This is a genomic window from Novosphingobium sp. TCA1, assembly GCF_009811895.1.
Taxonomy (GTDB): Bacteria; Pseudomonadota; Alphaproteobacteria; order Sphingomonadales; family Sphingomonadaceae; genus Novosphingobium; species Novosphingobium panipatense_A.
Genome location: NZ_BLJH01000001.1, coordinates 618,712 through 719,334, shown reverse-complemented (window position 1 = coordinate 719,334; position 100,623 = coordinate 618,712). Strand labels below are relative to the sequence as shown.

Here is a 100,623-nt window from a genome sequence, read left to right as displayed (position 1 = left end):
CTAACCGGTCCTAATAACTCTGTTCATGCTTGATGAATCCCACCATCAATGACAGTCCTGCCTAACACGCAGCACCGTCAGCGATGATCGGACGATCATCCAGCCAGATATCAGCTCCAACTTGGAGCAGCACGGGCAACATCGATTGAAAAACAGCACGCCGTCTCCATTGCTTGGTGACCATAGCGTCAGTGACCCACCCGATCCCATCTCGAACTCGGCCGTGAAACCTGACAGCGCCAATGGTACTAACGCTCAAGCGTTGGAAGAGTAGGACGTCGCCAGGCATTGAAGCCGGCGTGCTGATAAAAAACCCATCACAATGACAAAACAACGAGGGCCAAGGGATAAACCCCAAGGCCCTCTTCGTGTCTTCTCAACAAGGCACGCACACGGTGACGCGGGGTGGAGCAGCTCGTCGTTCACACCGGCACAGTCGAAAAACTGTTGCCGTGTCCAGTTGGCTCCATCATCGGCTATCACGAAACTAGATCCATACCCCGGTTAGTGTTTCCCGGAGACCAGCAGCGGAACGAGCGTATCGTTGGCACAGTATCGGCGTAAGAAAACCTCCTGTGCCATTCAATGCGCGCGATGAGATCTACTCGGTCCTTCCCGCCTTCTGGGGCCAAAAGGAACTCCACCAGAGGTCCATCAGCGCCGTCGTTAAATGCGCACAATATGCGTGCGCTAACGACAGATATGACAGATCAGGGGCAGCTATCCTGTTTTAATTACCCGCCATCTGCCAGTTTATTTGCTGGCGAGACCTGCTTCTTCAAAGGCTAACTTTCATAGTATCTTTGATGCACCTCGCCTGATCCGTGAGGTTCTTCGTGTCGGTGGCGTTTAAGAGGGCACGGCGAAGGATCAAGAAGGGCTTCATTCAAAGGTGATGACCTTCGTTCTCAGCCGACCTGATAGAAATCGATCACGACCTCGTCGGGATAGCGCACCCCGCGGGCGATGAACATGGTCTGCCGAAGCCAGGCATGGGGGCCATCGCGCACCTCGAAACGGGGGGCGGTGCGGAAGTAGTAGCTGCCGGGATCAACGGGATCCCCCCGCGCGATCCGATCGCTTACTTCAACGCTGGCCATTCTCACCCCCGCATTGCGCACGTCGATGACCGTCCCGTCGCGGGCCTGCAGCGCATAGTGAGCATCGACCAGAGTGGAGCCGTCCGATCCGATCGCCTGCCAGTCGCCGCCGCCCGGCAGAACCACGCCTTCGAGACGCGGCCCGCCGACTACGCCGCCGCTGATCGGCACGAAGCGGCGACGGCGCCCTTCGACGATGCCGTGATCGATGGGATCAAGCAATGCGACCCTTGCCGAGAATGCATAGTCGAGTGTGGGCGCGGGGGCAGCGGGACCTGTGTTCATGGTGCGCCTCCAGCCTTGATCCGGGCCTGCATGCCCTCCCAGTCGAACACCTGAACTGCCGGGGTGTAGGTGCCTGTCAGTTGCAGCACCAGATACTTGCCTGCGCTTTTCAGATATTCGTTGGAACCGCTCATGGCCTGCTTCGCTGCTTCCAGCGCAGGCGCTGCAGCCGCGCCGATATAGGTCAGAGCATTGATCGCATGCAGCCGTACTTGCCAGGGTTGGTCTTCGCCGCACAAGGCGACAAGCGCCGTTACCGGAGTGCCGTCATCCCCCAGACGGGCGAGCGCTTCGCTCAGGGCGATGCGAACGTGAGGCGAGGTTTCCCGAGCTAGAGCCGCCTGCATTTGGACTTTGGCCGGGGCGGCTCCAGCGCCGAGGATCAGCAGCCCCATGGCTGCCCAGTAGCGCAGAACCTCAGTCGGGCTGGTCAGGGCGCTGCGTAGCGACGGCAGCCTTTCGATCCGGCCCACGGCAGCGGTGCGGGCAAGCGTCATGACGGTCTTGAGCGGATAGAGCGTCTGATTGCGGCTCGCCTCCCACCCTTCGCCTGCCATGGTTTCGGGCAGGAAGCCATTGTCGTGGATTGCCAGCATGTGCTCGTCGAGCGCCTGGCTCAAGGTCTTGAGCAAAGCGCGGTGGGCTGGTTCTGCGGCGAGATTGTGCAGTTCCTCGGGATCGGTCTTGAGATCGTAGAGTTCCTCAAAGGCTTTGGGCTGGAAGAAGCGGGCCTGGGCTTCCGTCAGCGTACCGTCGAGATAGGCCTGCTCCCATTCCTGATAGCCTTTGGCAAGCCACTCGAAGGCCTGATGCTGGCCCAGCGGCCGGTGCGGCATGTAGTTGCGGATGTAGCGCCAGCGACCGTCGGTGACGGTGCGCTGGAAGTCGATCCTCTCGTCCATTCGATTGCGCATGCCGAAGGCGTACTTCTGCGGCGCGGCCTTGGGCCCGAGGAAGGCCTTCCCGGTCATCTGCGGCGGCTGCGCGGCCCCGGCCAATGCCAGCACCGTGGGCGCCAGGTCGATGAAGCTGACCGGAGAGGCGATTTCGCTGCCGGGGCGGCCGGGCATCAGGTGCTGCCACTTCTCCGGCACATAGACCACCATCTCGCAGCGCAGACCTTCGTCATAGCAGTAGCGTTTGGACCGGCCGAGGACGCCGCCATTGTCTGAATAGTGGAAGACGATGGTGTCCTCGCTCAACCCGTCGGCCTCCAGCTCGGCAAGACGTTCGGCAAGCTGGCCGTCCATCTTTTCCATCAGGTTGTAGTAGCTGGCGAAGTCCTGGCGGATGCCGGGCGTGTCCGGCAGGAAGGCCGGAACGTCGATCATGTCAGGCGTCACGCGGCCCTGCGTGGGCTTGAAGATCTTCGATTCGTGCGTGGTCTCGTAATTGAACACGGCCATGAACGGCTGGCTCTTGTCTTCGCGCGAGCGCCAGTGCGCGGCCTTGCCTTGTCCGTCCCAGATCGCCTGCGGATCCACGTCGCAATTATAGTCGGTCTTCGCGCTGTTGGTGCAGAAATAGCCCGCGGCCCGCATCAGCTCGGGATATGTCCGGAATGCCTTCGGCAGCTTGCCCACCGCGCGCATCTGGTTCGCCGGGGCGCAGCTTTCGGGATAGACCCCGGTAAGGATGCCGAAGCGCGAAGGTGCGCAGACCGGGGCGTTGGAATAGACGTTGCGGAACAGCAGGCCCCTGGCCGCGAGCCCGTCGATCGTGGGCGTATGGGCCAGCTTGTCGCCATAGGCGCCGACGTAGGGGTTGTTGTCCTCGCTGACGATCCACAGGATGTTGGGCCGCTGGACCGGCGCGGCGGCGCGGGCGGCGGTGCCCGTGGCCGCCAGAGTGGTCGCTCCGGCGATCGAACCGAGCACGGCGCGGCGTGAAACCACGGTCACTGGCCTGCGCTCCCGACCTGTTTCACCAGTTCGTCCTTCAGCGGCGGGGTGTAGATCAGCGGCTTGCCTTCGGCCTGCGCCTTGAGTTTGGCCGGACCGTCGGGGAGGATCGGGTCGAGCCGGTCGGTCGGGTTCGGCTTGATGTACCACGATGCGGGGAAGTCCGCCGCGCGGGTGCCGTTCACGTCACGCCGCACCGCGCCGGTGGAGAGGCGTGCGCCGTAGGGGATCATATGCTTGCCGTCCCGGTTGGCGAGCTGGTCATAGAGCGCAATGCGCAGTTCCTGCGTTTTCGCGGCCCACTTGGGATCTTCGATGAGATTGTGCATTTCTTCGGGATCGGTCTTCAGGTCGTAGAGTTCGTCTGTGTCGTAGACGCCGTAATACTGGATATATTTCACCCGGTCCCGTTCGATGGCGAAGGTGCCCGGCGTCATGGGGAAGTTGTATTCCCAGTAGTATTCGTAAGTGAAGTCGCCCGGCTTCCAGTCGCTCGGGGCCTGCTTGCCTGCCCAGAGGTTCCAGGCGCTCGTGCCTTCGAACTGCTCCGGGCGCTTGGCGCCCGCCACGTCAAGGAACGTCGGTGCGAAGTCGAGATTGCGGATGCGGCCGGGGTTGACCTTGTTGGCGGGCACGGTGCCCGGCTCCCACACCACCAGGGGCACGCGGATCGACGCCTCGTAGGCGTTGCGCTTGTCGATCAGGCCATGTTCGCCGACCATGTAGCCGTTGTCGGAGGTGAACACGACGAGCGTGTCCTTCTCCAGATGGTTCTTGCGCAAGTAATCCATGATCCGGCCGAGACTGTCGTCGATCGCGGAGAGCGTGCCGTAGTAGTACTTGAGATACTCGGTCATCGGGACGTCGGCATTGTAGAAGAAGTCGATGCCGTGCCAGGAATTGCGCTGGTTCTGCACCCAGACCGGCTTGCCGGCGTTGTTCTCCGGCGTATTGGCGGCGCTGGCGGGCAGGGTGAACTTCGCCTTGTCGTACTGGTTGGCATAGCGCGGCGGGGGCAGCGGGTCGGAATGGACGCCCTTGTGGCTGAGATAGAGGAAGAAGGGCTTCTTCGGATCGCGCTCCCTGGTCAGCCAGTCCATCGCATAGTCGGTCAGTTCGTCGGTGATGTAGCCTTTCTGAGGCACTTCCTTGCCGTCGACGTTGAGATCGGGCGAGGAGTGGGCCGTGGTCGCCTTGGCGGGCCAGTAATTGCCCTGGCCCATGAAGCTTACCCACTTGTCGAAGCCGGGACGCGGCGCGTCGGTGCTGGTGCCCATGTGCCACTTGCCGAAGAAGGCGGTGTCGTAACCGGCCTGCTGGAGATAGCTCGGGAAATAGGTGAGCCCTGCTTCGGAACCGTCGTTGTTGTCGACGATGCCGTGATTGCGCGCGGTCTGCCCGGTCAGGATCGTGGCGCGGCTGGGGCTGCAGAGCGAGGAGGTGACGACGGCGTTCGGGAAGTAGGTTCCCTCTTTCGCCATGCGGTCGATGTTCGGCGTCTTCAGCAGGCCGGGCTGGAGGAAGCCCATGCCGTCATAGCGCAAGTCGTCGACGAGGACGAAGATGATGTTGCGCGGGCGGGCTTCCTGCGTGGCAGGCGCGGCGGCAGGCGCCCTGGCCTGCGCGGCAAGCGGCGACAATGGTACAAGTGCTGAAAGGGCTGGGGCGGCGAAGCAGGCGGCACCGGCAAGTGCGCGGAGAGCGGTTCTGGTCTTCATCGGTGTTCCTCGTCAGTAGACCCATTCGGTCTCGCGACCGTTGACGGTGGTCTTGCGGGTGAAGTGAAGCTTCCAGCGCGGATCGGGCAAGCCTGCGCGGAAACGCTCGATTTCGGCGGAGAGATCGGCCGCGCTCGCCGGGTCGGTGGCGGAGAGGTCTTCCAGCTCGGCCGGGTCGCGGTTCAGGTCGTAGAGGTGCGAGGTTTTCCAGTCGTGCGAGACCCAGAGCTTGCGGGCGCCGCGCCTTGCGGCATAGACCGGCTCCTGTCCCCAGACGAGCAGACGGTCGGGATCGGGATAGCGGGCGGTTTCCACAAGATCGCGTCCGTCCAGCTCGGCGGGCAGGGGGCTGCGGGGGGATGCCGCGTGAAGCACGGTGGCGGCGATGTCCACCGAGGAGACCGGACTGTCGCTGATCCCCTGCGGCTTCAGGCCCGCAGGCCAGGACAGCACGAAAGGCACGCGCACCCCGCCTTCGAGATAAGTGAACTTCCCGGATCCCCAAGGATGGTCCGGGTTGCAGAATCCGAAGCGGGTAGGACAGCCGTTGTCGGAGAGAAACACGACTATGGTATTGTCGCGTAGCCCGCGCGCTTCAAGACTGTCGAGAATACGGCCGATACCATCGTCCATCGCCGCGATCATGGCGATATAGGTGCGGCGCACCGGATCCTTCACTTGCGGGAAGCGATCGTAATAAGCCTGTGGAACCTGCAAAGGCCAATGCGGCGCATTATAGGCGACATAAGTGAAGAAGGGGCGGTCCCGGTCCTCGGCGGAACGGTCGATGAAGTCCACGGCGCGGTCGGTGATCTGGTCGGTCAGGTAGCGGGTGAAATCGTCGGCCGGTCTTGCATCGGGGCCTTCCACCATGGCGTGATGGCCGGTGCGCGGGGTGATCGGATACTTGTCCGCCTTGGTGGGCGTGGTGACGATGCCCGGCGTCTTCGGGTCCACGTAGTTGGTTTCGCCCGCGATGAAGCCGAAGAATTCGTCGAAGCCGCGTTCGGTGGGGTAGAACTGTCGCTCCGCGCCCTGATGCCATTTGCCGAAGGCGGCCGTGCGGTAGCCCAGCGGCTTCAGGCGCTCTGCCAGGGTCTTCTGGTCGACGGGCAATCCCGCGCCTTCGTCGCCTTCGTCGTTGATGTTGTAAGTGAAGCCGAAGCGCTGCGGCATTCGTCCGGTCAGCAGCCCCGCGCGGCTGACCGCGCAGACCGAGGCGGTGACATAGCCGCTGGAGAAGGCCACGCCGGTCTTCGCGATCCGGTCTATGTTCGGCGTCGGTACATCGGCACGGCCGTACGTGGAGACATCCGCCCAGTCGAGATCGTCGGCCAGGATGACGACGACGTTGGGGCGAGCGGCGGCAGGTCGGTGCGCCGAGGCGGTGTGCGTTGGGGCGGCGTTCGTCGTGCAGCCGGGCAGGCCAAGCAGGCATGTGCCCGCCATCATTGCGGAAACGAGCGTACGGTGCATCATTCTTCTCCTCCCGGCGTCCTGCCGCAACCGGCGACCGTGGCGGGCTGTCCGGGATCGACCGACCGCTCCCCCTCGCACCAGGGATAGCGTGTGGGATCGAGCGGACCGTCATGGGTATCGTCCAGAACCTTGCGCAGCGCTGCATATTGGCGCGCCGCCTCGCCCTTGCGTTCGCCGCTGGGCACTTCGGTCTCGACGCCGGAAACAGGGTTCATCGCCACAAAGCGGCCATCTCCGTAGAGCTTCCACCGGGCGTTGAAGGCGAAGCGCTCGGGCCGGAACTGCCACATCGGCGCATAGTGCATGAAGATCGAACTGCGCGCGGCACGCGCCTTGCCTTCGATTACCGGCCACTGGCTCACGCCGTCGACTTTACCGGCAAGGGCGGGCTGCCCGGCCATGTCGGCGAAAGTGGGCAGCAGATCCGTGAAATCTACCAGCGCCTCGCTCGTCCTGCCTTGGGGGATGCCGGGCCCCCAGGCGATGAGGGGGACATGGGTGCCGTTGATCTCGGTCGTGCCCTTGCCGCCGCGCACCGGGTGACCGCTGCGCATGGAGGTAATCTGGCGGTTGGTGCCGTTGTCTCCGGTGAAGATGACGATAGTGTTCCGGTCCAGCCCTTCGGCCTTGAGGCGGGCCATCAGATCGCCGACCAGTCGGTCCATGTAGGACACCATGCCGTTGAACCGTTTGGCGGCCCCTTCGGCGGTCATCGAATCCGGGGTCTGGACCCAGGGATTGTGAACCAGGACCATCGGGTAATAGAGGAAAAACGGCCTGTCCTTGTGACGCGAGATGAAGTCCAGTGCCTTGCGGCTGTCGAAATCGGGGCCGAAGCCTTCCTCGCTGATCTTCGGCGTGCCGTTGGCGGCACGAGTCGGCCCCCAATAGCGCGAGCCCTTGGGCGTCAGCGCCTGGAGTTGCCACAAGTAACTTTCGTCGAACCCGGCGGCCTCGGGCGTGATGCCGGTGCGGCCGTCGAAGCCGTTGCCCATGAGCTGCCATTTGCCGACGATGCCGGTGACGTAGCCCGCCTCCTTCATGACATTGCCGAACGTGCGCTGGCCGGGGGCGAGGTAGCCGAAGGCCTCGTAATTGCGCCAGTTCTCCTGCCCGGTCATCAGCCGCACGCGTGAGGGCGAGCAGAGCGGCATGGCATGGGCATTGTCGAAACGGGTGCCTTCGGCGGCGAGTCTGTCGACATGGGGCGTGTGGTATTCGCCGCCATAGGCATTGATGCCCTCCACCCCGAAATCGTCGGCCAGGATCAGGATGATATTGGGCGGGCCGGAGGTGCGGGCAGCAGGCACAGGGGCGCTGGCCGAAGCCGTGGTCGGACCGGCGGCGAGAGCGGGCGGAATGCCGCCGATCATGGTGCTCAGGGCGAGCGCGGCGAGTGCCGGGGCAAACCGCAGCATTACTTCGGCCCCTCGACCGGGGCGGCTGTGCGGTCACCGCTGCCGTCGAACATCTCGCGGTAGCGGAAGGGCTTGGGCGCCTCGGCCAGCGGCGGATCGGAATACTTGCGCGCCTCCGACCACCAGAGCGCCTGGAGTTCCTTGAGCTTGGCGGGCATCGCGGCGGCCAGGTCGTGGTTCTCGGCCGGGTCAGCCTCGGTATCGTAGAGTTGCCAGACGTCCTTGGCGAAATCGCCGTCGCGCGGGTGGACCGCCAGGGCTCGCCACTTGCCCTGGGTGATGGCCCGGTTTCCGCGCAGCTCGAAATACTGGACGTTGCGGGCGGCGGGCGCGGAAGCATCAGCGATCGTCGGCAGGAACGACTTGCCGGCTACCGCGATTTCCGCAAGGCCCGCAATCGACTTGGGGAAGGCCGTACCGGCTGCGGCGGCGAAGGTGGGCGCGATGTCGACTGCGTCGACATATTGCGTGCGGACCTTGCCACCGTCGCGAATGCGGCTGGGCCAGCTCACCACCATGGGCGTGCGCACGCCGCCGAGCTGCGGCCAGATCTTGTACCGCTTGTAAGGGGTGGAGCCCAGATAGGCCCAGGGCCGCTGGTATTCGCTTTGCGTCCTGTCTGTTCCGAGTTCGTCGATACGGGCGAGCATCTGTTCGGGAGTCAGGGTATTGGGCCGGTACATCTGGTCGAACGAACCCTTCTGCCCGGCTTCGGACGCCGCGCCGTTATCCGAAACGAGGATGATCAGCGTGTTGTCGAACTGCCCGGTGTCCTTGAGGTGCTGCACCAGCCGCCCGATCTGCTCATCGGTATGGGTGATGAAGCCAGCGTATGTCGCCATGAAGCGGGCGAAGACGGTTTTCTCGGCAGGCGTCAGGTTCGCCCAGGCGCGGTCACCGTCGGCGCGGGGGGATAGCTCCGCTTGGGGCGGCATGATGCCCATCAGCTTCTGGCGCGCCAGTCGGTCGTGCCGCAGGGCATCCCAGCCCTTTTCGTAGATGCCCGCATAGGCGTCGATATAGGCCTTGGGCACCTGGATCGGTGCATGGGCGGCGCCGAAGGCGAGGTAGACGAACTGTGGCTGCACAGGATTGGCGGGGAGGGCCTTGATCGCATGGTCGGTGATGTCGACCGAGAAGTGGTAGCCGGGCCGGTCGGGCTTGGGGAGCGTGCGGTTCCCCTCGATCAGGTCCGGGTGATATTGATCCGACCAGCCCAGGAAGAAACCGTAAAAGTCGTCGAAGCCGCGCTGGAGCGGCCAGGATCCGTTATGGCCTGGCGAGCCGTCCTCGTCCTCGGGGGCGAGGTGCCACTTGCCGTAGCCGTGGGTGGCGTAGCCAGCGCGGTGCAGGACCTGGGCGATGGTGCTGGCGTTCTGCGGCAGCTCGCCCCGGTCGCGTGTCATGTCGGCGGGGTTGAGGACTTTGGCGGGCAGGTCGGCCATGCGCACGGTCTGCGGGTTGCGCCCGGTCAGCAGCGAAGCACGGGTCGGAGAGCAGACTGCCTTGGTGTCGAAGTGGTTGTAGCGCAGCCCGCCAGCGGCGAGGGCATCGATGTTGGGCGTGCGGATTTCCGATCCGAAGGCGCCGATGTCCGAGAAGCCGGTGTCGTCCAGCACGATCAGCACGATGTTGGGGCGGGTCTGAGGCCGAGCGGCAGCCGGTGTCCTTGCTAGGCCGGGCTGCGAAGCAAGCGAACCGGCAAGGATCAAACCCACAGCGCAGGTCAGGCGAGTCATGCGCTTCAGCTTCGACATAGGGTTCCTCATCCTTTTGTTCCGGTGCGCTTGGCCGTCCGGCGTCATATGCGTGAAAGCAGTCTCAGTTCTTGCCGGCAATGGCACGGCCGTAACCCCTCAGGCCCAGCAGCAGCGCAGCCACCGACAGCGGCGAGGCCACGGCGCAGACGATGGTGATGGCATTGGGCAGGGCGGCGGGATCGCCGTACCAGTAGTCGGTGACCAGCGCGATCGCGAAGGGGCCGCCGGCGGCGCCGATCAGGTTCACCATCAGCATGTAGCCGGCCGATATCGATGCACGCATCCGGTTGGGCGTGATCTCCTGAAGCGCGGCCAGGCCGCCGCCGAAATTGAACCCGGCCAGGAAGTTCATCGCCCCGATCAGCGTCAGCGCCAGCGACGCCTCGGCAGCCTGCGGGAAGAGCGTGGTGACCGGGATCAGTGCCGAGAAACCGAACAAGGCGACCATAAGGTTGGCGCGTTCGACCCCGCGGCGGCGCAGCGCGGCGGCCGCGAAGCCACCTGCCAGCGTGCCGCTCACGCCGCACACTGCGGTTATGGTACCATAGATCCCGCCGATTTCAGCAGTCGTCAGGCCGTACTTTCGTTCGAGGAAGGCGGGGATCCAGGCGCCGGTGGCATTACCGACCAGGATCATCAGCGCAAAGCCGCAGCTGATGCCCAGATAGGCCTGCCAGTGGCGAGCGATATGGGCGGCCAGTTCGGAGAACGGCGGGCTGGCCGCAGCGGCGGTGCCGTTGAGGCCCATGCGGGCGGGCTCGCGTACCAGCAGCATGGCGCCGGAGAGCACGATGCCGGGGATGCCGAGCATCAGGAAAACCAGATGCCAGCCTTTCACCGCGCCGATCACCGGCAGCAGGACCACGCTGCCCGGCGGAACGACGCTTGCGAGAAAGCCGCCGAGCAGGAGAGCGGCGGCCCCGCCGACGTAGATACCCATCTGGTAGACGCCCATGGCGGCGGCCAGGCGTTCCTTGGGGAAGTAGTCGGCCAGGATCGAATAGGCGGCGGGGCTGAGGCCGCCTTCACCGGCGCCGACGCCGATCCGCGCCACGAACAGCGTGCCGAAGCTGCGAGCAAGGCCGCAGAGGACCGTGGCGATGCTCCAGATGAAGACGGCACCGGCCACGATGTTGCGGCGGTTGGCGCGGTCCGCCAGCCGCGCTACCGGAATTCCAACCAGTACGTAGAACATCGTGAAACTGAGGCCGTAGAGCAGGCTCATCGCCGTGTCGGAGGTCTGCAGATCTTCCTTGATCGGCTGGACGAGGAGGGCAAGTGCCTGTCGGTCCACGAAGGCCAGGGTGTTCGCCACTGCCAGCATTCCGGCAGCGAACCACGCCCTTTTCGGCGAAGGCCACTGACGACCATCGCTCTCGCACTGTTCCCTCACGATCCCCTCCATTTGATGTGGTCCGCATTATTTCTGCGGCCGATATTTAACGCTAAAACAGCAAGAGTAGACCTCGATGTCAATCGGGTTTTTCAGGCGCGTCAGTTGCAGCTGTGGCGCGGAGGACACGCCCAGCAGTTCTTCGTTAGTGCCATTGGACGGCAACATGAGGAAATGTGCCGTTTTCGCGGCAGTCACAAGCAGAGCGGCAATATTAGCGGTAAAATAAATCGTTGACAGGTCCGCCCAGCGTGGAGTTTAGCGTTACATGAATCAGGTGATTCGAACCCGGTGCGGACTTCCAGGAGAATTGGACGTCAAAGATGCCGGGAGCCCAAGTGGAGGGGAAAACATGTCTCTGAAAACCATTCTCGGTGCGTCTACCGTTTCCGTTACCGCGCTCGGCGTCGCGCTTCTCTGGACCGCACCGGCCATGGCGCAGGATGCAGTCGCGCCCGACGGCACCATGCCCGGCGATATCGTCGTTACCGCGCAGAAGCGCGCCGAGCGCCTTCAGGATGTTCCGCTGGCGGTCACCGCCGTGAGCGCGGACGCGCTGGCCGCCCGCCAGATCAACGATACGACCTCGCTCGTTACCGCCATCCCCTCGCTCTCGTTCCAGCAGGGCGCCAATCCTACCAATACCAGCTTCCGCATTCGCGGCGTCGGCACCGCGCTGTTCGGCCAGGGCGTTGAATCCTCGGTTTCGGTGGTCGTCGATGGCGTCGTCGCGGTGCGTTCGGCCCAGGGCTTTTCGGAACTGGCCGACATCGAGCGCATCGAAGTGCTGCGCGGCCCGCAGGGCACGCTGTTCGGCAAGAACGCTTCCGCCGGCGTCATCAGCGTGACGACCGCGCGCCCTTCCGACACGTTCGAGGGCAAGGGCGAAATCACGATCGCCGAGCATAACGAATACCGCGCGCGGGGGACCGTCTCCGGCCCGATCACCGATACCCTGCGGGCCCGCGTCTCGGGCTTCTACAGCGATGTCCAGGGCGTGACCCGCAACATCGGCACCGACAAGTGGGTGAATGGCTCGAAGAGCTGGGGCGTGCGCGGGAAGTTGGAGTGGGAAGCCACGCCCAACCTGACGTTCCTGCTGGCCGGGGAATACAAGAAGACCGATGCGGACTGCTGCGCCTCGACGCTGATCTCCATCGTCAACCCGGTGCTCCAGCAAGTCGTCGGCCCGATCGACGCCAGCCGCAAGAACCGCACGATCAACGAAGACACCGACACTTACGCCAACAGCAAGTCGCAGACTTACTCGCTACAGGCGGACTGGGACCTCGGCGCTGCCTCGATCACCTCGATCACGGCCTACCAGAAGTACGATCTGGAAGTGAACCAGCCGATCGACCGCATCAATGCCACTTCGCCGCTCTACTTGGGCAGTGCCGCCTTCGCGCCTTATACTTTCTGGAACCAGAATCACGGCATCGTCGATCTGAGCGCTTGGTCGCAGGAACTGCGCATTGCCAATAACGGCAAGTCGGACCTGAACTACGTCGTTGGTGCCTTCTACATGCACAGCGACATCCTGCGGCCCTTCGACCGCCGCCGGGCCCGCTGCACCACCGGCATCGTCGGCCAGCCTTGCGCTCTCACCAACATCGTGTGGCAGTCTGCCCAAAGCCGCATTCGCCTGAAGCAGGACAGCATCGCCGCGTTCGGCCAGGCGGACTATGGCATCGTCGGCGGGCTCCGCGCGATCGGCGGCATTCGCGTGCAATACGAGAAGGGCACCAATAGCGGCACCCGCACTGCGCCGATCGTCGCCGGAGATAACGTGTTCCCCGGCAATGCCAGCACCAGCGGCAGCTTCTCGGCCCACGACACCGCCGTTACCGGCAAGGCCGGTTTGCAGTACGAATTCAGCCGCAATGCACAGGTCTATGCGACATACACGCGTGGCTACAAGGGCCTGGGGTACGAGATGGAAATCTCGGCCGATCTCGCCAACCAGAATGCAATCCAGCCCGAGCACGTCAATGCCTATGAAATCGGCTTCAAGGGCAGCACGGCGGATCGCACGCTGACCTTCTCGGCCGCGCTGTTCCAGGCGGATTATTCGAACCTTCAGGTCCAGGCCAACCGTTCCGACCCGACCACCGGCGTCATCCAGTTCGTCACCACCAATGCCGGTTCCTCGCGCAGCCGGGGCTTCGAGATCGAAGCGACCATGCGTCCGTCGGACTCGTTCTCGGTCAACGCGGGCGTCACGTACGCGCAGTCGCGCATCAACATCGATGGCCTGAACTGCCCATTGCAGCTGCAAGCCGCCGCGCCGGTGATGACCGGTACGCCGATCAACATGTGCTACCGCACGGCCCCCGGTGCGACGCCGCAGCAGAACCTGCGCAATCGTCCGCTCCAGGCAAGCCCCGACTGGCGCGTTACCCTGTCGCCGCGCTATGATTACGAAGGCGACAAGTTCAGCGCCTTCGCACAACTGGGCGTGAACTTCACCAGCGCGCAGTACTTCACGTCGGAGCTGGACCCGCTGACCCGCCAGCCGTCCTACACGCTGGTAGATGCCACGGTCGGCGTCGCCACGCCCGACAAGCGCTACAGCCTTTCGGTCTTCGTGAAGAACCTGTTCGACACCAACTACCTGACCAGCATCGGCCACAACTCGCTGATGTCCACCACGGCCAATCCCTACGATCTGGTCGGAACCTACAACAAGGACTCCAGCCGCTACTTCGGTGCGACCTTCGGCGCCCGTTTCTGAGACCCACCTTGGGCCGGGCGTTATCGCCCGGCCGCTTCTTGAAGGATCGTTCCTTGGACCGACGCAAGTTTCTGGCATCGAGCGCCGTAGCGGCCGCAGCCTGTTCGGCCCCTGCCGCCATGGCTGCGGAAAGGCGCCGCCCGCGCAACGTCGTCGTGATCCTCTGCGACGATCTGGGCTATGGCGATCTGGGAATGACCGGCGCTCGCGGTATCGCCACGCCGAACATCGATGCCATGGCGCGTGAGGGGCTGACCTTCTCCCAGTTCTATGCCGCCGCCAACTTGTGTACGCCATCGCGCGCAGGACTGCTCACCGGCCGCTATCCCGTACGAACCGGGCTGGGCGACAAGGTCATCCTCTACAACGACGACCGTGTCCTGCCGCAGTCCGAAGTGACCATTGCCGAAGCCCTGAAGCCCGCCGGTTATGCGACCGGCCTGTTCGGCAAGTGGCACCTGGGCCATCGCGGACCGGACTGGCTGCCCACCCGCCACGGTTTCGACCGCTTCGTGGGCATCCCCTATAGCCATGACATGAGCCCGCTGGTCCTCGTGCGTGCAGAGGCGGGGAAAGAGGCCGTCCAGACTCCCACCGAAATCACGCCGCTCCAGCAGATCTTCTGCGAGGAGGCGGAGAAGTTCATCACCGAGAACGCCGCGCGGCCGTTTTTCGTGGAACTGGCGCTGAGTGCGCCGCACTTGCCCTGCCATCCGCCTGCGCCCTTCGCCGGTCGCTCGAACGCAGGGGCCTATGGCGATTCCGTCGAAGAGGTGGACGACAAGGTCGGTCGTATCCTGGCACTGCTCCGCAAGCTCAAGATCGAGCGGGACACGCTGGTGCTCTTCACTTCCGACAACGGGCCCTGGTACGAAGGTTCCAGCGGCCCCCTGCGCCAACGCAAGGGCGGCGGCGGTTACGACGGCGCCAGCAAGGTGCCGCTGATCGCCTGGTGTCCCGGCTCCATCTCCGCATCCGGCCACAGCGATGCGATCGCCATGGCCATAGACTTTCTCCCCACCTGCTGCGCCTTGGCCGGTGTCGCTCTTCCTGCTGCGGAACTGGACGGCAAGGACATTTCGCCCGTCCTGTTCGGCGGCGCGCAGCAGTCTCCCCACGAGGAACTCGTCCTGTTCAATAATGAAGACCCGGTGGCGATCCGCACGCAGCGCTGGAAATATGTTTCCGGCGACTATTTCCTGGCCGGTTTCAGGCCCACGGATCCCAAGTACCCCCAACTCTACGATCTCAGCGCCGATGGCTCGGAGAACTACAGCGTGGCCGACCGGCACCCGGAAGTGCTGGACGATATGCGCCGCCGCCTCGCTGCCGCCCGCGCCCGCTTTGCCCCTTTCAAGCGCGGCCCCGTGGCCGTGACTTCGGGAACCATTCATGACTGATACCGATACCGTCGACCCCCTCGCCATCGATGCCCAGGCCCAGGCCTGGGTTGAGCGCACCCGAGATGCGATGAGCACCGAGGAGAAGGTCGGCCAGCTCTTCGTCTTCTCCACCTCGCAGGACAGCCGCGAGGAACTGGCCCCGCTGCTGGCGCTGAAGCCGGGCGGCATCAACCGCTTTCCCCGGCCGGACCTCGCGGCCTTCCGCGATGCGACGATGTTCGCGGTGGAAAGCGCCAGCGTGCCGCCGATCTTCACCGGCGACATCGAGGGCGGCACCATCAGCTATCCCTTCGCCACTGCCGTACCCAATATCATGGGCCTGGCCGCTTGCGACGATCTCGCCACGACAGAGTCCATCGCCCGTCTTGTCGCGCGCGAGAGCAGAGTGCTCGGCTACGACTGGTCGTTCGGGCCGGTGGTGGACATCAACGAGGCGTTCCGCAGCGCTATCGTGGGCACGCGTTCCTTCGGATCGGATCCCGAGCGCGTATTGGCGCAGGCCCGTGCCTATGCCCGTGTCCTTCAGGAAGAGGGCGTGGCCGCCTGCCTCAAGCACTGGCCGGGCGACGGTTTCGACGAGCGCGACCAGCACCTCGTCACCAGTGTCAACCCGCTCTCGGTGGAGGAGTGGCATGCGCTCTACGGCCGCATCTACGGAACGCTGATCCGGGACGGGGTGATGACGGTGATGTCCGCGCATATCGCCTTTCCCGCCTATATTCGCTCGCGCATGCCGGATGCCGGCCGCGAGGCGTTCCAGCCCGCCACCGTCTCGCGGCTGCTCAACCACGACCTGCTGCGCGGCGAGCTGGGCTTCAAGGGCCTGATCATCTCCGACGCTACCGGCATGGGCGGACTGACGGGCTGGATGGAGCGCGCCGAGACGGTGCCGACCGTGATCGAGAACGGCTGCGACATCTTCCTGTTCAGCCGCGCGCCGGAACGGGACTACGGCTTCATGCTGGACGGCCTGCGCAAGGGCCTCCTCTCCGAAGCGCGGCTGGAGGAAGCGGTCACGCGCATCCTCACGCTCAAGGCGCGGCTGGGGCTGCACTTGCGCGAGCCTTCTGAGCGGCTGATGCCGCTTGCCGAGATGCAGGAGGCGCTTCAGGCCTCCGCAGACCTCGAAACGGCCCGTGCCGCGTCCGGGCAGAGCGTCACCCTGGTCAAGGACGTTCAGGACCTGCTGCCGCTCGATCCGGCGAAGCACCGCCGGGTCGTGGTGATCGAGGAGGAAGGCTTCAGTTTCTGGGACGGCTCGCTCGATCGCGGCTACGGCCCTGTGTTTGCCGAGCTGGAACAGCGCGGTTTCGAGGTGCGCAGGTTCGATCCCGAGACGATGCCCACGCGTGAGGATACCGACCTCGTCCTCTATCTGGTCGGTCAGGAGGCCACGCCCAGCGCCTCGCGCATCTTCCTCGATTTCGCGAAGCTGCACGGCAACAACCGCAAGGCGATGACGCAGTATTCGCGCGAAATCCCGACGCTGATGGTCTCCTTCGGCCAGCCCTATTACCTGTTCGATGCGCCGCACATGCAGACCAGCGTGAACGCCTATAGTTCGATCGAGCCGGTGCAGCGTGAGACGGTCCGCCGCCTGACGGGAGAGGTGCCGTTCACCGGCGTCAGCCCGGTCGATCCGTTCTGCGGCCTCGAACAGCTGAAGTGGTGAGGGCGACATGACCGAAGGCGCCAACGACCAGCGATCGCAGCTTGAAGCGCTCTATGCCGCAATGGCGCCGCAAGGGCTTCAGCCCTTGTGGGAAAGCCTTCACGCGCTGGTGCTGACCGAGCCGCGCTCTCCCGCCCGTCCATGGCGGTGGGACTACGAGGAGACGCGCGCCTTCCTGATGCGGGCCGGCGACATCATCAGCGCCGAACAGGCCGAGCGCCGGGTGCTGGTCATGGAGAATCCCGGCCTGACGGGTCAGGCGGCGATCACGCCCAGCCTCTATGCGGGGCTCCAGCTTATCCTGCCCGGCGAAGTGGCGCCTTGCCACCGCCACGCGCAGAACGCGCTGCGCTTCGTGATGGAGGGAAGGGGCGCCTTTACCGCGCTCGACGGCGAAAAGGCGGTGATGGAGCAGTTCGATCTGGTGCTGACGCCGGCCTATCAGTGGCACGATCACGGCAATGCAGGCGATGCCCCGATGATCTGGCTGGACGGCCTGGACATTCCGACCGTGCGCCTGTTCGATGCCAGCTTTGCGGAGCGCCTCGGCTCCGCGGCCCATCCCGAGACGGCGGCGCCCGGCGACACTTTGGCGCGCTACGGCCACAACATGCGCCCGATGCGCGGCAGCACGGCGGACCGGCGACCGGCAGGACGGCCGCTGTTCCACTATCCTTATGCCGACTGGCGGCCCGCGCTCCAGTCGCTGGCGACCGGGGGCGAGATCGACCCGCACTTCGGCCACGCCCTTGAGTTCACCAACCCCGCAGACGGCGGCCCGGTGCTTTCCACCATTTCGGCCCATGTCCGGCTGCTGCCCGCCGGTTTCGAGAGCCGCACCCGGCAGGCGACGGACGGCACCGTCTTCGTCGTCTGCGAAGGCGCGGGCGAATTGCGGCTGGGCGAGGAAACCATCGCGCTGAAGCCCAGGGACGTCGTGGTGGTGCCCTCCTGGGTGCCGCATCGCTTCCTCGCGGCGTCCGAGCTGGTCCTGTTCGCCTATTCCGACAAGGCTTCGCAAGTGAAGCTCGATCTCTACCGGGAGTTCAACCATTGACCTATCTGTTCGACCCGCTGCCGCCCGTCCTTGCGAAGACCAGCGACGGTCACGACTATCCGGTCCGCCGGGTGTTCTGCATCGGCCGCAACTATGCCGACCACGCCAAGGAAATGGGCGTCGAGGTTGACCGCGAGGCGCCGTTCTACTTCACCAAATGGGCAGAGACCGTGATCCCCAGCGGGTCGGTCATGGCTTACCCACCGTCGACGGCAAACTTCCATTACGAGGCCGAACTGGTCGTCGCGATCGGCAAGGGCGGGCGCGCCATCGCCGCGGCCGATGCCCTGGACCACGTCTACGGCTATGCCACCGGGCTCGACATGACCCGCCGCGACCTCCAGCTGGAAGCGCGGGCCAAGGGCCGCCCCTGGGACGCGGGCAAGAACGTGGAGGAATCCTCTCCGCTCGGCCTGATCCATCCGATTGCTGAAACCGGCCCGCTGAACGAGGGCACGATCCGCCTTACGGTGAATGGCGAAGTCAAGCAGGAGGCAGACCTTGCCGAGCTGATCCACCCGGTAGCGGACCTTATCGCCTTCCTCTCGAACGCCTACCGCCTGGAACCGGGCGACCTGATTTACACCGGCACCCCGGCCGGTGTGGGTGCGGTAGTCCCGGGCGACAAGATCGTCATCTCGGTTGCGGGCCTCAGCGATACCGTGGTGACGGTAGGGCTGCCCGCCGGTGCGTGAGCAGCCGGTTCTCCATACCTTCTGGCGTTCCTCGTCCTCCTGGCGCGTGCGCATAGCGCTCGCGCTCAAGGGGATGGACTGGAGTGGGCGTACCTACCGGCTACGCGCCGGCGAGCAGCGGGCGCCGGAATACCTCCGGCTGAACCCGCAGGGCCTCGTACCCAGCCTGGAGATCGACGGTACGGTGCTGACCCAGAGCCTCGCCATCTGCGAATATCTCGACGAGATCCGACCCGATCCGCCGCTGCTTCCTGCAGATCCGCTGGCGCGGGCGAAAGTCCGTGCCGCCGCCCAGTTGATCGCCTGCGAAGTGCATCCGCTCCAGAATCTCAAGGTGCTGGACATGCTGCGCGCACGCGGTCTGAACGAGGAAGGCGTGACGGACTGGGCGCGCGAAGTGATCGAAACCGGTCTCGAAGCCTTCTCCGCGACGATCGCGGGGAATGAAGGCCCTTATTGCTTCGGTGCTCAGGTCACGCTGGCAGACATCTGCCTGGTGCCTCAACTCGGCAATGCGCGGCGGTTCGGCGCAAGGTTCGATTTCCCGCGCATCGCGGAAGTGGCGGCGGCCTGTAACGCTCTGCAGGCCTTCCAGGTTGCCGTTCCGTCCCGCCAACCGGACGCCGAGTAAGATGACAACTGCAGGCAACCGCTCGACCTTCTCCTCCCGAGCCGGTTGCCGGGCGGCGGCGGATGCAAGTCCGCCGCCGCCTACTCTTTCAGCGGCACGCAGCCGACCGAATTGCGTTCGATCACGGTAAAGTCCACGTAGCTGGCTTCGACCACGGCACTTTTTCCGCCTTCCTCGCGAAGGATGGTCACAAGGCGTTCGGTCGCCTTTTCGGCAATGAGCGCGAGCGGCTGGCGCACGGTCGTAAGAGCAGGCCAGATCTTCACGGCGATCGGCGTATCGTCGAAGCCGATGATCGAAACGTCGCCGGGCACGGAGAGGTTGTTGCGCAAAGCCACGTTCACGAAAGCCGCGGCCATATCGTCGTTGCCGGCAATCACGGCGGTGACGCGGCGGTCCTCGATAAGCACCCGCTGCGCCAGGTCGAGCCCGGCATCGAACGTCGGGCGCGCTTCCCATACCAGGCTCATGTCGGGAATGACGCCCTGCTCGCCAAGTGCCCGAAGGTAGCCGCGCAGTCGGGAAACGGCGACCAGTGCGCCGGGCAGGGTCACGAAACCGATGCGGCGGTGGCCCTTTTCCAGCAGGATACGCGTGACTTCGTAGGCGGCCTGTTCGTCGTCGATCCGCACGCAGTCCATGTTGCGCAGGTCGCCGCCGGGAGCGAGGGCGATCATCGCCGTATCGTGGCGTTCCGGTATGCCGGCGGCGCTCACCATTTCGCAAAGCGGAGGCGGCAATAGCAGTCCGTCCAGTCCGCTTTTGAGAAAGGCTTCGACCCCTCCGACCGGATCGCCCGGATCATAGCTGTTGATGATGAGCTGCGCGCCTAACCGCGATGCGGCCTTGAGCGAGCCCACCAGAATGGCACTGAGCAGGGCGCTTTCGGCATCGCTGTGAACCAGCCCGATCCGCAGCGTCGCGGCGCTGGCCAGGGCGCGCGCGGCGCTGTTCGGTGTGTAGTTGAGCGCCTTCACCGCCTTGAGCACGGCGTCACGCGTGTCGGCGTGGACGACGGGCCGATTGTTCAGCACGTTGGAAACCGTCATCGTCGATACGCCCGCCAGCTCGGCCACTTCGGCGATCGTGGGGCCGCCGCCGCCGCGCCGTCGTTTGCGAGTGGTGGTGTCGCTTGTCATAGTCATCCCGTCATAGGTTCCGGCTGCGAATTGGCAAGAATGAGACCGGCGACCGCCTGTCCGGGAAGGACATTGACAATCCGAAGCATGGCAGTAATTGTAGCGCTAAATAAAAGCTTGTCCATGCCTTTCGGGTCGCACCAGGGGTGAAGCGGACGGCATCGCGTAGAACAAAAATCGTGCGGGGAGAGGGTAATATGCTGCGGATCGCTGAAGATGCCGCCTTGATGATGGAGCAAGATCGCGATTCGCGGGACTGGCCCCCGACCGGTCAGGCCTGGACCGCGGCGATATTGCTCATGCTGGCCTATACCCTGGCCTTCGTCGATCGCCAGGCGCTGGCACTGCTGGTCCAGCCGATCAAGGAGGATCTCGGCGCCTCCGATACGGCGATGAGCCTGCTCTACGGGCTGAGTTTCACCCTGTTCTACGTCATTGTCGGAATACCCGTGGCATGGTTGGCGGATCGGTCCAACCGGCGCAACATCATCGTCGTATCGATCTTCGTCTGGAGCCTGGCCACGGCGGCCTGCGGCATCGCCCGCAGTTACGGCGGCCTCTTCGCTGCCCGGGTCGCGGTCGGGACCGGGGAAGGGGGATTGAGCCCGGCCGCCCATTCGATCCTTTCCGACTACTTTCCCAAGGAACGTCTGGCGCTGGCCATGGGCGTCTACAACATGGGCGTGTATCTTGGCGGAGCGGGCGCGCTGATCCTTGGCGGTCTGATCGCCGGTGCGGTGCCGCCTTCCTCTGAAATTTCCGTGCCGATCCTTGGTTACATGAAAGGCTGGCACATCATCTTTCTTGCCCTCGGCATTCCGGGGGCTATGTTGTCGTTTGCCATGCTCCTGGTACGGGAACCCGCTCGCCGCGCAAGCGGCAGCCGGACAGCCGAGGAAGAAGGGGGCAAGGAAGCGGCCGCCGGTGTAGGGCAACTCTTCCGCCAACTGGCAACGCATGGACGGGCCTACTTCGGCATCATCCTGGGTTTCGCGCTCATGATTTTCGTGGGCAACGGTACAGGAGCATGGATACCCGCATTCCTCGAGCGATCCTATGGCATGTCGATTTCCCAGATCGGCTCGTCTTACGGCTGGATGGTATTCTTCTGCGGAACCAGCGGTGCGCTCTGCGGCGGCTTTGCCGGAAGCTGGCTTCAGAAGCGGGGCATTCCCAACGGCAACCTTCTGGCGGCGGTGGTCGGCTTCACGGCGCTGATCCCGCTGACGATCGGTTTTCCGCTGATGCCGACGGCGGCTCTGGCGCTCGCGGGAGTGGGCGGCATGAATTTCTTCGCAGGCTTCAACTTCGGCGGCGGCTTGGCCACGCTTCAGTCGCTGACCCCCAACCGCATGCGCGCGCAAGTCTCGGTGATCTACATGCTGGCGATCAATCTGATCGGCTCGACCCTGGGCCCGACTTCGGTGGCGCTGGTGACCGACCTCGTGTTCGCGGATCCGGCTCGCCTGGGAATTTCGATTTCGATCGTCTGCGCCGTGGCTTCACCGCTCGCGCTGGCGGCCCTTCTGTTCGGCATGTCCGGCCTGCCCCGCAAGGAATGTGCAGCATGACGCGTGCGGGTATGAAAGCTGGTGCTCCAGGTCGGTCATCATAGCGCGGTCGAAAGATCGTCCGGTGGCGCCCCTGCGATTTGCAGCTTCAAGATCGCCTTATCATCCGAGACCTCTTTTGCCCTGGCCTTGCATCGGCCAGGCCTATCACTTCCGGGAGCAGAGAATTTGCGAACTTCACGTTGCGCCCTGGCGCTTGCGCTCGTTGCAGCCGGTGTCACAACTCTCCCGTCGATAACATATTCTGCCGAAAGGAGAGCGTCGATGACAACCGCTGAAGCTGGGACCCGTGCCGACGAGCTTTTGGCGCGCATGACGCTGGAGGAGAAGGCGGGCCAACTCGTCCAGTACTTCGACTTCGGCGGTGCCACCGTCGCCGGTGCGGATACCACGGGGGTCGATCTTGAAACGGCTATCGCGAAGGGTGACGTGGGAGCGATGCTGTTCGTTACCGATCCTGCGCGGATCAACGAACTCCAGCGCATCGCCGTCACGAAGACGCGGCTGAAGATACCTCTGCTTTTCGGTTTCGATGTGATCCATGGGCTGCGGACGATCATGCCGGTGCCGATCGGTGTCGCCGCCTCGTGGGATCCCGATATTGCGGAGAAGGGGCAGGCGGTGGCGGCTGCCGAAGCCCGTGCGGTCGGCATTCATTGGACGTTTGCCCCCATGGTGGACATCACCCTGGATCCGCGCTGGGGGCGCATGGTCGAAGGCGCTGGAGAAGATCCTGTGCTCGGCTCCGCGATGGCCGCAGCGCAAGTGCGCGGCTTTCAGGGGAAAGCCATAGGGGAACCGGGCCATGTGATCGCCGGACCCAAGCATTTCGTCGGCTATGGCGCCTCGCTGGGTGGGCGGGACTACGACGAGGTGGACTTATCCGAAAACCAGCTGCGCAATACCTACCTGCCACCGTTCAAGGCCGCCATCGATGCCGGCGCAGGAAACATCATGAGCGCCTACATGGGGCTGAACGGCGTGCCGGCGGCAGCCAATCACTGGCTGCTGACGGAGATATTGCGCAAGGAATGGGGTTTCAAAGGCTTCGTGGTAAGCGATGCCAATGGCGTCAATTCGCTGGAGCCGCAAGGCATGGCCGTTGACCAGAAGCAGGCCGCTGTCCGTGCGCTGGAGGCGGGAATGGATCTGGCCATGTCGGTGCCCAGCGGTCCATCGCCGATGCTTGGGCTTGTCGATGCCGTTCGCAAGGGAGAACTGGACGAACAAGTGCTCGACGATGCGGTCCGCCGTTTGCTCGAAGCCAAGTTTCGGATGGGCTTGTTCGAAAATCCCTATGTCGATCCGGCAAAGGCCGCAAAGGTGCTCGAAGACCCGGAACATCGCCGCGTTGCCCGGCTGGCCGCCGAGCGTTCGGCGGTATTGCTGACGAACGATGCGGGTCTTTTGCCCCTGGATCGCAAGGCCCTGAAATCGATAGCCGTGCTGGGGCCTTTGGCCGCTTCGGGGCAGGATACGCTGGGACCCTGGGTCTTTCCGGCAAACGGTCCCAAGGCGATCAGCATATTGGAAGGGCTGCGCACCAAACTGGGTGATGGGGCTAAGGTCGAATACGCCACAGGCGTGGCATGGCCCACACGCAAGAACCGATCGTTTTTCGATGACATCAACAAGCCCGAGCCCCGCCTGCCCGTCGACGAGAAGGTCGAGTTCGCCAAGGCGCTCGATCTGGTAAAGTCCTCGGACGTCACGGTCATGGTGCTCGGTGAACCTCAGAACATGGAAGGGGAATCCGCTTCGCGATCCGATCTCTCGTTGCCTGGCGAGCAACAGAAATTGCTGGAAGCGGCGATCGCCACCGGCAAGCCGGTCGTCGTGGTCCTGATGGGCGTTCGGCCTTTCAACTTGGGAGATGCCCGGCCGGGTGCTCTGCTGGAGGCCTGGTATCCGGGCAGCGAGGGTGGCACCGCTGTAGCCAATCTTCTCGTGGGCGACGCCGTACCGGGAGGAAAGCTCCCTTTCAGTTGGATAGGCAGCGCGGCGCAGGCTCCTTATACCTATTCCTTCTTGCCCTCCCACCAGCCTGCGGGTGCGGATACGCGCTACTGGAATGAAGACAATAGCCCCACCTGGCCTTTCGGCTACGGTCTGAGCTACACCAGCTTCGCCTATGACGACGTGAAAGTCGATCGCGCCGCAATCAAGCGCGGGGAGGCAGTCACCGTTTCGTTTGTACTCAGGAACACCGGGGCGAGAGTGGGGGATGAAGTGGCACAACTCTACCTGCATCAGCGGACGGGCACCTCTTCACGCCCGGTGCGCCAGCTCAAGAAGTTTGCACGGGTTACGCTGAAGCCTGGAGAAAGCCGCCGGATGCAGTTCACGTTAAGTGCTGAAGACCTTCGATACTGGAGCGACGCCACGAAGAGCTGGATCCAGGATAGAAGTACCTTCGACATATGGGTAGGCGGGAACTCGCAAGCTCAAGCAACGACGCGCTTTGCCGTGGTGGAATGATCGAGGGTAAATAGGCTTAAGGTAATCGCTTAAGAAGATCATTTTATTTTGGAGAATTCGGCTGTTTAGTGATTTAATCGAGTTCAAATTGGATCGGTACGGTCAGCTCCACGGTGTCCGGCCGGCCGCTGGGAATCGCGGGTAGCGGTTGTGCGCGGCGGAGCGTGTCGAGTGCGGCCTGGTCCAGGGTGAAGAAGCCGGATTTTCGCACGATTGCGCTGGCAAGCACGGCGCCGCTGCGGTCCATGGTGAAACGGACTTGGACGACGCCTTGCTGACGCGCTGCACGGGCGCGGGGTGGGTAGCGGCGAAAGCGTTCCAGATGGGCGAGTACCGCTGCCTCCCAGTCGGGACGGGTTTCGCTGGACAGGCGCTCGGCTGTAGGGGCGGCGATGCTTTTGGGGGCGGTCGTTTGTGGCACCGGCGGGCCCGGATCTACCACATCGAGCGGCCTGGCGGTGACAGGCGGCGGGAATGCTGTCTGGCTGAGCACGATTGGCGGTGGCGGGATGTCCCGATCGGGCTGCGGTTCGCTGTCCTGTCGTTCCACCTGCACCGGACCCGGTGGCAATTCGCGGATTGGGTCGGCAGGTGCCGCGAGGGGACGAAACTCGACCACGAGCGGGCGAGAAGGGGGAGGGAGCATCGGCCTCACGGCCTGCCAGGTGAATAGCAAGGCGAATGCCGTCAGCCCGGCGATGGAGAACGTTCCCGATAGGCCCACGAGGCGGGAACTCCACGCCACCGGGGTTTCGCTGTAGCGCCCGCCGATATCGCTCACGGCAGCAAGGTCGGGCGCTTCCGGGCAGGTCGGTGCAAGAACAAGCTGTGGTTTCATGAACCTGCTTCCGGCTCGGCTTGCGGCTCCGGGCGTCTGACGAGCCAGAACGCCCAGAACAACATGAAGGCACCGATCGCGGCGGCGGTCAGCGGCCGGGGATGGACGTGGAGCCAGAACAGCGCGAAGCCCAGCGTCATGCCGATGCAGGCGGCGATCTTGGCATGGCGCGGCACCGCGCGCTCCCGCCGCCATGCCCGGAGACTGGGGCCGAAGCGGGGATGGTTCAGCAGCCATCCCTCCAGTCGCGGCGACGAGCGCGCGAAGCAGGGCAGGGCCAGCAGCATGAAGTCGGTAGTCGGCAGCAGCGGCACGAAGATGCCGACGAAACCCACCGCGACAAGCGTCAAGCCCAGCGCGAGCCAGGCACTTCGTGCGATGCGTCCGCGTTCCAGAAGGCCCGGTGCTTCCGCTTTCGTCACCTCAGGCGATGTGGGCATCGATATGGGCCTGGACGCGCGCAAATGCGGCAAGGGCGCCTTCTTCGGCTTTCGCCTCTTCGGCTTCGGAAAGCGGCACTGCGTCGAGCGCGGCGGTGAAAGCGCGCCAGTGCGGGGCCGGGCCCTCTTCGGGCGGGGCGAGATGGCGGGCGCCGAAGGTGTCGGTCAGCGCGAGTTTCTGCGCTCCCTTGCGCAGCAGCGCGGCACCCATGTTGGAACCCTCGGCAACATAGAGCCAGCCCAGCGCGGTGCCGAGATCGACAGGAGTGTCGAGCGTGAAGGCCGGGGCCTCGAAGGCGGGCAGGTCTAGGCCGAGGTCCTCCATGTCCGCGATCACGTGAGCCATTCGGCAGCGGCCGGCGAGATCGGGGAAGGCACCGCGCAGGCGGGTATCGGCATAGAGCGCCTCGACGTCGCGGTGGAACAGGTACTGGATGCGCAGGAATTGCCGATAGCCGCCCAGCGTGGCGAAGGAGGCCGCGGACATGATCGCGCGATCCACGCCTTCGTGGACGGGGCTGGTGGCAGCCTTGAGGCGCTTGGCCCGGCTTCGGATGCCGTTCTCGGTGGGATCGGTGATGGTCATGGTCATCATGGTCTCCTGTCGGTTGGTGATCTCAGAAAGAGCGGCTGAGGCGCAGGCTCGCGCTCGTTCGGCGGTAGGAAAAGAGCCAGTCGATAGTGCTCTCGACACGGGTGTGCTGGAGCACGAGTTCGGGAACGAGCCTTGCGAATTGCAATGCGGGGAAGCGGGCGATGGCGGTGGCGTTGTACTGGTCGTCGCGGCGGCGGGCGGCGAAGACTTCGTTGAAGGCGCGGGTGTCGCGGTGGCGCCAGGAGCCGATCACCAGCAGGCTGGCCGCCGTGCCGAACGTCTTGTTTACCCCCAGGCGCGCGCCCCACTGGCGATAGGCATCGACCTGCGCTGGCGCATCCTTGCTGGCGAAGTCCGGCCCGGCGAACAGGCTCCAGCCGGCGGAGGGGGCGTACCAGGCGGTCAGGCTCAGGTCGGTCAGCGCCCCGTCCTGAGAGCGGAACACGCGCTGGCGATAGCGGTAGTCACGGTAATTTGCTTCGATCCGCAGCAGGGTCCTTGGCGAGAGGACGTGCTGCCACAGGGCGTTGCCGCCCGGCGCTTCGTAGAGCAGCGCCGATCCGAACGTGCCGAGATCGAGCGATGGCGACAGCGTCAGGGTATCGCGCGCGGACTGGTATTGATAGCCGCTCCGCAGCATCAACGTGGACTGCGAATAGCTGTGATGCTGCGGGTAGATGTCTCCGAACAGCAGGGCGCTGGCCCGCAGTGCGTTGTGGCCCGAAAGCGGCAGGGTTCGGCCCAGGGTGCCTTCGAAATTGACGCCCATGGCCTGGATCGGATCGGGCACCTTGCGCTCGAACAGACAGGACCCGTCGAGGGCGGCCAGCAGGCAGGTATAGCTGGCAGAGGACTGGTTGAGGTTGCTGCTGTAACTTGGGCCGAGCGCGAAACTGCCCTGCCAGCCGCGTCTCTGTTTCAGGGCGCCGAGGAAGGCATCGACGGTGGCGAGAACCCCGCGCGTCTGGTCGCCCTGCGCGCTGAGCAGACGGCGGATATCTTCGAAGGCGCGCTTCGCCTCGCGGTCCTTGCGGTTCTCGAACAGCACGCGCGCCAGTTCCAGCCGGGCGGGCATGAAATCGGGGCTGAGCCTGAGCAGCGCGCGGTAATGGCGCTCGGCTTCGGCCAGCTTGCCGCCCTGGCGGGCCAGGGCACCCTCGGCACTGAGCACCAGCATCGCGTCGTGGTCCGCATAGCGGCGATAGGCGGCGAGGAAGCGGCGCACGTCGCGCCACTGCTTGCGCCCGATCGCGATGTAGAGCGCGCGGCCCATGTCGTCGACATTGTCGCCGACGGCGTAAGTGGTGCCGTCCACTTCCAGCGAGGTGGGCAAAGTGTCCCAGTCCTCGGCATCCTGCAGGCGCTCGCGTTCGGCCTTGCGCTGCTGCACGTCTGCCTGCTGGTCGAGGCGCAGGCGGGTGTCCTGATCGGTCGCGCTTTGCGCCGCTGCTTGGGCGGGCAGCAGCATGGCCGCTGCGCTGGCGCAGAGGAGGAGCCGAAAGGATGCGGGGTAAGGCGTCATGTCTCGTCCGAAAGACGGGGCGGACCGTTTGTGCCGGATTGGTCCAACCCCGCCTCCCTGTTCAGGCCGTTACTGCGAACCGCCGAACGCGGTGTCGTACTGGCGGCTGCCCGCGAACGTCGCGACGCCTGCCAGTGCCTGCGCGGCCGAGCCGAAGAACTGGCCGCTCACGTCGCCGCCAGATGCCAGCGTGGCGCTGGTCGCGGCGTTGGATGCCGTGGCGGTGCCAAGGCCGACGACCTGCGAGCCGACGATATCGGCAGTGCCGATGTCCACCTTCAGCGAGGCGTTCTGGATCGAGCCGGTGAGGGTGCCGGCGCCGAAGTTGGCGGTGAAGTTGCCGGTCAGCTGGGCGCCGCTGCCCGCGTAGTTGCTGATGCCCTTGACGGCATAAGTGGCGGTGCCGCTGGTCGGGACGCCGGCGTCCGCAGTGGCGCCGGTGCCACCGTAATAGACGGTGTGATCGCCTGCCGTGGCGCTGCCGGTCTGCGACCATTCGCCGTAGTAGACGTCCTGGGAACCGACCTTGGCATAGTCGAAGCGGCCGTACTTCGAATGGTCGGTGGTGGCCTGGGTCGTGTTGACGAAGCTGGTCACGCCGTTGGCATCGGTGCCGAGGATGCCCTGGAGGCCCTGGAAGTCGATGTACTGGGTGGGCAGCATGCTGGGCACGTTGATGCCCACGCGTCCCGGAACGTGGATCGAGCCTGCGGATACCGTGCTGACGCCGATCTTCACTTTGGTGGCATCGCTGGATTCACCGACGACCTGAGCATTGGCAGCGCCCGCCATGGCGCCGGAAATTGCAAGGGAGAGACCAAAAGCCTTGAGATGAGAAAATTTCATTCTACTTCTCCTGCGTGTTGGTGCGCCTGATCTTCAGGCGCATTCATCCAGGGTCGCCGTCGCTGTCCGGGTCTGTCGGGATTGCTGGATGCGGCGGCGGTCCTGAAATTTTGCTCAGAACTTCCCTGTCAGGCTGAGCCGTACCGTCCTGCCCGGAGCGGGCAGCATGGAGCGGGACAGGGGATCGAGATAATAGCGGTTGTTGAGGTTGAGCCCGGTCAGTTCGGCGCTGAAGCGCGCGTTGATGCGGAACTTGGCGTAGGCATCGAGCGTGACGATCTCGCCCCAGGTATAGGGGATGTTGAGCGCACAGCCGCCCACGCAGTCGTTCTCCTGCGTAAATTCGGCAAGCTGCGGATTGTCGTAGGCGCTGTACCAGATGAGGCGTCCGCCCACTTCCAGACGGCGATCGAGGAAGCGCCCGCCCATGGTCCAGTTCACGGTGTCCTCGGGCGTTGCCTGCGTGAGCAGGAACCCTGCAAGGAACCCGTACTTCACGCAGTTCGGCACGCGCCCGCGCGAAGGGTCTAGCTGCGCGGCGATGGATTCGTCGCAGGCCTTGTTGGTGGTCATATGACCGGCGCTGATGTCGGTGAAGAAGTGGCCGTTGTCGAACCGGGCCTGCAATTCGAACCCGGCGATCACCTGCTTGTCGAGGTTGGAAAACATCAGGTTCGTACTGCGCTCGATCACGTTGCGCGTGGTGTTGTGATACCAGGTGAGCTTGATGTCGGCGTGCTGATCCTCGCCGCCGAGGCCCAGCAGCGGGCGCAGGTCCTGGATGAAGGCGGCTTCCCATGAGCGCATGCGCTCCGGCTTGAGGTTCGCCAGCGGGTTGATCGAAGCCGCGAACCCGGTCGTGCTTTCGAACATGCTGGGGAAGCGCAGGGCCTGCGCATAGCGCACGTAAGCGCGGCTGCTGTCGCTGAAGTAGACGGTGGCCGAAGCCGTTGGCGTCCAGCCATGGGCGGACCGGCGTTTGACGTCGGAAATCGAAACGGCCGCAATCTGTGCCGAGGCGGTGCATGAACCGGCTGCGTAGTTGGCAATGCTGTCGAGCGAACCGTTCAGGCAGATGTTGTCTGCGCGGCTATAGCGGCCGTCCGCACCCGCTTCCCAGACTGGACCGGTGTGGGACCATACGAAGGCGGTCGGATTGAGTGCATAGCGCGCTACGGCCTGGGTGATCACGCGCTCGATCGTGGCGGGATTGGCCGTGCTGCCTGCATAGCGCTCGCGCAGCGAAGCTTCGTAGGCTGCGACACCGAACTCGTTGGTCTGATAGGAGGTGGCGTAGCCTTGCGCCATGTACCGATCCAGCGAACCGCCTTGCAGTGCGATGTACTCCGGCAGGAAGTCGTCCTTCGCCCAGTACCCCGAATAGGCCAGCCCTGCGTTCAGCTTGAGGAAGCGGGCCGGCTTCCATTCGCCGCTGAACTGGATGCGGTATTCCTCACGCCGACCGGCACGCGGCAATTGCCGCCAGCCATTGGCGATGGCATCCGAATATTCGTCGTCCGAACGCAGTTTCTCATGCTGCCAGTTGCCTTCGAGCAGGAAGCTGAGCGTGTCGGAGAGCGCGAACTGGTTGCTGGCGGTGAAGCCGAAGCGGTCGTTGTGCGCGTTCATGATCGCGCTGTTGATGATGATGGGATCTGCGATCGATGCCGAATTCGGGAAGCCCCCCGAACTGTAGGTATCGCTGACAGTATCGGTTGCCCAGCCGGTCAGGCGGAGGTCCAGCCAGCGGCTGCCGGGCTGCCACTTGTACTCGGCGTTGTAGGCTTGCGCATGGACCTTGCTCAGCGGCCACTGGATATCGCCGAAGTAATTGCCGTCGGTAGTCATGATGCGCGAGGGCATGATTTCGCCGAACCTGGTGCGGCTGTCGCGGAATCCGAACTGGAGCGCCTGGTCGTCGGCGATGTGCCAGGTGGCCTTGAGCAGCACCGATTCCAGTTCGCTGGAGGTGTTGGGCACTTCATTGCCGGGCTCGTAGTTGAGACCGAGGATGCGCACGTAAGTATCGGCGTTCTGCGGCAGGCCTTCCTGCTGGTAATAGCCCGCGCCGGTCTTGCCCGAGAAGTAATTGCCGCGTTCGCGAAAGGCATAGGCGCCTATCAGGTCGAGATCGCCGACCCGGCCCGCCACGGCCAGCCGGATCGCGCGGTCGCCGAAGGAGAAGCTCTCGTTGTCGTCCGAAGTGCGCAAGTTCACGCGTAGCGAGGAATCGCAGTAGGGAAACGTGGGCGAGCCGCCGGTTCCGCACAGGAAGCCCGGCACGTCGTTGTAGTTCTGCCCGGTCAGCAGCGTGGGCAGGCGCGGGTTGGTGGAGTTGTTGCCGCCCTCCAGGCGCAGTTCGAAGCCGAAGCTCTGGCCCGGTTGCAGGATGTCATCGGCATCGAGGGTGTTGATGACCACCGCGCCGCCGGTCGATCCGTTGACGCCGCGCGCCGAGACCGGCCCTTTCAGGACCTGCACGCCCGAGATCAGGCTGGGGTCGATGTAGCTGCGGTTGCTGGCGCCGTTGTAGCCGCGCCAGACGGTCAACGCCTGTTCGGTGCCGTCGATTACGACCGGCACGCGGCCCGGACCCTGAATGCCGCGAATGCTGGGATCGATGGCGCCGCCGTTGCGGGCGTCGCCGCTGTAGACATTGACCATGCCCTTGAGCACGTCGGCGGTGTTGACGCCCTTGTAGCGCTCGACTTCGTCCTTGCCGGCGTAGACCGAGGACATGTCCTGGTCGTAGACGGCATCCTTGCGGCGGGCGTCCCGCTCGGCGCCGGTCTCGGCGGTGGTCTCGATGCTCTGGCCCTCGACCTTGAGGGTGCCGAGGTTCACGACTCCGGCTTCAGGGGGGACATCGGCGGCGGTCTGCCGCGGGCGGGCGAGCGTGACGACGTTGCCCTCGATGCGATAAGTGAAGCCGCTCGCTGCCAGCAGACGGGCCAGCGCATCCTGCGTGGACATCCGGCCGCGAAGGGCGGTGCTGCGCTGGCCCTGCAGATCGGCAGCGTTGATGCTGACCTGAAGGCCGGACTGACTGCCGAGATCCATCAGCGCCTCGTCGAGCGCCTGCGCCGGAATATCGAAGCTGCGAACGGCGTATGCCCTGTCGGTCTGCGCCGCCGCAACGTTCGGCCATGCCAGCACCCCTGTAGAAGCTGTGGCCAGCAGAATTCCCGCAATCGTTCGGACGTGCCCTGACTGCCCCCTGTTTCCCCCCGAGATCACAATGTCGCTCCCTGTGCTGAATGTCGATATGAAATGCTATTGATAAGCATTTGCATATTTTATTGACGGGCGAGCGAGGCGCATTTCCGGGAGAAAATGTAAAAATTTTCAAGTCTATGATTTTAAGCAATAAAGTTTAAGGCTACAGCGCCATCCTACTGCACAGTGACGATTTTCAACCACGGCGTGATGGCTCTGACGCGGATGGAATGGGCCTTGCCGAGTGCTGACAAGGCGGCGTTCGGATCGCGGAGGTCGTAGATCCCGGTCACCCGGCGGGTCGCCAGCCCCGGGCCTCGAACGATCATACAGCCGCCGTACCAGGGGCGCAGCGCATCGAGCACTTCGCCGACCGGCCGGTCCTTCACGAACATCCTGCCCTCGACCCATCCGGCGACGCGCTCCGCGCGCACCATGCCGCGTTCGGGTTGGCCACCTGCCGCAAGCGAGACCGTCTCGCCCCGGTGCAGAACGGTGCGCGGGCCGTGTCCGGCGTAGTCGACAGCAACGATGCCGCGGCGCACGGCCACCGAGGCGTTGTCGGAGAGGCCGTCCACTTCAAACGCCGTGCCCAGCACGGTGACCACGGCGTCCTCAGCCATGACCCGGAACGGACGTGCCGTATCGTGCGCCACGTCGAAATAGGCGCGGCCGCGCAGCAGGCGCGCGGATCGCGTCTTGCCGTCGATCGCGAAGGACAAGGCGCTGTCGGGCGCCAGCTTCACTTGGGTGCCGTCATCCAGCACGAGCGACCTGACCTCGCCTGCGCCGGTCATTTCCTGCGCGCGCAGATGCAGCGCCACATCCGGGGCGACCGCGAGGCAAAGGCAGGCGGCAAGACCGAGGCCGCCCACCAGACCCCAGCGCGGCCCGCGCGAACGGGCTCGCTTCTCGCGGAGCGGTAGCGCGATGACATCGTTCGATAGGGCTCCGTCACGGGCAGGCGCATTGTCCTGAACCATGACCGAGGGAAACGCCGTTTCGACCTCGGAAGCCAGATCGAGTGCCGTCTCCCAACTGGCCCGATGCGCCGGGCTGCTTTCCAGCCAGGCTTCGAACGCGGCATGCACGGCCTCGTCGCCAGGCTGGTCGTCGAGGCGAACCAGCCAATCCAGCGCCTCCCGGTCGAGGGCACTCATGTTCCCGTCTTCGCTGATCATGGAACCTGCGTCTTTCCCGTCGAATGTCCGAAGTTTTCTCTCTCGTTATCTGGACGACGAATGGCGCCGCTATTTTTCCGGAAAAATATGATCACCGCCGTGGACCTCCCTGGCGGCGAGCCTTCCGGCACTGTTCCAGCGCGGAAACGACCAGTTCGTGGACAAGGCTTTTCGACAGACCGAGCCGGGCGCCCACTTCGACCAGCGTAAGCCCTTCGACCCGGTGCAGGAGGAAGGCCTGGCGTGTCCGTTCCGGCAGGCGAGAGACGGCATCCATGATGTGAGCGAGTTCATCGGCAGCTTCCGCGCTGGCCTGCGCCGAGGGCATGTCGCTGGCGATCCGCTGCGCGGCGTCGGTCGCATCCTGCGCAAACAGGCGGCCCTCGAAAGCGCGTCGCCGTCTGGCATCCAGCGCGAGATTGCGTGCGATTCGGAACAGGAAGCGATCGGGTTCATGGATCGCCTGGACTTCGGCTGCGTCGATGAAACGCGTCCAGGCATCCTGCACGACGTCTTCGGCCAGTCCGATGTCGCCGGTTATCGTCGATGCGTAGCGGATGAGAGCTGAACGGTTCTTGGTGAACACGCCAAGATGATCCGGCCTGTCCGTTTCCGCGTTGCTCCCGAAGGGCTTATCCATGCTGGGCCACTAACAGATCACTTGTTGCGAACCAATCTCAAAAAGCGTTTGAATTCGATCAACAAGTTGTGCGCCGGTATGCAGACACTTCTGCCGCACACCGGCGCCCTCGGCCCGTTTCAGGTCTTTGCGTCGAACACGGGCGCGCGCTCGAAGTCCGCCTTGCCGAAGGGACGGTCGCGGAACATGTAGCCGTAGTAGAATTCGCGGAGCTGCCGGTGGTAGTCGCGAATACGATCGCGATAGGCGAACTGGGCGGAAAGGTCGGTCCTGGCCATGCCGGTCAGCACGGACTGGACGCCTACGGAAGGCAGCAACCAGCCGAGACCGCGGGCGGCGCGGTCCCGCGCTTCGAGGCCCTGGCGATAGGCGCGGACCTTGCCGGCCACGCTTTCGTCGCCGACCTGATGGAAGGCGAAATACCACTTGTAATGGAATGCGGAGGTTAGCGGGGAAGAGTCCGCCCATTGCGGATGACGGGCATAGAACGCCTTCATCGTATCCTCGCGCGGGATGTCCCAGGCGCGGTTGACCGTCTCGCGCTGCGCGAGGGCGATCTCGGCGCCCTGATCGATCGGGATCGCCCGGTTGATGGCGACGTGGCCCAGCGTCGGCAGGATGAGCACGAGCATCAGCCAGAGCGCCGCCGTTGTGGCTGCATTGGCCGTGCTGCTCCATCCCAGCCGCTCGACAAGCGCGCAGAGAACGACCCAGAACAGCAGATAGCCCGCGACCATCAGCAGGATCGTGAGGACCGCTGTAAAGCCTGCGCCCGAGAGTGCTGCCGCAACCGCAAAGGGCACGCAGATCACGCTCCACAGCAGCGCCAGACGCAGCAGCACGCGCCGCCGCCAGAGCGCCGCGCCGCCGTTCGGCAATGCCGCCAGCGTGCGCCAGCGCCCCGCCTCGCGCTCGCTGGATGTCAGGTCATGGCACAGGGCGATGACGAAGAGCGGGGCAAGCAAAACCAGCACGAACGCGAAGTCGAAGCGGCCGGGCAGGGCCATTTCGGGGTTGAAGGTGTCGCCGTCGTAGATCTGCGCCTCCAGCCCGAGCGCGCGGACACGCAGGATGTAGGGCGACACGTCCCGCATCCCCAGTGCCGCGAAGGCAAGCGGGGAGGGCGCGTTCCAGGTCGGATGGAAGCTGTAATAGGCCGCGCTGCCCGCGTCCTTCTCCTTGTCCACCCAGGCGGCAATGGCGCCGATGTCTTCGCTTTGCGCTGCGGGAATGGCGGCGATGGCAGCGCGCTGCCGCGCGACTTCCGCCATGCCCGCGACAAGCGCTGCAATAGTAAGCGCTGCCAGCAGGGCGAGCGCAGTGGCTGCCAGCCGCTGACGCATCAGCAGGCGCAGTTCATGCATCCACAGGGTCATCGGCGCTCTCCCAGACGGCGGGTGGCCAGCGCAAGCAGCGCGGCGGCAGCGGCAAGCCAGCCGAGCACGATGGCAAGGCCGGGCAGGGCGCGGCCCGCCAGCGTAGCGCCGGTCGGCGCCTTGTAGGTGAAGTCGGGCATGGCTTCCCAATGATCGGCCGATACGCGCTTGCGGCGGTCGGCACCGGAGTCCTTGGCGGTGTCATCGGCATAGCTGACGCCATCGGCCTCCAACTGATTGAGACGCTGGACAAGACTGTAGCGATAGGCTTCCGCCTGTTCGAGAAACCCGCGATGGGCCGCAAAGTCCGTCCCGGCCGCCGCCATCGACAGAGAGCGCAGGGCAATGGCCGGGCTGATCACGCCGATGGCGCCGGCGATCGCGTTCTGGCGGCCTTGCGCATCGTAGCTCTCGCTACCGTAGCGGTTGAACAGGTCGGACGTGATCCGCTCACCCTCGACGGCGAGCAGGCCCTTGTAGTTCACCGGCAGATCCTCGACGCGGGTGACGCCGTAGCGTTCCAGCACCGATGCCTTGAACCTGGCGAAAGTCGGATCCTCGGGGTTGTGCGCGTCACCCAGTTTCCGCAGATCGCGGGCGATGGCGACGTCGGTCTGCATGCGATTGCGCAAGGGGACCGCCGCCTCTGCAAGACTGGGCGCTACGCGTGGCAGCAGGACCACCATGACCGCCCAGATCGCGATGAGTGCCAGCAGGGCGTCGCGGCTACGACGCACCAGCGTCGAAACCAGCACGATCGCCAGAACCCAGAGCAGCAGCCATGCCGTATAGCCAAAGACGATGACCGCCATCGGCAGGGCCGAAGCGCCAGGCTGTCCGGCAAGGGCGACGAGGCCGACGATCGCGGGGAGTGCGACCAGCAGAGCGACGGTGCCGAGCGCGAGCAGCTTGCCGCCCACGATCTGCGTCCGACTGGCGCCTTGCATCATCAGCACGCGCAGCGTCCCGCGCTCCGTCTCGCGCGCGACGGCTCCATAGCCGAGGAAGATCAGCAGCAGCGGCGCCACGGCCTGCAGCACAAAGGCGGGCGTCAGCTGGCCGAAACGGACCAGCAGCGAACTCTGGTTGACGTCGCCGAAATTGGCGGTGTTCTGCCGATGGCCTTCCAGAAACATCGAATTGCCGGTGAAGGTATCGACGCCGGGATCGAAGGCGGCGAGCGCGCTCAGCGGGCGGAAGATGAAAGTGCCATAGTGGACCATGCGGTGCGGATGACGGTCCGGTTGCCCGTCGAAGGCTTCTTCGGCGGCATGCTGGTGACGCTCACGCAAGTCCGCGATGCCGCGCTGATGCGCCCACGAGCTTGCAACCGCGACGAGCGTGAGCAGAACCATCAGCACAGAGGCGATCACGGCCACGCGATTGCGGGCCATAAGTCGCAACTCGTCCCGTGCAATCAGGCGGACGACGTTCATGCCGCCAGCCTTTCGGCGCTCACGGCGAACCTTGCGTGAAGTGCGCGCACGTCGAAGCGATCCGGGCCATCGGCCGTGACATCCTCGACGATCCGGCCGGCTTCGAGAAAGCAGATGCGATCGGCGATATCCGCCGCGCTCAGCAGGTCGTGCGTAACCATGAGGACAGCCGTGCCCCGTTCTCGCACGGCCAGGACAAGCGCGTTGAAATCGGCCGTCGCGCGCGGGTCCAGGCCCGATGTCGGCTCGTCGAGCAATAGCACCGGCACTTCGCGGAGCAGCGCGACCGCAATTGCCACTTTCTGGCGCATGCCCTTGGAAAAGGCGCCGAGCCGCTGGTCCCACGCACGTTCCTGAAGACCTGCCGCCGCGAAGGCATCGGTGATGGCCGCGCGATCCTGCGTATCGCCGGACAAGGCGAGCAGATACCGGGCATTTTCAACCGCCGTCAGGTGTTCGTAGAGCGCAACGTTCTCGGGCAGGTAGGCGATGTTGCGACGGGCGGCTTCGGGCTGGCTGCCGGGATCGATACCGCAGATCGCCACGCGGCCGGCATCGGCGCGAACGAAGCCCAGCAGCGTCGACAACGTGGTCGACTTACCCGCGCCGTTGCCGCCCAGCAATGCGGTGACCGTACCGGCGGCGACGTTGAGCGAAAGAGCGTTCAGCACAGGATGGTCGCCGTAAGCTAGAAACACATCTTCGATCAGGATCGGCAAGGCGGGCTCAATCATTTTGTTTCCTGATTATTGCTGGATTTGCGGTGCGATACTTGGTGCTTCCGCGGTGCCTTGCCTCATGTTTGGTGATGTTGCAACATATCATTGATATGGAGAATTTTCTCGGGAGCCACGCTGGAGGTGCATCGGCCACAGCCAGCGCGACCACTTATCAGACTGGCTGAGGCCCTTCCTCGCGATGCGACCAGACGCTGTCGCGGGGGCCTTGCCGCGCTCGCTTTTTCGCCGTGCGCGCAGCCAAAAAGAGCATGGCCGCAAGGGCCAGCGCAGCGGTATCGACAAGGACGAGGCTGGCCGTGTCGAACCAGCGCGAGCCGGCCAGCAGGCTTGAAACCGGGATCGCGAGCATGGAAAGAGCGGCGAACAGTGTCAGTTCCGCGCCTGAGCGTGCCGCTCCCCGCGATAGCGCCCAAGCGGTCGCGCCGAGAAACACGGCGTAGTAGATTGCGCTGTGCAGACCGTAGCTCGCGCTCGCGCCCAATAGCTTTGCCGCTGCGAATGTGAGCGAAATACCGGCGATGCAGCCGAGTGGGACGCCGACCGTCAGCGCGCCCAGTATTTTCGTCGCGCGCGTCTGTTCGACGGCGCCCGCCTTGCGCTCCTTCTTGCGGCGCGATTCCACCCAGAGCAGGTTGCCGGTGTAGAACAGGAATGCCCCCGCCAATCCCAGCAGGAAGTAGGACCAGCGGATTGCATTGCCGCCGAAATTGCCGAAATGCAGGGCGAAGAAGCTGGTGATCGTAGCGGACCATCCATCCTGCATGCCCGGCATGTAGTCGGTGGCGGTGATCGCCCCCGTTTCAGGATCGATACCCGCCATTCCGTAAGTCGGCGCACGCATGCCATGGCGCGCGTCGCTGCCCTGCACGCGCAGGGACGGCAATCCGCCGCGTCCCTGGCCATAGACCAGGATTTCTGGCGTGAAGCCGGGGGCCTGCGCCTTCACGCGCTGCACAAGCTGGACGGGGGAAAGCGACTGCCGAGGCGGGGCGGCTGCGGACATGGCTGCGCGGCCTGCGCGTTCCTGGCCGCCGAAAACCATCCCCTGCGCGCCATAGAACTGGTCGTGAAATGCGAAAACCACGGCGGTCAGCGCCATGATGATGTGAAACGGCAAGCTGAACAGGCCAAGCACGTTATGCACGTCGAGCCACATGCGCTTGACGTTCTTGCCGATGCGCAGCGCGAAGAGATCGCTCACGAGGCTAGGCAGCAGGACCACCAGCCCGGATACGAGCGCAATCGTGTAGAGCAGGGCGATCGCGCCCATGATCGGCATCGCGATCTCATGCGGGAAGGGCAGACCGACCTGCTGGTGCAGCACGTCGATAAACTGCGCTACTTCCGAAGGGCCTCCGGTCGCGACCTGAAGCGTACCGTCCGGCGCGAGCGAGGCGTAGTGCTTCACACCGCCGCCATGCTCGGCTTCCTCGCCTCGTGTCGAAGTCCAGCTCATGCGGGCGGGATTGGCGGAATCGATCTTCAGGTGGATCTCATACCCCTTCGCGGCCTCGGGATGGGCAGCCAGTGCCTTGGCGACGAGTTCGGGCGTCCGCTGCAGCGATGGCGCCGAGGCCAGCGCAGGGGGCGGAGAGGCCCAGCGTTGCAGCGGCGTTTCGAACATCGTGACGGCGCCCGCATAGAAGGCGACGAACAGCGCGAGCCCGGAGATTATCCCGACCCAGCCGTGGATCTCCTTGTACATCCTTACAAGGTCTGTAGGCAGCTTCACGGGTGCGAACCTCCCGGCAGCAGCACGATTGCCCAAATCGCGAGATTGGCGATCGCCAGCCAGCACCAGGCACGGGCGGTCGAGCGGAACATGAAGCAGAAGCTGAGGGTCAGGGCCCAGACCGGCGACATCAGCCACATCGCGAACTGGCCTTTGGTCGAAAAGAAGGTGTCGCCTACTCCGGCGAGCCGCTGAAACAGGCCTGCCGCGCCCAAGGCAAGCGTGAAGCCCAGGATCAGACCGGCGCTGGATTTCCCGAACCAGTCCTTGCTCGAAAGCGGTTTGTTCATTTTCGACCCTCCGGTTCGCGCCGCAACCAGGCGACGACAAGCGGGACCAGGCTCCAGACCGTCATCGCCAGAGTCATGACGATGAAGATCGCCGTCGCGGGGCCTGCCCAGCGAAGCATCATCGCCGTGCCGGCGACCAGGAAGAGCAGCCCGCCCCATCCGGCAAGGCGCGGCGGAAAGGGCAGTTCTCCCCAGCGCTGGTTGGGCGAAGCGAGATAGAGCAGCACGCTCGAAAACAGGGCGAGCAGCCCTCCGCCCAGCGCGAAGATCATTTCGCGTCCTTCCGTTCCGGCTGCCCGAATGCCAGCGCGATGCCGTCTGCCATGGCCGCCATCATCGTCGAGCCGTGGGTCTGACCCGCAAGCACTACGGCGTGTGCGTCAATGCCATGGGTCGATAGCGTTGCGGCCACATGGCCAAGGCTTCCCGAGCCTCCCGCCGGAGCGCCCTCCCGGTCGCCCCCGGCCATCAGCACGCGTTTGCCCGAGGTTGCGGACATTGCTGCGGCTTCCCGGGCGACAAGGCCGTTGCCGTACCAGAGCGAAGGACTGACCGCGACATAGCGCGACCAGAAGCCGCCGCCTGCCAGAGCGTGCAGCGCCAGCAGTCCGCCGAAACTGTGCCCCATCAGGGTTTCGCGGCCGGTGTCAATCTTCCAGCGCCGGGTTACTTGCGGGCGGACCTCGTCCCGCAGGAAGGTAAGAAAAGCATCGCCTCCACCCAGAGGCCGACCGCTGGCCGGGGACCCGGCCGGAATGGCATATCCCGGCACGGACGGCGTATAGTCCAGGATCCGGCGCGGCAGCGAACCGGATTCGATGGCCACGATCACGCTTTCCTCGACCCCGGAACGCGCGCGGGCACCGGCAAGGCGGCGGGCCGTCATCGTGGCGATGGCGAAGTTGTCTTCCCCGTCCAGCAGCCAGAGCACCGGCCAACCCTGCGGCGGCGGCGGGCCTTCGGGCCATGCCACCATGACCCGGTAATCGTGCCCGTCCGCCGAACGCAAGGTAAGGACGTCCGATCGTTCGATCTGCCAGGGTGCGGCGGAGGCATTGGTGGGGAACGACACCGTCGCACCCGCCGCCATGGACGTCATCGCCAGGGCGGCAGCCAGCCTGCGCCCGCTCACCACTTGAACTGAAGCCGAGCGGTAACGCTGCGACCTTGCCCGTAATAGCAGGCCGAAGTGGCGGTGCAGGTGGCGACGAAACGCTTGTTGGCGATGTTGCGTCCGTTCAGCGACAGGGTCGTGCGGTCGCTGAGTTCGTAACGGATGAAGGCGTCGAACAGCGTGTAGTCCGGGATGGCGAGGGTGTTGTTGGTGTCGCCGTAGCTCTTGCCGGTATAGCGCACGCCGCCGCCGAAACCGAGACCCGTGAGCGGGCCGGAGCGGATGCTTTCGCTAAGGAACAGCGAGGCCATCCATTCCGGGACTTGCGGCAGCCTGTTGCCAAGCTGGGCGACGGTGTTCGACTCCGTGATCTTGCTCCAGGTGCGCGTGGTCGTGCCGATGACCGCCAAGCCGAACGGCAGGCTGGCCTTGGCCTCAAGCTCGATGCCGCGCACGCGGCCTTCGCCGGTCTGGACCAGGCAGGTCGAAGTGCCGCACAGCGTTCCTGCGGGATCGGGCGTCGTCATGTTCTGCTGGGTGATCTGATACCCGCCCAGCGTCACATAGATGCCCTTGTGCTGGTAACGCAGACCGGCTTCCCACTGTTGCCCGGTGGTGGGCACGAACGGTTCACCGTTGAGGCTGGTGGAGGGATCGCTGACTTGCGGCTGGAACGATTCCGAATAGCTGGCGTAAGGAGCAAGCCCGTTGTCGAACAGATAGACCGCGCCTGCGCGCCAGGTGAAGGCGTCAGACTTGGTGACATAGGTCTTGTCGGTGACGGGATTATGGGTGCGGTCCTTGGCCCAATCCTGGCGCCCGCCCACCGTGACGCGCAGTCGGCCGAGGGCGATCTGGTCCTGCAGGTATACGCCGGTCTGGCGGCTGACCGTCTCGGTATAGATCTGCGGGCTCATGTTCGCGGCAAAGCCGGCCGATCCGCGTGGTTCGGGATCGAAGATGTCGAGAATGGGCAGAACGAGCGAGGCCCTCACGAGATCGCGATAGTGTTCCCACTCGGTGTGGAAGTAGTCGACGCCGCCGAGGATCGTGTGCTTCAGCAGCCCAGTGTTCACTTCGTACTGAAGCTGGGTGTCGGTGGCCCAGCCATCGCTTTCGCCGGTGCCCTGAACGGCGCGGCGGCCGATCGTCTGGCCGGGAATGCAGCCGGCAATGGTCGAAGGGCAGGTGGTCAGCGTATCGCCGGAAAGCACGACCACGCGATAGAGCGTGTCGATATGGGTGTAGCGGGTGTTGTTGCGCACCGTCAGCCCGCTGTCGCCGAAGCGATGCTCGAAGAACGAGGCCGCGAGGTACTGATTGCGATCGAAGGTGTTCCAGTCCGGCTCGCCCAGATTGGCGTCGTTGGCGATGTAGCGGCCATTGCTCATGCGCAGCGCACCAAGGGCGGGAAGGAACTGGAAGGTCGCCCCGCCTTCATCGCGCTGGTATTGGCCGAGCAGGGTCCAGGTCGTCTGGTCGTCGGGTTTCCAGGTCAGGCTGGGCGAGACGTACTGGCGGGAATTGGTGACGCCGTCGACTTGCGTGTCGCCATAACGGGCCAGGCCGACGACGCGCGCGGACAGCGTGCTGGAGATCGGTCCGCCGACATCCGCCGCAGCTTGTCCGTTCCAGTTGTCGAGATCGGTGGTGCCCATGGCCTGGAGCATGAATTCGGCATGGAACGTGTCCGTCGGGCGTTTGGACACGATATTGACGACGCCGCCCGGCGCGGTCTGGCCATAGAGCGCGCCCGATGGTCCCTTCAGCACTTCGATCTGCTGGAGCGCGAAAGTGTCGAATCCGGGGCGGGTCCACTGGCCGCCGGAAGGCAGGCGCAGGCCGTCGACGAAGTTGTTGTTCGATGAGAACCCGCCCGCGCCGAAGCCGCGCACGGAAACTTCGTCGGTGCGGCTGTCGATGCCGGAGGGCTCCGCCTGCACGCCAGCGGTATAGCTGAGGGCGTCGGCTATGGTCGGCGATGCGCGCAAGTCGATCTCGTCGCGATTGATGATCGAGATCGACTGCGCGGATTCGATGATCGGCGTCGCGCTCTTGGTGGTCGATATCGCTTCCGATTGTCCGGTGGCGGTAACGATGATGTCCCCGCCGCGGCGCTGATCCTCGTCGGCGGGCGCCGTCTGCGCGTGAACGATCGACGAGGTGCCGCAGAGCAGGACGGCCGAAATGATGGAGAGTTTGGACATGTGAATCCCCTGAAACTTGGGGGCGCACTAATGCGATCAACTCGCATTAGCAAGTTTGTATGGCGGTTTCGTTGCTGGCAGCGCGTGAAGAACGGCAACACCATGAACTCCGAAACCCTGAGCGGACGGCGCCCTTTCACCTGAATGCCGCTTGGGCGGTATGACATCTTGTCCTGATGACAGGGCCGAATGGGCAGGCTAAGGCGAACGGCGATGGGGACCCTGCGCGCCTATTTCCAGCGACACTACCGGCAGGCCTTTGTCCTTGCTCTGCTGGCGCTTTGCCTCAAGGCGCTGCTCCCCAGCGGCTTCATGCTGGGGCAGCATCACCGCACGATCACCATCGAAATCTGCCATGATGCCACCGGGGGCAGCTCCACGCTGCAGATGCTGGTGCCGACGAAGGCAGGTTCGGATCATGTGCCCGGCAAGCCTGCCAAGGGCGAGTGTCCCTTCGGGGCGCTGTCCATGGCCTCGCTGGGCGGTGCCGATCCGGTGCAGCTGGCTCTGGCCATTGCCTTCATCATGGCGCTGGGGTTTGCGGCTATCCGCCCGGCGGCTCTCACCTGGTCATATTATCTCCGTCCACCCTTGAGAGGACCTCCAGCCCTGACCTGATGTCCCGTGTGCGGGGCCCGGCAAATTGCGCCGGCACGCTTCCGCTCGACTTCAGGTAACGCACGCGCGCGCTTGACGCCTGCGTGCGAAAAACAGGGTTTTCGATGCAGACTTCCGTTCTTGCGATCGCCGCCGCACTGGCCGCGATCGCCACGCCCGCATTTGCCGAAGAGAAGCCGCGCGACGAGATCGTCGTTGTCGGCCAGACCGACCAGCTCAAACTGGACGCCGGGAACGCCACCGGCAGCCGCCTCGACCTGACCGCGCGCGAGACGCCGGCAACGGTCGAGACGATTACCCAGGCCGATATCCAGTTCCGCGGCTTGCGTACCGCGCGCGAAGCTTTCGCCGGTATTCCCGGCGCGATCTCGGGCAACGTTCCGGGCAATCCCGCGGCGGTGATGATGCGCGGCTTTTCCGGCAGCGCCGTTTCGATCCTGCAGGACGGCGTGCGCGTCTCCACCTCCACCGTCGTGCAGCGCGACACCAATACCTGGCACTTCGACCGGATCGAGGTGATCAAGGGCCCGGCCTCCGTCCTCTATGGCGAGGGCGCGCTGGGCGGCGTCATCAACAAGGTGACACGCAAACCCGTTTTCGACGGCGATCACATGGATGCCCTGATCAGCGTGGGCAGCTTCGATACGGTCACGGCGACCGGCGGCGTCAACTATCAGGTTTCCGACAAGCTGGCGCTGCGTGCGGACGTCAGCAACATGCGCTCCGACAGTCTCTACGACGTCGACGACAATGCCACCCGCTCCGCCGGCGTAACCGCAAGCGCACTGTTCCAGCCATCGCAGGACCTCTCGATCCTCGTCGCGGTCGATCACTTCAACGATCGCTATGACAGCACTTACCAGGGCCTGCCGCTCGTTTCGGCCGCCGTTGCGCGCGACCCCAGCTCGGTCCTGCGCAGCAGCAATGGACTGGTGATCGACAAGGCCTTGCGCCGCCGGAACTACAACCCCGCTGGTGCCTATTCGGGTTCGGACGAGACCACGCTGCGCTCGCGCATCGACTGGAAGCTGGGAGGCGGGTGGTCCTGGGGAACCGACCTGACATGGTACACCGCCGACCGCGCCTTCGTGCTGAGCGACACGCAGACTTTCGTCGCGCCGACCAGCGCGTTCCCGAACGGCAGCTTCAGTCGCACACTTCAGCGCTTCTATCACGATCAAACCTTCTGGAACCTGCGTACCACGGTCTCGAACGACAGTATTCTGGCGGGCTTGCGCAATCGCTTCAGTGTGGGGGCGGAGTACAACCACACCGATTTCGCCAGCCTGCGCCAGCAATCGTCCAGCGGGGCGGTGGCAGCCGTGGATCCCTACGATCCGCAAGTCGGCTCGTTTCCGACCTCGGACAGCGCCTATACCCGCGGAAACGTTCTCTACGATTCGACGCTGAAGACGCTGTCGGTCTTCGCCGAGGATGCCCTGAACCTGACGCCGCGCTGGCTGGTGGTCGGCGGGCTGCGTTATGACCAGATCGATCTGGAGCGGGCCGTCACCGACTACAACGCCGTTCCGAACACACTGCAGCGCGCCAATCCGCACTATCATCCATTGTCGTGGCGCGTTGGCTCCACTTACGACCTGAGCGGCGGCGTGACGCTTTACGCGCAGTACACGACGGCGACCGTGCCGGTCTCGACGATCCTCCTGCAATCGATCGCCAATACCGGCTTCAAGATGACCAAGGGCCGCTCGGCCGAAGGCGGTGTCAAGCTTTCGGCCTTCGACAAGCGCCTGACGGTGACGGGCGCCGCCTACTGGATCAGGCAGGACAATATTCTCACCCGCGATCCAGGCGATCCCACGATCACCGTGCAGGGCGGCAGTCAGTCCTCGCGCGGGATGGAACTTAGCCTTGCCGCTGCTCCTACGCGGCAGCTCTCGCTGGGGGCGAGCCTGGGCTACACCGATGCCAAATACGACGAACTCGTCGAGGCGGGGGGAGCCGTGCGCACCGGCAATCGCCCGATCAACACGCCGACGACCACCGCAAGCGCCAATGCGGCCTACGCGATCCCCGGCACGCGGATAACGCTAAGCGGTTTTGCCAACTACGTTTCGGGTTTCTACACCGATACCGCCAATACCATCAGGGTCGAGGGGCGCACGACTTTCGACGCGGCGGTTTCCTGGCAGGTGGCCGCGGCGAGCTCGCTGACCTTCCGCGCGCGCAATCTTACCGACAAGTTCTACGCCGAGTATTCGGGCTATCCCACTACCAACGTCTATATCGGCGCGCCGCGCAGTTTCGAACTGGCGCTGGCGACGCATTTCTGATGGCGATGCGGATTAGCGGGTCCACCATGCGACGAAACGTGCGCAAGGTCCACTTGTGGCTGGGACTGACCCTAGGCGGGTTCTTCGCACTGCTCGGGCTGACCGGATCGGCGCTGGTGTTCTATCAGGCCATCGATGGCTATCTCCACCCGGAAATTCGGGTGGAGACGTCGCAGCCCGCGCTGGGCTGGAACTCTCCCGTATGGGATCGCGCCCTCACGACGCTCCATGCCCGCTGGCCGGATCGGAAGGGCAACTGGCGTTTCGAGGTGACGGGGGAACCCGGCGCATTGCCGGTGCGCTATCAGCCTCCGCATGCCGGTCATCACGACCGGCGCGTGATGGTCTGGCTTTCGCCCGACGGCCGAACGATCCTGCGCGAGGCGGTCTGGGGTGAGTACCTGATGACCTTCATCTACGACCTGCACATGCAACTGGCACTGGGCGAAACCGGCCATGCCGCGGTCGGCTGGATCGGCGTTGGTCTGGTCTTCCTGCTCGCTACGGGTCTCTGGGCCTGGTGGCCTCGGGCAAGTTGGCGCAAAGCCTTTCGCTACAAGCACGAAGGTTCACCATCGCGCCGTCTGCGCGATATCCACAAGCTTGCCGGGCTCGGCGGGCTCGCACTGTTGCTGATGCTGGCGATAACCGGGGCGATGCTGGCGCTTCCCGGCCAGACTGGTGCCGTGATGGCGCCCATTCTGGGCACAGCAAAAGCGGAACCTGCGCCTCATTCAAGCGGGCGGACCGGCAGGCAGGTACCGATCCGCCAGGCTCTGATTGCCGCGCATGCGGAATTGCCGGACGCCAGGATCGCCTGGGTGGAAGCACCGGGGCCGGGAGACGGTGCGTTCATGGTACGCATGCAGCAGCCGGACGACCCCAGCTTCCGCTTTCCGCATAGCTTCGTCTTTGTCGATCAGTACGACGGACAAGTCCTGCGTGTCGATGACAGCAGACAGGCAGAGCCGGCCGCGCTTGTCACCAACTGGTTGCATCCGCTTCACGACGGATCGATTGGCGGACTGTTCCTGCGCGTTCTCCTGGTTGGCATAGGACTGATACCGGGCTTGCTGTTCCTGACCGGACTGTGGCGCTGGCGTATGCAGCGCGGGCAAGAACCCCGGCAGTTTCCTTAGCCTGAACCGGCTGTTGGAACTGAACTGCCGTCCGGGACCACCGCCATGTCGTAGACCACGACTTTGTCCCAGAGATGCTCGCAAGCCTTTACGAAGGCCTGGTGGATCGGATGATCCTGATAGGTCTTCTGGTCTTCCACGCTGCCGAAGAACATGAGTTCGGAAACGTCGTAGCTGGCATCGACGACATCGCGCGCCTCGGTGCTGGCAGGAATGCCGATCTCGAGGTTCTGGATCACGGGAATGCCTCGCAAGGTGCGCAGGCCTGCAATCAGCCGATCGCGATCCTCCTGCGAGCCGTGTCGCTTGAGCCAGAAGAACACGTGGTGAACCAGTCGGGGGCGAACGGTGGCCGCCTCTGCGCCCGTTGCGGCACCCGTCGCACCCAGGGCGATGCCTGTGCCGCCCAGGGCGATCATGACTGCCATTTCCCGTCTGCTTGCTTCCATGGTGCAGCTTTCCTTTTCCTGCAGGCCGGTTTTCCGAGGGCCGGTGGGTTGCGGTTCATCATATCGGCTGTCGTGCGATGGATTCGCGAACGACGATGGTGTGATCGAAAATCTCGTCGCTCACGCCGCTTTCGGTTTTTCCAAGTGCGGCGATCAGGCATTCGGCGGCGCGGAATGCCATATCCTCGACCGGCTGCCGCACGACCGTGAGCGGCGGCCAGATGCGCGACGCCAGGATGGTATCGTCGAAGCCTGTAACAGTCAGGTCGGCGGGCAATTTCAGCCCCTGGCGATTGGCCTCGGCGACGATGCCGACGGCAAGGTCGTCGCTGCTGCAGATGATCGCGGTCGGCCGATCGGATCGCGACAGCAACATGCGCGCTGCCGCTTGTCCTGCATCATAGTCGAACTCGCCGTGCTGGACGATCAGGTCGGTGTCCGTGGGAATCCCGGCATCGCCATGCGCCGCGATAAAGCCGTCGAGGCGCGCCGCGACGACGCTGTAATGATCGGGGCCTGCGACATAGGCGATGCGCCGGTGCCCCCCTGCAATGACGTGGCTGGTAAGCGACAGCATGGCGGCGCGATTGTCGATCCTGACGGTGGTGACGTCGGGCATCGCCGTGCCGGTTGCGATCGCGGCGAGAGGAACGCCCAGTTCGGGCACGATGTCCGATCCGCTGAGTTGCTCGGCAAAGGGCGGGATGAGCAGCAGTGCATCGGCGCCGGAGCGCACGAGGTCCTGCGCCATGCGTTCGGCTTCCTTGCGGCTGACGCCTTCGCCGTCGCGCAGGATCAGTTGCAGGCCGTGGGCATTGGTCGCGCGCAAGGCACCCACCAGCACGGCGTCCAGAAAGGGCGTGCGCCGATTGCTGTAGAGCAGGCCTACAGTCGTCGCGCGCGACTTCGCCAGCCGCCGCGCGGCGAGATTGGGGACATAGCCCAGTTCCGCGATCGCCGCCCGGACCGTGGCCACCGTGGCGGCGCTGGCACGTCCGGCGCCGTTCAGGACGTTCGATACGGTCATGGCGGACACGCCTGCGCGCTGCGCCACTGCGCGGATCGTCACGCCGTTTTCGTTGCGCCTCGCCATCAGATTCGTGTTTCCATATCCTCCGATAGCGGGTTTCCAACACCTTCACAGCGTTGAAAACCCGCACCTGCCGCCAGAGGCCTGCTGTTCTGCGTCAGATCGTGCCTGCCTTCAGTCCCTTCACGGCATGATCCACCGCACGCGCGGTCAGGGCCATGAAAGTCAGCGAGGGATTGACGCAGGAAATCGAGGCCATCTGCGCCCCGTCGGTGACGAAGAGATTGGAGGCGTCATGCGCCTGGCTCCACTTGTTGAGCACCGAGGCGCGCGGATCGTCACCCATGCGCGCGCCGCCCATCTCGTGGATAGCATCGCCCGGCACGTGCTCCTTGACCTTGCTCTCCACGTTCTTGAGGCCCGCGGCGCGCAGCATCCTTTCGCCCTGCTCGCGGGCATCGGCCATCATGCGCAGTTCGTTGTCGCGGAACGTGACGTCGAAGCGCATCAGCGGCAGGCCGAAGCGGTCCGCCTTGTTCGGATTCAGCGAGACGCGGTTGTCCTCATAGGGCAGGCATTCGCCGAATGCGCCCATCTGGAACTTCCAGCCACTGTAGCGGCGCATGCCTTCCTTCATCGCAGCGCCGAAGCCGACCGGCTTGGACGGTTCGCGATAGGCGCCGCCCTGATAGCCGTAGCCGCGCCGGAAGCCGAGGTCCTCATCCTTGCCGTTGTTGCGGAAACGCGGGACATAGATGGCGCCGGGGCGGCGGCCATATTCGATGAATTCCTCCATGCCGGGAATGTCGCCTTTCACGCCGACGCGGAAGACATGGTCCATCACATAGCGGCCCAGGGTGCCACTGGTGTCGAAATGGCTGCGCTCGCTACCTTCGGAGCGCGAGTTCATGAGGATCTGCACCGAGCCGAGCGTCGAGGCGTTCAGGAACACCACCCGCGCACGCACCACTTCCGCCTGCCCGGTCTTGGCATCGATGAAGCGGACACCGGTGACTTTCTTCGTGGTCGGATCGTATTCGAGATTGGTGACCACCGCATCGCTGCGCAGCGTCAGGCGCCCGGTGGCGCGGGCGGCGGGCAGGGTGACCGCCTGCGTCGAGAAATAGGCGCCGAACGAACAGCCGTTGCCGCACTGGTTGCGCAGCTGGCACTTGGAGCGGTTCTGTTCCGGCTTGTCCTCGGTCATGTTGGACAAGCGCGCGTTGATCATCTTTCGCCCGGGGAAGGCCGTTTCCAGCCGCTGCTTCATCCATTTTTCGGCAATGTTCATCGGCATCGGCGGCTGGAATTCGCTGTCCGGCAGATAGTCGAGGTTCTCGCGCGAGCCCGATACGCCGATATAATTCTCGACATAGCTGTACCAGGGGGCGAGGTCGTCATAGCCGATCGGCCATTCCCCGCCGATACCGTCGCGCTTGTTCGCCTCGAAATCGGCGGCACTCCAGCGGAAGCTCCAGCGGCCCCAGATCAGCGACTTGCCGCCGACGGCGGCGGGGCGGATCCAGTAGAACTTGCTGCCTTCCTCGTAATCGTAAGGGTTCAGCCGGTCGTTGTTGTAGAAGGCCTGGTTGCTGGGCGCGACATAGCCGTGCTGGGCGATGAAGTAGTCGCTGTCGCGCAGGGCGTCGGGCATGATATTGCGCGCGGGCACTTCGTAGGCGGGCTTGCCATCGTAGGTGTAGTCGTCGACATGCTCGACCATGTGGCCGCGATCGAGCATCAGCACGCGCAGACCCTTTTCGGTCAGTTCCTTGGCGGCCCAGCCTCCGCTGATGCCCGAGCCGATGACAATCGCATCGAACCTGTCCGTAGTAGCCATCGTTATCCTCTCCCTGGTCGATGGTCAGAAGCGCAATCAGAACTTTAGCGTGTTCAGCGTCTGGAAGCTCTTGGTGATGTCCGGCAGATAGGGCGCGGGCGACTGGTCATTCTCGACGTAGAAGTGCTGCGCCCCGGCAAGCCCGTTGAGCTTGAAGATGGCGGCGAAGTCGATCGTGCCGAGGCCCACTGAGGTCATGCTGCGGTCTGCGCGCATGTCCTTGACGTGATAGGCATAGACGCGGCCCGCAAGGCTGCGGATCAGTGCCTGCGGATCCTGTCCCGCATAGATCGCCCAGTAGAGATCGAGTTCGATCTTCACCAGCGCCGGGTTGCAGGCCTTCACCAGACGGTCGAACAGGCTGACGCCGTCCGGCTTCACGGTGAATTCGAAGTCATGGTTGTGATAGGCGAAGCCGAGGCCGACCGCCTTCAGCTGCTCGCCGAAGCGGTTGATATTGACCAGCGCGGCGTCCCACGCCTCGGCGTTGCGGTACTTGTCGACCATGTAGGGCAGGACGATGGTGTCCGCGCCCAGCGCCTTTGCCATGGCGACGCTGGCGTCGAACTTGTCCAGCAGGGCATCGTAGCCGACATGGATGGAAGGTGCCTTCAGGCCAAGCCGGTCCATGGTCTTGCGCAGCAGCGCATGGTCCATGGTATCGTACCCGCCGCCGCCGAATTCGACCTCGCGGTAGCCGATTTTCGCCACTTTTTCGAGCGTGGCGACCGGATCGGCCGCGAAGAGCTCGCGCACCGTGTAGAGTTGCAGCCCTATGCTGCGAAGCTGCGCGGCGCGGGCGAGACCCGCAACGAGGGGCTGGGCTGCGAGCAGGGCGGCACCGCCGGTGCCCAGCATCATGGAACGACGATTGAGGATCATGCCGAATAGACCTTGTTGACCTGAGAATAGGGGAAGGCGCCGTTGTATTCGCCGGGGACGGGCAGATATTCGCGTTCCTGCGTCATGCCGATCTCGGACGTGTAGTAGCCGACGATCACCATCTGCCGGAACGCCTTGAAGAACTCCTCGCCATCGGGAAGTTCGTCATTCATCGCCAGGGTCAGGAGGGCGTCCTGCTGCTCCGGCTTGGCCTGGACGGCAGGGACCTTGTAGTCCTGCCAGCTGCGGGCATCGATTTCCGCAAGGCCCGACAGGATCGGCAGGCGGTCCTCCGCCAGGGCCCAGTCGGCCAGCAACTTCTCGACATAGGTGGGAACGCCCGCAGCGATGGCGCCGGGGGTGTCGGTGGTGGGGATGACCCGCTCGCAAAGCGCGGTCATCAGCGCGCGCTGGTGGGGTGTGAAGACCTGGAGGCGCGGCACGCCCTGATCGATGGTTGGAGGGGCGGCGAGACCTGCGGCGCGGGCAAGCGGGGCGAAAACCTGGGCGCTGAACAGGGCGAGCATGCCGCCAAGCGCGTTTCTGCGATCCATTAGCGTTGTACCCCTTTCAGGTCCTGGGCAATTGCCTCTTCCGGGAGGGACCGGACCCAGATGTTGCGGAAGGAAACCGGGGAATCGTGGTCCTGCAACTGGATCGGCGCCTTGTCTCCATGGGCCGAATATTGCGCGACCTTGCGCCAGGCGGTCGTGCCCAGCATGGCCTGATGGTTCTGCACCAGCACGCCGTTCAGCAGCACCGTGACATAGGCCGGGCGCAGCAGGGCGCCGCTTGCATCGAAGCGCGGGCGCTCGAAGACGATGTCGTAGCTCTGCCACTCTCCCGGCGGGCGGGAGGGGTTCACCAGCGGCGGTTTCCAGGCATAGACCGCGCCTACGGTGCCGTCGGCGTAAGTCGGGTTGTCATGGCCGTCGAGGATCTGCACTTCGTAGCGCTGCATGAACCAGATGCCGCTGTTGCCCCGGTCCTGCGAACTCTTCTGCGGCGGGTTGGGTGAGCGGAATTCGAGGTGCAACTGCACGTCGCCGAATTCCTGCTTCGAGATCAGGTTGTTCTCGCCGCCACTCTTCGCACGGGAGGGAACGGTCATGACCCCGTTCTCGACCGTCCAGGGGGCGCGCTCGCCGCGCCAGGCGTCGAGCGAGGTGCCGGAAAACAGCACGACGGCATCGGACGGTGCGCCGCCGGGGGCGGCTGCGGGCGTGACGACCTTGGGCGCCGGTCGATCCGGGTCATGGACATGCCATTGGCCGCCCGGCAGCATCGGCGTATCCTTGAAACCCGGCTTGTCCTGCGCTTCGACCAATGAACAGGCGCCGATAGTAACGGCCGTCAGCGCGCAGATCGGGATGATCTTCATCCTCTCGCTCCCCTTCCTATGTTCTGTCGATGGCCCGATAGGCGGCGATCAGCCGCTCCTCTCCTTCGCGCCCGGCCAGTGAATTGCCGTGCTCCATGCCGATCACTCCGGCATAGCCTCGGGCGCGCAGCCAGCGCACGATGTTCGCATAGTTGATCTCGCCGGTGCCCGGTTCCTTGCGGCCGGGATTGTCGCCGAACTGGATATAGCCGATATCCGCCCAGCAGGCCTCGAGCGTCGGGATCAGGTTCCCCGACTGGATCTGCTCATGATAGAGGTCCGCCAGGATCTTGACGCCGGGGCTGTCGGCACCGCACGCCACGGCATAGCCCTGCGCGATCGACTGCATGAACACGCCCGGGTGGTTGGTCCGGGTGTTGAGCGGCTCCATTACCAAAGTCAGGCCGTGCGGCGCGACGATATCTCCGGCGCGGCGCATGCAGTCGATGATCCGGCCGGTCTGGATCGCTTCGGGCACCTTGCGATCCATGAAGCCGGTCACGACCGTCATGTGCTTTGCATCGAGCCGTTGCGCGACCTCGATCGAGGTGCGGATATCGGCCAGGAAAGCCTCCCGATCGGTGTCGTCATTGCCGCCGAGCAGGGGCCGGAAATCCGACCATTTCGGAATGCTGGCGACGAAGACCCCCATTGTCATGCCCCGCTGCGACAGGGCGCGGGCCATGGCTTCCTGCTCGTTGACGGGCCGCTTGCGCGCGTCGTTGTCTTCCCAGGCGCGGAAGCCCTGATCTGCGGCGAAGGCGATCTGTTCGAGCAGGCCGCCACGGCTGGCGAAGCTGCCCTCATGCGGGGCATAGCCGAGCGAGAAATGCGCGGCATTCGAGCTGCCCTTTCCGGTGGCTGCCGAGAGCGCGGGGGCGGCGGTTGCGGCAAGGCCGGTGGCAATCAAAGCGCGACGGGTCAGGCTCATGCCGCGCCCTCCGCGACGGGGGCACTCGGGCGGCCGGAGCGCCGTTCGGCAAGCCAGACGGCGCCGAACACGACGAGAAGCACCAGCGGCACGAACGTCAGCCGTGCGAAGGACTGCGATGCGGCGGCGTCTTCCACCGCGCGCAGCGCCTCTCCGCTCAGGCGGGTGAAGGCTTCGGGACCGCCCGCGATCTCCACTTTGGCCCGGTCGAACATCTCGCCTAGGCGCGGCAGGACGAAGAAGCTTGCGAGCGCACCCGCAGATCCCACGAGTCCAAGCGCCCAGGAGTCGCCGCGCGGATAGCGCTCGGCGACCGAGGCCAGCATCGTCGGCCACATGGCGCAGACGCCGAGGCCCCAGACCGTCGAGGCGAGGATCGCGGAAACCGGCGACTGCGCCTGCGACAGCAGGAACAGCCCGATCGCGGCGAGCAGGCTCGATACCCAGAGCAGCCCCGGATTGGAGAGGCGCCCGGCGATCCGTCCGGCGAAATGGCGGAACACGAACATCAGCGCGCTGACATAGACCAGCAGCAGGATACCGCGCATGCCGACGCGGTTGCTGAGCGCAACGTCGATCCACTGCCCCGGTGCGAGTTCCGAGGACGCGGTCAGGAACATCGCGCCGAACCAGACGAAGAAGCTGGGGCGGCGGACCACTTCCAGCATCATGTCCTTCATCGCCCGGCTACCGGCGGCAGCGGGAGGCTCCGGGAAGCGGGTCGTCGCGCCGATCAGGATGACGAAGATGGCGGGGAGGTAGACCAGCGCCATGATCGCCTGCCAGGGCAGCAGCGGCGCCAGGAACACGCCCGCGAGTCCGCCGACGATCAGCCCGCCCGGATACCAGGCGTGGAGCACGTTCAAGCGATGCGTGGTGTCCTCTGGATAGAGCCGCGCCGTCAGCGGATTGATCGAGGCTTCGGCGAAGCCCCAGCCGATGCCGCTCAGCAGCATGCCCAGCCAGACCAGATGGTAGACGGCCATGCCTTTGGCGAAGAGCCCCGCGCCGACGATCAGGGTCGTGCCGATCAGGAATGCCACGCCGCAGCCGATCAGGACGCGGCGGATGCCGATCCGGTCCAGCACCGCGCTGACCACGAAGACGGTGATCGAAAAGCCGAGAAACGCCGAGCCGAGCGCCGCCCCGATCATCTCACCCGCCGCGATCGGGGCTATGGGGTCGATCCACTCTGCCTTGAGACTGCTCGCCACGGCGGCACGCAAGGATGCGCTCATGGACGCCGTGAAGAGCGCCAGGACGCTCAGCCAGAACAGCCTTTGCCGGTTTATGCCCGTCATGCCCGCTTCTCTCCCCTATCGCCCCGCGTGATATCTGTTGTCGGGGTTCATGCCAGTCTTGCGTCTTTGGCCTTGCTGTCAGGCCAGTCCCAGCCAGCGGCGATTGTCGGCGGGATCGCCGCCTCCCGCGAAATCGTCGAACGCCCGTTCCGGGCGGCGGATCATATGCGCCTCGATGAAGGGGGCGCCTTCGCGGGCGCCGTCCTCGGGATGCTTCAGGCAGCATTCCCATTCCAGCACGGCCCAGCCCGCGTAACCATACTGGGTCAGGCGCGAGAAGATGCCGGTGAAATCGACCTGGCCGTCACCCAGCGAGCGGAACCGGCCAGGTCGATCGACCCAATCGGCATAACCGCCGTAGACGCCCGCCCGCCCGGTGGGATTGAACTCCGCATCCTTGACGTGGAACATCCTGATGCGGTCATGATAGATGTCGATGAACTGGAGATAGTCCATCGCCTGAAGCACGAAGTGGCTGGGATCGTAGAGGATATTGGCCCGCCGATGGCCGCCGACGGCATCGAGAAAGCGCTCGAAGGTCAATCCGTCGTGAAGGTCCTCGCCCGGATGGAGTTCGTAGCAGAGATCGACACCTTCTTCCTCGAAGGCATCGAGGATCGGCCGCCAGCGACGACCCAGTTCCGCGAAGGCCTCCTCCACCAGCCCCGCCGGACGCTGCGGCCAGGGGTAGATGAACGGCCAGGCCAGAGCGCCGGAAAACGTCGCATGGGCGTTCAGCCCCAGTCGCCGACTGGCCTTGGCGGCGAGTTTCAGCTGATCAACCGCCCAGGCCTGTCGTTCTGCGGGTTTCCCGCGCAGTTCGGCCGGCGCGAAATTGTCGAAGGCGGCATCGTAGGCGGGGTGAACCGCGACCAGCTGGCCTTGCAGGTGGGTGGAGAGTTCCGTGATTTCCACGCCTGCCTCGCGGCAGCGCCCGGCGAGTTCGTCGCAATAGTCCTGGCTTTCCGCGGCCAGAGCAAGATCCATGCAGCGCGGATCGTTGCTGGGCACCTGAATGCCCTTGTACCCCGCTTCGGCCATCCACCTTGCGGCATTGTCGAGGGTGTCGAACGGTGCGGCATCGCCCATGAACTGCGCCAGGAAGATCGCCGGACCGCGCATGGCTTTGTTTTCCGTCATTTTAGGCTCTTGAGATAAGTGATGATCGCCGCGCGCTTGGCCGGATCCGGCGTGCCGATGGGCATGCGAGTGCCGGGCACCTTCTTGGCCGGTGCCGCCAGGAACGTGTCCAGGCTCTGGTCATCCCAGCGCAGCTTGGTGCCCTTGAGCGCCGGTGAATAGTTGAAGCCCGGGGCCGAGGCGGCTTGCCTGCCCGCGACGCCGTTCAGGTTGGGGCCGATGCCGTTCTTTCCGCCCTTGTCGACACTGTGGCACGCGCGGCAGGCATTGAAGGCCGGAGGTGCCGTTTGCGCCATCGCGGGTACAGTGAGCAACGCCGCCGCAGCAACGATCGGTTTCAGGCAGAGGCTTGCTGTCATGCGCATCCTCGACTCTCCGTTTCAATTCTTATTGTCGTTTCTTGTTGTCATACGTTTACCGGTAAATCATATCTGATCAAGGCCTGAAATAAGCGGCTTATCGCGAACGAAAAAAAGGAGAGGGTGATGACAGGGACTTTGCGTCTCGCCATGGTCGGAGGCGGCGAGGGCGCCTTCATCGGGGCGATCCACCGCGCGGCGGCGGCTCTGGATGGCGACTGGCGCCTGGTGGCCGGTGCCTTCAGCAGCGATCCCGAACGCAATCGCCGTTCAGGAGAAATGCTGGGAATCGCACCGGATCGTGTTTACGCCTCGCTGGACGCCCTGCTTGCAGCGGAGTCGGCTCTGCCTGAAGGAGAGCGGGTGGACGCGGTATCGATCGTCACACCCAATCATCTTCACGCGCCGATGGCGATCGCCGCACTCGACGCGGGTTTCCATGTCTTCTGCGAAAAGCCCATGGCGCTGAACATGGAAGAAGCCCGGGCGATCGCGCAGGCCGCGGCGCGTTCCGGCCGACACTTCGGGCTTGCCTTCACCTACAGCGGATACCCCCTGGTGGAGGAGGCCCGGACGCGCGTGGCACGCGGCGATTTCGGGAAAATCCGGCTGGTCCAGGTCGAATACGCGCAAGGCTGGCTCAGCCAACCGATCGACCGGGACGGCAACAAGCAGGCGGAATGGCGGACCGATCCTGCCCGCGCCGGGCTTGGCGGTTGCCTTGGCGACATCGGCACGCATGCCTTTCACCTTGCGGAACATGTCTCGGGACTTCGCGTGCAGGAACTTTGCGCCGACCTGACGACCCATGTTCCCGGCCGCAGGCTGGACGACGATGTCAGTGTGCTGCTCCGCCTTGAGCGTGGTGCGCGCGGCTTGCTCAAGGCCAGCCAGGTCGCGGCTGGAGACGAGAACGGCCTGAAACTGCGTATCCATGGCGAGCGAGGCGGGCTGGAGTGGTCGCAGATGGAGCCCAACAGCCTGGTGCTGCGCTGGCTGGACAGGCCGATGGAAACCGTGCGGGCTGGCGGGCCGGGGCTGGCCGATTCCACCTTGAACCGACTGCGCACGCCCGCTGGACACCCGGAAGGCTATATCGAGGCCTTCGCGAACCTCTACCGCGCTTTTGCCGCCGCTATTCGAGCTGATGCCGAAGTGCCGGGCATGGGGGATGCATTTCCGTCTGTGGAAGCCGGGATACGGACGATGGCATTTGTCGAAAGCACGATAACCAACAGCGCCTCGGACACCAAGTGGACACGTCTTAGCGCGGAATAGAGCCCATAGAAGATCGCCTTATCCCGCAGCGTCCAGCAGCCGCCGCGCCAGGGCTTCGAGGGGCAGGATTTTGGCGGAGGGAACTAGGGCCAGCGCGGCGAGCGGCATGACCGGGTAGGCAGCGCTCGCCGGGTCTTCGACCAGGGCGGTGCCTCCGGCCTCGGCCACGGCCCGAAGGCCTTCGGCGCCGTCATGGTTGGCGCCCGTCAGCACGGCGGCAGTCAGCCCCGTTCCATAAGCATCCGCGGCGGTTTCGAACAGCACGTCGATGGAGGGGCGGGAGAACTGCACCGGCCCCTCCACCGAAAGCGAGACGGTGCGGTCGGCTTCGACGAGCATGTGGTAATCGGGCGGTGCGAAGAGGATTGTGCCCGGCGCGATCGGCTCCTTGTCGTCGGGCTCCCGCACTGCCAGTCGGCATTTCGCGGCGAAAAGTTCGGCAAGGACATTGCGTCGCTGCGGGGGGACGTGGACGACCACCAGTACCGGCAGCGGGTAGTCGCGCGGCAGGGCGGGGAGTAACCGCGAGAGCGCCTGAACTGCCCCGGCGGAAGCGCCCAGCACCACTGCACGATCGGGCGCAGGCGTAATCAAGGGTCGCGCCTCTGGTAGATTTTCTCCTCGCGCGCGAAATCGGTGAAGGCATCGGCATGTTGCGAGAAGCGCAGGCTTTCGCGCGTACCAAGTCCCAGAAAGCCCTTACGCGCCAGCGAATCCCGGAACAGGCCGACGGCGCGGTCCTGCAAGGCACGGTCGAAGTAGATCATGACATTGCGGCAGGAGATCATGTGCATCTCGGCGAAGACTGCATCGGTGACCAGGCTGTGATCGGAAAAGACCACCCGTTCGCGCAGGCTCTTGTCGAAGGCGGCATGGCCATAGGCGGTGGAATAGTAATCCGACAGCGAGGACTTTCCGCCCGAGAGCTGGTGGTTCTCGGTAAAGGTGCGGATCCGGTCCAGCGGGTAGATCCCGCGCGCGGCGGCATCGAGTGCGTCCTGGTTGATGTCGGTCGCGTAGAACAGCGTGCGCTCTTCCAGGCCTTCCTCGCGGAACAGGATGACCAGCGAATAGAGTTCCTCACCGGTGCTGCATCCGGCGATCCAGATCTTGAGCGAGGGGTAAGTGCGAAGATGCGGCACGACCTTTTCGCGAATGGCGCGAAAGTAGGCCGGGTCGCGAAACAGTTCGCTGACCTGTACGGTCAGGAAGCCGAGCAGGCGCGTGACGGTGCCGGGATCGCGCAGCATGCGGTCCTGGAGCGCGGAGAAAGTCGCCAGACCCAGCTGATCGCGGGCCTGCCGCAGGCGGCGTTTCAGCGAGGCCTGCGCATAGCCGCGAAAGTCGTAATGGTAGCGGCGGTAGAGCGCCTCCAGCAGGAGGCGGATCTCGATGTCCTCGATCTTCTCCTCTTCCATCAGCGGCCCTCCGTCAGCACAGGGCATCAACGCGGCATCCAGACGCGGACGAGCGAGAGCAGCTTGTCCACGTCCAGCGGTTTCGACATGTAGTCGTTCGCCCCGGCCTCCAGGCAGCGTTCCTGGTCGTCGGGCATGGCCTTGGCGGTGAGCGTGATGATCGGCAGCTTCGTCCAGCGCGGATCCCGGCGGATCTCGCGCGTGGCGGTGAGGCCGTCCTTCACCGGCATCATCACGTCCATGAGCACCAGGTCGATCCGTTTGCCCGCGTCCCCGGCGGAGCGGTCCAGCGCGTCGATCGCTTCCTGCCCGTTGCGGGCGATCTCCACCACCGCGCCTTGCGGTTCGAGGATATTGGTAAGCGAATAGACGTTGCGCACGTCGTCCTCCACCACGAGGATGCGGCGGCCCTCCAGGATAGCATCGCGATTGCGCGCCTGCTGGATCATGGTCTGCTGCTCGGGCGGCAGTTCGGTGACGACCTGGTGCAGGAACAGCGACACTTCGTCGAGCAGTCGTTCGGGCGAGCGCGCGCCCTTGATGATGATCGAATCCGAATAGCGGCGCAGGCGCTGCTCGTCGTCGGGGGTGAGGTCGTGCCCGGTATAGACGATCACCGGCGGGAAGGCATAGGCGCCCTCCCGGCTGAGGGTTTCGAGCAGGGTGAAGCCGCTGGCATCCGGCAGGGCAAGGTCCAGTACCATGCAGTCGAAAGTCTGGCTGGCCAGCAGTTCGAGGCATTCGGCGGCAGTGGCGGCGGCGACGGTCTCCACCTCGCCCGAGGTCAGCAGGCGCGTCACCGCGTCACGCTGGACGGGATCGTCCTCCACGATCAGCACTCGGCGCGTGGAGGAATCCAGACGCGCCGCCAGCGTTTCCAATACGCCTGAAAGGTCCTCGCGCTTTACCGGCTTCATGAGATAGCCGATGGCGCCGAGCGAGAGCGCGGTCTGGGTGTGATCGGCGCCCGAGACGACATGGACCGGGATATGGCGCGTTTCGACGTCGCGCTTCAGCCGGTCGAGCAGGGCGAGGCCGGACTGGTCGGGCAATCCGATATCGAGCACGACGGCATGCGGGCGGAAGCTGCGGGCAAGTTGGAGCGCTTCATCCGCAGTTCCGGCGACGAGGCACTGGAAGCCCATTTCCCGCGCCATGTCCCGTACGATGCCCGCGAAGGCGGAATCGTCCTCCACCACCAGCAGGACGCGCTGGGCCAGGGCGGCCGTGTCACGATCGTCCTCGACCTGTCGCTGCAAAGTGGCCGGTTCGGGCGCCATCGGTGCAGGGGGCGCAATCGGTGCCGGGCGAGGCGCGAAGCCGTTCGGCTGGATTTGCGCGGAACCGGTCAGACCGGGATCGCAGGCGAGCGGCAGGCGCAGCGTGAAACGGCTGCCCTGTCCCGGCACGCTGGCGAGAGAAATCGTACCGCCCAACAGGCGGGCCAGTTCGCGCGAGATCGAGAGGCCAAGGCCCGTGCCGCCATACTTGCGGTTCACCGTGCCGTCGGCCTGCCGGAAGGCCTCGAAAATGGCCTGCTGCTGGTCCTCGGGAATGCCGATCCCAGTGTCGGTCACGGAAAACAGCAAAGCGCCGTCTTCCGCGCCGTCGGGTTCGATTTCCAGTCTTACGCTGCCGGTCTCGGTGAACTTGAAGGCATTGGAGAGCAGGTTCTTGAGGATCTGCTCCAGGCGCTGACGGTCGGTATCGAGCGTGGCGGCGCAGCCCGGCGCGACGCGGATCTCGAATGAGAGCCCACGTTCCCGCGCGACCGGCTGGAAGACCGGCCGCATATCGCTTGCAAGCCGTTCCAGCAGAACGGTTTCGGGGCGGATCTGCAAGTGCCCGGCCTCGATCTTGGAAAGGTCGAGAATGTCGTTGATCAGCGCCAGCAGGTCGTTGCCCGAAGTCTCGATGGTGCGCGCATATTGCACCTGTTCGCTGGAAAGGTTGGCCTGGGGGTTGTCGCCCAGCAGCTTCGAAAGGATCAGCAGCGAATTGAGCGGCGTGCGCAGTTCGTGGCTCATGTTGGCGAGGAAGTCGGACTTGTAGCGGCTGGCCTGCTCCAGTTCCTGTGCCTTCAGTTCCACCGCCGCGTTCGAACGGGCCAGGTCGTCGCGCTGGTGTTCCAGCTGCTGGGCCTGCTCCTCAAGCTGGGAGTTGGTCTGCTCCAGTTCGACCTGCTGGTGTTCCAATCGGACCTGCGATTCCTTGAGCGCGCGGCCCTGTTCTTCCAGTTCCTCATTGGAGACACGCAGTTCCTCGCTCTGGACCTGCAGTTCCTCGGCATGATGCTGCAAATCGGCGCGGTAGCGGGCCGAGCGCAGGGCGACGCCCATGGCGTTCGAGATTTCGGCCAGGAAGGCCAGGACATGTTCGTCCACCGGTTGCAGGAAGCCGAGTTCGATGACGCCGTGGACAACTTCGTCGGCAAGGGCAGGGGCGATCAGCAGATGGCGCGGCTTGTCGCTGCCGAACGTGGAGCCGATGGTCAGGTAGCTGTCGGGAATGTCGGCCAGCAGGACCGGCGCACCGTCCGCGGCCACTTGGCCGAGCAGACCTTCGCGCAGCGAAAAGCGCTCGACGATTCCGGCGTCGGCGGGCACGCCGTAGGAGGCGATCCGGCGGAAGTGATGGCCGTCCCCGGAAAATACCGCGCCCGCCTGCGCGCCCACGAACTTCACCAGGAAGGCGAGGATATTCTCGCCAAGCTGCTCCACCGGCTGGTCGCCCAGTACCGCCGATGCCAGTGCGACTTGCCCGGACTGGAGCCATTGGCGGTGCCCGGCGGCGATCGCGGCGCGGCGGATCAGGAAGCCGATCACCAGCGTCAGCGCGATGCCCAGCAGGCAGGAGGCCACACCGCTTGCCCAGGCCGACCGGTAGGCCTGCTCCATTTCCGCAAGCCGTTCCTCCCGCAGCCTCGCTTCTTCCTGCTGCATCAGGCCGAGCTGGGCGCGGATCGCATCCATTTCGATCTTGCCGCGATCCGAGGCGACCAGCAGTAGCGCGGCTTCCAGGCCGCCGCTCTTGCGCGCCTCGATGGTTTCGCGAAGTTCCGCCAGCTTTGCGTCGATATGACGGCGCAGCGGCTGCAGGCGGCCCTGCTGCTCGGGATTGTCGCCGGTAAGCCGGGCGATGCTGGCGAACTGGCCGCCCACTTCCGTCAGCGCGCTGCGATAAGGATCGAGATAGCTCTCCCGCCCCGTCAGCAGGAAGCCGCGCTGCCCGGTCTCGGCATCCTGCACGGCGGAAAGCAGGCCGTTCATGGCGACGATGACCTGGTGGGAATGGACGATCTTCTGGGCATCGTCCCGCAGGACGCGCACGTTGAAATATGCCACGGTTCCGCTGGCCAGGAAGAACAGGATGGCGACCGCGAGGCCGAACGTGGTCTTCGGGTCCAGCCCCGGTTTCGCCAGCCCCGCCCCGAATCGCCGTCCGCCCGGGACAATGCCGCCTCGACCGTCGAGCGTTTGCTGGGCAGGGGCCGCCTGCGTGTAAGGTGAATGCATGTGCCTGCCAGGAAAGAAGAACGCGGGATCTTGCGGAACTTCCCGCATGCGGGGAAATTCATCCGCGATCAAGCGGTTCCCAGTGGTACATCCTCGGTTGCTTGCCTTATCGCTCTACGGTGACCCGCAGATAGGTGGCGGGGATCACCGTCATGTCCGCGCCGCCCTCGTTCTGGGCTTCGAACAGGGCTTCCAGCTGTTCCTCGAGTTCGCGGCGTTTCCCGTTCTTCTCGGCGGCCTCGAAAGCGTTCATGGTGGGGCCGTAATAGTCGCGGAACACGCTCAGGAAGTCACGGGCAGGGCCGGGAGAACGGAACGTGTAGCTGGCGCGCTCGCACCGAATCCGCTCGGGGGGGATGCCCGCGGCGCCGAAACGCGCCAGGACCGTCTCCTCCTGTCCCCAGCTTACCGGGCTGACGAAGCCTTCGGGCGGGGGCGGCAGAAAGGCGGCGCTGATCTTCAAGACTTGTGCCACCAGCGTCGGATCGCCCGCGATCCAGTTGCCCATGACGATACGGCCGCCCGGACGGCAGACCCGGACCATTTCCGCCGCAACGTCGTTCGGGCGCGGTGCGAACATGGCGCCGAAGATGCTGACCACCAGATCGAAACGGGCATCCTCGATACCGGTCAGGGCGGAGGCATCCCCTTCCACGAATTGCAGCTCGGCGAGGCCTTCCTCGCGGGCCCGGGCATTGCCTGCGGCCACGAGATTGGCGGCGATATCGACGCCGAGCACATGCGCGCCCCGGCGAGCGGCGGGAACGGCGGTCGTGCCGTCACCGCAGCCGAGGTCGAGCACCTCCATGCCCGGCTGCGGCGCGATCCAGGCGACGAGTTCATCGCCGCTTTCCCGCATCGTAGCGGCAAGGCGCGTGAAATCGCCTTTTTCCCATAGTGCTTTATTGGCGTTGATGGGGCTGCCGGCTGACGTCTCGGCGTCGCGTGCCGTATCGTGCTGCATCCATACTCTCCATCGGCAAGCCATCTTGCGGGCTTGTCTTCGAGAATATTACGATTTCATCGACAATGCTTGATAATTTATTGATTATTTCGTGACTATTTGGGGAAATGCAGGTTTGGGAACGCCTTACTTTCCGTAGCCGAGCTCCGACCAGTCGCTGCCGTCGAGCGGTGTGATCCGGTCGAAGACGTCAGCCGGGATGCGCAGCCGTGCCTTGTCTCGTTCGAAGCAGACTTGCGAGGCTGGGACCGCGCGCAAGTCTTCCTCCAATCCGGCGTCGCTGGAACTGGCAATCACGAGGTGCCGGATTTTCCCGCTGCGGCATTCCAGCAGGGCTTCCACCGCCTTGCCCAAATGCTTGCCGTGGCAATCCGCGACCGGCATTCCGGCAATTCCGTTCGCGCCGAACAGCGAGGGCGCCGAGGAGCGGCGGCTGGCCCGTTCTGCCGAGCGACCGCCTTGCTCGTAAGTGCTTTGTCTGCCCAGCCACCGCCATACGCCGAACGCGTTCACGAGGGTCAGGAAGCCGTTGGCGACGATCAGGCTCGTCTCCCCGGAGGTCAGGCCCACGATGGTCCAGGCGATCGAGCCGATGGTGAAGACGATGAAACCGAAGCCGGTGAGCCGCGCGCCCAGGTTGGAGGCCGTCATGATCGCGGCCAGCATGGTGGCGATCGGCGCTACCCATTCGGCAAAGTCGTTCAAGCCCGGCTCCTGTCTGCGCTCCAACCCATTGCCCGGGCCGCTGTTCCCTTACGGGCCGACGTCGCCGCCGCGTCCCTTCAGGCGATGGCCCTGACCTTCGGCAAACCCAAGCGAAGTCGCGACGCGCTCATTCCAGCCATAAGGATCGGCGCGGACCACCGGCTCGCCTTTGTCGTCGAACAGAACGGTCTGGTAGAGCAGACGCACCGGAATCTCGCGCGGCAAGGGCACGAAGGTCTCCTTGCCGGTTGCCCTCGCACGGTTCCATTCGTCGATCACGCCTTCGTCGCGCGCCAGCATCTCGGCAAAGCCCAGCGCGTCTTCCACGCGCACGCAGCCGTGGCTGCGCTGGCGCTGCACTTCCTGGAACAGCAGCTTGGCGGGCGTGTCGTGCAGGTAGATCTGGTGCTCGTTCTTCATGTCGAACTTGACGAGGCCGAGCGAGTTCTTCGGCCCCGGCTGTTGCACGATCCATCCGTTCTTCCACGCCATGTTGTTGCGGGCGAGGTAGGCGCTGCCTTTCCCGGCGATCTCCTTGTTCTGGATCGAACGCGGCACCGTCCAGGTGGGATTGGCGACGAGCCGGTAGATCGGCGATCCCAGTTGCGGCGTCTCGTTCTCGGGCTCGCCGACGACGACCTTGCGGGTATCAGCCACCTTGCCATCGCGCCAATACGTGAGGCGGCCAGAGGCGATGTTGACGTCTATGCGCGTTTCCGGCGCCTGGCGCTCCAGCCAGCGCATGCGCTCCATGGCGACGGCAATGGCACGGGCGCGTTCGGCATCGGAAAGGTTGAGGATCTCCAGCGCGTCCTTGCCGATCACGCCGTCCGGCTTTATCCCGAAGTCGGCCTGCATCTGCCGCACCGCCTGCACCATGGGGGGCGTGTAGCGGTCTCCCTGTGCATCCTTTTCGTCCAGATAGTCGGATGCCACGAGCTGGCGCGCAATGAGCGGTATACGGGGATCGGTCGCGCCGGGATCGAGCGGCTCGCTTTTCTCAGGAATGGTGGGTGCGGGTGCGTCCTGCGACTTGCGGAGCGAGAGATAGGCCCTGGACAGGCTGCGATAGCCATCGCCCGGCGGGGAAAGGCCATCGAGCCAGTCCTTGAGCTTCCCGGCCTTGAGCGCCTGTGCGAGGGCGGGAAGCAGGTCGCCGCCGGGGCGGGGGACGGTGTAGATATCGTAGAGCTTGCGGGGATCGCTCGCGCCGCGGGCCAGCGCCCGGGCATAGCGCAGCGCCGCCTCGGTCAGGGCGCGGTCGCCTTCGGTGGTGCCCGGCTTGCCGTTTGCGGAAAAGGCCATGTGGTCGAGCCCATGGGCGGCACGTCCATCGATGGCGGCGCGCAAGTCGCGAAGGCCCGCCTCGTTCCAGCGCACTTCCTCGATGCTGACGGGAGAGGGCGGAGCCTCGGGTGCCTGCGAGGAATTGTCACATCCCGCCAGAGCAACGGTGAGGGCCAGCAGCGGCAGAACGATCAGGCCCTTATAGACGCGGATAGGCACGCGGATCTCCTTTAAAGACCTTTGTATCAACGGCGTAGCCCCGAGGATGTTGCAGCCCTGTCCGGGAAAGACGATGCGGACCCGCAAACCGCGGCTTCCGGCGCTTCGATGCTCCCTGACTGTGGTGCGCTGAGTTCATGCGCTTGATGGATCGGGAGCGCTGTACGCAGCGGTCATCGGTGCCATATTGTCACGTTCAAAGTCGATGATATAACATATCACGAATCGCAATTGGCATAAGCCAGCGCGACGGAAAGTGCCGGGGGTGCATTCCGTCGCGGCGCGATCTGGGTCGCACGTTCGGGGGTTTTGATGAAAAAGCTGGTTATCGCAGCGGCTCTGCCGCTGGCCGTCGCGCAGGGTGCGCAGGCGGCGGAGCAGGATGATTCCGGAACGGTTCGCAGCGAACGCCGCGCAGCCGTTTCCGGTCAGGAGATCGTCATCACGGCAACGCGGGGGGAGCAGGAGATCGCGCAGGCTCCGGCATCGATGTCGGTCGTCACCGGCCCGGAACTACGCCGCCGTCCGGTGCAAGATCTGGCCGAAGCGCTGGAGAACGAGCCGGGTGTGACCATCAACGGCGTGGGCATGACACGGCGCGGAATTTCGATCCGGGGAATGTCGAACGAGCATTTGCTGACCCTGGTGGATGGCCGCCGGATCACCGATTCCGCGGCCAACATGGCACATGTCGATTTCGATCTGGGCTGGGTGCCAACCATCGCCATCGACCGGATCGAGGTCGTGCGCGGGCCGCTTTCTGCGCTTTACGGGTCGGAGGCGCTGGCCGGCGTCGTCAATGTCATTACCCGCAGGCCGGAACAGCGCCTGGAAGCCAGCGCCTTTGCGCTACAGGGTTTTCGTGACGGCTTTGGCGGCGATACTTCGCAGCTTTCCGCTCTTGTCGGCGGCCCGATCGTCGAGGACAAGCTGGGTATCGTCGCCTGGGGCGAATACCGCAGGCGGGGACGCACGACGAGCGAGGCCGACGCGCTCCAGAGCGAACTGGAGGCCCGAGTGGCACTGAGCGGCAGTGTAATCGCCTGGTGGAAGCCCGCGCCCGGTCACCGTATCGAGATCGGGCAGGCGTTTAGCGACGACGACCGTGCGCGGGATACGGTGACCACCGGCACGGTGCCGGTCTATTACGAATATCAGGACCACATCACCCGCGCGCAGACGCACGGCAGCTATACCGGCAGGTTCGGCTGGGGTGAGGTTCAGGCCCGCGCCTATCGTTCGTTGCTGGAGCGCAGGAACGAGCGCGATCAGGACCAGGCGCCGACACAGCCGACGCGCGGCGTGGATTTCGTGGCCGATGCGCGCGTCACCTTGAATGCCTTTACCGGCAACCGGCTGACGCTCGGCGCGGAACACCGCAACGAGTATCTGCGCGATTCAACTATCAACACAGCAGGCGCGGACAGCGTCAATCACGATGCGCTGTTCGTGCAGGACGAATGGGCCTTTGGCGATATCGCCACTCTGACCATTGGAAGCCGGTTCGATCACCATCCCGCCTATGGCTGGCAGACCAGCCCGCGTGCCTATCTGGTGCTCAAGCCGCTTGAGGGGCTGGTGCTGCGCGGGGGCGTGGGCAAGGCGTTCAAGGCGCCGAGCCTAAAGCAGCTTTCGCTCGGCTACATCACCGTGGCGGCGGGCGGACGCTTCATCATCACCGGCAACCCGGACCTCAAGCCCGAAGCCAACACGGCCTACGAATTGGGGGCGGCCTATTACGGGCGGGGGTGGCACCTGGGAGCAACCCTGTTCCAGAATGACCTCCACGGGCTGGTGCAGACCGGCTGCGTGGAGAGTTGCGGCATCCGTGGGCGCGAGCGACGCGCTTACGTCAATGTCGACAAGGCGCGCATTCGCGGCGTGGAACTGAACGGCGCGTGGACGCCGGTGGAGAGCCTCTCGCTCTCCGCCAGCTATACTTATGTCGACCCGCAGGACCTCTCGAACGATCAGGAACTTGCCGAACGGCCCAGCCACAGCGCCAAGTGGCAGGTCGCATGGGATTTCCTGTCGGGCAGCACGGCCAGTCTGCGCGGCCGCTACATCGGCAAGCAGACGATCTACCAGAGCACGGTGCCGGTGCGCCTTCCCGGCTACGATCTGTGGTCGATGGACGTCAGCCATGCGCTGAACGAACGGCTTACGGTGAAGGCGGGCGTCGACAACATGTTCAAGAAGCGCCTTGCCGAAACCTCCGCGCTTTACACCTATGCGGAGCCGGGGCGGGTGTTCTTCGTCGGGCTGGGCGCGCAGTTCTGACGTGATGCGGCACTGGCTGATCCTGTTCGCCGCCTTCCTGGCGCTGGCACCGACGATTTCGGTCGCGGCCGATCGACCGGTCGTGCGGATCGTCAGCACCAGATTCGTGCTTGCCGCCAAGTTTCTCCGCCTTGCCCATTGGGCTGAGGCGGAGGGCTACCGTATCGAATGGCGCTATGTCGATGACAGCGGGACCGGCAGTGCCGACATCGCTGCAGGGGCCGATCTCCTCGTCATCGACGGCCCCCGCCCGAGCGACCGTGCCGCCGCCGAAAATGCGCTTGGATCCTTGTCCGATCTGCGGGTTCCGTGGATCGAGGTGGGCGGCGGTCCTCCGGCATGGGGCGGACTGGATCAACCGGTGGCGCGCCGGTTGATCGGCTATTATGCAGGGGGCGGCGAAACTAACTTGCGTGCTTTCGTCAAGGCTGCGGGGCTGGTGCTGTCGGGCGGCGACCTGTCCACGCTGCCGCTGCCCGTGCCCTTGCCCGCCAGTGGCCTCTACCACCCACAGGCGCCTTCCGCTTTCGCCGATCCGGCAAGCTTCACCGCGTGGGCAGGCGCGCGCGGACAAGGCCCGGTCGTCGCCTTTGCGATTTCCGAGGGGCAGGTGCGGGACATGCAGGCCGGGGTGCTGGAGGCTCTCGCACGCAGCGCCGAAGCACGTGGCCTGTCGCCGGTATTCTTCTGGTACGACGAGCGCGATGCGCAGGCGCTGACCAGGGTGCTGCGCCCTTTGGACGCGCAGGCGCTGGTGAACCTCACGCACATGCAGGACGGCGACGCCCGCAAGGCCGAGTTCGAGGCGCTCGACATCCCCGTGCTTCAGGGGCTGGTCGAACGCGGTATGACCCCGGATCAGTGGCGTGCCGCGCCCTCAGGGATTTCCGGTGCAAGCGGTGCAGTTATGCTCAGCGTGCCGGAAAGCTGGGGCATTTCCGACCCGCTCGTCATCGGCGCGGTTGAGAACGGGGAGCCGGTGCCGATCCCGGAGCAGATCGCGATGATGACGGGTAAACTGGCGCGCCTGGCAGCTCTGCGCGGCATGCCCGCCGCGGAAAAACACCTTGCGCTGTTCTTCTGGAACTACCCGGTGGGCGAGCGAAATCTGGCCGCATCCAATCTCAACCTGCCGCTCAGCCTTGCCCGCCTGACCCGCGATCTGGCGGCGGCGGGCTACGCGGTGACACCGGCAGGAGAGCAGGACCTGATAGCAGCCGGGCAGGCCATGCTCGGCGGTCTCTATCGGCCGGAAAGTCTGGGCGATCTTGCCGCGCGCGGGTTGGCGGATCGGCTGCCGCTGGCCGAATACAAGGCTTGGCTGGCGACGCTGCCTGAAGCCGTTCGGCAGTCCGTTGCCAAACGCTGGGGCAGGCCCGAGGATAGTCCGGCGCTGCGTGACGGTGCGTTTCTCATCCCGCGACTTATGTTCGGCAAGCTGTCGATCCTGCCGCAGCCGCCGCGCGGCGGCGATCCGGCCAAGTCCTACCACGATGCCGCCACTCCGCCCGACCATCGCTATCTGGCGACCTATCTCTGGGCGCGCACCCACGGCCACGCCGATGCGATCATCCACTTCGGCACGCATGGTACGCAGGAGTGGACGCCGGGCAAGGACCGGGGGCTCTGGGCCGCCGACTATCCGATGCTGCTGCTGGACAACGTGCCGGTGTTCTATCCCTACATCCAGGACAACGTGGCCGAGGCGATCCAGGCCCGGCGGCGTGGACGCGCCGTGACCATCAGCCACCAGACGCCCGCGTTCACACCCTCGGGGCTCTACGACGAACTGCGTGATATCCACGCGCTGATTCATCAGTATGCGCAACTGGACGCCGGACCGGTGCGCGAGCGTGTCGCCGCCGAGATTGTCGCCAAGGCGCGGGCTGCCCATTTCGATGCCGAACTCGGTTGGGACAAGGCGGCCATCGCCCGCGACTTCGACGGTTATTACACTGCGCTTCACGACCACTTGCACCAGATCGCGCGGGCATCGGTGCCGCTTGGCCTGCACACTTTCGGCGAGGCGGCACAGCCCGCACAGCGCCTGACCACGGTGATGCAGCAGCTCGGACCCGATTATCTGAAAGCGTTGGGTCAGGACCCCGCCGAAGCCTTTGCCGAGGATTTCGCGCAGATTGCCGAAAGCGCCCCCTATCGCTTCCTGCAGCGCTATCTGCGCGAGGGCGAAGACCCGGCAACGATTTCCAACGCGGCCTTGCGTGCGCAAGTAGAGAAAGCGCTGCTTTACGAGCGCAATCTTGCCGAACCAGGCGAGACGGAAGCGCTCCTTCACGGACTTGGCGGCGGCTTCGTTCGGGCCGGCCCAGGCGGCGATCCCGTTCGCGAGCCGGACGTGCCCAGCGGCCGCAACCTCTATGCTTTCGATGCGCAAAAGGTGCCTACACCCGCGGCATATGCGGAGGGGGGCAAGGCACTCGACCGTTTGCTGGTGGCTTACCGCGAGAAACACGGTGGAGAGTGGCCGCGCAAGCTGGCTTTCTCGATGTTCTCAGGTGAGACGATCCGCACGCTGGGCATAGGCGAAGGGCAGATCCTGCAGGCGCTCGGGCTGCGTCCGGTCTGGGGGCGGGGCGGCAAAGTGGAACGGCTGGAGATCGTGCCTGCCGATCAGCTCGGTCATCCGCGCATCGACGTGCTGATGCAGCCTACCAGTGTCTACCGCGACCAGTTCGACGTTTTCATGCGCCTCCTGGCGGACGGCATCGACCGTGTCGCCGCGCTTGACGAGGACACCGGCCCTGCCGCGCATTCCCGGGCGCTGGAAAAGCGTCTCGTTGCTTCGGGGATTGCGCCCGAGCATGCCCGCGAACTCTCGCGCCTGCGCATCTTCACCAATGCGCCGGGCGATTATGGAACCGGCCTACCCGACCGCGTTGTCACGGACGAGAAGGGGGCGTGGAAGGACGAAGCGGCGCTTGCAGAGCCCTACCTCGCTCGTCTCGGCCATGCCTACGGCGCGCGCGACTGGGGGCTCTCGCTGCAGGAGACGGACCTGTTCGCCGAGCAATTGCGCGACGTCGATGCGGCGGTGCTGATGCGTTCGTCCAATGTCCATGGCCTGCTGTCGACCGACCATGCCTTCGAGCATCTTGGCGGGCTGTCGCTGGCCGTGCGCATGGTTTCCGGCAAGGCGCCCGATCTTTTCGTCACCGACATGCGCGGGGCCGAGGCTAGGGTGACCAGCGCGGGCGGCTATATCTCCGAGGAACTGCGCTCGCGCTATCTCAATCCGCAGTGGATCGGGGCGATGCAGCACGAGGAATATGCGGGCGCCAATGCCATGGCTGGCATCGTCAACAACCTCTGGGGCTGGCAGGTGACCGATCCGGCCAGCGTACGCGCCGACCAGTGGCAGGCCATGCACGACACTTATATTGCCGACACGCGCAAGCTTGGTCTCGGCAAGTTCTTCGCGCGGGTTCATCCCGGCGCGCAGTTGCAGATGGTCGACCGGATGCTGGAAGCAGTGTCGCGCGGGTACTGGAAAGCCGATGCGGCTACGCGTGCGTCGCTTTCCCGCCGCCGCGCCGCACTCATGTGGGAGGTTACCCGTTCGGACGGTGCTGCACGGAAACGGCTTGCGGATGCAGGCTTTGGCCTGACCGCCGGAACGTCTGCCCCATCGGCGGCCGCCCCGCCTGCAGCATCTTCTCCATCCGCGCCGCCGGTCGTCAAAGCGCAGACGTCTCCTCCGCCGATGGGACGGGTGCTGGAACGCCAGCAGACGCGCCCGGCTCCGCAGCAACCTGCCATGCGCGGCCAAATGCCCGCGCTTCTCGCCATCCTTCTGCTCTTCCTGATCGGCGTGGCTCTCGAAGCCGCTGCGCGCCGCACTGCCCTTTCGCGAAAGACCAATCATGCCCGCACTTGAATCCACGCTTTACGATGCGTCCCGACTGTTCCTCATGCCGGTCATGGTGCTGATCCTGCTGGCACTGGTCTTCGCCATCGTCAGCCTCGGCCGCTTCGCCTTCGAGGGTGCCGCAAGGGCGGCAGGCCGGGCAGGGCGTCCGCTGGCCGCCTATTGTGCGCGCACCGGCTGCGCGAGCGACGATCTGGAACTGCTGATCATGCGCCGCCTCGAGTGGCTGCGTATCGTTGCACGCAGCGCGCCGATGCTGGGCCTCGTGGCGACGATGATCCCGATGGGGCCGGCCTTGCTGGCGCTGGGCAGCAATGACGGCGCTGCCGTTGGCAAGAACCTTGTCGTTGCCTTTTCCTCAGTCATTCTCGCGCTGGTAGCGGCCTCGATCAGTTTCTTCGTCTACACGATCCGGCGGCGCTGGCTGCTCGAGGAACTGCGGGCCATCGAAACCGAAGGGGCCATCTGATGCGTTTTCTCGAAGACGATGAGGCCGACGACCCGATCCTCTCGGTCGTCAATCTGGTGGACCTGTTTCTGGTGATCTGCGCCGTCCTGATGGTGCTGATCGCCCGCAATCCCCTGAACCCGTTCCAGTCGAAAGATGTCATCGTCGTTGAAAACCCGGGCAAGGCGGACATGACGATTACTGTGAAGGATGGCGAGAAACTGGAGCGCTACACTTCGACCAGCAAGATGGGAAAAGGCGGTGGCATCAAGGCTGGTGTAACCTACCGGCTGCCGGACGGAAATCTGGTTTACGTTCCTGAATGAAAGGGAGGGCCCGACCGCTTACCCGCAGGTGCCGGTAATTGGTCGGGCGAACCCATCTCAGCGTTCATCGCCGAGAGATAAAATATCGTCCAAGGCTTGTCAGACTGAGAGTTCCTTGCGGACGATCGCCGCCCCGGCACCCAGAGCTTCCAGCTTGCCGCGCGCCACGCGGCGTGACAGGGGCGCCATGCCGCAGTTCGTGGAGGGATAGAGCTTGTCGGCATCTACAAACTGAAGTGCCTTGCGCAGCGTTTCGGCGACTTCCTCGGGCGTCTCGATGGTGTCCGTAGCCACGTTGATCGCGCCGATCATCACCTTCTTGCCCCGGATCAGCTCGATAAGGTCCATCGGGACGTGGGAGTGGTGGCATTCCAGGGAAATGATGTCGATCCTGGACTTCTGCAGATTGGGGAAGGTTTCCTCATACTGCCTCCATTCCGAACCCAGGGTTTTCTTCCAGTCGGTATTCGCTTTTATGCCGTAGCCGTAACAGATGTGGACCGCCGTTTCGCACTTCAGGCCTTCGGCGGCTTTCTCCAGCGTGGCGATGCCCCAGTCGTTCGCTTCGTCGAAGAACACGTTGAACGCCGGTTCGTCGAACTGGATGATGTCCACGCCCGCGGCTTCCAGTTCCCTGGCTTCCTGATTGAGGATGGTGGCGAATTCCCAGGCCAGCTTTTCGCGGTTCTGGTAATGGGCATCGTAAAGCGTATCGATCATCGTCATGGGGCCTGGGAGCGTCCATTTGATCGGCTGCTCGGTCTGCGCGCGCAGATAGCGGGCGTCATCGACAAAAACCGACTTCGGACGCGCGACCGCGCCGACGACCGTCGGCACGCTGGCATCGTAGCGATTGCGGATCCTGACGGTCTCGCGCTTCTCGAAATCGACACCGCTGAGATGCTCGATGAAGGTCGTGACGAAATGCTGCCGCGTCTGTTCGCCATCGCCGACGATGTCGATACCCGCCTGTCGCTGATCGTCCACCGCCAGGCGCAGGGCATCCTGCTTGCCTTCGATCAATTCCTGATCCTGCAATTTCCAGGGGGACCAGAGCGTCTCGGGTTGAGCAAGCCAGGACGGTTTGGGCAGGCTGCCTGCGGTCGAAGTGGGCAACAATACTTTCATGATGGATAACCTTGTATTCTGCAGTGTCAAAGGGCGTATTCTGCGGACCATTGCGCAAGAATATCCTGATACGGCTTGATGAAGTTTTCTTCGGCGAATCTGCCCTGTTCGATGGCGAGGCGGCTTCGTTCTTCGCGGTCATAGACGATCAGCGTAGACGAATAGTCATTGTGCTTCAGGCTGGGCTGGAAGCATTTTCCCGCCGCTGCATTGGCGTTGTATATCTCGGGCCTGTAGATCTTCTGGAACGATTCCATCGTGCTGATCGTGCCGATCAACTCAAGATTGGTGTAATCGCCAAGCAAGTCGCCGGTGAAATAGAAAGCCATGGGTGCGGCGCTGCCCCTGGGCATGAAATAGCGCGCCTTCAGCCCCATCTTTCCGAAGTATTCGTCGGTGGAGGAAAACGCACTCTGCCGATATTCCACCCCTAGGACGGGATGATGATTTTCCGTCCGATGATAAGTCCGGCTGCTCGATACGCTCAGGCAGATGACAGGGGGCTTCCTGAAATTAGCTTTGTATGCGTCAGAGCTCACGAAGTGCCTGAACAGATTGCCATGAAGGGTGCCAAAACCATCCGGCGCTGCGAACGCGGTTCTGCCTCTGTTGTACTCTGCCAGTACCACGCTGAAGTCGTAATCGCGCACGTAGGAGGAGAAGTTGTTTCCAGCGATACCTTCGATGCGGGTATCGGTTTCACAATCGATAATACCTGTCTTCAGAATTTCTATCATGGGAAACGATTTACTGCTGGCATCGCCTCCGATACTCATCTCGACGGATATGATATCGAGTTCCACGCCATAGCGATTGCCATCGGGATTGTCCCAATCGGCCAGGTCGTTGAAGCGGTTGTCGATCATCTTCAGGGCATTGCGCAAGTTTTCCTGGCGGTTGTCGCCTCTGGCCAGATTGGCGAAGTTCGTCGTGATGCGGGTATTGTCGGAGGGACGATAATCCTCGTCGAAGCGAATGCTTTTGATCGCGAAGGTCAGATCTTTGGTTGTCATGATCGGCTGTCCTGATGAAGCGCGATTGGATCGGTCTTTCGGCGCGCCCGTGTCGACGCGGGGAAGGGCGGGATCGGCGTGGTCTACAGGCATGCGAGGTTTCCTTCGGTCCGGCGCGTGCGCCGTCCGTCGTTGCTGTTCGGAGATGAAACGGGTTTGCGGCGCGCCGCGTCAGGCGGCGATCAGCCCCAAGGCTCGGCGCGCGGGCGCATTCGTCGGTATGGGCCGAGACGGAAAAGGATTGGAGACATCAACCGATCACCTGCTGTTGACGGGCGAAGGGCCGAAGGAAGAACGCGCTGGACATGCACAACGGGTCATGGCGCCACGCCACGAAGCCTGCTTCAAGCGCGATCCACCGGAGGAACCCCCGCCCGAGGAACGTTATAGCGCCGAAGGCAGGTCTCCTGGCTTGCGGGTCAACGCGGCGGTTCCGGCCTTCCCGAGCTTCTTGCAAAAGCCCAGTGACACGAAATGGAACCGCTACTCGCCGCTTACAGTTGCGGGGGCAGCGCCGGACTCTGCCCCAAAAGGCACCACCGGCTTCCCGTCTTAGCCCCGCGATCATGCCTGACGCGGGGAACCTCGACAGGCTCATTCAACACCTTCAGAGGTTTCCTGTCAAGCATCATATAAAGATATCTTTATATGATGCTTGACGCGAGCGAGCTGAAAAGTCGGCATGTTGTGACTACTTGAGGCGGCAGCGTCGCGCTTTAATTAACATAATATATATTATCGTCTATGTGGTTTGTAAGCCCCAGATAGAAATGACACCGGCCCGCTAGATAGAAATGACACTCCCTGGTGTGGTCTGCGGAATGTCGGTGGCATGGTTTTCCTGCTGGTCAGGAGAACGCAGCTATGACGGTGCTGGCGATGAGCCATGGTGAACTTTCGCGATTTGATACGTTGATGCGCGTGGAGCGCGGCGAACTCCGAGTTGATGATGCGGCAACGGTACTCGGCCTGAAGCGCCGTCAGGTTTTCCGGTTGCTCGATCGGTTAAGATCCGAAGGCGCTGCCGGTCTCGTTTCCCGCAAGCGCGGCCGGCCAAGCAATCGGCGACACAGCGATGCGTTTCGTGAGCGTGTTCTTGGCATCGTTCGTGAGCATTATGCGGATTTCGGACCAACGCTGGCGCGTGAGTATCTGATCGAGCGCCATGGCATCAAAGTCTCTTGTGAGACGCTGCGACGGTTGATGATCGAGGCGGGTCTGTGGAAGGATCGCGAAGCGCGGCGCCCGCGTCCTTACCAGCCTCGCTATCGCCGGGACTGCCGGGGCGAGCTAATCCAGATCGACGGTTCGAAGCATTGGTGGTTCGAGGATCGCGGGCCGCAATGCACCCTACTCGTTTATATCGATGATGCAACCAGCGAACTGATGCATCTCAAGATGGTCGAGAGCGAGAGTACTTTCTCCTACATGGATGCAACTCGGGAATACATCGAGACGCACGGCAAGCCAGTGGCCTTCTATTCAGACAAGCATTCTGTGTTTCGCAACAATACAGCCTCGGCCAAAGGCGATGGCATGACGCATTTCGGGCGTGCGCTGGAGGCACTCAACATCGAGATCATTTGCGCGCACTCGCCCCAGGCGAAGGGCCGCGTCGAGCGCGCCAATGCGACGTTGCAGGACCGACTGGTCAAGGCGATGAGGCTGGAAGGTATCTCGACTATAGCCGAAGCGAACGCGTTCCTGCCCGTTTACATGGCCGCGCATAATGCCAAGTTCGCCAAGGCAGCTTTCGACGAACGCGATGTTCACCGTCCGCTGGCATTGCACGAGAATCTACGCACCGAGATGGTCTGGCGCGAATGGCGTTCGGTGACGTCGTCGCTGACGCTGCATTACAACAAGGCGATGTTCATTCTTGAGCCGACCGAGATCAGCCGCCCGCTCGCCGGCAAGCGAGTGGAAGTTTGCGAGTTTCCTGACGGCGCGCTGGAGATCCGGCACGGGGATCACTCCCTGCCCTACCGCGTGTTCGACAAGATCCGTCAGGTCAATCAGGCCGCGATCGTCGATAACAAGCACCTGGATGCAGCGCTGGCTATGGCGAAGCTGCTGCAGGAGCAGTTGCCGGCGCGCAAACGCAACAACAACGAACCGTGCCGGAGTTCGCAAGGACCGCACCTTTTCCCGGCTCCCGCATCGTCAGGAGCAGCAGAACCGGAAAAGCGCCGCCGCGGGCGCCCCCCTCTCGCCCGGCGCAATCCCACCGTGGCTTACATGAAGGAACGGACGGGATAGGCGAGACAGCGCCGAAACCGGCCTTTCCGTTCACGCCCCATTGCGGTCATTGCCTCGCAATCGAGAACGTGTAAGTTCCACGCATGCCTACCGCTTCAATGATAGATATACGGCGCCTTTCAGCGCTCATTTTGGTTTTTGTTGCGCCTATATTAGTGTGGACTGCATTGTTATGGGCTGGGCATGCTCATCCCGAATGGCCAATAATGAATGGTTTCGTATCGGTGCTATTGCCACTCGTGATCGGCAGCATCGGATTATATCTGCTGCGCATTCCTGCAATGACACGGCTAGTGCTTGCGCCTTGCTACATTGCGATCATGCTGGTCGTGAACGTTGCTTGGGGTGTGATGTTCGTTTGCGGAGCGTTTGACGCCTGCCCGTAAGCTCGTTTGATGACCGCTTTCCACCCCTTATCGCCATACACGCGAGTAAACTCGAAGCGCGAAAACGGCCATTGAGGGGGCCCACTGCGGGGCAGCGGGTCCGGGCGCACTATCGCTGGACCTGCGCACCAGCAGGGTCAGCGCTGCGCAAGGTCGCAGGGCTACGCGCTGCCCCTGCTGCATCCGAGGGTGACATCTCTAACTGGCGGGAATAGGTGTCTTCTCTAAATAGCAGGAACAATGACCACAGTTCGCCATCAGCAACTCGATCGTCTTCTGTCCATCATGGCGCGGCTGCGCGATCCCGTTTCCGGTTGCGAATGGGATATCGCGCAGAACTTCGCGTCGATCGCGCCTTACACGATCGAGGAAGCCTACGAAGTAGCAGACGCGATCGCGCGCGAGGATCTGGTCAGCCTGCGTGACGAACTGGGAGACCTGCTCCTCCAAGTCGTGTTCCATGCCCGCATGGCCGAAGAAGACGGTCATTTCGCATTCGGCGACGTAGCCGAAGCGATCTCCAACAAGCTGGAAGCCCGCCACCCTCACATCTTCGGCGATGACACCACTACCGATGCCCAGACCGAGCGGTGGGAGAAGGTCAAGGCCGACGAACGACGCGCCAAGGGCGAAACGAGCGCCGTTGACGGTGTGGCGATTTCACTGCCAGCCCTGATGCGTGCCGAAAAGCTCCAGAAGCGTGCTGCACAGGTCGGTTTCGACTGGCCCGATCCGAGCGGCGCCGCCGAAAAGGTGCGCGAGGAAATGCAGGAACTGGCGGAGGCAACGGAAGCCGAAAAGCTGGAAGAAGCCGGCGACCTGCTGTTCGCAGCGGTCAATCTTGTGCGCCTCAATGGAATTGCGCCTGAGGATGCCTTGCGTGCAGCCAATGCCAAGTTCGAACGCCGTTTCCGCGCCATGGAAGCCTTCGCTGCGCACGACGGCAGGAAGTTTGACGGCCTCCCGCTCGAAGAGCAGGAGGCCTATTGGCAGGCGGTTAAGGCCTCAGAGCGCGCTGAAACGGCCTAGTTCGCGTTCGGCGAGCCGGACCTGAAGCCGCAGCAAAGGCCCCTCCTCGCCCTCGCCCGCATCTTCTTCCGAGAGAACTTCGCCGCGCGCGTGCAGGAAGGCGATGCGCTGGCCGTCAGCCGCCGGAATCACGAAAGTGTAGACCTTGGCGCCCTCAGTCAGTGTGGCACCGACGGTTTCCAGCAGGAAATCGCAGCCCATGCCGGTTCGCGCCGAAGCGGGCACGATGATCTCGTCCGAGCGCTGCGCCATGGCTTCGCGCATCTCTTCGGCCTGCGTCGGATTGAGCAGGTCCCACTTGTTCCAGACCTCGATGATCGGGATCGAACGAGCGGCATCCTGATCATCGGTTTCGTCATCCGCATCGCCGATGACACCGAGGTCCGCCAGCACTTCCAGAACCTGTCGCTTCTGCGATTCGGTGTCGGGATTGGCGATGTCGCGGACGTGGAGGATGACGTCGGCCGCATTCACTTCCTCCAGCGTCGCCCGGAATGCGGCGACGAGCTGGGTCGGAAGATCGGAAATGAAGCCCACGGTGTCTGAAAGGATCGCCTTTTCGACCGCAGGCAGGCGAATGGCACGCATGGTCGGATCGAGCGTGGCGAAAAGCAGATCTTCCGCCATGACTTCCGCGCCGGTCAAACGGTTAAAAAGCGTCGATTTTCCGGCATTCGTGTAGCCCACAAGGGCGACGATAGGCCAAGGCGCCTTCTCGCGGCGATCGCGGTGCAGGCCGCGGGTGCGGCGGACCTGCTCCAGCTCGCGCCGGATCTTGGCCATCCGGTCGCGGATCATGCGGCGATCCGCCTCGATCTGCGTTTCACCCGGACCGCCCAGGAAGCCGAAGCCGCCGCGCTGACGCTCAAGGTGGGTCCAGCTGCGCACGAGGCGGCCCGCCTGGTAGTCCAGATGCGCGAGTTCGACCTGCAGGCGGCCCTCGACGGTCGCTGCGCGTTCGCCGAAGATTTCGAGGATCAGCCCGGTACGGTCGATGACCTTGCGCTTGAGCTTTTCCTCAAGATTGCGCTGCTGGATAGCCGACAGCGAGCCGTCGACGATGATCAGCTCGGCCTCGTTAAGCTCGCAGGCTACGGAGATGTTCTGGATCTGGCCTTCGCCGAAGAGCGTGCCCGCCCTTGGTTCACGGATCGGTATCGCCACGGCTTCCGCCACGACGAGACCAATTGCCAGTGCAAGGCCCCTGGCCTCTTCGAGACGCGCTTCGGGATCGAGATCCCCTCTCCCACGCATCTGCGGATAGACGACGAGGGCACGCGCACCGCGCGTGACCTCGCCCTTGAGTTCGTCGTTCAAATCAGTTCAGCTTCCGAATGGTCTCAGTCTTCGGCTTCTTCATGCGCCTGAAGATCGACCGGAGTCACGGGCTGAATCGTCGAAACGGCATGCTTGTAGGCAAGCTGGACGTAGCCTTCGCGCTCCAGCAGCATGCAGAACAGGTCGTAAGCGGCGACGCGGCCCTGAAGCATCACACCGTTGATCAGGAACATGGTTACCTGAACGCCTGCGTTGCGGATGCTGGAAAGGAACACGTCCTGCAGCACGCGCGTCTTCTTGCCATTGTCAGCACCGCTCGAGAACTGGCGCGCATCGACCGGGGTCGAAGGCATGATCGTCGAGATCGCGTGCTTGTAGACGAGTTGCGACTGGCCGTCGCGGCGCAGAAGAATGGAGAAATTGTCGAACCAGGTAACGATGCCCTGCAGCTTCACGCCCTTGACCAGGAACATGGTCACCGGCGTCTTGTTCTTGCGCAGCAGGTTGAGGAACTGGTCCTGAAGGTTCTGCCCCTTCCCTGCCGAAGTTCCGGCGGAGATCGGCGGCGGCGCCACTGCACCAGCGGCGGGTGCTTCGGCTTCGGTTTCGGCCTCGGGGGACGTGGTTCGCGGACGAGCGGTCAGCGTACGGCCGGCCATATCATTTCTCCTTCTTTTTGGCGGCCGCTTTGCGGTCCGCGATCTGGCCTTCGGAACTTCCCGAGACCGTTCTCGAATCGGAATCTACCGACTTGCTGCAGTGCAGTAAACGCGAAAAATGTAGCATTCTTGTGACAGGTTCGCAAAAAGCGAAAATCCTGCCGCTCGATAACGCTTTTTAATGATATGGAAAACCTCGATTTTCCCGGGATTCGTCAGGCTGGTTCCTCACCTTCATCGCCTTCGCGGCGGTCGGCCATGCCCAGCAGCTTGAGCTTGCGATGAAGCGCCGAGCGTTCCATGCCGATGAAGGACGCCGTCTTCGAAATATTCCCGGAGAAGCGGCGGATCTGCACCCGCAAGTACTCACGCTCGAAACTCTCCCGCGCTTCACGCAAGGGCGCGCTCATCATCACCGTGACGCCGGTGTCGCCATTGCCGCGGCTGTTGAAGATTTCCGGCGGCAGCATGTCGGCCTCGATACGGGCGAGCTTCTCGCGCGGGGCCATGATCACCGTGCGCTCGACGACATTGCGAAGCTGGCGCACGTTGCCCGGCCACTCATAAGCCTGAAGCGCCGTCATGGCTTCCGCGCTCACTTGCGGCGGCGAAACGCCCTGCTCGTTGGCATAACGCGCGAAGAAATGATCGATAAGCGCCGGAATGTCGTCGCGCCGCTCGCGAAGCGCGGGGATCGTCACGGGAACGACGTTGAGGCGGTAGAACAGGTCCTCGCGAAAACGCCGCTCTGCGATCTCCTTTTCGAGATCTCGCGAAGTCGACGAGACGACGCGCACGTCGACGCGGATCTGGCGCGTGCCGCCGACGCGGACGAAAGCCTGGTCCGTTAATACACGCAGGATGCGGGCCTGCGTCGAAAGCGGCATGTCCGCCACTTCGTCGAAATAGAGCGTGCCGCTGTCCGCAGTCTCCAGCAATCCTGGCCGGATCAGCGCGCCGTCCGATTCCTCGCCGAAAAGTTCCTGCTCGAAGCGCTCGGGCGTGATCCGCGCGGAATTGACGCTGACGAAGGCGTTCCCGGCACGCGGGCTCCAGGCGTGCAGCAGACGCGCGGCAACTTCCTTGCCGGACCCTGCCGGGCCGGTGATGAGCAGGCGGCTTCCGGTATTGGCCACGCGCTTGAGCGTCGCGCGAACCTGGTTGATCGCCCCGCTCGATCCCGTGAATTCCTCTCCGGTAGAGAAATCATGGCGAAGCTGGGCGTTCTCACGGCGAAGGCGCTCGGTTTCCGTAGCGCGACCGACGAGGTGGAGCAACTTTTCGGCCTCGAACGGTTTTTCGATGAAGTCCACGGCGCCGCGGCTGATCGCGGCAACTGCCGTATCGATGTTGCCGTGGCCGGAGAAGATGATCACCGGCAATTCGGGTTCACGCGCCTTGATCGCATCCAGCACTTCCAACCCGTCCATCGGGCTGCCGTGAAGCCACACATCCAGCAGCACCAGCGACGGGCGGCGGGCATCGATCGCGGCAAGCGCGGCCTCGCTGTCTCCGGCGGTGCGGCATTCGTAGCCTTCGTCGCTCAGGACGCCTGCGACCAGTTCACGGATGTCGCGTTCGTCGTCGACGATCAGGATTTCGAGAGCCATGACTTTGTCTTCTTGGTGAGGGTGTTGGACAGGGAAAGCAGGTTGCGACGGGCCGGCATCATTCGGCGGCCTCCTGCTTGCGGGCATGGGCTAGCGGATCAGTAGCGAAGCGCATGGTTACGGTAGTGCCGCCGCCGGGGGTCGGCATGAACAGCATTTCGCCGCCGTGTTCCTCGATGATCTTGTTGACGATGGCGAGGCCGAGCCCGGTGCCCTTTTCACGCGTGGTGACGTAGGGCTCGATGATCCGCTCGCGATCCTGCGAAAGACCGATTCCGTTATCGGCTATGCTGACGAGGATCGCCTCGGGAAGCGCTTCCACCGCGACGGCGATCGTGCCGCGATAGTCGGCATCGGCTTCCTTGGCTTTTGCCTCGATCGCTTCGACGGCGTTCTTGAGCACGTTCGTCATCGCCTGCCCGTATTGATGACGATCGCAGTCGATCGCGCCGATTGCCGGATCGCTTTCGAAGCGGAAACCGATATCCGGCCGCGCCACTTCCTGCAGGAACAGCGCCTGCCGCGTGAGCGCAACCGGGTCTTCCGAACGGAACACAGGCTTGGGCAGCCGTGCGAAGGAGGAGAACTCGTCGACCATCTTGCGCAGTTCGCCGACCTGGCGGATGATCGTGCGGGTCAGGTCCTCGAACAGTTCAGGGTTGTCCACGATCTGCTTGCGATAGCGGCGGCTGAGGCGTTCGGTGGCAAGCTGGATCGGCGTCAGCGGGTTCTTGATCTCGTGCGCGATACGGCGCGCCACGTCGGACCAGGCAGCGGTGCGCTGGTCGAGAAGCTGACGCGTGATATCCTCGAAAGTGATGACATAGCCGGTCGCGTCGCGGCTCACCTTGACGGCGAAAGTCAGCAGATCCCCGCTGCGGTTGTATTGCACCAGGCCGCCAGAGCTGCCCTGATCGATCAGGGCCGCAAGCTGCGGTGCAAGATCTTCCAGCGGCATATCCTCGGGAAGTTCGGCTCTTACCGTCAGCAACTTCTGCGCCGTGCTGTTCATCAGCAGGATGCGCCCCGCCGTATCCAGCGAGATGATGCCGGAGGTCACCGATTCCAGCACGGCTTCGATGAAGACGCGGCGCTCGTGAAGCTGGCGGTTGGCGCCGAGCAGCGCCTGGGTCTGCTTCTCGATCTGCGCGGTCATGCGGTTGAAGGCGCGGTTGAGCAGGCCGATCTCGTCGGCGCCCGTCCGCCCTTCGATCCGCAGCGCGAAATTGCCGCTGCCGACCCGGCGCGCCGCATCGACCAGTTCGTAGAGCGGCTTGACCTGCCGGTCAGCGAAACGCAGCGCGAACCATACCGCCAGCCCAACGAGCGCCAGTGAGGCGATGAACAGCGCGACGTTGAACCGCAATTGCAGAACGCGCGCGCGATTGGTCAGCACTTCATAGGCCTGGACGATGTTCTCGGCGCGCTGACCCTGGCTGAGCGCAAGCAGATCCGAACTGCGCGCGGCATAGAGGTAGACGCCCGCGTCGTTATCGATCGGCACGACCGCCACGATGCGGTCGTTGTTCGAGGTGACCACCAGTTGGTCGCCCTTTTTAAGGCTGTCCTCCATTTGAGGCGTGATCCGCTTGTCCTCGGTCTTGCCTTCGGGATCGACGATGATCGGCGTTCGCTGGGTCCCGTCGCTGGCTATCTGGATAATGGCCGCGACGGACAGGTTTCGCCGGTAGACCTGATCTGCGAAGAAACGCGTGAAACGCTCGCTCGCCACCGGGTTTTCGGAAAGGACCTTTTTCGTGTCCACGGCCATGGACGCCGATTCGTAGCCCACGTCGCGCTGCGTCTGCTCGTAGTATCCCCGCGCCAGCTTGTTGGCGTTTTCGAGCAGTCCGCGAGAGGAATCGGAAAACCAGAACTCGACGCCGGACTGGAACAACCACGAGGCAAACACCACCACCAGCAGGGTCGGCACCGCGGCAATCAGCGAGAAGATGAACACCAGGCGGACGTGCATCTGGCCGGTGCCGCCGATATTCTCCGCCGCCCGTCGCAAGGCCATGCGGCGGCCGAGCAGGACCAGGATTGCCATCGCGGGAACCAGCGTGCCGACCAGCAGCGTCGCGGTGAGGTTCGAGGGCAGGAGCTGCCCCTTGTCGCGCGAGTTGACCGCGATCCAGGTGATTGTGGTCATGATCAGGAAGGCCGCGATCGAAAGCACTTCCATGATCGCGAAGAAATTCGCGCGGCGTGCAGCAACCTGCATGCGCCGCCACCAGCGCGGCCAGGCGCGTTTGTGGACCAATGTCTCGCTCATCGTTGCACCGTTACAACGCCCGTGTTGCCACTTTGCAAGAGTAAATCCATCAAGACCGGATCATGATCGACGAGTGAATTCCTCGGGATCGAGCGCCAGTTCGCTCAGGCGCTTGCGCAAGGTGTTGCGATTTATCCCGAGAGCCTGCGCGGCCCTCAGCTGATTTCCGCCCGTTTCCCTCAGCACTTCGGCGAAGAGAGGCCGTTCGAATGCGGCCGCCGCGGCCTGATAGATCGTGCCGCTGGCAGGACGCTCCTCCGCCAGCCACCGCATGACCGCCTGCGACAGATCGCCGCTGGCTTCCTCCGATGACGCCGGAGCAGTCTCCACCGCCAGCAGGGGCAGGATGCTATCCGGGTCGATCGCATCTTCCCGCGCCAGAAGGGCGAGGCGGTAAATGAAGTTCTTCAGTTCGCGCACGTTCCCGCGCCATGGCTGTCGACTCAGGAGATCGGCCGCTTCGGCGGTCAGTTGGCGGCGGGGGAGCCCTTCATTGGCGGCAAGCTGAAGGAAATGCCGGGCCAGCACCTCGATATCGTCGCGCCGGTCCCGCAGCGGCGGCATATGGATCGGCACGACGTTGAGGCGATAATAGAGATCTTCACGGAACCGTCCGGCGGCGATTTCCGGTTCGAGGTCCTTGTTGGTCGCGGCAATGATGCGCACGTCCAGCCTGATCTCGTCGCGTCCACCCACCCGGCGCACGGTGCCGGACTGGAGCGCGCGCAGTAGACGGGTCTGCGCCTGCATCGGCATGTCGCCGATCTCGTCGAGGAACAGGGTCCCACCGGCGGCCTGCTCGAATTTGCCCAGATGGCGGGCGACGGCGCCGGTGAAGGCACCCTTCTCGTGCCCGAACAGTTCGCTTTCGATAAGGTCCGCTGGGATCGCGGCCGTGTTCACGGCGATGAAAGGCCCCGTCCGCCGATGGCCGAGATCGTGGACCGCTTCCGCCACCAGCTCCTTGCCGGTGCCCGATTCGCCCAGGATCAGCACGGTCAGGTCGTTGCGCAGGACGCGCGTGATCATGCGGAACACGGTCTGCATCGCCGTACTGCGCCCGACCAGCGGCAGGCCATCACCCAGCGGTTCCTCGCCGCCGAGATCGACACCCTGCCCCGCGCCTGCCGCCTGGCGCACCGTCCGGGCCAGCTCGTCGATATCGAAAGGCTTGGGAAAATACTCGAAGGCGCCGGTATCGGTCGCCCGTACCGCAGTATCGAGCGTGTTCTGGGCCGACAGGATGACGATCGGCAAAGCCGGATGCCGTGCCCGCACACGGTCGATCGTCTCGATCCCGTCGCCGTCCGGCAGCATCACGTCGGTCACGAGGGCCTGATAAGCGCCCTCGCCCAGCAGCCGGTCACGCTCCGCGATCGACTGGCAGTGAACGACGCTGAACCCCTCGGCTTCCAGGGCAGCGGTAATGACGATGGCGATGGAGAGATCGTCTTCGACAAGCAGCACGCTCACGCCGCCGGTCTCCTTCTGGATGTACGGCCGCGGGTTTCGCGCGCCAGCGGCAGGTGGACACGGAAGTGCGTAAGGCCGCCCTCCTCGTCCCGCTCATGGGTGATGCGCCCGTTCATGTCCCGCACGAGCTTGCGAACGAGCGGAAGGCCAAGGCCCTGCCCCGATTTCTTGGTGGTGACGAAAGGCTCGAAGATATGATCGCGCATGGCGGGATCGACGCCAGGGCCGTTGTCCGTCACGCGCAGTTCGACCGGAAGCCTCACCGGCTCGCCCGAATCGCTCGTATGGAGCTGAAGCCCGCTGGCGAAGCGCGTACGGATCGAAACGCGCGGCGCTTCCTCGCTGCCACACGCCTCAAGAGCGTTAGCGATGAGGTTGATGATGACCTGAACGAGCGCATCGGGGCTGCCCAGGACCGAGGGGAGCGAGGGATCGAATTCCTCGACCAGTTTGGCGCGGGGCGGTGCTTCGCCATTCGCGGCCGAGAGCACGTCGAGCGCGCGGCGCGCGGCCTCGTGGAGATTGCAGGCCTCGACCGGCGCTGTGGTGCGGCGGCTCAGCTTCTGCATCTGGTCGATCAGGTTGGCGATCCGGTCCACTTCCAGCGTGATCAGCTCGGTCAGGGCCCGGTCCTTGTCCTCGACCTTGCGCGCAAGCAACTGCGCCGCGCCGCGAATACCGGCGAGCGGGTTCTTGATCTCGTGCGCCATGATCTCGGGGCCGCGTAGCACCGCGTTATCGGGGCCCCCGGAATCGTCACCGAGCGCTTCGGTAGCGGTATTGTCGTGGATCGTCAGCACCTGCCAGCCCGGTGTGTCCGCAACAGGCGCGACATTGATGTCGAGGCGGCGCACACCCTTGCCCTTGAGCGTGACCATCACTTCGCGGGCCGAAACGGGCGTTTCGTAGTCGTCGAGCCGGTTACGCAGGCGCCGGTCGGAGAAGCTCAGGATGTCCTGCAAGGGCGTGCCGACCAGCAGGCGCAAGGACTGGCCGAAGAACTGCTCGGCCGCGGGATTGAGCGAGGCGATGCGGAGGCCAGGTTCCAGCAACACGACCGCCTGCGGCAGGCTCGCGATCAGGCGCGAGGCTGCAGGAAGGGCCGTGTGCGGCGCAAGGCTCATGCAGCCTGACGGTCTGCCGATGCGGGCGCGTTGCCCTCTGCCTCGGAACCGCCGTCGCGATAGGGCGCGTAGAATTCCGCCAGCGAGCGCAGCACGTCCTCTGCGTTGTCGACGAAGTTCACGCGATTGCGGAACTCGGCCGAGCCCTTGATGCCCTTGACGTACCAGCCCAGGTGCTTGCGGGCCATCTTGACACCGGTATCGCGGCCGTAGTGCGAGATCATGTCCTCGTAATGCTCGCGGATGATCTCGTATTGCTGGCCGAAGTCCGGTTCCGCCATCAGGCCGTTGCCGCGCCACCACTGCATGACCTTGGCGAGAATCCAGGGCTTTCCGTAAGCGCCGCGCCCGATCATCAGACCATCGGCGCCGGACTGCTCCAGCGCACTGGCGGCATCTTCGATATCCAGGATGTCTCCGTTGACGATCACCGGGATCGAGACCGCGTCCTTGACCCCGCGCACGAAGGCCCAGTCGGCCGAGCCCTTGTACATCTGGTTGCGAGTGCGGCCATGAACGGTGATCATCTGCGCGCCGAGATCCTCGGCAATGCGGGCGAGTTCGGGCGCATTGAGGCTGTCGTGGCACCAGCCCATGCGCATCTTGACGGTGACCGGCACTCTCACCGCCTTCACCGTCGCCTCGATCAGGCGGGTGGCCAGCGGCACGTCGCGCATCAGCGCGGAGCCCGCATCGCCGTTCACGACCTTGCGGACCGGGCAGCCCATGTTGATGTCGATGATCGCGGCGCCGCGATCCTCTACCAGCTTCGCAGCCTCGGCCATCTGCTCCGGCTCGCAGCCGACCAGCTGCATGGACACCGGATCCTCGATCTGGTCCCACATGGCCTTCTGGATCGATACGCGCGTTTCGCGAATTGCGGCAGGGCTGGCGATCATCTCGGTGACGTTGAGGCCGGAACCGAAGCCACGCACCATCCGGCGGAACGGCAGGTCCGACACGCCCGTCATCGGCGCCAGCACGACCGGACAGTCGATCGTGACGGGACCGACCTGGATCGGCTTCAGAGCCGGAGGAGTGGGCAGAGTCTTCATTGCGCGAACCGATAATTGCCTAAGAAACGAGATGTGCCTAAAAAACAGGCAGCGCATAGTGGATTGCCCTCGTCTCGGCAAGCGATTACCGGCAACGACAATGTCGCAAGACCTGTCAGAAACGCGCCCGCGTCCCGCCCGCACCCCATCCGCCGCCGCCATCGTGGTGGCAGCAGGCAAGGGACTGCGCGCCGGTCAGCCCATTCCCAAGCAGTTCGCGTCCTGGCGCGGCAAGCCTGTCGTCCGCCATTCGGTCGAGGCACTGGCCCGGGCCGGGATCGCCCCGATCCTGGTGGTCATTCCGCAAGGCGCGGAAGAGATCGCGGCCGCTGCGCTTGCGGGCATCGCGGGCGTCCAGTTCACGAACGGCGGCGAAACGCGGCAGGAATCGGTCAGGCTGGGACTGGAAGTGCTGGTCAGCACGACGCCGGATCTCGTACTGATCCACGATGCTGCCCGCCCCATGCTTCCAGCCCTTGTGATCGACCGCCTGCTCGCAGCGCTCTCCGTTCGCGAGGGTGCGATTCCGGTGCTGCCTGTAGCGGACAGCCTGGCCCATGCGGAGCGGAAGGCGGGCGCCGAAGTGATGGGCGCGCCTGCGAGGCGGGAGGATCTTCGCCGGGTCCAGACACCCCAGGCCTTTCGCTTTGCCGAAATCCTTGCCGCTCACCGCGCCTGGGACGGCGCGACCAATGCCGGAGACGACGCCCAGGTGGCCCGGGCCGCCGGAATGGAAATCGCGCTCGTCGAAGGAGACGAAGCCTTGCACAAGCTGACTTATGCCTCGGATTTCAGCCCTGCTGCCCCGCCGATCCGGGTGGGCACCGGCTATGACGTCCACCGCCTTGAGGAAGGCGAGGAGCTCTGGCTCTGCGGCGTGAGGATCGAGCATACCCACGGTCTTTCCGGCCACAGCGACGCGGACGTCGCCATTCACGCGCTCGTCGATGCCATGCTCGGCGCAGTCGGCAAGGGGGACATCGGCCAGCACTTCCCGCCGAGCGACTTGCGCTGGAAAGGCGCCTCGTCGGACCAGTTCCTGGTCCACGCCGGCAAGCTCATCGACGAGGCTGGCTATGCGCTGGGCAATGCCGATATCACGATCATCTGCGAGGCCCCCAAGATCGGCCCGCACCGGGAAGCCATGCGCCTGCGCCTCGCGGAGATTCTAGGCGTGGATCCCTCGCTGATCAGCGTGAAGGCAACCACGACCGAAAAGCTGGGTTTCACCGGCAGGGCAGAAGGAATCGCCTGTCAGGCCGCCGTCAGCCTGGCAAGGATCTGAGGAGACGAGAATGCCCGTTTTCATGCCCACCCTGCGCAAGACCATCGGCCTCACCCTCGCCTCGGCGCTGGCCGTGCTGCCCGGCGTCGCCAGCGCTCAGCAGTCCTGCCTGACCAAGGCGGAGGCTCGGTCGCTGTTCGGATATGCGCTGCCGCAAGTCATTTCCGGCACCAGCAAGCGCTGTGCGCAAGTCCTGCCCAGCGATTCGTTCCTGCGGACCCATGGCGCAGAGCTTGTCAGCCGCTATGCCTCGCAGAAGGCCCGCTACTGGCCGGAGGCCAAGGCCGCATTCCTGAAACTCGGTCAGAGCAAGGACGCGCAAGTCGGCCAGTTCGCGCGCAACCTGCCCGACGAATCGCTCCGCCCGCTGGTGGACATCACCGTGGAAGGGCTGGTTTCCCAAGAACTTCCGCTGAAGTCCTGCGACAAGGTCGACCTTGCGCTCGACCTGCTCAGCCCTCTCCCGCCCGAGAATACCGCAGGCCTGATCGCGCTGCTCATCGAAGCGACCTCCAAGGCCGATGAAGTCGCCCCGGGCAAGGCGAAGCTCGGCGGCTTCACTCTCTGCAAGGACTGACATGCCCGACAACATTCTCTTCCCGCAGGACCTCTACGACCTTGCCGCAAGGGTGATTGCCGAGAACAAGGCAATCGGGCGTAAAGTGGCGCTGGCGGAAAGCTGCACGGGCGGACTCGTCTGCGCGGCACTGACCGAAGTGGCGGGATCGTCCGCCGTACTCGACCGCGGTTTCGTGACGTATTCGAACGAATCCAAGCAGGAACTGCTCGGCGTTCCTTCGGACATCATCGACACGCTCGGCGCGGTTTCACCCGCAACGGCCTGGGCCATGGCCCAGGGCGCGATCGCGCATAGCCGCGCCGACGTCGCCGTGGCGATCAGCGGTATTGCCGGGCCGGATGGCGGCAGCGAACTCAAGCCGGTTGGCACGGTCGTCTTCGCCCGCGCCCATCGCGGCGAGGAGGAAGTCCATGCGGAGCAGAAGCTGATCGCAGGCGCCAACCGCGCGGAAATCCGCCACCATGCGGCGGTAGTTGCGCTTGAGCTGCTGCTGCCGGGAACGGAATTGCCCGCTTACGCGGATTGATCCGGTGATTTGTTGTCCGTCGTCCCGGACTTGATCCGGGACCGCTGGCCTCGCCGCGCCTTGCTCGCGAACGAGCGCCTCAAGATCGATAGCGGTCCCGGATAAAGTCCGGGACGACGGATCAGACCGGCTCGCCGTAAAGCTCGTGCGCGCGCGTCTCGAAAGCCGCGACCATCTTGCGGAACGCCTTGTCGAAATACTGACCGGCCAGCTTCTCGAACAGGGCGTTGCGGAAGCTGAAGCGCACGTCGAATTCGATGTCGCAGCTATGCGCATCCACGGGATGGAAGATCCAGTGGTTGTGCAAGTCCTTCATCGGACCGTCGACATAGTGGACCTTGATCTCGCGTGGGCGGACCTTCTCCACGCGGGAGGTGAACTTCTCGCGCAGCGCCTTGAAGCCTACCAGCATGTCGGCAACCATCTCGGTCTCGCTGTCGGACTTGACGCGGGTGGCGACCACCCAGGGCAGAAATTCCTGGTAACGGCCGACGTCCGCAACAAGATCGAACATCTGCTCGGCGCTGTAGTGCAGCCGCTGGGTCTCGTGAATTCCGGGCATGCGTCAGGCTTTCGGCGCGGCCCCGGGAGCCATCTTGGCAAGCTTCGCTTCACGCGCGGCGCGCATTTCGGCGAAGTCCTTGCCGGCATGATAGCTCGAACGCGTCAGCGGCGAGGATGCGACCTGAAGGAAGCCCTTGGCACGCGCGATGGCGCCGTAAGCGTCGAAGGCCTTGGGCGTGACGAATTCCTTGACCTCGGCATGCTTGGGCGTCGGGCGCAGGTACTGGCCCATGGTCAGGAAATCGATGTCGGCGCAGCGCATGTCGTCCATCACCTGATGGACTTCGAGACGCTCCTCGCCAAGGCCCAGCATCACGCCGGACTTCGTGAAGATCAGCGGATTGTGGGCCTTCACTTCTTCCAGCAGGCGCAACGAGGCATAATAACGCGCACCGGGGCGGATGGTCGGATAGAGCCGGGGAACCGTTTCGAGGTTGTGGTTGTAGACGTCCGGCCCGGCCTCGACGATCGCCTCGACCGCACGGCGCATCTTGCCGCGGAAGTCGGGCGTGAGAATCTCGATCGTGGTCGAAGGCGTGGCCGCGCGCAGGGCCTGGATCACCTTCACGAACTGGTTTGCGCCGCCGTCCGGCAGGTCGTCGCGGTCTACCGAAGTGATGACGATGTGCTCCAGACCCGTCTTCAGCGCCAGTTCGGCGACATGTTCCGGTTCGGAAGGATCGACGCGGCCGGGCATGCCGGTCTTCACATTGCAGAAGGCGCAGGCGCGGGTGCAGGTGTCGCCGAGAATCATCACGGTCGCGTGCTTCTTGGTCCAGCACTCACCGATGTTCGGACAGGCCGCTTCCTCGCACACCGTGTTGAGCTTGAGATCCCGCATCAACTGGCGCGTTTCGCCGTATCCCTTGCTGGTCGGCGCCTTGACGCGGATCCAGTCGGGCTTGCGCTGACGTTCGGGCTTCTGCTCTGGGCTCGGCACGGAGGAAAGATCGTTCATGGCGTCCAGATAGTCGCAAGCGCTGCCGCTTGCCAGTGCGAATATCCTGACTAAGGGTTGCGTGCGTTTCAATGGAGGCAAACCATGACCGATTCCAGCGCCCCGCAATCTGAACAACGCGTCCTCGATAATCTTCTCGAAGGCTACCGTCGCTTCCGTTCCAGCGGATGGAGCCCGAACCGCGAGCGCTGGGAGCGCCTCAGCGAAGGCCAGCAGCCCGAAGTGATGATCGTGGCCTGTTCGGACAGCCGCGTCGATCCCTCGCAGATCTTCGACGTCGATCCCGGCGAAATCTTCGTGGTTCGCAACGTCGCCGCCCTCGTCCCCCCCTTCGAGACCACGCCCGGCCATCACGGCGTCTCCGCCGCACTGGAATTCGCGGTGCAGGTCCTGAAGGTCAAGGAAGTCGTGGTCATGGGCCACGGCATGTGCGGTGGCTGCAAGGCCGCGCTCACCCAGGAACTGCACGGCGCCGAACCCGGACAGGGCGGCTTCATCGCCGACTGGATCTCGATGTTGGACGAAGCCCGCGCCCCCGTCGCTGCGGAATTCGGCACGAGCGGCCGTCCCGCCGAGCGCCAGATGGAGCAGGCGGCAGTCCGCGTCAGCCTTGAGAACCTGATGACCTTCCCGTGCGTGCGCAGCAAGGTGAAGAACGGCGACCTCAAGCTGCGCGGCGCATTCTTCGCCATTTCCGATGGTCAGCTGCACCTGATGGACGAAACCACCGGCGAATTCGCACCGGCTTCCTGACGTCGCAAGGCCGGAGCGACGCCAACGCTCCGGTCCGTCCCTCACACAAGAAAAGGGCGGCGGGTTTCCCCGCCGCCCTTTCTATTTCAGGCTCCCGAAAGCTCAGGTAGCAGGCGTGCCCTTGCTGAGCGCATAGGCGGCCCAGAGCTTGGCGACGGGCGCGCGCGTACCGGTGACCTTGGCGAGCGTCGCCTGGGCATCGGCGGACTTGCCCTGCATCGCCTGGGCCATGCCGAGGCGCAAGTTGGCCTTGTTGGCATCGACACCCGGCTTGCCGAGGGCCGCCTTGTAAAGCGTTTCCGCCTTGGCGAACTCGTCGTAGCTCAAGAAGACGTCGGCGGCACCGGTCACCTGCGCGGCGGTGGCGGCAGGCTTCATGGCATCACGCTCGGTGGCGGGCAGCGAGGCCTTGTCGGCCGAGACGCGGCCGGCGCTGTTCGCGCGGTCCGGGCCGACTTCGGCCTGGGTCAGCAGGTTCTTGCTGAGGCCCTGGTCCATGATCTTGACCGCTTCACCCGGGAAAGCGCGCGGATCGACGTTCTGGAGATATTCCAGATAATCGCGCTTGTCCTTCATCGCGCCAGTGACGTTCATCAGGCGCATGAGATCGAGGTTCTCGGCGTTCTGGAGCGAGGCCAGCTGGCGCACGATCGAAATCGAGATGTTCCAGGTCGCCGGGCTCGGATAGTACTGGGCAAGCATCGCGGCATATTCGGTCGACGGCGCCAGCTGCTTGGCGTCGTAGGAAGCCTGAAGCGCGCTGCGGATCGAGGTTTCGGCGGGCTTGGTGCCGTTGGCCTTGGCGGCTTCCAGTTCCTTCTGGACCATTGCCAGCGCCGCCTGCGGGTTGTTCGACCGCTTGTACGAGTCGGCCAGCAGCGGCTGGATCATGTTCTGGGTGTCGCGATAGCCGCCGTCGAACGACTGCTGCAGGTAGCGCGCAGCCACGTCGTACTTCTCGCTCTGATAGGCGGTGACACCGGCGAGGTACTGAACCTGGCCCAGCGATTCAGGGCTGGTCTGGCCGCTGTCGAGCATCATGACGAGACCCTTGTGCTGCATGGCCGGGTCATTCATCAGAACGCCGACGTTGCGGGTCATCTCGCCCTGCTTCAGCTTGTCGAACGGCTGGGTGGCCTGGGCTTCCGCAGTCTGAAGCTGCGCGAGAACGCCGCCCATCGCGGCATCCACTTCGGCGCGGGCAGCCTGCTTCTCGGCATCGGTCTTGGCGGCCTGGGCCTTCTGCGAAGCGGCCTGGACCGCGGCATTGGCCTTGGCATCCGCGATCGCCTTGTCGACCGGAGCGGCAACGGCGGCATATTCCTTGGAGAACGAAGCCTTGGCGGGCGCCTTCTCCTTTTCTTTGGCGACGACCATCGTCGGCGCCGCCGCGGCAGCGATTCCGCCGGTCATGGCAACGGCCAGGGCGATACGGGAAATCAGGAACTTGCGAGCCATTCAGGCCACTCCTCATCAAAACAGGTGGGAGACACGCGCGAACGCGTGACTCCCGGAATTCGGTGTTGCCGGTGTGGCGGCGAAACGCCGGCTTGGCAACCTCGACCCGGCATTAGGATTGCGCCACTTAACGCTGTTTGAATGCAATTCGCCGCAGCCTTCCGGGTTCCTTCCCGCACGCAGGCCTCACGCAAGCCATCGCACCAGAGCGGCAGGCCGCCTCCCTTCGACCCATAAGTGTGGAAAAATCCACGCAAGGCCTTCGCAGCCTCATCGGATCGTGTGGCTTTCCCCCGGCGCATGTCCTAGGGCGATCCATCACCCTTTGTCCCGCAGCAACGAACGATCCAGCGCGTGAGCGACGACACCGACATGAACGGCCCCGAGCACATCGGTCCCGAAGGCGAATATACCCGCATCGACATCGTCGATGAGATGAAGACGAGCTACCTCGATTACGCGATGAGCGTGATCGTGAGCCGCGCCCTGCCCGACGTGCGCGACGGCCTCAAGCCGGTCCACCGCCGCATTCTCTATGCCTGCCAGGAAGCGGGCTACGTCGCCGGTCGTCCCTACCGCAAGTCGAGCCGCATCGTCGGCGACGTCATGGGTAAGTATCACCCCCATGGCGACAGCGCGATCTACGATGCCCTGGCGCGCCTGACGCAGCCGTGGTCCATGCGCCTGCCGCTGATCGACGGCCAGGGCAACTTCGGTTCGATGGACCCCGATCCGCCGGCCGCCATGCGTTACACGGAAGCCCGCCTCGACAAGGTGGCGAACGAGCTTCTGTCGGACATCGACAAGAATACCGTCGATTTCGCGGACAACTACGACGGCTCCGAAAGCGAGCCGACCGTGCTTCCCGCGCGCTTCCCGAACCTGCTGGTCAACGGCGCGGGCGGCATTGCCGTCGGCATGGCCACCAATATTCCGCCCCACAACCTGGGCGAAGTGATCGACGGCTGCCTTGCCATGATCGAGAACCCGGCCATCACGGTCGAGGAACTGATCCAGATCATCCCGGCACCCGATTTCCCCACCGGTCCGCTGATCCTCGGCCAGGGCGGCGCGCGCAACGCCTACATGACGGGCCGCGGCTCGATCATCATGCGCTGCCGCCACGAGATCGAGGAAGGACGCGGAGACCGCCGCTCGATCGTCCTCACCTCGATTCCCTACCAGGTCGGCAAGTCCAACCTCGTCGAGAAGATCGCCGAAGCCGCCAAGGAAAAGCGGATCGAAGGCATCTCGGACATCCGTGACGAATCGAACCGCGAAGGCGTGCGCGTCGTCGTGGATCTCAAGCGCGATGCCACGCCGGAAGTCGTGCTGAACCAGATCTGGCGCAACACGCCCGCCCAGTCGAACTTCGCCGCAAACATGCTAGCGATCCGGGGCGGCCGTCCCGAGACGATGAGCCTGCGGGACATCATCCAGGCCTTCATCCAGTTCCGCGAAGAGGTCATCACCCGCCGCACCAAGTTCGAACTGAACAAGGCGCGCGACCGGGCCCATATCTTGCTCGGCCTCGTCGTGGCGGTCTCGAACCTCGACGAAGTGGTGAAGATCATCCGCGGCGCGCCGAACCCGGCCGAAGCCCGCGCACGACTGATCGCCAAGGAATGGCCGATCGGGGACATCGCGCCCTATATCCGCCTGGTCGAGGCGATCGAGCCCGACGCCGAACAGGAAGGCGGCACCTATCGCCTTTCCGAGGTCCAGGTGAAGGCCATTCTCGACTTGCGCCTGCATCGCCTGACGGCGCTGGGCCGCGACGAGATCGGCGACGAGCTCAAGCAGCTTGCCGCCGCGATCGAGGAATATCTCTCGATCCTGTCCGACCGCGTGAAGCTCTACGGCGTCATGCGCGAGGAACTCGTGGTCGTGCGCGAACTCTACGCCACGCCGCGCGTCTCGCAGCTCACCGGCGCCGCCGAAGGCATTGAGGACGAAGACCTCATCGAACGCGAGGACATGGTCGTCACGGTGACCATGGACGGCTACATCAAGCGCACGCCGCTCTCCACCTTCCGCGCGCAGGCACGCGGCGGCAAGGGCCGCGCGGGCATGGCGACGAAGGACGAGGACGTCGTCACCACGATGTTCGTCACCTCCACGCACAATCCGGTGCTGTTCTTCTCCACCGCCGGGAAGGTCTATCGCCTCAAGGTCTACAAGCTGCCCGAAGGCGGCCCGACCACGCGTGGCCGCCCGATCGTCAACCTCCTGCCCTCGCTGGACAAGGACGAGACGATCCAGACCGTTCTCGCGCTTCCCGAAGACGAGAAGGAATGGAGCAAGCTCTCGGTCGTCTTCGCGACGGCGAAGGGCAATGTCCGCCGCAACTCGATGGATGCCTTCGCGAACATTCCTTCGAACGGCAAGTTCGCGATGAAGTTCGACGAGGACAGCGAGGATCGCCTGATCGGCGTCGCGCTGCTCAGCCATTCGGACGACGTCCTGCTGGCAAGCCGCCAGGGCAAGGCCATCCGCTTCGCCGGCGATCTCGTTCGCGAATTCGCAAGCCGCACCTCCACCGGCGTCAAGGCGATGAGCCTGAAGGACGGCGACGAGGTCATCTCGCTGTCGATCCTGCACCGCGTGGGCGTGACGGATCAGGACGAGCGCGACGCCTATCTCCGCTTCGCGCCCTGGAAGGGCGAGAAGGACGGAGAAAATCCGCTGGATGACGATCGCTTCGCGTACCTCGCGGAGAAGGAGCAGTTCATTCTCACGGTCTGCGCCAACGGTTACGGCAAGCTGTCCTCGGCCTACGAGTACCGCCGCACCGGCCGCGGCGGCCAGGGCATCACCAATATCGACAACATCGGCCGTAACGGTCCGGTCGTCGCCAGCTTCCCGGCCACCCGCGCCGACCAGCTTATGCTGGTGACCGACCAGGCCAAGCTGATTCGCCTGCCCCTCGAATCGCTGCGCGTAATCGGTCGCGGCTCGGCGGGCGTGCGCCTTTTCAACGTCTCGAACAACGAACACGTTGTCAGCGCCGTGCGCCTCGATGAGCCTGCCGAAGAAGAAGAAGAAGCCGAAATCGTCGCCGTTGAAGGCGAAGCGCCTGCCGCTCCGTCGGTAGATGCGTCTTCAGACGAAACCGGCTCGCCGGACGGCGAAGCATGAGCGATAGCGTCGCCTACAAGATCCTGACCGGAGAGCAGCTGCAAACGCTGCTCTCCGACGGGACTTTCAATGGAGCGCCGATCGATCTGGCCGATGGCTATATCCACATGTCCACTGCCGATCAGGCCCAGGAGACGCTGGACAAGCATTTCGCGGGTCAGACCGGCCTCGGCATCGCCGCCGTGGACCTGACGGCCCTGGGCGAATCGGTGAAGTGGGAAGTCTCGCGCGGCGGCGCGCTGTTCCCGCATATCTACGCGGATCTGCCGCTCTCGGCGGTGATCGCACACGGCCCGGTCGAACGGGATCTCACTGGAAAGCTGATCCTGCCGGGCGCTTAGGCTCGGCGCACCCTTCCCTGACGGCCCGCAAAGGTCTAGGCGCTGGCGCCATGACTCAAGACGTCCATATCATCGGCGGCGGCCTTGCCGGCAGCGAAGCCGCCTGGCAGCTCGGTCGGCGCGGTTTTCGCGTTCGCCTCTCGGAAATGCGGGGAACCGGCGAACGCAGCCCGGCCCACCAGGGCGACGGGCTCGCCGAGCTGGTCTGCTCCAACTCCTTCCGCTCCGACGACCATGAAAAGAATGCAGTCGGCCTGCTGCACGAGGAAATGCGCCGCTGCGATTCGCTGATCATGGCGGCGGCGGCCAAGGCGCAGGTGCCTGCCGGTTCTGCCTTGGCCGTGGACCGTGACGTCTTCTCAGCCGAAGTGGAGGCGCGCCTTTCCGCACTTCCCAACGTGGAAATAGTGCGCGAACGCGTGGACACGCTTCCCGATAACGGCACCACCATCGTCGCCACCGGCCCGCTGACCGCCGAGGCGCTGGCAGGGAGCATCGGACAGGCGACCGGCGCCGACAGCCTTGCCTTCTTCGATGCCATCGCCCCCATCGTCTACCGCGAAAGCATCGACATGGATGTCTGCTGGATGGCCTCGCGCTGGGACAAGGGCGAAACCAAGGACTACATCAACTGCCCGATGGACAAGGAGCAGTACCTTGCCTTCCATCAGGCCCTCCTCGACGGCGAAAAGACCGCCTTCAAGGAATGGGAATCGAACACCCCCTACTTCGACGGTTGCATGCCGATCGAGGTCATGGCCGAACGCGGCGTCGAAACGCTGCGCTTCGGGCCGATGAAGCCGGTGGGCCTCGACAATCCGCATTGGGCGACCGAGGAGCATCCCAAGGGCCGCTGGGCCTATGCGGTCGTGCAGCTGCGGCAGGACAACAAGCTCGGCACCCTGTGGAACATGGTCGGCTTCCAGACCAAGCTGAAGCATGCCGAGCAGGTGCGCCTGTTCCGCACCATTCCCGGCCTCGAGAATGCCGAATTCGCGCGGCTCGGCGGACTGCACCGCAACACCTTCATCAACTCACCGGTGCTGCTGGACCGCCAGCTTCGCCTCAAGAGCGCGCCCCATGTCCGTTTCGCCGGGCAGATCACCGGCTGCGAAGGCTATGTCGAAAGCGCTGCCGTCGGCCTGATGGCAGGCCTGATGACGGCCACGCAACTCGCCGGCCGCGACTGGCAGGCACCCCCGCGCACGACCGCGCTGGGCGCCCTGCTCTCGCACATCACCGGGGATGCCGAGGCCGAGAGCTATCAGCCGATGAACGTCAACTTCGGCCTTTTCCCGCCGCTTCACGACGTCAAGAAGAAGCAGCGCAAGGAAGCCTATACCGAGCGCGCCAAGCAGGAAATCGCGCCCTGGCTGGAAGGCCTGACGCCTGCGGGTTGAGTCGTCCCGGACTTGATCCGGGACCGGTATCGGTCTTTAGGCGCGACCTAACGCAGGCACCCGTTGCGCTTTACCGAGAACTTGCGTCTCAAGTTTTGCCAGCGGTCCCGGATCAAGTCCGGGACGACGTTACTTGCAAATGCACTTCGGCTTGGGCTTTTCCCGGCCTGGAGGTGACGCGGTCTTGCGGAACTCCGCAGGCGTAAGCGACTGATCGCCGTTGCCATCGGCGCCCTCGAACTTCGTGACCGTCGCCACGGCCCACTCCTCGAACGTCAGCAGGTTGTTCCCGTCCTTGTCGAGCTTGCGGAAGGCATCGACGCGCGTGGAAAGCATCTCGTTGCGGGTGATCCGCCCGTCCCGATCCCGGTCGTAGCGCCCGAACCGTCGCTGCTCGCGCGTCTGCTCGGTCGCCTCGGGCAGCTCGGGTCCTTCGATATCGGAGAAATCCGCGCTCGGCACGTCCTGTGGATCAGGCAAGCTGACGGCGGCCGGCGGCAGCGGCGGAGCCTTTTCCACTTCGGCCCGCCCCTGCCACCAGAACAGGCCGATCGAGAGCATCACCATTGCCGTGACGCCGCCGAGGATGAACCGCTGCATCGACAGTCTCCCTGAGTTCGCGCGCGGCTTATCTCCTCAGCCCGGCGCCTCAGGGAAATTACATGTCTGTTATCGAGGCTAACTTAGCGCCCGAGCAAGCCGATGCGCATGGCCTTCAGCACCGTCCGCGCGGAGCCTTGCCCGCCGCTGGCGAGATTGTCCCGTGCCAGCCCCTCCAGAACTGCCAAGGCACGCAGCGCCCGGGACACCCGGACGGGGCGGGCCTGCTCCGCTTGCGCGAGCCGCCGCACGACAACGCTTTCACCGGGATGGTTGAGCTTGGTCGCAAGATCCGCCAGCGCCCAGCGACGCCCCAGCGCGCGCGCAGCCTCCGCCTCGGCCTCACGCCCCAGCGCCGCCGCCAGTCCGGCGAAGGCGGCAGCACGGCCGTCCACCATCTCTTCCAGCGCTTCCGGTGCCAGCGGCGCCTCTCCGGTCAAGGCCTCCCAGCCATCGACCAGGGCGACGAGCGCGCGGTGCCCGCCGTTCCAACTGCGCAGGGCGGCGAGCAGCGGCTCGCCCTCCGGCCATTCGGCTGCGTCGCGTTCCAGCGTTTCGCGCCACCAGGCCAAGCGGATCTGCGCCATCATCGGCTCGCGCGAGTGGCGCAGCAGCCCGGCAAGCCGCTGGTCCAGCGCCAGCAGCGCCAGCGTCTGCAGGCGTGCGGATGGCGGCGCATAGGCCAGCGCAAGCCGCATGGTCTGCGGCAAGGCCGGCAGAAGCAGGTCTTCGGGACGGCTCTCAGGGGATGATGGCTCGGACACGCGGTCTCTCTAGCCCGCAAGGACGATCACGCAAGCCCGGAAACATCGGCCTTGAACAGAGCGCGCAACGCAAGACGGCGGCGGAGCTTTCGCGCCGCCGCCGTCCAGACTTTTCAGCTCTTACGCCAGATCCAAAGATCTTAGCGGTAGCAGACCTTGCGAACTGCCTCGACGATGCGCGGCGTGTCGATCAGCGCCGCCTTTTCGAGGTTGGCCGCGTAAGGCAGCGGCACGTCTTCGTTGCAGACGCGCACGACCGGGGCATCGAGGTTGTCGAAGCCTTCTTCCATGCAGATCGCGATGATCTCGGAAGCGATCGAGCAGACCGGGAAGCCTTCTTCCGCCACGACCATGCGGTTGGTCTTGGCGAGGCTGGCCAGCACCGTTTCCTTGTCGAGCGGGCGCAGGGTGCGAAGGTCGATGACTTCGGCTTCGATGCCTTCACCGGCCAGTTGCTCGGCGGCTTCGAGCGCGAGGCCGACGCCGATCGAGTAGGACACGATGGTCACGTCCTTGCCTTCGCGCATGATCCGCGCCTTGCCGATCGGCAGGACGTGATCGTCGAGTTCGGGCAGTTCGAAGGTACGGCCGTAGACCAGCTCGTTTTCAAGGAACACGACCGGATCTTCGCTGCGGATCGCCGCCTTGAGCAGGCCCTTGGCATCCGAAG

80 protein-coding genes, 1 rRNA gene and 1 riboswitch (1 of these 82 only partly in view) are annotated in these 100,623 nt (G+C 64.4%); of the genes, 26 read left to right on the top strand and 55 right to left on the bottom strand.

The features are described from left to right. Positions 1-172: 172 nt before the first annotated feature. A 5S ribosomal RNA gene (gene rrf / locus NTCA1_RS03315) occupies positions 173-287 on the top strand. 621 nt (positions 288-908) lie between these two features. Here the strand turns inward: rrf and NTCA1_RS03310 are convergent. The 7 genes from NTCA1_RS03310 to NTCA1_RS03280 form a co-directional block, all read right to left on the bottom strand. Then, a complete protein-coding gene (locus NTCA1_RS03310; RefSeq protein ID WP_159828194.1) occupies positions 909-1,385 on the bottom strand; it encodes a DUF3237 domain-containing protein in 477 nt (158 codons plus the stop codon). After that, positions 1,382-3,286 carry a sulfatase-like hydrolase/transferase gene (locus NTCA1_RS03305; RefSeq protein ID WP_159828192.1) on the bottom strand — a complete coding sequence of 635 codons (1,905 nt, stop codon included), beginning with the start codon at positions 3,284-3,286 and terminating at the stop codon, positions 1,382-1,384. The genes NTCA1_RS03310 and NTCA1_RS03305 overlap by 4 nt, the downstream gene beginning before the upstream one ends. Then, positions 3,283-5,004, bottom strand: coding sequence for a sulfatase (locus NTCA1_RS03300; protein WP_159828190.1), 1,722 nt, complete (start codon positions 5,002-5,004; stop codon positions 3,283-3,285). The genes NTCA1_RS03305 and NTCA1_RS03300 overlap by 4 nt, the downstream gene beginning before the upstream one ends. A gap of 12 nt (positions 5,005-5,016) precedes the next feature. Next, positions 5,017-6,480: a sulfatase gene (locus tag NTCA1_RS03295; RefSeq protein ID WP_236549073.1), complete on the bottom strand. Its 1,464-nt coding sequence runs from the start codon at positions 6,478-6,480 to the stop codon at positions 5,017-5,019. Beyond that, a complete protein-coding gene (locus tag NTCA1_RS03290) occupies positions 6,480-7,901 on the bottom strand; it encodes a sulfatase-like hydrolase/transferase (RefSeq protein ID WP_159828188.1) in 1,422 nt (473 codons plus the stop codon). Before NTCA1_RS03290 ends, NTCA1_RS03295 begins: the two co-directional genes overlap by 1 nt. After that, positions 7,901-9,658: an arylsulfatase gene (locus NTCA1_RS03285; RefSeq protein WP_236549072.1), complete on the bottom strand. Its 1,758-nt coding sequence runs from the start codon at positions 9,656-9,658 to the stop codon at positions 7,901-7,903. Before NTCA1_RS03285 ends, NTCA1_RS03290 begins: the two co-directional genes overlap by 1 nt. A gap of 64 nt (positions 9,659-9,722) precedes the next feature. Continuing rightward, positions 9,723-11,054, bottom strand: a complete 1,332-nt coding sequence (locus tag NTCA1_RS03280; protein ID WP_236549071.1) for an MFS transporter — start codon at positions 11,052-11,054, stop codon at positions 9,723-9,725. Between the two features lie 352 nt (positions 11,055-11,406). Here NTCA1_RS03280 and NTCA1_RS03275 point away from each other — a divergent pair, with 352 nt between their 5' ends. Genes NTCA1_RS03275 through maiA form a run of 6 tightly spaced genes read left to right on the top strand, consistent with a single transcriptional unit; the run spans position 11,407 to position 19,246 of the window. After that, positions 11,407-13,788 (top strand): TonB-dependent receptor, encoded by a 2,382-nt coding sequence (locus NTCA1_RS03275; protein ID WP_159828186.1) that lies wholly within the window; start codon positions 11,407-11,409, stop codon positions 13,786-13,788. Between the two features lie 53 nt (positions 13,789-13,841). Further along, positions 13,842-15,188 carry a sulfatase gene (locus NTCA1_RS03270; protein ID WP_236549070.1) on the top strand — a complete coding sequence of 449 codons (1,347 nt, stop codon included), beginning with the start codon at positions 13,842-13,844 and terminating at the stop codon, positions 15,186-15,188. Then, entirely contained in the window at positions 15,181-16,863 is a 1,683-nt protein-coding gene (locus NTCA1_RS03265) for a glycoside hydrolase family 3 protein (RefSeq protein ID WP_159828185.1), read from the top strand. The genes NTCA1_RS03270 and NTCA1_RS03265 overlap by 8 nt, the downstream gene beginning before the upstream one ends. 7 nt (positions 16,864-16,870) lie before the next feature. After that, entirely contained in the window at positions 16,871-17,920 is a 1,050-nt protein-coding gene (gene gtdA / locus NTCA1_RS03260) for a gentisate 1,2-dioxygenase (protein WP_159828183.1), read from the top strand. Then, positions 17,917-18,615 carry a fumarylacetoacetate hydrolase family protein gene (locus NTCA1_RS03255; RefSeq protein WP_086491001.1) on the top strand — a complete coding sequence of 233 codons (699 nt, stop codon included), beginning with the start codon at positions 17,917-17,919 and terminating at the stop codon, positions 18,613-18,615. Before gtdA ends, NTCA1_RS03255 begins: the two co-directional genes overlap by 4 nt. Continuing rightward, positions 18,608-19,246, top strand: a complete 639-nt coding sequence (maiA, locus tag NTCA1_RS03250) for a maleylacetoacetate isomerase (protein ID WP_086491002.1) — start codon at positions 18,608-18,610, stop codon at positions 19,244-19,246. The genes NTCA1_RS03255 and maiA overlap by 8 nt, the downstream gene beginning before the upstream one ends. Positions 19,247-19,326: 80 nt before the next feature. Here maiA and NTCA1_RS03245 read toward each other — a convergent pair whose 3' ends face one another. Next, the gene (locus NTCA1_RS03245; RefSeq protein WP_236549069.1) at positions 19,327-20,391 is read right to left on the bottom strand and encodes a LacI family DNA-binding transcriptional regulator; all 1,065 of its coding nucleotides are present in this window, start codon (positions 20,389-20,391) and stop codon (positions 19,327-19,329) included. Between the two features lie 191 nt (positions 20,392-20,582). Between NTCA1_RS03245 and NTCA1_RS03240 the strand changes: the two genes are divergently transcribed. After that, a complete protein-coding gene (locus tag NTCA1_RS03240; RefSeq protein WP_236549068.1) occupies positions 20,583-21,956 on the top strand; it encodes an MFS transporter in 1,374 nt (457 codons plus the stop codon). A gap of 312 nt (positions 21,957-22,268) precedes the next feature. Further along, positions 22,269-24,434 (top strand): glycoside hydrolase family 3 N-terminal domain-containing protein, encoded by a 2,166-nt coding sequence (locus NTCA1_RS03235; protein WP_236549067.1) that lies wholly within the window; start codon positions 22,269-22,271, stop codon positions 24,432-24,434. 73 nt (positions 24,435-24,507) lie between these two features. On the opposite strand, the gene NTCA1_RS03230 is transcribed toward NTCA1_RS03235, so the two are convergent. The 16 genes from NTCA1_RS03230 to NTCA1_RS03155 all read right to left on the bottom strand — a co-directional run bounded on the left by NTCA1_RS03230 (position 24,508) and on the right by NTCA1_RS03155 (position 42,607). Beyond that, the gene (locus NTCA1_RS03230) at positions 24,508-25,272 is read right to left on the bottom strand and encodes an energy transducer TonB (RefSeq protein WP_159828181.1); all 765 of its coding nucleotides are present in this window, start codon (positions 25,270-25,272) and stop codon (positions 24,508-24,510) included. After that, the gene (locus NTCA1_RS03225; protein ID WP_159828179.1) at positions 25,269-25,712 is read right to left on the bottom strand and encodes a YbaN family protein; all 444 of its coding nucleotides are present in this window, start codon (positions 25,710-25,712) and stop codon (positions 25,269-25,271) included. The genes NTCA1_RS03230 and NTCA1_RS03225 overlap by 4 nt, the downstream gene beginning before the upstream one ends. Continuing rightward, positions 25,696-26,304 carry a biliverdin-producing heme oxygenase gene (locus tag NTCA1_RS03220; RefSeq protein ID WP_236549066.1) on the bottom strand — a complete coding sequence of 203 codons (609 nt, stop codon included), beginning with the start codon at positions 26,302-26,304 and terminating at the stop codon, positions 25,696-25,698. Before NTCA1_RS03220 ends, NTCA1_RS03225 begins: the two co-directional genes overlap by 17 nt. Before the next feature lie 25 nt (positions 26,305-26,329). Continuing rightward, positions 26,330-27,829, bottom strand: a complete 1,500-nt coding sequence (locus NTCA1_RS03215; protein ID WP_236549065.1) for a porin family protein — start codon at positions 27,827-27,829, stop codon at positions 26,330-26,332. 69 nt (positions 27,830-27,898) lie between these two features. After that, positions 27,899-28,675 (bottom strand): Slam-dependent surface lipoprotein, encoded by a 777-nt coding sequence (locus tag NTCA1_RS03210; protein ID WP_236549064.1) that lies wholly within the window; start codon positions 28,673-28,675, stop codon positions 27,899-27,901. A gap of 114 nt (positions 28,676-28,789) precedes the next feature. Beyond that, positions 28,790-31,831, bottom strand: coding sequence for a TonB-dependent receptor (locus NTCA1_RS03205; RefSeq protein WP_236549063.1), 3,042 nt, complete (start codon positions 31,829-31,831; stop codon positions 28,790-28,792). Positions 31,832-32,067: 236 nt separating this feature from the next. Next, entirely contained in the window at positions 32,068-33,072 is a 1,005-nt protein-coding gene (locus NTCA1_RS03200; RefSeq protein WP_159828176.1) for a FecR family protein, read from the bottom strand. A 91-nt stretch (positions 33,073-33,163) separates the two neighbouring features. Beyond that, positions 33,164-33,712: a sigma-70 family RNA polymerase sigma factor gene (locus NTCA1_RS03195; protein WP_159828173.1), complete on the bottom strand. Its 549-nt coding sequence runs from the start codon at positions 33,710-33,712 to the stop codon at positions 33,164-33,166. Between the two features lie 119 nt (positions 33,713-33,831). Beyond that, positions 33,832-35,088 (bottom strand): DUF3526 domain-containing protein, encoded by a 1,257-nt coding sequence (locus NTCA1_RS03190; protein ID WP_159828170.1) that lies wholly within the window; start codon positions 35,086-35,088, stop codon positions 33,832-33,834. Continuing rightward, positions 35,085-36,524 carry a DUF3526 domain-containing protein gene (locus NTCA1_RS03185; RefSeq protein ID WP_159828167.1) on the bottom strand — a complete coding sequence of 480 codons (1,440 nt, stop codon included), beginning with the start codon at positions 36,522-36,524 and terminating at the stop codon, positions 35,085-35,087. The genes NTCA1_RS03190 and NTCA1_RS03185 overlap by 4 nt, the downstream gene beginning before the upstream one ends. Then, positions 36,521-37,258 (bottom strand): ABC transporter ATP-binding protein, encoded by a 738-nt coding sequence (locus NTCA1_RS03180; protein ID WP_086491013.1) that lies wholly within the window; start codon positions 37,256-37,258, stop codon positions 36,521-36,523. The genes NTCA1_RS03185 and NTCA1_RS03180 overlap by 4 nt, the downstream gene beginning before the upstream one ends. Before the next feature lie 157 nt (positions 37,259-37,415). Continuing rightward, positions 37,416-38,996 (bottom strand): PepSY domain-containing protein, encoded by a 1,581-nt coding sequence (locus NTCA1_RS03175; protein WP_159828164.1) that lies wholly within the window; start codon positions 38,994-38,996, stop codon positions 37,416-37,418. After that, on the bottom strand, positions 38,993-39,286 hold the full coding sequence (locus NTCA1_RS03170; RefSeq protein ID WP_159828161.1) for a hypothetical protein: 294 nt from the start codon (positions 39,284-39,286) through the stop codon (positions 38,993-38,995). Before NTCA1_RS03170 ends, NTCA1_RS03175 begins: the two co-directional genes overlap by 4 nt. Then, positions 39,283-39,558 carry a hypothetical protein gene (locus tag NTCA1_RS03165; protein ID WP_086491016.1) on the bottom strand — a complete coding sequence of 92 codons (276 nt, stop codon included), beginning with the start codon at positions 39,556-39,558 and terminating at the stop codon, positions 39,283-39,285. Before NTCA1_RS03165 ends, NTCA1_RS03170 begins: the two co-directional genes overlap by 4 nt. Further along, positions 39,555-40,418: an alpha/beta hydrolase gene (locus NTCA1_RS03160; RefSeq protein ID WP_159828158.1), complete on the bottom strand. Its 864-nt coding sequence runs from the start codon at positions 40,416-40,418 to the stop codon at positions 39,555-39,557. The genes NTCA1_RS03165 and NTCA1_RS03160 overlap by 4 nt, the downstream gene beginning before the upstream one ends. Next, positions 40,415-42,607 carry a TonB-dependent siderophore receptor gene (locus NTCA1_RS03155; RefSeq protein ID WP_159828155.1) on the bottom strand — a complete coding sequence of 731 codons (2,193 nt, stop codon included), beginning with the start codon at positions 42,605-42,607 and terminating at the stop codon, positions 40,415-40,417. Before NTCA1_RS03155 ends, NTCA1_RS03160 begins: the two co-directional genes overlap by 4 nt. 213 nt (positions 42,608-42,820) lie before the next feature. Here NTCA1_RS03155 and NTCA1_RS03150 point away from each other — a divergent pair, with 213 nt between their 5' ends. From NTCA1_RS03150 to NTCA1_RS03140, 3 genes are all read left to right on the top strand, one after another. Then, the gene (locus NTCA1_RS03150) at positions 42,821-43,225 is read left to right on the top strand and encodes a DUF2946 family protein (RefSeq protein ID WP_159828151.1); all 405 of its coding nucleotides are present in this window, start codon (positions 42,821-42,823) and stop codon (positions 43,223-43,225) included. Between the two features lie 104 nt (positions 43,226-43,329). Continuing rightward, positions 43,330-45,519 carry a TonB-dependent siderophore receptor gene (locus NTCA1_RS03145; protein ID WP_159828148.1) on the top strand — a complete coding sequence of 730 codons (2,190 nt, stop codon included), beginning with the start codon at positions 43,330-43,332 and terminating at the stop codon, positions 45,517-45,519. Further along, a complete protein-coding gene (locus NTCA1_RS03140) occupies positions 45,519-46,658 on the top strand; it encodes a PepSY domain-containing protein (RefSeq protein ID WP_159828145.1) in 1,140 nt (379 codons plus the stop codon). Before NTCA1_RS03145 ends, NTCA1_RS03140 begins: the two co-directional genes overlap by 1 nt. On the opposite strand, the gene NTCA1_RS03135 is transcribed toward NTCA1_RS03140, so the two are convergent. From NTCA1_RS03135 to NTCA1_RS03090, 10 genes are all read right to left on the bottom strand, one after another. Beyond that, positions 46,655-47,107 carry a Dabb family protein gene (locus NTCA1_RS03135; RefSeq protein WP_236549062.1) on the bottom strand — a complete coding sequence of 151 codons (453 nt, stop codon included), beginning with the start codon at positions 47,105-47,107 and terminating at the stop codon, positions 46,655-46,657. The two genes, NTCA1_RS03140 and NTCA1_RS03135, sit on opposite strands and share 4 nt — an antisense overlap. Before the next feature lie 58 nt (positions 47,108-47,165). Beyond that, entirely contained in the window at positions 47,166-48,200 is a 1,035-nt protein-coding gene (locus NTCA1_RS03130) for a LacI family DNA-binding transcriptional regulator (RefSeq protein ID WP_159828142.1), read from the bottom strand. A gap of 94 nt (positions 48,201-48,294) precedes the next feature. Beyond that, a complete protein-coding gene (locus NTCA1_RS03125) occupies positions 48,295-49,977 on the bottom strand; it encodes a GMC oxidoreductase (protein ID WP_159828139.1) in 1,683 nt (560 codons plus the stop codon). Positions 49,978-50,013: 36 nt separating this feature from the next. Then, complete coding sequence (locus NTCA1_RS03120) at positions 50,014-50,859, bottom strand: sugar phosphate isomerase/epimerase (protein WP_159828136.1); 846 nt, start codon at positions 50,857-50,859, stop codon at positions 50,014-50,016. Next, positions 50,856-51,413, bottom strand: coding sequence for a gluconate 2-dehydrogenase subunit 3 family protein (locus NTCA1_RS03115; RefSeq protein ID WP_159828133.1), 558 nt, complete (start codon positions 51,411-51,413; stop codon positions 50,856-50,858). The genes NTCA1_RS03120 and NTCA1_RS03115 overlap by 4 nt, the downstream gene beginning before the upstream one ends. Beyond that, positions 51,413-52,240 carry a DUF1080 domain-containing protein gene (locus NTCA1_RS03110; protein ID WP_159828130.1) on the bottom strand — a complete coding sequence of 276 codons (828 nt, stop codon included), beginning with the start codon at positions 52,238-52,240 and terminating at the stop codon, positions 51,413-51,415. Before NTCA1_RS03110 ends, NTCA1_RS03115 begins: the two co-directional genes overlap by 1 nt. Positions 52,241-52,256: 16 nt before the next feature. Continuing rightward, positions 52,257-53,171: a hydroxypyruvate isomerase family protein gene (locus NTCA1_RS03105; protein ID WP_159828127.1), complete on the bottom strand. Its 915-nt coding sequence runs from the start codon at positions 53,169-53,171 to the stop codon at positions 52,257-52,259. Next, complete coding sequence (locus NTCA1_RS03100; protein ID WP_159828124.1) at positions 53,168-54,472, bottom strand: sugar MFS transporter; 1,305 nt, start codon at positions 54,470-54,472, stop codon at positions 53,168-53,170. The genes NTCA1_RS03105 and NTCA1_RS03100 overlap by 4 nt, the downstream gene beginning before the upstream one ends. A 78-nt stretch (positions 54,473-54,550) precedes the next feature. After that, complete coding sequence (locus NTCA1_RS03095) at positions 54,551-55,612, bottom strand: sugar phosphate isomerase/epimerase (RefSeq protein WP_086491029.1); 1,062 nt, start codon at positions 55,610-55,612, stop codon at positions 54,551-54,553. Continuing rightward, positions 55,609-55,977, bottom strand: a complete 369-nt coding sequence (locus NTCA1_RS03090; RefSeq protein ID WP_374705154.1) for a cytochrome c family protein — start codon at positions 55,975-55,977, stop codon at positions 55,609-55,611. The genes NTCA1_RS03095 and NTCA1_RS03090 overlap by 4 nt, the downstream gene beginning before the upstream one ends. Positions 55,978-56,097: 120 nt before the next feature. On the opposite strand from NTCA1_RS03090, the gene NTCA1_RS03085 reads away from it, so the two are divergent. After that, positions 56,098-57,249: a Gfo/Idh/MocA family protein gene (locus tag NTCA1_RS03085; RefSeq protein ID WP_201282397.1), complete on the top strand. Its 1,152-nt coding sequence runs from the start codon at positions 56,098-56,100 to the stop codon at positions 57,247-57,249. Positions 57,250-57,267: 18 nt separating this feature from the next. On the opposite strand, the gene NTCA1_RS03080 is transcribed toward NTCA1_RS03085, so the two are convergent. The 6 genes from NTCA1_RS03080 to NTCA1_RS03055 all read right to left on the bottom strand — a co-directional run bounded on the left by NTCA1_RS03080 (position 57,268) and on the right by NTCA1_RS03055 (position 65,357). Continuing rightward, complete coding sequence (locus NTCA1_RS03080) at positions 57,268-57,843, bottom strand: chemotaxis protein CheB (protein WP_306439268.1); 576 nt, start codon at positions 57,841-57,843, stop codon at positions 57,268-57,270. Continuing rightward, entirely contained in the window at positions 57,840-58,667 is an 828-nt protein-coding gene (locus NTCA1_RS03075; RefSeq protein WP_086491031.1) for a protein-glutamate O-methyltransferase CheR, read from the bottom strand. Before NTCA1_RS03075 ends, NTCA1_RS03080 begins: the two co-directional genes overlap by 4 nt. Before the next feature lie 26 nt (positions 58,668-58,693). Beyond that, positions 58,694-62,182, bottom strand: a complete 3,489-nt coding sequence (locus tag NTCA1_RS03070) for a response regulator (protein ID WP_159828121.1) — start codon at positions 62,180-62,182, stop codon at positions 58,694-58,696. Between the two features lie 106 nt (positions 62,183-62,288). Then, positions 62,289-63,146: a class I SAM-dependent methyltransferase gene (locus tag NTCA1_RS03065; protein ID WP_159828118.1), complete on the bottom strand. Its 858-nt coding sequence runs from the start codon at positions 63,144-63,146 to the stop codon at positions 62,289-62,291. Positions 63,147-63,272: 126 nt separating this feature from the next. Further along, a complete protein-coding gene (locus tag NTCA1_RS03060; RefSeq protein ID WP_236549061.1) occupies positions 63,273-63,851 on the bottom strand; it encodes a PRC-barrel domain-containing protein in 579 nt (192 codons plus the stop codon). A gap of 48 nt (positions 63,852-63,899) precedes the next feature. After that, on the bottom strand, positions 63,900-65,357 hold the full coding sequence (locus tag NTCA1_RS03055) for a L,D-transpeptidase family protein (RefSeq protein ID WP_236549060.1): 1,458 nt from the start codon (positions 65,355-65,357) through the stop codon (positions 63,900-63,902). A 312-nt stretch (positions 65,358-65,669) separates the two neighbouring features. Between NTCA1_RS03055 and NTCA1_RS03050 the strand changes: the two genes are divergently transcribed. From NTCA1_RS03050 to NTCA1_RS03035, 4 genes are read left to right on the top strand one after another with little or no spacing between them, the layout of a single operon-like run. Beyond that, entirely contained in the window at positions 65,670-67,637 is a 1,968-nt protein-coding gene (locus tag NTCA1_RS03050; protein WP_159828115.1) for a TonB-dependent receptor domain-containing protein, read from the top strand. Positions 67,638-67,641: 4 nt separating this feature from the next. Continuing rightward, positions 67,642-71,532 (top strand): cobaltochelatase subunit CobN, encoded by a 3,891-nt coding sequence (gene cobN / locus NTCA1_RS03045; RefSeq protein WP_159828309.1) that lies wholly within the window; start codon positions 67,642-67,644, stop codon positions 71,530-71,532. Continuing rightward, entirely contained in the window at positions 71,519-71,992 is a 474-nt protein-coding gene (locus NTCA1_RS03040; RefSeq protein ID WP_159828112.1) for a MotA/TolQ/ExbB proton channel family protein, read from the top strand. Before cobN ends, NTCA1_RS03040 begins: the two co-directional genes overlap by 14 nt. After that, positions 71,992-72,297, top strand: a complete 306-nt coding sequence (locus tag NTCA1_RS03035; RefSeq protein WP_159828109.1) for a DUF2149 domain-containing protein — start codon at positions 71,992-71,994, stop codon at positions 72,295-72,297. The genes NTCA1_RS03040 and NTCA1_RS03035 overlap by 1 nt, the downstream gene beginning before the upstream one ends. Positions 72,298-72,396: 99 nt before the next feature. On the opposite strand, the gene NTCA1_RS03030 is transcribed toward NTCA1_RS03035, so the two are convergent. Beyond that, positions 72,397-73,425, bottom strand: a complete 1,029-nt coding sequence (locus NTCA1_RS03030; RefSeq protein ID WP_159828106.1) for a methionine synthase — start codon at positions 73,423-73,425, stop codon at positions 72,397-72,399. A 26-nt stretch (positions 73,426-73,451) separates the two neighbouring features. Beyond that, complete coding sequence (locus tag NTCA1_RS03025; protein ID WP_306439267.1) at positions 73,452-74,531, bottom strand: DUF1852 domain-containing protein; 1,080 nt, start codon at positions 74,529-74,531, stop codon at positions 73,452-73,454. Between the two features lie 286 nt (positions 74,532-74,817). Continuing rightward, positions 74,818-75,041, bottom strand: a riboswitch (cobalamin riboswitch). A 261-nt stretch (positions 75,042-75,302) separates the two neighbouring features. On the opposite strand from NTCA1_RS03025, the gene NTCA1_RS03020 reads away from it, so the two are divergent. Continuing rightward, on the top strand, positions 75,303-76,697 hold the full coding sequence (locus NTCA1_RS03020) for an ISNCY family transposase (protein ID WP_159828103.1): 1,395 nt from the start codon (positions 75,303-75,305) through the stop codon (positions 76,695-76,697). A 626-nt stretch (positions 76,698-77,323) separates the two neighbouring features. Then, positions 77,324-78,112 carry a nucleoside triphosphate pyrophosphohydrolase gene (mazG, locus tag NTCA1_RS03015; protein ID WP_159828100.1) on the top strand — a complete coding sequence of 263 codons (789 nt, stop codon included), beginning with the start codon at positions 77,324-77,326 and terminating at the stop codon, positions 78,110-78,112. Here mazG and hflX read toward each other — a convergent pair. The 7 genes from hflX to dusB form a co-directional block, all read right to left on the bottom strand. Continuing rightward, complete coding sequence (gene hflX / locus NTCA1_RS03010) at positions 78,089-79,429, bottom strand: GTPase HflX (protein ID WP_159828097.1); 1,341 nt, start codon at positions 79,427-79,429, stop codon at positions 78,089-78,091. The two genes, mazG and hflX, sit on opposite strands and share 24 nt — an antisense overlap. Before the next feature lie 23 nt (positions 79,430-79,452). Beyond that, complete coding sequence (gene hfq, locus NTCA1_RS03005; protein WP_086493257.1) at positions 79,453-80,049, bottom strand: RNA chaperone Hfq; 597 nt, start codon at positions 80,047-80,049, stop codon at positions 79,453-79,455. 215 nt (positions 80,050-80,264) lie between these two features. Beyond that, the gene (locus NTCA1_RS03000; protein WP_086493256.1) at positions 80,265-81,659 is read right to left on the bottom strand and encodes a sigma-54 dependent transcriptional regulator; all 1,395 of its coding nucleotides are present in this window, start codon (positions 81,657-81,659) and stop codon (positions 80,265-80,267) included. 58 nt (positions 81,660-81,717) lie between these two features. Beyond that, a complete protein-coding gene (locus tag NTCA1_RS02995) occupies positions 81,718-83,883 on the bottom strand; it encodes an ATP-binding protein (RefSeq protein ID WP_086493284.1) in 2,166 nt (721 codons plus the stop codon). 111 nt (positions 83,884-83,994) lie between these two features. Then, on the bottom strand, positions 83,995-85,407 hold the full coding sequence (locus tag NTCA1_RS02990; protein WP_159828094.1) for a sigma-54 dependent transcriptional regulator: 1,413 nt from the start codon (positions 85,405-85,407) through the stop codon (positions 83,995-83,997). Next, positions 85,404-86,531 carry a nitrogen regulation protein NR(II) gene (locus tag NTCA1_RS02985; RefSeq protein ID WP_086493254.1) on the bottom strand — a complete coding sequence of 376 codons (1,128 nt, stop codon included), beginning with the start codon at positions 86,529-86,531 and terminating at the stop codon, positions 85,404-85,406. The genes NTCA1_RS02990 and NTCA1_RS02985 overlap by 4 nt, the downstream gene beginning before the upstream one ends. Continuing rightward, positions 86,528-87,586, bottom strand: coding sequence for a tRNA dihydrouridine synthase DusB (gene dusB / locus NTCA1_RS02980; RefSeq protein WP_159828091.1), 1,059 nt, complete (start codon positions 87,584-87,586; stop codon positions 86,528-86,530). Before dusB ends, NTCA1_RS02985 begins: the two co-directional genes overlap by 4 nt. Positions 87,587-87,686: 100 nt before the next feature. Between dusB and NTCA1_RS02975 the strand changes: the two genes are divergently transcribed. The 3 genes from NTCA1_RS02975 to NTCA1_RS02965 are packed head-to-tail and all read left to right on the top strand — an operon-like array spanning position 87,687 to position 89,977. Then, a complete protein-coding gene (locus NTCA1_RS02975) occupies positions 87,687-88,871 on the top strand; it encodes a bifunctional 2-C-methyl-D-erythritol 4-phosphate cytidylyltransferase/2-C-methyl-D-erythritol 2,4-cyclodiphosphate synthase (protein WP_159828088.1) in 1,185 nt (394 codons plus the stop codon). A gap of 10 nt (positions 88,872-88,881) precedes the next feature. Next, positions 88,882-89,448 (top strand): hypothetical protein, encoded by a 567-nt coding sequence (locus NTCA1_RS02970; RefSeq protein WP_236549059.1) that lies wholly within the window; start codon positions 88,882-88,884, stop codon positions 89,446-89,448. A gap of 1 nt (position 89,449) precedes the next feature. Continuing rightward, positions 89,450-89,977: a CinA family protein gene (locus NTCA1_RS02965; RefSeq protein ID WP_159828085.1), complete on the top strand. Its 528-nt coding sequence runs from the start codon at positions 89,450-89,452 to the stop codon at positions 89,975-89,977. Positions 89,978-90,098: 121 nt separating this feature from the next. Here NTCA1_RS02965 and NTCA1_RS02960 read toward each other — a convergent pair whose 3' ends face one another. Continuing rightward, positions 90,099-90,539, bottom strand: coding sequence for a type II toxin-antitoxin system RatA family toxin (locus NTCA1_RS02960; protein ID WP_086493250.1), 441 nt, complete (start codon positions 90,537-90,539; stop codon positions 90,099-90,101). 3 nt (positions 90,540-90,542) lie between these two features. Then, positions 90,543-91,499, bottom strand: a complete 957-nt coding sequence (gene lipA, locus NTCA1_RS02955) for a lipoyl synthase (RefSeq protein ID WP_133084282.1) — start codon at positions 91,497-91,499, stop codon at positions 90,543-90,545. Between the two features lie 84 nt (positions 91,500-91,583). Here lipA and NTCA1_RS02950 point away from each other — a divergent pair, with 84 nt between their 5' ends. Further along, positions 91,584-92,252: a carbonic anhydrase gene (locus tag NTCA1_RS02950; protein WP_159828082.1), complete on the top strand. Its 669-nt coding sequence runs from the start codon at positions 91,584-91,586 to the stop codon at positions 92,250-92,252. A gap of 102 nt (positions 92,253-92,354) precedes the next feature. Here NTCA1_RS02950 and NTCA1_RS02945 read toward each other — a convergent pair whose 3' ends face one another. Next, positions 92,355-93,710: a hypothetical protein gene (locus tag NTCA1_RS02945; RefSeq protein ID WP_159828079.1), complete on the bottom strand. Its 1,356-nt coding sequence runs from the start codon at positions 93,708-93,710 to the stop codon at positions 92,355-92,357. A 372-nt stretch (positions 93,711-94,082) separates the two neighbouring features. On the opposite strand from NTCA1_RS02945, the gene gyrA reads away from it, so the two are divergent. The 3 genes from gyrA to trmFO are packed head-to-tail and all read left to right on the top strand — an operon-like array spanning position 94,083 to position 98,589. Further along, positions 94,083-96,848 carry a DNA gyrase subunit A gene (gene gyrA, locus NTCA1_RS02940; protein WP_159828303.1) on the top strand — a complete coding sequence of 922 codons (2,766 nt, stop codon included), beginning with the start codon at positions 94,083-94,085 and terminating at the stop codon, positions 96,846-96,848. Next, positions 96,845-97,189 (top strand): DUF952 domain-containing protein, encoded by a 345-nt coding sequence (locus NTCA1_RS02935; protein WP_159828076.1) that lies wholly within the window; start codon positions 96,845-96,847, stop codon positions 97,187-97,189. Before gyrA ends, NTCA1_RS02935 begins: the two co-directional genes overlap by 4 nt. A gap of 50 nt (positions 97,190-97,239) precedes the next feature. Beyond that, positions 97,240-98,589, top strand: coding sequence for a methylenetetrahydrofolate--tRNA-(uracil(54)-C(5))-methyltransferase (FADH(2)-oxidizing) TrmFO (gene trmFO / locus NTCA1_RS02930; RefSeq protein WP_159828073.1), 1,350 nt, complete (start codon positions 97,240-97,242; stop codon positions 98,587-98,589). 129 nt (positions 98,590-98,718) lie between these two features. Here trmFO and NTCA1_RS02925 read toward each other — a convergent pair whose 3' ends face one another. From NTCA1_RS02925 to NTCA1_RS02915, 3 genes are all read right to left on the bottom strand, one after another. Continuing rightward, entirely contained in the window at positions 98,719-99,189 is a 471-nt protein-coding gene (locus NTCA1_RS02925) for a hypothetical protein (RefSeq protein WP_159828070.1), read from the bottom strand. Positions 99,190-99,272: 83 nt separating this feature from the next. Next, on the bottom strand, positions 99,273-99,953 hold the full coding sequence (locus NTCA1_RS02920) for a hypothetical protein (protein WP_159828067.1): 681 nt from the start codon (positions 99,951-99,953) through the stop codon (positions 99,273-99,275). 140 nt (positions 99,954-100,093) lie between these two features. Continuing rightward, positions 100,094-100,623 carry the final stretch of a pyruvate dehydrogenase complex E1 component subunit beta gene (locus NTCA1_RS02915; protein ID WP_086493242.1) on the bottom strand. The gene runs 832 nt beyond the window's last position, so 530 of the gene's 1,362 nt are visible here — the last part of the coding sequence; its start codon lies beyond the right edge, outside the window — the gene reads right to left on this strand; the stop codon is at positions 100,094-100,096.

Bases quoted from the DNA above. Each gene is read 5' to 3' on its own strand.
- NTCA1_RS02965 (WP_159828085.1), top strand. From the start codon at position 89,450: ATGCCCGACAACATTCTCTTCCCGCAGGACCTCTACGACCTTGCCGCA.
- hfq (WP_086493257.1), bottom strand. From the start codon at position 80,049: ATGGCCGGCCGTACGCTGACCGCTCGTCCGCGAACCACGTCCCCCGAG.
- NTCA1_RS03135 (WP_236549062.1), bottom strand. From the start codon at position 47,107: ATGGAAGCAAGCAGACGGGAAATGGCAGTCATGATCGCCCTGGGCGGC.
- NTCA1_RS03145 (WP_159828148.1), top strand. From the start codon at position 43,330: ATGCAGACTTCCGTTCTTGCGATCGCCGCCGCACTGGCCGCGATCGCC.
- NTCA1_RS03120 (WP_159828136.1), bottom strand. From the start codon at position 50,859: ATGATCCTCAATCGTCGTTCCATGATGCTGGGCACCGGCGGTGCCGCC.
- NTCA1_RS03220 (WP_236549066.1), bottom strand. From the start codon at position 26,304: ATGACCATGACCATCACCGATCCCACCGAGAACGGCATCCGAAGCCGG.
- NTCA1_RS03150 (WP_159828151.1), top strand. From the start codon at position 42,821: ATGGGGACCCTGCGCGCCTATTTCCAGCGACACTACCGGCAGGCCTTT.
- cobN (WP_159828309.1), top strand. From the start codon at position 67,642: ATGCGGCACTGGCTGATCCTGTTCGCCGCCTTCCTGGCGCTGGCACCG.
- NTCA1_RS03245 (WP_236549069.1), bottom strand. From the start codon at position 20,391: ATGACTATGACAAGCGACACCACCACTCGCAAACGACGGCGCGGCGGC.
- NTCA1_RS03075 (WP_086491031.1), bottom strand. From the start codon at position 58,667: ATGGAAGAGGAGAAGATCGAGGACATCGAGATCCGCCTCCTGCTGGAG.
- NTCA1_RS03030 (WP_159828106.1), bottom strand. From the start codon at position 73,425: ATGAAAGTATTGTTGCCCACTTCGACCGCAGGCAGCCTGCCCAAACCG.
- NTCA1_RS02935 (WP_159828076.1), top strand. From the start codon at position 96,845: ATGAGCGATAGCGTCGCCTACAAGATCCTGACCGGAGAGCAGCTGCAA.
- NTCA1_RS03295 (WP_236549073.1), bottom strand. From the start codon at position 6,480: ATGCACCGTACGCTCGTTTCCGCAATGATGGCGGGCACATGCCTGCTT.
- NTCA1_RS03210 (WP_236549064.1), bottom strand. From the start codon at position 28,675: ATGAAATTTTCTCATCTCAAGGCTTTTGGTCTCTCCCTTGCAATTTCC.
- NTCA1_RS02970 (WP_236549059.1), top strand. From the start codon at position 88,882: ATGCCCGTTTTCATGCCCACCCTGCGCAAGACCATCGGCCTCACCCTC.
- NTCA1_RS03190 (WP_159828170.1), bottom strand. From the start codon at position 35,088: ATGACCCTGTGGATGCATGAACTGCGCCTGCTGATGCGTCAGCGGCTG.
- NTCA1_RS03085 (WP_201282397.1), top strand. From the start codon at position 56,098: ATGACAGGGACTTTGCGTCTCGCCATGGTCGGAGGCGGCGAGGGCGCC.
- NTCA1_RS03195 (WP_159828173.1), bottom strand. From the start codon at position 33,712: ATGGATAAGCCCTTCGGGAGCAACGCGGAAACGGACAGGCCGGATCAT.
- NTCA1_RS02950 (WP_159828082.1), top strand. From the start codon at position 91,584: ATGACCGATTCCAGCGCCCCGCAATCTGAACAACGCGTCCTCGATAAT.
- NTCA1_RS02945 (WP_159828079.1), bottom strand. From the start codon at position 93,710: ATGGCTCGCAAGTTCCTGATTTCCCGTATCGCCCTGGCCGTTGCCATG.
- NTCA1_RS03180 (WP_086491013.1), bottom strand. From the start codon at position 37,258: ATGATTGAGCCCGCCTTGCCGATCCTGATCGAAGATGTGTTTCTAGCT.
- NTCA1_RS03235 (WP_236549067.1), top strand. From the start codon at position 22,269: ATGACGCTGGAGGAGAAGGCGGGCCAACTCGTCCAGTACTTCGACTTC.
- NTCA1_RS03065 (WP_159828118.1), bottom strand. From the start codon at position 63,146: ATGCAGCACGATACGGCACGCGACGCCGAGACGTCAGCCGGCAGCCCC.
- NTCA1_RS03275 (WP_159828186.1), top strand. From the start codon at position 11,407: ATGTCTCTGAAAACCATTCTCGGTGCGTCTACCGTTTCCGTTACCGCG.
- NTCA1_RS02960 (WP_086493250.1), bottom strand. From the start codon at position 90,539: ATGCCCGGAATTCACGAGACCCAGCGGCTGCACTACAGCGCCGAGCAG.
- NTCA1_RS03290 (WP_159828188.1), bottom strand. From the start codon at position 7,901: ATGCTGCGGTTTGCCCCGGCACTCGCCGCGCTCGCCCTGAGCACCATG.
- NTCA1_RS03100 (WP_159828124.1), bottom strand. From the start codon at position 54,472: ATGACGGGCATAAACCGGCAAAGGCTGTTCTGGCTGAGCGTCCTGGCG.
- NTCA1_RS02995 (WP_086493284.1), bottom strand. From the start codon at position 83,883: ATGCAGGTTGCTGCACGCCGCGCGAATTTCTTCGCGATCATGGAAGTG.
- NTCA1_RS03090 (WP_374705154.1), bottom strand. From the start codon at position 55,977: ATGCGCATGACAGCAAGCCTCTGCCTGAAACCGATCGTTGCTGCGGCG.
- gtdA (WP_159828183.1), top strand. From the start codon at position 16,871: ATGACCGAAGGCGCCAACGACCAGCGATCGCAGCTTGAAGCGCTCTAT.
- NTCA1_RS03230 (WP_159828181.1), bottom strand. From the start codon at position 25,272: ATGAAACCACAGCTTGTTCTTGCACCGACCTGCCCGGAAGCGCCCGAC.
- NTCA1_RS03170 (WP_159828161.1), bottom strand. From the start codon at position 39,286: ATGAACAAACCGCTTTCGAGCAAGGACTGGTTCGGGAAATCCAGCGCC.
- NTCA1_RS03035 (WP_159828109.1), top strand. From the start codon at position 71,992: ATGCGTTTTCTCGAAGACGATGAGGCCGACGACCCGATCCTCTCGGTC.
- NTCA1_RS02985 (WP_086493254.1), bottom strand. From the start codon at position 86,531: ATGAGCCTTGCGCCGCACACGGCCCTTCCTGCAGCCTCGCGCCTGATC.
- NTCA1_RS03070 (WP_159828121.1), bottom strand. From the start codon at position 62,182: ATGCATTCACCTTACACGCAGGCGGCCCCTGCCCAGCAAACGCTCGAC.
- dusB (WP_159828091.1), bottom strand. From the start codon at position 87,586: ATGAAGACTCTGCCCACTCCTCCGGCTCTGAAGCCGATCCAGGTCGGT.
- NTCA1_RS03285 (WP_236549072.1), bottom strand. From the start codon at position 9,658: ATGTCGAAGCTGAAGCGCATGACTCGCCTGACCTGCGCTGTGGGTTTG.
- NTCA1_RS03025 (WP_306439267.1), bottom strand. From the start codon at position 74,531: ATGCCTGTAGACCACGCCGATCCCGCCCTTCCCCGCGTCGACACGGGC.
- NTCA1_RS03115 (WP_159828133.1), bottom strand. From the start codon at position 51,413: ATGGATCGCAGAAACGCGCTTGGCGGCATGCTCGCCCTGTTCAGCGCC.
- NTCA1_RS03140 (WP_159828145.1), top strand. From the start codon at position 45,519: ATGGCGATGCGGATTAGCGGGTCCACCATGCGACGAAACGTGCGCAAG.
- NTCA1_RS03265 (WP_159828185.1), top strand. From the start codon at position 15,181: ATGACTGATACCGATACCGTCGACCCCCTCGCCATCGATGCCCAGGCC.
- lipA (WP_133084282.1), bottom strand. From the start codon at position 91,499: ATGAACGATCTTTCCTCCGTGCCGAGCCCAGAGCAGAAGCCCGAACGT.
- NTCA1_RS02925 (WP_159828070.1), bottom strand. From the start codon at position 99,189: ATGCAGCGGTTCATCCTCGGCGGCGTCACGGCAATGGTGATGCTCTCG.
- NTCA1_RS03215 (WP_236549065.1), bottom strand. From the start codon at position 27,829: ATGACGCCTTACCCCGCATCCTTTCGGCTCCTCCTCTGCGCCAGCGCA.
- NTCA1_RS03310 (WP_159828194.1), bottom strand. From the start codon at position 1,385: ATGAACACAGGTCCCGCTGCCCCCGCGCCCACACTCGACTATGCATTC.
- NTCA1_RS03165 (WP_086491016.1), bottom strand. From the start codon at position 39,558: ATGATCTTCGCGCTGGGCGGAGGGCTGCTCGCCCTGTTTTCGAGCGTG.
- NTCA1_RS03020 (WP_159828103.1), top strand. From the start codon at position 75,303: ATGACGGTGCTGGCGATGAGCCATGGTGAACTTTCGCGATTTGATACG.
- NTCA1_RS03000 (WP_086493256.1), bottom strand. From the start codon at position 81,659: ATGGCTCTCGAAATCCTGATCGTCGACGACGAACGCGACATCCGTGAA.
- NTCA1_RS03050 (WP_159828115.1), top strand. From the start codon at position 65,670: ATGAAAAAGCTGGTTATCGCAGCGGCTCTGCCGCTGGCCGTCGCGCAG.
- NTCA1_RS03130 (WP_159828142.1), bottom strand. From the start codon at position 48,200: ATGGCGAGGCGCAACGAAAACGGCGTGACGATCCGCGCAGTGGCGCAG.
- NTCA1_RS03125 (WP_159828139.1), bottom strand. From the start codon at position 49,977: ATGGCTACTACGGACAGGTTCGATGCGATTGTCATCGGCTCGGGCATC.
- NTCA1_RS03095 (WP_086491029.1), bottom strand. From the start codon at position 55,612: ATGACGGAAAACAAAGCCATGCGCGGTCCGGCGATCTTCCTGGCGCAG.
- NTCA1_RS03300 (WP_159828190.1), bottom strand. From the start codon at position 5,004: ATGAAGACCAGAACCGCTCTCCGCGCACTTGCCGGTGCCGCCTGCTTC.
- NTCA1_RS03225 (WP_159828179.1), bottom strand. From the start codon at position 25,712: ATGCCCACATCGCCTGAGGTGACGAAAGCGGAAGCACCGGGCCTTCTG.
- NTCA1_RS03240 (WP_236549068.1), top strand. From the start codon at position 20,583: ATGCTGCGGATCGCTGAAGATGCCGCCTTGATGATGGAGCAAGATCGC.
- NTCA1_RS03040 (WP_159828112.1), top strand. From the start codon at position 71,519: ATGCCCGCACTTGAATCCACGCTTTACGATGCGTCCCGACTGTTCCTC.
- mazG (WP_159828100.1), top strand. From the start codon at position 77,324: ATGACCACAGTTCGCCATCAGCAACTCGATCGTCTTCTGTCCATCATG.
- NTCA1_RS02975 (WP_159828088.1), top strand. From the start codon at position 87,687: ATGTCGCAAGACCTGTCAGAAACGCGCCCGCGTCCCGCCCGCACCCCA.
- trmFO (WP_159828073.1), top strand. From the start codon at position 97,240: ATGACTCAAGACGTCCATATCATCGGCGGCGGCCTTGCCGGCAGCGAA.
- NTCA1_RS03110 (WP_159828130.1), bottom strand. From the start codon at position 52,240: ATGAAGATCATCCCGATCTGCGCGCTGACGGCCGTTACTATCGGCGCC.
- NTCA1_RS03185 (WP_159828167.1), bottom strand. From the start codon at position 36,524: ATGAACGTCGTCCGCCTGATTGCACGGGACGAGTTGCGACTTATGGCC.
- gyrA (WP_159828303.1), top strand. From the start codon at position 94,083: ATGAACGGCCCCGAGCACATCGGTCCCGAAGGCGAATATACCCGCATC.
- NTCA1_RS03105 (WP_159828127.1), bottom strand. From the start codon at position 53,171: ATGAGCCTGACCCGTCGCGCTTTGATTGCCACCGGCCTTGCCGCAACC.
- NTCA1_RS03200 (WP_159828176.1), bottom strand. From the start codon at position 33,072: ATGATCAGCGAAGACGGGAACATGAGTGCCCTCGACCGGGAGGCGCTG.
- NTCA1_RS03155 (WP_159828155.1), bottom strand. From the start codon at position 42,607: ATGTCCAAACTCTCCATCATTTCGGCCGTCCTGCTCTGCGGCACCTCG.